Origin of the sequence: Aureimonas phyllosphaerae (assembly GCF_900113065.1) — a bacterium.
In the GTDB taxonomy this organism is placed as follows: Bacteria; Pseudomonadota; Alphaproteobacteria; order Rhizobiales; family Rhizobiaceae; genus Aureimonas; species Aureimonas phyllosphaerae.
Window position 1 is genome coordinate 1 of the sequence record NZ_FOOA01000016.1, and the last position, 111,108, is coordinate 111,108.

Here is a 111,108-nt window from a genome sequence, read left to right on the forward strand (position 1 = left end):
CTTCGGGCACGGCTTCACGGCGTCCGGCCATCCGGTCTCGACGGCCGTCGGGCTCGAGAACCTTGCCATCATGGAGGAGCAGGACTGGGCGGGGAACGCGGCGCGGCTGGAGGCGCAGTTCCAGGGGGGCCTTCGCTCGTTCGCCGATCATCCGCTGGTCGGCGAGGCGCGCGGCGACGGGCTGATCGGGGCGCTGGAGCTTGTGGCCGACAAGGCGACGAAGCGTCCCTTCGAGACGGTGGGCGCGGTCGGGCGCATGGCCGCAGTGATCGGCCACGACGAGGGGCTGATCTTCCGCGCCATCGGCGACCAGCTGGCGCTCTGCCCGCCGATGATCGTCACCGCCGACGACATCGACGAGATCATGGCCCGCATGGGACGAACGCTCGCGCGGCTGACCGACGCCGCGCACAAGGAGGGGCTGATCTGAACCCCTTGCGCCGCCGCCTCAGAGACTGTTTCGGACGTCTCTGGTGGAGGCCGGCGAGGGATTTTCAATCCGGAACGAGGCGCTCAGCGCAGTCGATGCCGGTGGCATCGGCGCGCATCGGCAACGAAGCCTCGGATGAAAAGGCCCACCGGGCCGACCCGGCAGACCTTGGAAACAGGCTCTCACACCATGAGGTGGCGGCGCACCTCCGGGTCGTCGAGATCGGCGCCGACGCCCGAAAACACGATCCGGCCGCGATCGAGGATGTAGACCCGGTCGGCGAGCTCCCGGCAGAAGTCGAGATACTGCTCGACCAGCAGCACGGCGATGCCGGCCTCCTCTTTCAGATAGCGGATGGCGCGGCCGATGTCCTTGATGATCGAGGGCTGGATGCCCTCGGTCGGCTCGTCCAGCACCAGAAGGCGCGGCCGCGTGACGAGGGCGCGGCCGATCGCGAGCTGCTGCTGCTGGCCGCCCGACAGATCGCCGCCGCGCCGCCCGAGCATCGATTTCAGCACCGGAAAGAGCTCGAACACGTGGTCGGGGATCGTGCGATCGCCCCGTTTCACCGGCGCAAAGCCCGTCTGGAGGTTTTCCCTCACCGTCAGGAGCGGAAACACCTCGCGCCCCTGCGGCACGAAGCCGATGCCGGCCCGCGCCCGCGCGTAGGGCGCGCTCGATCCGAGATCCTCGCCGCCGAGCTGGATCGTGCCGCGCCGGATCGGCTGCTGGCCGACCACGGCCCGCATGAGCGAGGTCTTGCCCACCCCGTTGCGCCCGAGGACGCAGGTGATCTCGCCGGCTTTCGCCTCCAGCGACACGCCCCGCAGCGCCTGCGCGGCACCGTAGTAGAGATCGACGTCGGAAACGGTCAGCATGGGTTCTGCGCCCTTTCATGTGGCCGGCGGCCGAGGGCCGGCAAGGGTTGTTTCGTCGCCCGGGGAAGCCGGGCGCACTCTTTGCCGGCGGATCGGCCAAGCGGCGGACGAGACCCGTCAGCCCGACCCGCCTGAAGCCATCAAAAGCGCGCTAGCGCCCCAGATAGACCTCGATGACGCGCGGGTTTGCCGAGACGTCGTCGAGCGGGCCTTCGGCGAGCACGTGGCCTTCGTGGAGGCACGTCACCTTCACGCCCAGCATGCGCACGAAATGCATGTCGTGCTCGACCACGACGACCGATCGCTCCCTTGCGATGTCGCGCAGGAGACGCGCCGTCTCCTCGGTCTCGGCGTCGGTCATGCCGGCGACGGGTTCGTCGATGAGGAGAAGCTCGGGGTCCTGCGCGAGCAGCATGCCGATTTCCAGCCACTGCTTCTGGCCGTGGCTGAGGTCGGCGGCCGACAGCGCGCGCTTCTCGGCAAGGCGCACGGTCGCGAGGATCTCGTCGATGCGCGCATCCTCGGCGGCGCTCCGCTTGTGGAGGAGCGCTGCGAAGATCGAGCGGGACCCGGCAAGCGCGAGGCGGAGATTGCCCTCTACCGTGTGGCCCTCGAACACCGTCGGCTTCTGGAACTTGCGGCCGATCCCCATCGAGGCGATCTCGGCCTCGTCGTGCCGGGTGAGGTCGGTATCGCCGGCGAAATAGACGTCGCCCGTGTCGGGACGTGTCTTGCCGGTGATGATGTCCATCATCGTGGTCTTGCCGGCCCCGTTCGGACCGATGATCGCGCGCATCTCGCCGCGCGCCACGACCAGCGAGAGGTCGTTGATCGCCTTGAACCCGTCGAAGGCCTTATTGACGCCGTTGAGGTAGAGAAGCGTCTCGCCGCGCGGCGGGCGCATCCTGGCGTCGGCCTCGCGCCGGTCCGCCATTGCGGTCGCGAAGGGATGGGGCGAGACGCGGGCGGGCATGGTGTCTTGCAGCATCGTCGTCACTCCGCGGGGTTGGCTGCGGCGTCGGCCGGGCCGGTCGCGACGCCCTTCTCGGCGCGGGCGGCCTGGCGGCGCTCCCGGAGCGCGCGCCAGCCATGATCGAAGGTGCCGACGATGCCGCGCGGCAGGAAGAGGGTCACGAAGACGAAGAGCCCGCCGAGGATGAAGAGCCAGGCGTCGGGCGCGGCCGCGGTGAAGTAGCTCTTGCCGCCGTTGACGAGGACGGCGCCGATGACCGGCCCGAGGATCGTCGCGCGCCCGCCGACCGCCGTCCACACGACGACCTCGATCGAGTTGAGCGGCGCGAACTCGCCGGGGTTCACGATGCCGACCTGCGGCACGTAGAGGGCACCGGCGACACCCGCCATCATGGCCGAGAGCGTGAAGGCGAAGAGCTTCACGTGCTCGGCCCGCCAGCCGAGGAACCGCGTCCGCCCTTCCGCATCGCGCACCGCCACCATCAGCGCCCCGAGCTTGGAGTGCGTGACGGCGGCCACCACGAGAACGCCGGCGGCGAGCGCCAGCGCGGTGGCGGCGAACAGCCCGGCGCGCGTCGCGGCGGCCTGAAGCGGGGCCCCGAGAATCTCCTTGAAGTCGGTGAGGCCGTTGTTGCCACCGAACCCCATGTCGTTGCGGAAGAAGGCGAGAAGCAGCGCGTAGGTCAGCGCCTGCGTGATGATCGAGAGATAGACGCCGGTGACGCGGGAGCGGAAGGCGAAGTAGCCGAACAGGAAGGCGAGGAGCCCCGGCACCAGAACCACCATCAGCGCGGCGAACCAGAACTGGTCGAAGCCGTACCAGAACCAGGGCAGCTCCCGGTAGTTCAGGAACACCATGAAGTCCGGCAGGTCCGGGTTGCCGTAGACGCCGCGCGCGCCGATCTGGCGCATCAGGTACATGCCCATCGCATACGCGCCGAGCGCGAAGAAGGCGCCGTGGCCGAGCGACAGGATGCCGATATAGCCCCAAACGAGATCGAGGCTGAGGGCGAGGAGCGCATAGGCGAGATACTTGCCGAAAAGCGGCACGAGATGGTCGGGCACGTGGAGCGGATGAGTCGGCTCCAGCGCGAGATTCAGCACCGGGACGAGGACGGCGAGACCTAGGAGGGCGAGCGCCAGCCAGACGGCGCGGGGGCCGAGAAACCGTGCGGTGATCATGCGTCCACGAACCTTCCCTTGAGGGCGAAGAGGCCGCGCGGCCGTTTCTGGATGAAGAGGATGATGAGGACGAGCACCACGATCTTGCCGAGAACGGCGCCCGCATAGGGCTCGAGGAGCTTGTTGACGATCCCGAGCGAGAAGGCGCCGACGAGCGTGCCCCAGAGGTTTCCGACCCCGCCGAAGACGACGACCATGAAACTGTCGATGATGTAGCCCTGACCGAGGTCCGGCGAGACGTTGTCGACCTGGGAGAGCGCGACGCCCGCCATGCCGGCGATGCCCGACCCCAGCGCGAAGGTCAGCGCGTCCACCATCGGCGTGCGGATGCCCATCGCGGCCGCCATGCGCCGGTTCTGCGTGACGGCGCGCATCTTGAGTCCCGCCGAAGTCCGGTTGAGGACGAAGAGCAGCGCGGCGAAGACGGCGAGCGCGAAGACGATGATCCAGAGCCGGTTCCAGGTGACGGCCATCTGGCCGATGTCGAAGGAGCCGGACATCCAGGACGGGTTCGACACCTCGCGGTTGGTCGGCCCGAAGATCATGCGGATTGCCTGCTGGAGAATTAGCGACACGCCGAAGGTCGCGAGCAGCGTCTCCAGCGGGCGCCCGTAGAGGAAGCGGATGATGCCGCGCTCCATGACGAGGCCGACGAGGCCGGAGACGAGGAAGGCGAGCGGCAGGGCGACGGCGAGCGACCAGTCGAGCCATTCCGGCGCGTGGTCGCGCATCGCCTGCTGCACCACGAAGGTCGTGTAGGCGCCGAGCATCACCATCTCGCCATGCGCCATGTTGATGACGCCCATGACGCCGAAGGTGATGGCAAGGCCGATCGCGGCGAGAAGCAGGACGGAGCCGAGCGACAGCCCGTACCAGACGGTCTGCGCATGGCCCCAGAGCGCGATCGTGCCCTCCACCGCAGCCGCGCCCTTCTGCGCGGCGGCGGCCACCGTCGGATCGGCGTCGCCGGCCGCCGAGCGCAGCATGTTGAGCGCCGCACGGTCGCCGCGCGCCTCGAGCGTCGCCACGGCCGCGACGCGCTCAGGGGCCGGGCGGTCGGACTTGAGGACCGCGCCGGCGCGTGCTTCGGCCAGCGCCGCGTCGACGCGGGGGTCGTCCTCGCGCGCGATCGCGGCATCCAGCATGTCGATCTGGTCGGGCGAGGCACGCTCGAAGAGGGCGGTCGCGGAGGCGAGGCGCGCGGCCGGATCAGCCGAGCCGAGCGTCAACGCCCCCATCGCCTCGGCGACCAGCGTGCGGATGGAGTTCTTGACGCGGACCTTTTCCAGCGCCGCCTTGGGCCGTTCCCCGAGCGCCTCGCCGGTGAGGGGATCGCGCGCAGCCAGCGACGCGCCGCGCCCCTCGCCGATCACGACGCGGCCCCCGTCCTTCTCATAGTAGAGGTTGCCGTCGGCGAGCGCCTGCAGCGCCGGGGCGACCGCGGGATCGCCGGTGGCGGCCAGCGCGCGGATCGTCGCTTCCGTGTCCTCGAAGCTCTTCTTGCCGCCGAAGGCCTGGACGAGCGAGGCGGGATCGCCGCCTTGCGCGAAAGCCTGGGAGGACGGCAGGAGCACCAGGGCCGCGGCGAAGGCGACGACGAGAAGGGCCGGGCGCAGGGAGACGAGCCGGCGAAGCCAATCGGGCATGGGTCCACTCCAGACCGGGGTCGCGCGTTCGCCGAGGTAGGACCGACGCTCGCGGAAGATCGAAGGACGAGCGCCCCGCCGGACCGGCGGGGCGAGAGGATCGGGAGGGGCCGCCGGGACGGCCCCTCCCCGCGCGGTCAGTTGGAGGCCGCAGCTCCGGCACCGCCGCACTTGCCGGTCTCGGTGTTGAAGTTTCCGCAGGACATCGGGGCGCGCCAGTCGGCGATCAGCGGCTTGGACTCCGGCAGGTAGTCGGACCATTCGTCGCCGAGCACGAGGCCCGCCGTCTCGTTCACCACCTCGAACTGGCCGTCTTCCTGGATCTCGCCGATCAGGACAGGCTTGGTGATGTGGTGGTTGGCGCCCATCGAGGAGAAGCCGCCGGTGAGGTTCGGCACGGAGACGCCGACCATCGCGTCGATCACCTTGTCGGTGTCGGTGGTGCCGGCGGCCTCGACGGCCTTCACCCACATGTTGAAGCCGATGTAGTGGGCCTCCATCGGGTCGTTCGTCACCCGCTTGTCGTCCTTGGTGAATTCACGCCACTTCGTGATGAACTCTTCGTTCTCCGGCGTGTCGACCGACTGGAAGTAGTTCCAGGCCGCGAGATGGCCGACCAGCGGCTTGGTATCGATGCCGGCAAGTTCCTCCTCGCCGACCGAGAAGGCGACGACCGGAATGTCGGAGGCCGACACGCCCTGGTTGGCGAGCTCCTTGTAGAAAGGCACGTTGGCGTCGCCGTTGACGGTCGAGACCACCGCGGTCTTCTTGCCGGCGCCGCCGAACTCCTTGATCTGCGAGACCTCGGTCTGCCAGTCGGAGAAGCCGAAGGGCGTGTAGTTGACCTTGATGTCCTCGGCGGCGACGCCCTTGGACTTCAGATAGGCCTCGAGGATCTTGTTGGTGGTGCGCGGATAGACGTAGTCGGTGCCTTCCAGAACCCAGCGCTCGACGCCCTCGTTCATCAGGTAGTCGACCGCCGGGATCGCCTGCTGGTTGGGCGCGGCGCCCGTGTAGAAGACGTTGCGCTCGGACTCCTCGCCCTCGTACTGGACGGGGTAGAACAGGATCGAGTTCAGCTCCTTGAACACCGGCAGCACCGACTTGCGCGAGACCGAGGTCCAGCAGCCGAAGACGGCCGCGACCTTGTCCTGCGCGATGAGACCGCGCGCGCGCTCGGCGAAGAGGGGCCAGTCGGACGCGGGGTCGACCACCACCGCCTCGAGCTTCTTGCCGAGGAGGCCGCCTTGTCTGTTCTGCTCGTCGATGAGCATGAGCATGGCGTCCTTCAGCGTCGTCTCCGAGATCGCCATCGTGCCCGACAGCGAGTGGAGGATGCCGACCTTGATCGTGTCTTCCTGCGCATGGGCGGCAAGACCCGCCGCGAACGTGGTGGCGGCATAGGCGCCCAAGAGCCAGCCGGCCTTCGTCGAAACTCGCATGGGTTGATCCCCTCATGGATGGTTCGCGGCACCCCCGCCGCACGGAAGGGACCATCGGACGGCGCGCCGCGCGGGGACATACGTCAAATGACGTAGACGCCGGCCTCCGGCCTGCGCATAGGATCGGGGGCCAAGCCAACCGACCGGGACCGGAATGAACGGCCGCCAGCGCATCCTTCCCGTCCGCCGCGAATACAATCGCTGGGTCGCCAACCAGACGCTGGAAGACTACGCGCTGCGCTTCACGGCGAAATCCGCTCGGCGCTGGACGGCCGCGCGCGTCTCGCAGACGGCGATCGGCGCGATCTCCTTCCTGGCGCTGGAAGCCGTCGGCGGGGCGATCACCCTGTCCTTCGGCTTCGCCAACGCGGTGGCCGCGATCCTCGCCGCCACCGTGATCCTCTTCGTCACCGGCATCCCGATCAGCCTTTATGCCGCGCGCCACGGCGTCGACATCGACCTCCTCACCCGCGGCGCGGGCTTCGGCTACATCGGCTCCACCGTCACCTCGCTGATCTATGCGAGCTTCACCTTCATCCTCTTCGCGGTGGAGGCCTCGATCATGACGGCGGCGCTGGAGCTCGCCTTCGGCCTGCCGCTGTGGATCGGCTACATCGTCTCGGCCGTGGTGGTGATCCCGCTCGTCACCCACGGCGTCACCTGGATCAGCCGCTTCCAGCTGTGGACGCAGCCGCTTTGGATCGGGCTGAACCTCCTGCCCGTCGGCTTCATCCTCGCGCAGGACTGGGGCTCGGTGGAAGCCTGGATGGCGTTTCCGGGGCTGGAAGCCACGGGGCCGGACGGGTTCGACCTCCTGAAGTTCGGCGCGGCGGCGGCCGTGATCCTCGCGCTGATGCCGCAGATCGGCGAGCAGGTGGACATCCTGCGCTTCCTGCCGGGCAACGGCCGCGCCAAGACGTGGAACTGGTGGTTCTCGTTGTTCGCCGCCGGGCCCGGATGGATCGTACTCGGCGCGCCGAAGCTCCTGTTCGGCTCGTTCCTCGCGGTTCTCGCGCTGCGCTCCGGCGTTTCCAGCGAACACGCCGCCGAGCCCGCCTACATGTACCGGGCGGCCTTCGGCTTCGTGGTGCCGAACGAGACGGCGGTCCTTCTCCTGACGGCCGCCTTCGTCGTGGTCAGCCAGCTCAAGATCAACGTGATGAACGCCTATGCGGGCTCGCTCGCCTGGTCGAACTTCTTCTCGCGTCTCACCCACTCCCATCCGGGCCGGGTCGTCTGGCTCGTGTTCAACGTGGCGATCGCGCTTCTCCTGATGGAGCTCGGCATCTACCGCGCGCTGGAAGCGACCTTCGGCCTTTTCGCCAATGTCGCGGTGGCCTGGCTCGGGGCGATCGTCGCGGATCTCGCGATCAACAAGCCGCTCGGCCTATCGCCGCCCGGCATCGAGTTCAAGCGCGCCCATCTCTACGACCTCAACCCCGTCGGGCTCGGCTCGATGGGGCTGGCGACGCTCCTGTCGATGCTGGCCTTCGCCGGTCTCTTCGGCGCGGCGTTGCAGGCGCTCTCGGTCTTCGTGGCGCTCGGCACGGCGCTCGTCACCGCCCCCCTGATCGCCTGGGCCACCGGGGGCCGCTTCTATCTCGCCCGCAAGCCGCACGCCGAATGGGCGCGGCGGAAGACCATCGCCTGCCGGGTCTGCGAGCATCCGTTCGAGCCCGAGGACATGGCGCATTGCCCCGCCTATGCCGCGCCGATCTGCTCGCTCTGCTGCTCGCTCGACGCGCGCTGCCACGACCTCTGCAAGCCGCACGCGCGCTTTGCCGCGCAGGCCTCCGCGCTCGCCCGCGCGACGCTGCCGCAGGCCCTCCTCGCGCGCATCAGCTCGCGCACGGGGCGCTATCTCGGCGGCGTCTCGCTTCTGGCCTTCGTCCTGTCGCTGGTGCTTGGGCTGATCGACTATCAGGCGACGCTCGCGAGCCCCGAGGATTCCGAGACGATCGCCGCCGCGCTCTGGGCCGCCTTCTTCATCCTCCTCATCGTGTCGGGCATCGCGACCTGGTTCTTCGTGCTGGCGCAGGAGTCGCGCCGCGTCGCACAAGAGGAGTCGGCCCGCCAGACCAGCCTTCTCCTCAAGGAGATCGCCGCCCACAAGCGCACCGACGCCGCGCTGCAGGCCGCCAAGGAACGGGCGGAGGCGGCGAGCCTTGCGAAAAGCCGCTATGTCGTGGGCATGAGCCACGAGCTGCGCACGCCGCTCAACGCCGTCCTCGGCTATGCCCAGCTTCTGGAAGGGGATGCCGCGATCCCGCGCGAGAAGGCGGGCGGCATCCGCACCATCCGGCGCTCGGCCGAACACCTGTCCGGCCTCATCGACGGCATCCTCGACATCTCCCGCATCGAGACAGGCCGCCTGACGCTCCAGCGCTCCGACGTGCGGCTCGACGATTTCCTCGCCCAGATCGTCGACATGATCCGCCTCCAGGCCGAGGCCAAGGGGCTCGTCTTCCGCTTCGTGAAGCCGGCAAACCTTCCCGAGGTCGTGCGCACCGACGAGAAGCGCCTGCGCCAGATCCTGATCAACCTCCTGTCCAATGCGGTGAAATACACCGAGAGGGGCACCGTCACCTTCGAGGTCGCCTATCGCAGCCAAGTCGCGATCCTCTCGGTCACCGACACCGGCCCCGGCATCGCCGAGACGGAAGCGGAGCGCATCTTCGAGCCGTTCGAGCGGGGCGATGCGGCCCGCGGCAAGCTGCCGGGCCTCGGCCTCGGCCTCACGATCACCCGCCTTCTCGCCAGCCTGATGGGCGGCGACGTGACGATGGAAAGCCGCCCGGGCGAAGGCAGCCGCTTCGCCGTGCGGGTCATGCTGTCGGCCGCCTCGCCGCGCCCGGCCGCCAAGGGCACGGTCGATGCGCCCGAGCCTGACGCGCCGGTGCGCGGCTATGCCGGCCCGCGCCGCACCATCCTCGTCGCCGACGACGACGAGGCGCATCGCGACCTGATGGTCGAGCTCCTGCGCCCGCTCGGCTTCATCGTTCTGACCGCCGCCGACGGGCCGACGGCGCTCCGGCTCGTCGCCGAGATCCGCCCCGACCTCTTCCTTCTCGACATCCAGATGCCCGGCATGGACGGCTGGCAGCTCGCCCGGCGGCTGCGCACCGAGGCGCAGGACGGGGCGATCCTGATGCTGTCGGCGACGCTCGCCGAGATGCCGGCGCCCGGTCTCGAGGCGGAAGACGATCCGGGCGTCGCGGGCGCCCTGACGAAGCCCGTCGACCTCCGGGCGCTCCTGTCGACGATCGGCCGCGCGCTGGCGCTCGACTGGACGCGCGACGAGCCCGCGCTGACCGAACCCTCGTCGCCGGGCAAGGCTGCGGCACGCCCGGACGCCGCCGACCTTGCCGAACTCCGGCGCCTCGGGCGGATCGGCTTTGCCAAGGGGATCGAGCGCAAGCTCGCGGCCCTCGAGGAGAACCCCGCCAACCGCGACTTCGTCGCCCGCCTGCGCGAGCCCGCGCGCGACTTCGACTGGAAGAGCTTCACGGCGATCCTCGAGGAGACCGACGATGCGTGAGGACGGGGGCCGGGGCGGCGAGAGCCATATCGTGCTGGTGGTCGACGATTCGCCCGACACGCTGCGCCTCCTCACCGACGCGATCGAGGCGACGGGGGCGACCGTGCTGGTCGCGCTGGAGGGCGAGCAGGCGCTCGGCATCGCCGCCGAGATCACGCCCGACATCGTCCTGATGGACGCGATGATGCCGGGCATCGACGGGTTCGAGACGACGCGCCGCCTCAAGGCCGACCCGGCGCTGCGGCACGTGCCGGTGATCTTCATGACGGGGCTCGGCGAGACCGAGCACGTCGTGCGCGGGTTGGAGGCCGGCGGCGTCGACTACGTGGTGAAGCCGATCGTGCCGGACGAGCTCCTCGCCCGCATCCGCGTCCATCTCGGCAATGCTCGCTCGACGCAGAGCGCACGCGCCGCGCTCGATACGACGGGCCGCTTCCTGTTCGCCGCCGACGGGGCAGGCCGCATCCTGTGGGCGACGCCGCAGGCGGGACGGCTTCTGGGCGCCGGAGCCGGCGAGGCCGCCCTGCCCTCGGCCGCGCACGAATGGCTGGCGGCGGGCGCCGAGCCGGCGCGCGTGCCGGCCGGCGGCTGGCCGCTGCCCTCCGATCCCGACCGGCGCACGACGCTCAATTTCGTCGGCCGGATGAGCGACGGCGAACACCTCTTCCGCCTCGCCGTCGAGGACGCGTCCGCCGAGGAAGCGACCTTGCGCGACCGCTTCCAGCTCACCGCGCGCGAGGCCGATGTCCTCGTCTGGCTGTCGCGCGGCAAGTCCAACCGCGACATCGCCGAGATCCTGTCGCTCTCCCCGCGCACGGTGAACAAGCATCTCGAGGTCGTCTTCGCCAAGCTCGGCGTCGAGAATCGGGCGTCGGCGACGTTTCTCGTGATGAAGACCCTGTCGGAGCGCTGACGCGTCAGGCGGCGCGCCGGCGGGGCATCGCCTGAACCGCGGCGTGGGTCGCCGGGCCACCGGCGCTCTGCCGCGTCTCGAACCGGTCGACGAGCCCGGCGAGATCGTCGGTCTCGCGCATCAGGTTCTGCGTCGCGGCGGTGGTCTCCTCCACCATCGCGGCGTTCTGCTGGGTCACCTTGTCCATCTGGTCGGCGGCGATCGACACCTCCTTCAGGGAGGCCGCCTGTTCGCGCGCCGCGCGGGCGATGCCCTCCACCGTGCGCGTGACGTCGCCGACCTGCGAGACGATGTCCTCGAGGCTGCGGCCCGAAGCGGTGACGAGATCGACCCCTGCCTCGACCTGGGTCCGGGAGAGCGCGATCAGGGTCTTGATCTCCTTGGCGGCCTCCGCCGAGCGCTGGGCGAGACCGCGCACCTCCTGCGCAACGACCGCGAAGCCCCGGCCCGCCTCGCCGGCGCGCGCGGCCTCGACGCCAGCGTTCAGGGCGAGGAGATTGGTCTGGAAGGCGATCTCGTCGATGACGCCGATGATCGAGCCGATGCGCTGGGACGAGGCCTCGATCTCGCTCATCGCCGAGACGGCGCGGGTCACGATCTCGCCGCCCCGCTCGGCACTGCGCAGCGCCTGCGCGGCAGACCCCTGCGCCTTGCCGGCATCGGCGGCGGCCAAGTTGATGCCGCGCGTCACCTCTCCGAGCGCGGCCACGGTCTGTTCGAGATTGGCCGCCTGCTGCTCGGTGCGCTGCGACAGGTCGCCCGCGGCCGCCGCGATCTCGCCGGAGCCGGTGGCGATGGCCTGCGCGTTGGTGCGCACGTCCATCAGTGTCTCCTCCAGCCGCGCGATCGCGCCGTTGAAGTCGAGGCGGATCGGCTCGAGGCGCGGCGCGAACGCGGTGTCGATGCGATGGGTGAGCTTGCCGTCCGCAATGGCCCCGAGGCCCGCCGCAAGGCTCTCCATCGCCCGAGCGATCTCGGCCGCCTCCTCAGTCCGCGCGCGGTCGCGCTCCTGCCGCTCGCGCTCGGTGAGCGAGCGGTTGGCGTCGATCTCGCCCTCCAGCCGCAGCCGTTCGGCGGCGTTGTCGCGGAACACGGTGACGCAGCGCACCATGTCGCCGATCTCGCTGCGGTCCGGCGCGACGTCGAGGGCCGTGTCGGCCCGCCCGCCCGCAAGCTCGCGCATGATCTGCACGAGACGCCCGACGGGCCGCGTGATCGACCGCGTGACCGAGGCGACCATCAGCGCGACGAGCGCCAGAAGTCCGGCCGTAAGGGCAAGCGACAGGACGAGCGCCTTCTTCTCGACCGAGGCCGTCGTGGTGGCGAAGGCGCCGAGGTCCGCGCTCACGGCATCCTGGATATCCTTCAGGGCGTCGATGCGGGCCGAACTCGCGTCGTACCAATCCTTGCCGGTCACGAACGAAATCGTTCCGCCGAAGGGACCCTGGAGACCTGTCGTGCGCATGCCGTCGACGCGCTTGCCGACGGGGCTCTTGAGCATGGCGTCGAGCGCCTGCCGGGCGTCCGGCGTCGCGCGGTCCCGGAAGCTCGAGAAGCGGGCGTTCTGCGCGGCCGCCTCGCCGACGAAGTCCCGGTAGAGATCGGGCGTGAAGCCGCCCGCCGTAAATGCCGTGACGCCGGCGGTGCGCTCGCGGCCTGCCCCCTCCTTGGCCTGCAACAGCGAGGTGTAGGCGAGGATGCGGTCCGAGATCTCGCTGTTGGTGGTCAGCCGGTTCATCGATCCGACCACGGCGATGAGGCTGTCGACCGCCTGCCCGAAGGTGGCCGCGACGTCGGCGGGCTTGGCCTTCAGCGCCGAGATGCCCTCGCGGATCGGGGCGATCGCGTCGAGACGGGTCTGCGCGTCGCGCGCGAGATCCTTCAGGACCGCGTCGCCCGGCGCCTCGGGCGCGGCAAGGTCCAGCGCCCGGAAGCGCGTGATCGCCGCGTCCACCGCTGTCCGCTGCTGGTCGAGCAGCCCGGCGAACTCGCCCTTGCCCTTGGCCGCCGTGAAGCCGGTGGCGGTCGCGCGCTCCTTCTGCACCTCGTGCATCACTGAGCCGATGGTCGCGGCCGTGCCCGACAGGTCCGCCACCATCCCGGCCTCGGACGCCGCCCGCATCGTCGACAGGTTGGTCTTCACCGCCATGCCGAGAAGCGCCAGCGTCGGGATCGCCGCCACGATGACGATCCGCGTGCCGATCTTGATGTGGCTCATCGTCATCTTCATCGGCAGGGCGCCTCACGGGGGTTGGGACCGGACGCCTTGGCTACGAGAGACCACAACGCGTCCACGACGTCGGAATGCCGAAATCGTGAGTGAAACTCGTTGAAGAATGATGATCGGTTCGGCGGGATCGACTGCCGCCTTTTGAAACATTCTGCTGCAACGCCGTTGCCGCGATGCCGCATCGCTGGCTGTCTGATTCCTCAAGCCGCTGCCGGCCGAAGAGATCCAGGCTTGGTCAACGGCCGGGAACACTTGCGGCGGGAACCGGTCCGCCGCGGCGCGCGTCGGCCGCGGCCAGCGTCGGCATGGTCGTGCTGCGCACCGGAGCTGGCGCGGCGGACGGCGTGACAGCCTCGGGCACCACGGCGGCGTCGACCCAGCCCGTGAAGATGCCCGACTCCACGCGGGCAAAGCCGCCCTCGCGGCGGGTGACGCGCAGCGGCCGGCCGGCATCCAGTACCATCCAGGCGGGCGCACCGGCTGAGGGGCTACGGCGGAGCGGCGTCGGCGAGCGGGTGACGAACCGCCCGTCGCCGGCAGGGGCCGCACGCTCGACCTTCGCGGGCACGGCGACGGGGGTCCGGGCGGCAGGGGCCGGCGCGGGCGCGGCGGCGGCGGACGCCGGACGCGCGTCCGGCACGGCCGCGCGCGGCGGCGGCGGGTTGGCGGCGGGTGGACGGAGCGCCGCCTGACGAGCCTCGGGGGCGCGCGGCTCGGCCGAGCGCGGCCGGTCCACGGCAGCCGGCGTTACGGCGGGACGCCTCGGCGCGGCGTCGCGATGGGCGGTGGCCGGCGCGTTGGCTTCGGTCAGCATCCGCTCCAACGCGGCGACCTGCGGCACATGTCGCTCGACGACCGCGCGGTTGGCGTCGAAGGCGATCCAGCCGACCGCCAGGATGCCGAGCCCCCACCACACCGGACCGACCCGGCGCCCGGCGGGGGCGCGCGGCTTGGCGCCCTTGCGCGAACGCGGCTTGCGCTGGGTCATGACGCGGCTCCCTTGGCTGACGGCGTTTGCGCAAGCCTTACGCGGCGAAGGTGGACGGATGGTGAACATTTCGAGAGCACGCGGCGCCGCATTCGAGCGATCGCCTCGCAACCCATTGTCCTTCCATGACATTTTCACATCGATCATCTCGCCGGTCGTCGTCCTGACCGCCGGTAGCCGGCACTTGAAACCGGGGCCGGCCGCCGCACCTTGCCGCGCAAGGGGACGCCGTGACTTACGGCTTCGACAAAGGATCAGAACGAATGAACAAGCTGACGCCCTTCGCCCTCGCCGCGACGCTGGCGCTGGCCGCCTGCGGCGACGATGCGCCCTCGACGCCGGCCGCCACCGCGCCGGCGACGACAACGACCACCACCACGACAACGACGCCTGCCGGCACGGCGCGCACTGAGGCGCAGGAAGCCGCGGACGCGATCGGGCAGGCGGGCCGCGAGACCGGCCAAGCGATCGGCGCCGCGGCGCAGGAGGCGCGCGATGCGGCCGCTCCGGCGCTCGAGCGCGCCCAGCAGGCGACGGGCCAGGCGATCGACGCCGCCAAGCAGGGCCTCAACAACCTGACGCGCGATGCAGCCTGCCAGACGGCACGCGCGGCCAACGACACGCAGGGCATCGCCGCCAACTGCTGATCCCCTCCGGGCGGCCGGTCAGCCGGCGGGCCGCCCCAGGATCATCTCGCGCACCTTGGCGCCCAGCGCCTCGTATTCGAAAGGCTTGGCGATGAGATCCATGTTCTCGCCGAGGAACTCGCCGCGCACCGAGGCCGATTCCGCGTAGCCGGTCACGAACAGGATCTTCAGCTCGGGCCGCAGGCGGCGCGCGATCTCGGCCAGCTGCCGCCCGTTCATGCCGGGCAGGCCGACATCGGTGACGAGAAGGTCGATGCGCGCGGACGATTCCAGCATCGGCAGCGCCATCGCGGCATCGACCGCCTCCAGCGGCTGGTAGCCGAGGTCGCCGAGAACGTCGACGATCAGCATGCGCACCAGACCCTCGTCCTCCACCACGAGGACGGTCTCCCCCTCGCCCGCCGGTACCTCGCCGGTCGCGACCGCGCTTTCCACCGCCACCGTCCCGGCCTCTGCGGGCAGGAGAAGGCGGATCGAGGTGCCTTCGCCCTCGCGGCTGTCGATCGCGACATGGCCGCCGGACTGCCGGGCGAAGCCGTAGATCTGCGACAGGCCGAGGCCGGTGCCCTGGCCGAGCGGCTTGGTGGTGAAAAAGGGCTCGAAGGCCTTGGCGAGGGTTTCCGGCGACATGCCCGAGCCCGTGTCGGCGACCTCGAGCGCCGCGAAGGGGCCGGGGCGCGCGGCGGCCCGCGTTTCCGCGTCCGTCGCGCGGCGCGCCGTGATCGTCAGGCGCCCGCCGTCCGGCATGGCGTCGCGCGCGTTGATCGCAAGGTTCAGGAGCGAGTTCTCGAGCTGGCTGACGTCGGTGCGCGCAACGAGCGGCTCGGGGCAGAGGCGCGTCTCGATCTCGATGTTTTCGCCGAGCGTCCGACGCAGGAGATCCTCCATGCCCTCGACGACGGTGTTGAGGTCGAGCGCTTTCAGGTCGAGCGACTGGCGGCGACCGAAGGCGAGGAGGCGTGCAGTCAGGGTCGCGGCGCGTTGGGCGGCCTGCATGGCGTTGCTGCGGTAGCGCTCCAGCGCCTCCATGTCGCCGGTGTCGATCCGCCGGCGCATCAGGTCGAGCGAGCCGATGACGCCCGCCAGCATGTTGTTGAAGTCGTGGGCGATGCCGCCGGTCAGCTGGCCGATCGCCTCCATCTTCTGCGACTGGCGCAGCGCCTCCTCCGCCCCCTCGCGCCGGGCCATCTCGTCGCGCAGCGCCTCGGTGCGCTCGGCAACACGCGCCTCCAGCGAGGCGGCGGCCTCGCGCAGCTCGTTCTCCATGCGTTTCTGCGCCGTCACGTCGAGCACGAAGATGTGGAACCCGTCGACCCGGCCTGCCGCGTCGCGGCGCGGCAGGTAGCGGATTTCCGACAGGCGATCGGCGCGGCCCGGCATGGCGAGCTGCGCCTCGAAGAGCGCCGGCTCGCCGGCAAGCGCCCGGCGCACGGCCTCGCGCCGCGTTTCGAACGTGTCCGGTCCGAGGACTTCGGGGATGGTGCGCCCGATCACCGTGTCCGCGCGGGTGCCGAACCAGTCCTCGTAGGCACGGTTGGCGAAGCGGTAGACGAGATCGCGGTCGACAAAGGCGATGAGGACCGGCAGCGAGTCGGTGACGAGCCGCAGCTCGCGCTCGGACGCGGCCAGCGCCTCGCGGCTGGCGGTCAGCTCGCGCAGCCGGTCGCGCATCTCGAACTGCTTCTGGCGCGCGCGCATCGCGGAGGCGATGGAGCTGACGAGCGACTCGATGCCGAGCGGCCGCTCCAGGATCATCACGTTGGTGACGGTCTCGGGCAGGCGATGGCGCAGGCCGACGATCGCGTCGGAGCGCCCCGTGCGCCGCGCCGCCAGCACCATGATCGGGATGTCGGACCAGTCGGGCTGGGTGCGGAGCGCCGCGGCCAAGGTGTCGAAGCCGGGCTCGAGGGCTTCCTGCGTGACGAGGATCAGCCCCACGCTCTCGCCCGCCTCGCCGGTCACCCGCTCGCTCAGCGTCGTCAGATCGGCGCAGACGGTCGCCCGGTACTGCTCCTGCGCCAGGAGCTCGCGCATGCTTTCGGCGTCGCGCCCGAAGGGGGCGCAGATCAGGACCTCGAAGCCTTGCGCCGCCCGCCTATGCACGTGTCCGCTCTTCCATCAGCGGACCGACCTCGCCGGAATATTCCGGCGTTCCGGTCAGGATGCCGCGAAACTGCACGAGCGGCGCGCCGACGCGGATGCCACCGGCGTCGATGCGAAGCTCGCGGATCGCCTCCTCGTGCGGCCCGCTACGGTTCTTGAGGATCGAGATCGCCTTGCGGAACCGCCCCTCCGCCTCGAAGAAGCGGATCAGGATCACCGTGTCGGCGACGTAGGAGATGTTGAGCGTGCCCGTCGACATGGTGCCGACCAGCCCGTGCTGCGGGTTGATCAGGAAGGTGCCGACGCCCTTCTGGTTGAGGTAGGACAGGATCTCGTGGATCTGAAGGATCAGCTGCTGCTCCTGGGGCATGGCGGCGAGATAGCCGTTGAGGCTGTCGATCACGAGAAGGCGGCAGCCGCGCGCCTCGACCTCCCGCCGGACGCCGAAGGCGAACTCGCCGGGCGAGATCTCGGCCGGATCGACCTGCACGATGCGCAGGAGCCCGCTGTCGAGATGCGGCTGGAGATCGAGCCCCATGGCCGTCGCGCGCACCATCATCGTGCCGATGCGCTCGTCGAACTCGTAGATCGTGGCCGGCTCGCCGCGCCGGCAGGCGGCTTCGACATACTGGAGGGCGAGCGTCGTCTTGCCGGTGCCGGCCGGGCCGGTGATCAGCGTGCTCGTGCCTCGAAGCGGTCCGCCGTAGAGCAGCGCGTCGAGCTCGGCGATGCCGCTTGCCATGGGATCGCCGAGGAAGGGCGTGTGATGCTGCGCGGCGATGAGGCGCGGAAACACCGAGAGACCGCCGCGGCGGATCGTGAAGTCGTGAAAGCCCGCGATGAAGTCGACGCCGCGCAGCTTCTGCACCTGGAGGCGGCGGCGCGCGGCGCCGAACTCGAGCGTCAGGCGCTCCAGCGTCAGGACGCCGTGGCACAGGCTGTGGAGGTGCGTGTCCCGCCGCCCGGCATCGCCCGCCGTCAGGTCGTCGATCAGGATGACGGTCGCCCCGCGCGGGGCGAAGAACTGCTTCAGGAGCAGGACCTGCCGGCGGTAGCGCAAGGGGTCCTGCGCGAGGAGCCGCATTTCCGACAGGCTGTCGAAGACGACGCGGTGCGGGCGCACGCGCTCCACCTCGTCCTGGATCAGCTGGATCATGCCGCCGAGCTCGACCTCGAAGGAATGGAGGATCGACTGCTCGCGGCCCTCGCCGAGCACGGCTTCCGCCGACGACAATTCGAAGATGTCGATCGCCGACAGGTCGAACCCGTGCGAGGCCGCGACCGCGAGAAGCTCCTCGCGCGTCTCCGACAGGGTGACGTAGAGGCAGCGCTCGCCCCGCTCCGCCCCGTCGATCAGGAAGCGCATGGCGAGCGTCGTCTTGCCGGAGCCGGGCGCCCCTTCCACGAGGTAGAGCCGCCCCGTCGGCAAGCCGCCGTTCAGGATATGGTCGAGTTCGGCATTGCCGGACGAGGTCCGATCGGACGTCTGACGCATCGGAAAACTCATCGGCTCATGGGTCGCTCGGCGGCCGGACGGGACCGCCCTTCCTTGACTAGCCAAGCCCTCAGGCCCGCGCAACGCATTTGCGCGTGTGCGCGAACGCATGGCGCGGCGCGCCGGCCGGCAACGCCTCTTCCGCCGGCGCGCCGGCCCATGCCAGGATGGGGCGGCGGGCGTGCGACGATCGGCGCGTGGACCAAGGACAGGGACAAGATCATGGCGGACAGGGTGGCGCTGGTGACGGCGGGCGGCAGCGGCATGGGCGCGGCGGCGGCGCGGCGGCTCGCCCAGGACGGATGCCGGGTCGCGGTCCTGTCCTCGTCCGGCAAGGGCGAGGCGCTGGCGCAAGCGCTGGGCGGCTTCGGCGTCACCGGCTCGAACCAGTCGGCGGACGACCTCGGGCGTCTCGTCGACGGCGCGATGGAGCGCTGGGGGCGGATCGACGTCCTCGTCAACAGCGCCGGCCACGGGCCGCGCGCGGCCGTGCTCGACATCACCGACGAGGACTGGCATCACGGTCTCGACACCTACTTCCTCAACGTCGTGCGCCCGTCGCGCCTCGTCGCGCCGATCATGGCGGCGAACGGCGGCGGGGCGATCGTCAACGTGTCGACGGCCTGGGCCTTCGAGCCGAGCCCCCTGTTTCCGACTTCGGCGGTGTTCCGCGCGGGGCTGGCCGCCTTCACCAAGCTCTTCGCCGACGCGCACGCGCCCCGGAACGTGCGCATGAACAACGTCCTGCCCGGCTGGATCGACAGCCTGCCGGGCACGGAGGAGCGCCGGCAGAGTGTGCCGATGGGCCGCTACGGGACGACGGCGGAGATCGCCGCCACCATCGCCTTCCTCGCCTCGGACGGGGCCGGCTACATCACCGGCCAGAACATCCGCGTCGACGGCGGCCTGATGCGCTCGGTCTGATCGCTTCAGGCGCGCTCGGCGACGGCTTTTGCCGCGCCGACCGTGATCAGCCGTTCGAGCGCGCCTTCCAGCGCGCGGCGCAAGCGCGGGTCGGCCGGCAGGTCGTCGCCGAAGACCTCGTGGAGCGACAGGAAGGCGTCGGCGAGACGCGCCGGATCGTCGCCCGCCCGCTCGCTCAGGTCCTTCAGGCGCGCGGCCATCGGGTCGCGCACGTCGATCGTCCCGCCCCGCTCGTCGCGCCCGCCGGCATAGCGGATCCAGCCGGCGAGGCCGAGCGCCAGCCGCTCGAACGGCTCGCCGGCCTTCAGCCGGTCGCGGATCGTGCCGAGCAGGCGCTGCGGCACCTTCTGCGAGCCGTCCATGGCGATCTGCCAGGTGCGATGCCGCAGGGCCGGATTGCGGAAGCGCTGGAGGAGCTCGGCGCGGTAGGCGGCGAGATCGAAGCCGAAGAGCGGCGGCAGCGTCGGCGCGATCTCCCTCTCCATCATCGCGGCAAGAAGGGCTGCGAAGGGCGCGTCGGCCATCGCCTGCGACACGGTCTCGTGGCCGGCGAGATAGCCGAGATAGGCGAGCGTCGAGTGCGAGCCGTTGAGAAGACGCAGCTTCATCAGTTCGAAGGGCTCGACGTCGGCGACGAAGCGTGCACCCCCGAGCGTCCAGTCCGGCCGGCCGTCGGCGAAATGATCCTCGATCACCCATTGCGAGAAGGGCTCGGTCATCACGGGCCAGGCTTCCTCGACCCCGAGCCGCTCGGCCACCAGCGCCCGGTCGGCATCGGTGGTGGCAGGCACGATCCGGTCCACCATGGTCGAGGGGAACGGCACCTCGCGCGCGACGAAGCTGCCAAGGGCGGCCCCCCGCAGCTCGGCAAAGGCCGAGACCACGCGCCGCGCCGTCTCGCCATTGGCCGGAAGGTTGTCGCAGGAGAGGACCGTGAAGGGCGGCAGACCCGCCTCCCGCCGCCGGTGCAGCGCCTCGACCAGGAAGCCGGGCGCCGAGCGGGGCGCGTGCGGGTGGGCAAGGTCGTGCACGATGTCGGGATGGGCCTCGTCGAGCGCGCCCGTCGCCGGGTGGTGGCAGTAGCCCTTCTCCGTCACGGTCAGCGAGACGATGCGCGTGTCGGGCGTCGCCATCAGGGCGAGCACCTCCTCCGGGTCCTCCGGCGCCACGAGCTGGCGCAGGATCGCGCCGACGACCTCGAACCGGTCACCGCCCCCTGAGCGCACCGCGACCGTATAGAGCCCGTCCTGGGGCTGGAGGGCGTCGCGCGTGTCGGGCGAGCGCAGCGATACGCCGGCAATGCCCCAGGCACGGTCGCCACCGTCCAGCACGGCCTGCGTCGCCACGGCCTGATGGGCTCGGTGGAAGGCGCCGAGGCCGAGATGCACGATCCCGATGCGCGTGGCGGCCCGGTCGAAGCGGGGCCGCGCGACATCGGACGGGATCGTGGACAGGGTGTCGTCGGACAGGCGCTGGGTCACGGGGAAAGGCCTCGCTGGTCTTCGCGGATCACGGCAGGCGCGCGAAAGACCCCGGGCATCGCCGTCGCCTCCCCTGCGGCTGCTCCCCCGTGTCTTCGACTGCTTGCCGGAGGCTGTCAATCACCCGCGCACGAACGGGTCAGCCGGCGTCTGCCATCGCCTCGAAGCGCCTTGCGCCCTGAGCCAGAACCCGCTCCATCGCATCGACGCCCGCGGGACGCCCGAGGAGATATCCTTGGAGGCCCTGAACCTTCAGTTCGGAGAGAACGGCCAGTTCCCCCGGCGTCTCGACGCCCTCGGCCACGACCTTGCAGCCGCAGCGCTCGGCGAAATCGACGAGCGCGCGAGCCAGCGCCTGACGCATCAGGTCGGTGTCGAGGCCGTGCACGATCTCGCGGTCGAGCTTGATGATGTCGGGGCGGATCGCCACGACGCGGCTCATTGAGGAATAACCCGCGCCCACGTCGTCGATCGCGATGCGCACGCCGCGCTCGCGCAAGCGGCCGAGGGCTGCGAGAAGATCGGCATAGTCGTCGATCCGCTCGTGTTCGGTGACCTCGAGGACCAGCCGGTCGGCCGGGGTCCCGGCGAGAAGATCGAGGAAACCGGGGGCGAGGATCGCGGCCGGCGAGGCGTTAAGGCCGAGCTGCACCCGGTGGCGCGCCCAGACCGGCGCATAGGCATCGAGCGCATTGGCGATCGCCCGGTGCTCCATCTCGATCTGGAGCCCGACCTCGGCCGCATCCGTGAACCAGGTCTCCACGGAACGGTGGGGATCTGCGGGAAAGCGCGAGAGCGCTTCCGCGCCGACCGGAACGAGCCCGTCCATCAGGAACACCGGCTGGAACACGATCGTCGGCCCGCCGTCGTCGAGAAGCCGGCGGATGCGCGCGCGCTTGGCCGCAAGAAGACTCTCGGCCTGAAGGTCGCGGTCGACCCGTTGCGCGACGAGGCCGGCGAAGGTGCGCATGACGGCGAGGTCGCGCTGGTTCAGGGAGTGGTCCGGGGCATGGCCGAAGCAGCAGAACGTGCCGTAGACCATGCCGTTGGACAGGCGGATGGGCACGCTGAGATGCGAGCCGATCGGCAGGGTCCTCGTGACCGGCAGGCGCGCGGCCTCCGCTACGCGCGCGGTGTCGGGCATGAGTTCGGGCAGACGGCCCTCGACGACCCCGCCGCAATAGGTCTCCTCCAGCAGGTCGCTGTCCCCTTCCCGAAGGAGAACGGGGGCATCGGCGTCGACATGGCGGAACACCCGCCGTCCGCCGACGAACTCGCCGATGAAGGCAATGTCCAGTCCGAGGTTCTGTCGCACCAGGCGCAGCATGGCGCGGATGTCGAGGAACCCGTCGACGGACTGGGGCATGTCATGACGCTGCATGGGCTGCCGACCTGTTTGTCAGTATTCGCCTGTAGATCGAACGATAACGTGCAAAGGTTGCATATGTGCACAAGCGCGCGGCGGCAACAGCCGAGCGCACACGAAAAAGCCGCCGGGGATCTCCCGACGGCTCCGCGTCCATTCTTTCGAAATGGAGATCCGGCCCAACACCTCGCCAGTACATCCGTGGTCGGACGACAGGCCGGACTTCTGGCGGCGCTTCAACCGGAACCGGGACGCGCCGCCTGACCGAGAGATGGGTGGATCCTCGTCCCCTTTCAAGAGGCCGATTGTTATCTTTGGAGAATTCTCAGTCGTAGACCTCGATCACGCTGCGGGTCTGCGGGTCGACGATCACCCGCTGGTTGTTGACGACAGCGTAGGCGTAGCCGTCATTGTCGGGGATGACGTGATACTCGACAGCCTGGGGCAGCGGCTCGCCGACGACGATCTGGCGCTCGTAGGTCACCGACGGAATGGTCTGCTGCGTGACGTAGGTGCGCACCGGCGCGGGAACGGCGACCACGGTCGCAGCCGGCGCCGCTTCCTGCGTGATGATGGTCGTCGTGGTCTGCGCCAGGGCCGGCGCGGCGATCAGGCTGGCAAGGCCCGCAAGGGCGATCAGTCGGCGCATCGCGTTCATCCTTCTATCATCCAGAACCGCCCCTCAACGCCGGTCAGGACCGGAGGTTGCACGATCGTTTCCCGAAGGTCACGGCACCGCGCGGCCGGATCGGTCAGTCGCCGCCCGCATCCGGGATCGCCAGGATATGGCCGCAGGCCTTGCAATGGACGGCATCCGGCTCGTGTCGCTCCAGCGCGCAGGCCGGGCAGCGGAAGAACACCTTGTAGGGCCGGAACACGGTCTGCGCGAGGCGCACGAAAAGCGAGATGCCGACGATCATGATCACGACGGAGGTGAGCTTGCCCGCCGGTCCCGGCAGCGTCACGTCGCCGAAGCCCGTGGTCGTCATCGTCGCGACGGTGAAGTAGAGGGCGTCAATATAGCCTTCGATGCCCGACCCCTCCCGCACGAAGGCCGTGTAGATGAACCCCGTCGCCAGGAACAGGCAGGTCAGGAGGTTGATCACCGCCCGCCCCGCCTCCTCCCACTTCTGCCAGCCCCGCCGACGCAGGGGCCGCCACAGGACGTCCTTGCGCGACAGGGTCCAGAGCCGAAGGATGCGCAGGAAGCCGACGTTGAAGAACATCGCCGGCAGAAGGAGCGTCAGTAGGATCAGGGCGTCCACCCAGATCACCGGCCGCCGCGCCCACGCCTTGAGGCTCGGTGCGGCCAGCGCGCGCGCCGAAAAGTCGAGAAGCAGCAGCGCCGCCAGCGAATAGTCGAGCCAGAGGAAGTAGCGCTTCTCCTCCAGCACCGGCGCCATCACGAAGAAGGCGATGACCACGAGGTCGACGATCGCGATCCATCCCTGGAAGCGAACCGCCGTCGGGTGGTCGGCATGGTAGAGGAAATCGAGCCGCCGCCGGAAGCGCTGGAAGCGCCCGGACGGCGGATCGGGGTCGAGGCGGGGCGGGGCGGCAGCGTCCATCCTGCCAAGATGGAACGGGGCCGCCCGGCGGGCCAGTGGTCGAGGCCCGCCTATCCGCCGGGAGCGTCAGGCCGCCTCGAGGCTTTCCAGGATGACGTTCTCGTTGGTGTAGATGCAGATTTCCGCCGCGATGCGCATGGAGCGCCGCGCGATCTCCTCGGCCGAAAGCTCGGTTTCGGCGAGCGCGCGGGCCGCCGCCAGCGCGTAATTGCCGCCCGAGCCGATCGCGATCACGCCGTTCTCCGGCTCGAGCACGTCGCCGTTGCCGGTCAGCGTCAGCGTCACCCGCGCGTCGGCTACGATCATCATCGCCTCCAAGCGGCGCAGATACCGGTCGGTGCGCCAATCCTTGGCCAGTTCCACGCAGGCGCGCATCAGCTGGTCGGGATACTGCTCGAGCTTGGCCTCCAGCCGCTCCAGAAGCGTGAACGCGTCCGCCGTCGCGCCCGCGAAGCCGGCAATGACCTTGCCCTCCTTGCCGATGCGTCGCACCTTGCGGGCGTTGCCCTTCATCACCGTGTTGCCGAGCGACACCTGCCCGTCGCCCGCCACCACCACCTTGCCGCCCTTGCGCACCGTGACGATCGTCGTCCCGTACATCTTCGCCGGGTCGTGCTGGTCCATCATTCTCGTTTCGTCCTTGTTCGTTCCGCGTCCCATATGGGAGCGCCGGGGCCGTGCCAACAAGGGCGCCGCGCATGGGCTGGCGGGGCTGCCGCCCCGATCCCCGCTCGGGAAGGAATTCCCGAACCCTTCTTTTCTCCTGGGACTTTTCCGAGATGAAAGAGGGCCGCTGGCCCTCTTTCATCTCGGACGCATCTCAACAGATGAGGGGTCCAGGGGAAATCATTTCCCCTGGCGGGGCCGGGGGCAGTGCCCCCGTCTTCCCCACGCATGCCTGTTGGTTGGCTCCGCCCGCTCGCTTCTGTATGAAGCGGCGGAACGATCGAGGATGGACGGGCGATGGGCGAGACGGCGGGACGGCGGGATGCGTCGGTGGACCGGGCGACGAAGGAGACGCAGATCCGGGTCCGCGTCGACCTGGACGGCCAGGGCCGGGCGGACGTCGCGACCGGCGTCGGCTTCTTCGACCACATGCTGGACCATCTGGCGCGCCATTCCTTGATCGACATCCGCGCCGAGGCCAAGGGCGACTATCACATCGACGACCACCACACGGTGGAGGATGTCGGCATCGCGCTCGGCCAGGCGATCCGCAAGGCCATGGGCGAGCGGCGGGGCATCCGGCGCTATGCCTCGCTGGATCTTGCCATGGACGAGTGCCTGACGCGCGCGGCGGTCGACGTCTCGGGCCGGCCGTTCCTGGTGTTCCGGACTGAGTTTCCGACCGAGAAGATCGGCACGTTCGACACGCAGCTGGTGCGCGAGTTCTTCCAGGCCTTCGCGATCAACGCGGGCCTGACGCTGCACATCGAGACGATCTACGGCGACAACTCGCACCACATCGCGGAGACCTGCTTCAAGGCGGTGGCGCGGGTGCTCGGCGAGGCGCTGTCGATCGATCCGCGGCAGGCCGACCTCGTGCCCTCCACCAAGGGCATGCTGGCGTGAGGCGATACCGCATCTTCGAGCCGCCGGGCGCTGAAGGGCGAACGGAGAGCGCGCGGTTCCTGCGCGACGGGTTCCGGCCCTTCGCTGTGGTCCTCCCGAGCCTCTGGTTGCTCGGGCATCGCCTGTATCTGGCGGCCGTCGCGGTGTTCCTCGTCGATATCCTCGTGATGGTGGCGGCGCCGAGCGACGACCTGCCGGCGGCGGCCCTCCTGTCGCTGCTCCTCGGCCTTGGGGTGGCGCTGGAAGGCCCATCGCTGGTGGTCCGCCGGCTCGCCCGGCGCGGCTGGCGGGATGCCGGCGCGGTGTGGGCGCGCGACGCAATCGACGCCGAGTTGCTTTATTACGCAGGCGAAACGACCGAGATGCCGAAGGCTAAACCTCTCATCGACCGGTCGGGCGAGCCGCGTTCGCCGCTGCGTCCGGGCCCCTCCCTGTTCGACCTCAGGAGCGCATGACGATGCCAAGCGTCGCCATCATCGACTACGGCTCCGGCAATTTGCGATCGGCCGCCAAGGCCTTCGAGCGTGCGGCGCGCGAAGCGGGCGACGACAGCCGTATCCTGGTGACGGACGATCCCTCGGCCATCCGCGCGGCCGATCGTCTGGTGCTGCCGGGCGTCGGCGCTTTTGCCGACTGCCGGCGCGGCCTCGATGCGGCACCGGGCCTTCTGGAGGCTTTGCGCGAGGGCGTTGAGCAGCGCGGCCGCCCGTTCCTCGGCATCTGCGTCGGCATGCAGCTCATGGCCGAGCGCGGGCTGGAGAAGACGATCACCGACGGCCTCGACTGGATCGGCGGCGACGTCGAGCCGATCGTGCCGAGCAATCCGTCGCTGAGGATCCCGCAGATGGGCTGGAACACGATTCACGTGAAACACGCCCACCCGCTCCTCCACGGTATCGAGACCGGCGAGACCGGCCTCCACGCCTATTTCGTCCACTCCTACCATCTGGTGGCGCGCCGGCCCGACGAGGTGCTGGCGACCGCCGACTACGGCGGCCCGGTGACGGCGATCGTCGCCAGCGGCAACAAGGCCGGCACCCAGTTCCACCCCGAAAAGAGCCAGACGCTCGGTCTGTCCCTGATCGCCAACTTCCTGCGCTGGAAGCCCTGATGCCCATCCTCTTTCCCGCGATCGACCTCAAGGACGGCGAGTGCGTGCGCCTGAAGCTCGGGCTGATGGATGAGGCGACCGTCTACAACGCCGATCCGGCCGCCCAGGCGCGGGCGTTCCGAACCCAGGGCTTCACGCATCTCCACGTCGTCGATCTCAACGGCGCTTTCGAGGGCCGGGCGGTGAACGCCGCGGCGGTCGAGGCGATCGTGGCAGCGGTGGGCGGGGACATGAAGGTGCAGCTCGGCGGCGGTATCCGCACGCTCGCCGACGTGGAGCGCTGGCTCGGCGCGGGTCTTGCGCGCGTCATCCTTGGCACGGTTGCCGTGCGCGATCCCGCGCTGGTGCGCGAGGCCGCCCGGCGCTTTCCGGGAAAGGTCGCGGTCGGCATCGATGCCAAGGGCGGCAAGGTCGCGGTCGAGGGCTGGGCCGAATCGTCCGAGCTCACCGTCGAGGACATGGCCCGCCGCTTCGAGGACGCCGGCGTCTCGGCGATCATCTACACCGACATCGACCGCGACGGCATCCTCGCCGGCATCAACTGGGACGCGACCATCGCGCTCGCCAAGGCCGTGCGCATTCCCGTGATCGCCTCCGGGGGCCTTGCCTCCATGGCCGACATCGAGCGCCTCGCCGCGCCTGAGGCCGCGCTTCTGGAAGGCGCCATCTCGGGCCGCGCCCTCTATGACGGGCGTATCGATCCGGCGGAGGCGTTGGCGCGCCTGCGCGGTTGATGTTTCACGTGAGTCAGCCGGCGAGCCTTTGCAGGGTGCCCGCGCGGGACTAGATTGACCGCATGAACATCCAAGTGCCGACCATCCGAACCGCGGACGACTTCCTGCGGGCCTTCGAGGGGCTCGACGGCAAGCGTGAGTTCGTTCGCGGAAAGGTGGTCGACATGACGATCAACGTCTCGCGCAACCACGCGAAGCTGACGACGGCGCTCACGGTCTTCCTTGCGCGCGGCCTCGATCCCGACCGCTACGAGGTCGGCGCCGCAGACTTCGGCGTGCGCACGCCCGACGGGGTCCGCTTCCCCGATGTCTATGTCGACCAGACGGGCGGCAACGGGCACGATCTCGTCGCCCACGCGCCGGTCCTCGTCGCCGAAATCCTGTCGCCCTCGTCCATGGCGCGCGACTTCGGCGAGAAGGTCCGCGACTACACCGCCCTCCCCTCGCTTCGGCACTACCTCGTCCTGTCGCAGGACGAGCCCCGCGTCTGGCTCTGGGCGCGGGGCGAGGACGGGACGTTCGGCTCGCCCGAGATGATCGTCGGGCGCGAGGAGAGCGTGGCGCTCGCGGGCTTCGGCCTGGCGCTGCCCCTTGCGGACCTTTATCGCGGCATCGCATAAGCGCGGAACACCGGCTCCTGCCCGCCGGACGCGGAACGGAGACGGCTTCGAAGTGACCCTCAAGGCGCGCATCATTCCCTGCCTCGACGTCAAGGACGGTCGCGTGGTCAAGGGCGTCAACTTCGAAGGCCTCGTCGACGCGGGCGATCCGGTGGAGGCCGCGCGCGCCTACGACGCGGCGGGCGCCGACGAGCTCTGCTTCCTCGATATCACCGCCTCCTCCGATAACCGCGAGACCATCTTCGACGTCGTCGCCCGCACCGCCGAGGCCTGCTTCATGCCGGTGACGGTCGGGGGCGGCGTGCGCGAGGTCGCCGATATCCGTAGGCTGCTGCTTGCGGGCGCCGACAAGGTGTCGATCAACACGGCCGCCGTGAAGCGTCCGGAGTTCGTCGCCGAGGCCGCCGACAAGTTCGGCAACCAGTGCATCGTGGTCGCGATCGACGCCAAGCGCGTCTCGGCCGACGGCGAGGCGGGCCGCTGGGAGATCTTCACCCATGGCGGGCGACAGGCGACGGGCATCGATGCCGTCGAGTTCGCGCGGCGCGTCGTGGCGCTCGGCGCAGGCGAGATCCTTCTCACCTCGATGGACCGCGACGGCACCAAGGCGGGTTTCGATCTCGGCCTGACGCGCGCGGTCGCCGACGCGGTCGCCGTCCCGGTGATCGCGAGCGGCGGCGTCGGCACGCTCGACCATCTCGTGGCCGGCGTGCGCGAGGGCGGCGCGACGGCGGTGCTCGCCGCCTCGATCTTCCATTTCGGCACGCACACGATCGGCGAGGCCAAGCGCCACATGGCGGCTGCCGGTATCCCGATGCGGCTCGACGGCGCCTCGACGCCCGCCCCCCTTCCCGTCGCTTCCTGAAAGGCGCTGCGATGTTCGACCTGACCCGGCTCGAAGCGATCGTCGCCGAGCGCGCCGCCTCCCCCGATCCCGACTCCTACACCGCCAAGCTCGCGCGGCGCGGCGTGGGCAAGGTCGCGCAGAAGGTCGGCGAGGAGGCGGTGGAGACCGTGATCGCGGCGCTGTCGGAGGACGACAAGGCGCTGACCGGCGAGGCGGCGGACCTTCTCTACCATCTCCTCGTGCTCCTTCACCTGCGCGGCGTTCCGCTCGCCGACGTCATGGCCGAGCTCCAGTCGCGCACCGCGCGCACGGGGCTTGCCGAAAAGGCCGCACGGACGCATGAGGGCTGAGGCGGCGGCGATGGACCAGCTGGTGCCCGCGACCCTGTCGCCCTATCACTTCTTCTCCGCGGCCGAATGGGCGACGTTCCGTGGCCGCGAGGCGCTGACGCTGACGGCCGACGAGGTGCGTCGCCTGCGCTCGCTCGGCGACACGATCGACCTCGACGAGGTGGAGCGCATCTACCTCGCCGTATCGCGCCTCCTCTACTCGCACGTCGAATCCAGCCAGGCGCTGTTTCGCCAGCGCAAGCGCTTCCTGCGCGGCTCGACCCAGGTCAAGACGCCCTTCATCATCGGCATCGCCGGCTCGGTCGCGGCCGGCAAGTCGACGACCGCCCGTATCCTGAAGGAGCTTCTGGCGCGCTGGCCGGGCACGCCGAAGGTCGACCTCGTGACCACCGACGGCTTCCTCTACCCGAACGCGGTCCTCGAGCGCGACGGGCTGATGCAGCGCAAGGGCTTCCCCGAGAGCTACGACGTATCAGCGATCCTGCGCTTCCTGTCGGCGATCAAGGCGGGCGCGCGCCACGTGACCGCGCCCGTCTACTCGCACTTCTTCTACGACGTTCTGGAGGGCGACCGGATCGAGGTGGATCAGCCCGACATCCTGATCTTCGAGGGCCTCAACGTCCTCCAGACCCGCGAGATGCCGCGCGACGGCAAGTTCGTGCCTTTCGTCTCCGACTTCTTCGACCACTCGATCTATATCGACGCCGACGAGCGGGACCTCCACCGCTGGTACATCTCGCGCTTCATGCGCCTGCGCGAGACGGCCTTCCGCGAGGAGACCTCGTTCTTCCATCGCTACTCGAAGATCTCGGAAGCCGAGGCGCTGGAGGTCGCCGAGCGGCTCTGGGCCACGATCAACGCGAAGAACCTCTACGAGAACATTCTGCCGACGCGCCCGCGTGCCGACCTCATCCTGCGCAAGGGCGGCGACCACCTCGTGGAAGAGGTGGCGCTGCGCAAGATCTGACGGGCGCTCCGGCGCGCCCCGGCCGGAGTGCAGAACCCGGGCGTCTGGCCCTTGGCATGACGCTGGGACAAACGACGTGAGTTGACATTCAAATCAACTCAGCCCAACTCCCGGCCCGGCTTCGAACAGGGACGTGGGAACGCCGATGACGATCGACCTCAACCGACGCGAATGGATGATGGGGCTTGCGGCCCTCGGCCTGGCCTCCGCAACGCGCGGCGCGCTCGCCGCCGACGGCGACCTCCTCCGGTTCGGGGCGCCCGAACCCTTCTCGTTCGACACGCTGGTGGAGCGGGCGCGGGCGCTGGCTGCAAGCCCCTACGTTCCGGAAGTGCCGCGCTCGGCCGATGTCCTCGAGCGCATCGACTTCGACCAGCACTGGCGCATCCAGTACAAGAAGAGCGAGACGCTGGAGCTGAACGACGGCAAGGCGCCGATCCGCTTCTTCCATCTCGGGCGCTACTTCAAGCTGCCGGTCGGCATCCACGTCGTCGAGAACGGCGAGGCGCGCACACTGCGCTACGACCCCAACCTCTTCACGATCCCGTCGGACTCGCCCGCCAAGGAGCTTCCGGACGACATCGGCTTTGCGGGCTTCCGCGTGCTCGAGCCTGGCTCGGACGCCGACTGGCTGGCCTTCCTCGGCGCCGCCTATTTCCGCACGTCGGGCGAGGACAACCAGTTCGGCATGTCGGCCCGCGCGCTCGCGATCGACGTCGCCATGCCGACGCCGGAGGAGTTTCCGCGCTTCACAGACTTCTTCCTCGAGCCCTCGGCCGACGGCCGGCTCGTCATCACATGCCTTCTCAACTCCCCCCGCGTCGCCGGTGTCCTGCGCATGGACATCAAGAAGGGCGGGCCGATCGTCATGGACATCCAGTCGCGCTACTTCGCGCGCGACGACATCGAGCGCTTCGGCATCGCCGCCCTCACCTCGATGTACTGGTATTCCGAGACCGACAAGCAGCGCCGCATCGACTGGCGGCCGGAAGTCCACGATTCCGACGGCCTCGCGATGTGGACGGGCGCGGGCGAGCGCATCTGGCGCCCGCTCAACAACCCGCCGCGCGTGATGACGTCGAGCTTCTCCGACCAAGGGCCCCGCGGCTTCGGCCTCCTCCAGCGCGACCGCGACTTCGCCAACTACGAGGACGACGGCGTCTTCTACGAGAAGCGCGCCTGCGTCTGGGTCGAGCCGAAGGGCGACTGGGGCGCCGGCATGGTGCAGCTCGTCGAGATCCCGACCGACGACGAGATCCACGACAACATCGCCGCCTACTGGCTGTCCGCCAAGCCCGTGCGCAAAGGCGACGCGATCACCCTCGACTACGTCCTGCACTGGTCGAACCGCGAGCCCTTCCCCGGCGACGTCGGCAAGGTCGTGGCGACGCGCCTCGGGCGCGGCGGCATCGCCGGCCAGCCGCGGCCGGCGGGCGTCACCAAGATCGTGGTGGACTTCGACGGCGGGCTCGTCGCCGCGCTCGACCGCGAGGCCAAGGGCGTCGAGGCGATCGCCACCGCCTCGCGCGGCACGGTCGGCAAGGTCGACTGCTACTCGGTCAAGGTCGGCACCGCCTGGCGCGTTACCTTCGACCTCACGGCCGAGGGCAGCGATCCGGTGGAGCTGCGCCTCTACATGCGCCAGGGCGACACGGTGCTGACGGAGACCTGGGCCTACCAGTTCCTGCCGGCCTCGATGGGCGCCTGACGCCCGCCCGAACGATGCTCAGGGCCGCGTCACCCGCCTGAGGGTGAGGTTGATGCGGCCCTCGCCCTTCAGAAGCGTCGAGGTGCCGGGATCGATCCGGTCGACGCCGTGAAACAGGAGACGGCTCGCTCCCCCCATGACCAGCACGTCGCCCGACCGCAGCCGCAGCGAGCGCGTCGGCCCGCCGCGGGGCGACCCGCCGAAGCGGAAGACACCGTCGTCGCCGAGCGAGACCGAGACGACGGGCGCCTCGAGGTCGTCCTCGTCCTTGTCCTGGTGCATCCCGAGCCGCGCTGCCGGATCGTAGAAGTTGACGAGACAGGCTTCGGGCGGATGGGGATAGCCGCCAAGCTCGTGCCAGAGGGCAAGAAGCAGCGGCGGGATCGCCGGCCAGGGCCGGCCGGTCTCGGGATGCAGCGGCTGGTAGCGATAGCCCGTCCGGTCGGACACCCAGCCCAGCGATCCGCAATTCGTCATCCGCACCGAAAAGGGACGGCCGGTGCCGGGCATCGCCGGGCGATAGAGGGGCGCAGCAGTGGCGACCGCCCGCACGGCGGCCAGGAGCGCGGCCTGCGCCGATCCGTCGAGCCGCCCGGGATGGTGCTCGAGGCCGGGCGGCAGGGCGCCCGGCACCGTCACGACAGGTAGCCGAGCTGGGCAGCGAGCGCCACGGCGTGGGTGCGGTTGGAGGCGTCGAGCTTGCGCGTCGCCGACGTCAGGTACTGCGAGATCGTGTGCTCGGAGAGCTTCAGGATCGTGCCGATCTCGGACGAGGTCTTGCCGAGCATGGCCAGCTTCAGGCAGTCGCGCTCGCGCCCCGTCAGCGGGTTGTTGCGGCGGTTTTCCTCGTAGCGGCAGGCGGCGAGCACCCCGAAGGCGGCAAAGGCTAGAAGCTGCAGCCCGTCGGCGTCGGCCTCCGCGATCGCCGGCCCGCGTCCCGATACGGCCAGGACCCCGGTGAAGCCGGAAATGCCGTGCACCGGGCAGTAGGCCCCCGACAGGCACCCGTGCGCGGCGAGGAATCGGCCCTGCGGCGGCGAGCCGTCGGGATCGTCCGGGTCGAAGCCGTAGACGAACTCGGCGTCCCAGACGAAGGGCAGCGAGCCGCCGACGAGCGCGCGCACCACCGGCGAGAAGCGATGAAGGCCCTGGCGCTCGAAGCCGATGCGGAACTCGTCCTCCCAGTTCGACAGGAGGGGGCGCAGTTCGGCGCCGGCCTCGTCGGTCGAGGGGATGGTCATCATGGCGAAGCGGTCGAAGCCGCTCGCGGCCACGATCTCGCCGACCGCCGTCTTCAACGCCTGTTCGGTCCACGGCCGCTCCAGGCGGCCGACGAGGCTGGCCTCCGGGCGCCTCATGCGGCGCGACGGGACGAGGCGGCGATCGGGCGGACGCGGATCCGGGATCCTGTCATGGCGATCCTTTCCAAGGACGGGGCGCGTTCGGCCGGGTCAGGATGGCGATTCGCGGGGGCTCGAGCGAACCTGCGTAATCTATCCTACCGCGAAGCGCCGATGAAACGACCCTGCCTCCGGTTGTTTTTCGCGAGCCCCGCCTGCAACTGGGATGCGCCCCTCTGGCGGGCGGCGCGGCGCATTCCCATGTCGGGTGGGCGCCAAGCCCCCGGCATCCGGCCGGGGACCGCAATCGATCCGAGACTCTTTCCGTCCATGACCGACTTTTCCCCTCGCGAGATAGTGTCCGAGCTGGACCGCCACATCATCGGCCAGAAGGATGCCAAGCGCGCCGTGGCCGTGGCCTTGCGCAACCGCTGGCGCCGCCAGCAGCTCGACGGGTCGCTCCGCGAGGAGGTGAGCCCGAAGAACATCCTGATGATCGGGCCGACCGGCGTCGGCAAGACCGAAATCTCGCGCCGCCTCGCCAAGCTCGCGGGCGCCCCCTTCATCAAGGTCGAGGCGACGAAGTTCACCGAGGTCGGCTATGTCGGGCGCGACGTCGAGCAGATCATCCGCGACCTCGTGGAAATCGGCATCGGCCTGACGCGCGACAAGAAGCGCGAGGAGGTCCGCGCCAAGGCCCATGCCGGCGCCGAGGACCGGGTACTTGACGCCCTCGTCGGCAAGACCGCCTCGCCGGCGACGCGCGATAGCTTCCGCAAGCGCCTGCGCGCAGGCGAGCTCGACGACAAGGAGATCGACGTCGAGGTGGCGGACACGTCCAACCCGATGGGCGGCATGGACATCCCCGGCATGCCCGGCGGCAATATCGGCGTCCTCAACCTGTCGGAGATGTTCGGCAAGGCGATGGGCGGGCGCACCAAGACGCGCCGCACCACGGTGAAGGACAGTTACGCCCTCCTCATCAACGAGGAGTCCGACAAGCTGCTCGACAACGAGGCGCTGGTGGCCGACGCGATCCGCGCGGTCGAGAACAACGGCATCGTCTTCCTCGACGAGATCGACAAGGTCGCCAACAACGGCGAGGCGCGCGGCGGGGCCGGCGTGTCCCGTGAGGGCGTGCAGCGCGACCTCCTGCCGCTCGTGGAAGGCACCACGGTCGCCACCAAGCACGGACAGGTGAAGACGGACCACATCCTCTTCATCGCGAGCGGCGCCTTCCACGTGTCGAAGCCCTCCGACCTCCTGCCGGAACTCCAGGGCCGCCTGCCGATCCGCGTCGAATTGAAGGCGCTCGACCGCGACGACTTCCGGCGCATCCTGACGGAGACCGAGGCCTCGCTCCTCAAGCAGTATGTCGCGCTCCTGAAGACCGAGAACGTCGACCTCGAGATCACCGACGACGCGGTGGACGCGATCGCCGACGTCGCGGTCGCGCTGAACGGCTCGGTCGAGAACATCGGCGCCCGCCGCCTGCAGACCGTGATGGAGCGCGTCCTCGACGACATCTCCTTCGAGGCGCCCGACCGCGGCGGCCAGAGCTACCGCGTCGACGGCGACTACGTGCGCCGGGTGCTCGACGGCATCGCCGGCAACGTCGACCTGTCGCGCTTCATCCTCTGACCGACAGCCCGGCGGCCTCTGCTCCTCGCGGCAGGCCGCCAGGCGTCCCGACGTCACCGGTCTCGCGTGTGGCGCCTGTCGCCTGTCCTTCAGAGGATATGGTAGACGTCCAACTATTCCGGCGGACGAGGCCGGCAATCGGGATGGACAGGGACGCAACCGGTGACGCTCGACACGGCCACGCTGTTTCTCGCCTCCGTCGCCATCGACCTCGTCATGTCCATCTACTTCTGGACGCTCTGGCTCGGCCAGCGCGACCGGACCATCCACCTGTGGCTCGCCCTGTCGACGACCAGCGCGACGCTCGGCTGCTTTCTCTACATGCTGCGCCAGCTGGTGCCCGACTGGGTCGCCGTCTGGGCCGCACAGGTCTTCTTCATCCAGGTCTTCGCCTTCCTGTGGGCCGGCGTGCGGCTCGTCCACGAGCGGCCGCGCCCTCTCGGACGGGTGTTCGCCGCCTCCGCGGTGTGGACGGCGGCCTGTCTCGTGCCGCCGCTGTTTGCCGCCGAGCAGCCGCGCAACGTCGTGGCGACGCTTCTCTTCGCCGTCTACTGCCTCGCCATGGCCTTCGAGATGCTGCGGGCGCGCCCGATGCCGAACCGCTGGCTGGCGGCGGCCCTCCTGCTTCTCCTTTCGGCGGCCTCGCTCGCGCTCACCCTCTACACCGCGATCCACGCCGAAGTGGTCACGCCCCTCCTCGCAAGGCAGCCCGTCGCGGCGCTCTGGCTGCTCCTCTACATGGTGATCTATCTCGTGCTCGTGCTGGCGGTGACGACGCTCGAACTCGGCAACGAGGCCGACCGGCACCGCACGGCCGCCTCCACGGACGGGCTCACCGGCCTTCTCAACCGCCGCGCCTTTCGCGAGCGGACCGAGCATCCCGAGTGTCTCGACCGGGGTGGCGCCGTCCTCGTGCTCGACATCGATCACTTCAAGCGCATCAACGACGAGTGGGGCCATGCGGGCGGAGACGATGCGCTCGTGCGCTTTTCCGCGGCGCTCAGCGCGGCGGTGGCCGAGTCGAAGGGGTTGGCGCGGGCTCCGATCCTCGCCCGCATGGGGGGCGAGGAGTTCGTTTGCCTCCTGCCCGGCGCCGACCGCCGGGACGCACATCGGGTGGGCGAGGCAATCCGCGCCGGGATCGAGGCGGACCGACGGGCTGGCCACCCCGCCGTGACCGTCAGCATCGGCCTCGCCTCGGCCGCGCCGGGGGAGCGCCGGTCGGTGGAGGATCTCCTGCGCAGCGCCGACCGCGCGCTCTATCGCGCCAAGAGCAACGGCCGCAACCGCCTCGAGGAGGAAGGACCGGCTGTCGGCGACGATGGGCGGGCGCCCGCCGCCGTCACCTATGCCTGAGAGGCGTCAGTCGACCTGGCGCACCGCGCCGCGCGCCGCGCTGGTGGTCATCGAGGCGTAGGCGCGCAGCGCCGTCGTGACCTTGCGCTTGCGCACCTCGGTCGGCTTCCAGGCCCTGGCCCCGCGCTCGGCCATCTCGCCGCGGCGGCGCGCGATCTCGGCGTCGTCGACCGCGAGGTGGATCGAGCGGTTCGGGATGTCGATCTCGATCGTGTCGCCCTCGTGGACGAGCGCGATCAGCCCGCCTTCCGCCGCTTCCGGCGAGACGTGGCCGATCGACAGGCCCGAGGAGCCGCCGGAGAAGCGCCCGTCGGTGACGAGGGCGCAGGCTTTGCCCAGGCCCTTCGACTTTAGGTAGCTCGTCGGATAGAGCATTTCCTGCATGCCGGGGCCGCCACGCGGGCCCTCGTAGCGGATGAGGACGATGTCGCCCGGATGCACCTCGTTCGAGAGGATCGCCTTCACGGACGCATCCTGGCTCTCGAAGACGCGCGCCTTGCCTGTGAACTTGAGGATGCTCTCGTCGACGCCTGCCGTCTTCACGATGCAGCCGTCCTCGGCGAGGTTGCCGAAAAGGACCGCGAGGCCGCCGTCCTGGCTGAAGGCGTGTTCGCGGTCGCGGATGACGCCGCCCGCGCGGTCGGTGTCGAGTTCCTTCCAGCGTGCGTTCTGGCTGAAGGCGACCTGGGTCGGCACGCCGCCGGGCGCCGCGCTGAAGAGCTTGAGCGCCCTCGGGTCCTTGCTGGTCGCGATGTCCCACTTGGCGATCGCCTCGCCCAACGTCACGGTATGGACGGTCGGCACGTCGAGGTTGAGAAGGCCCGCCCGGCCGAGTTCGCCGAGGATCGCCATGATGCCGCCGGCGCGGTGGACGTCCTCCATGTGCACGTCGGCCTTGGCCGGCGCGACCTTGGACAGGCACGGCACCTTGCGCGACATGCGGTCGATGTCGGCCATGGTGAAGTCGACCTCGGCCTCGTGCGCGGCGGCGAGGATGTGGAGGACGGTGTTGGTGGAGCCGCCCATCGCGATATCGAGCGCCATGGCGTTCTCGAAGGCAGCCTTCGTGGCGATGGTGCGCGGCAGGGCCGTCTCGTCTTCGCCCTCGTAATAGCGCTTGGCGAGCGCCACGATGCGCTGCCCGGCCTCGAGGAACAGGTCCTCGCGGTCGGCGTGGGTGGCGAGCGTCGAGCCGTTGCCTGGCAGCGACAGGCCGAGCGCTTCCGTCAGGCAGTTCATCGAATTGGCGGTGAACATGCCCGAGCACGAGCCGCAGGTCGGGCAGGCCGAGCGCTCGATCACCTGGACGTCCTCGTCCGACATGCGGTCGTCGGCAGCGGCCACCATGGCGTCGACGAGATCGAGCGCGTGGATCTTGCCGTCGCTGAGCTTGACCTTGCCGGCCTCCATCGGGCCGCCCGAGACGAAGACGACGGGGATGTTGAGGCGAAGCGCCGCCATCAGCATGCCCGGCGTGATCTTGTCGCAGTTGGAGATGCAGACCATGGCGTCGGCGCAGTGCGCGTTGACCATGTATTCGACCGAGTCCGCGATGATCTCGCGCGAGGGCAGCGAATAGAGCATGCCGTCGTGGCCCATCGCGATGCCGTCGTCGACGGCGATCGTGTTGAACTCCTTGGCGACGCCGCCGGCCGCCTCGATCTCGCGCGCGACGAGCTGGCCTAGGTCCTTCAGGTGGACGTGGCCGGGCACGAACTGCGTGAAGGAGTTGACCACCGCGATGATCGGCTTGCCGAAATCCTCGTCCTTCATGCCGGTCGCGCGCCACAGGCCGCGGGCTCCGGCCATGTTGCGGCCATGCGTGGTGGTGCGGGAACGGTAATGGGGCATGGGATACCTGCCGATCTCTTGAGGCGTACCCGCCATTACACCTGTTTCGGCCGGAGACCAACAGGGACGGGCGAACAAAGGCGATAATCGTTCCAGACAAGCCGAAACGACGCCCGCGTCAAAAGGATGGCGGATGGCGAGCGCCGCCGGTTCAGGCGGCGCGGCGCGCGCCCGGCGTACTCGTCGCGACGTCGAAGGCACGCAGCCAGGCGCCGCCCGGTCCCGCCTCGAGGACGCTTCCCGAGGGCATGGCGACCCAGGCGTCGGGCTCCGAGCCGCAGGGCTCGGAGGCGATCATCACGCCGCCGGCGTCGTAGCGCGAATAGAGCGAGGGCGGCTGGCCGTCGCTCGCCCATCGGAAGGCGAACAGGCGATGGCCGTCGGTGTGGACGGCGGCAAAGCGCGTCGGCTCGGCGTCCGGGGCCTTCAATGCCTCGATCGCGGCGAGCGTGCGTGAGAAGGCGCCGGCCGGGTCGTCCTCGAGACCATGAGCCAAGGCGGCGAGAAACAGCGCTTCGGAATCGCAGGTGCCGGTACGCGCGGCATAGGCGGCGTCGGGGATCATGCCCTCGACCTGCCGGCGCACCCGGGCGTAGTCGCCGATCTGCCCGTTGTGCATGAAGAGGCGCTGCCCCAGCGCGAACGGGTGGCAGTTGGCGGTGGAGACCCCGCCCGAGGTCGCCGCGCGCACATGGGCGAGAAACAGGCCGGAGCGGATCTGCCGGCAGAGCGAGGCGAGGTTGGCGTCCGACCAGGCCGGCAGGACGCCGCGGTAGAGGCCGGGCTCCCGCCGCTCGCCGTACCAGCCGAGGCCGCAGCCGTCGCCGTTGACGACGGTGCGCGCCTCGCGCGCCTTGAGCGACTGGGAGACCAGCGATCCCTCCGGCCGGATCAGGAGGTCTTCCAGGAACAGCGGCGTTCCGAGATAGGCGAGAAGGCGGCACATGGGGCGGTCCTGGCAAGCGTTCGGCCGATGGAGGGTCGAAGGCTTGAGGTTTAAGCCACCATGCGTTCGCGAAGCTGGTCCTGGAACGCCATGGCGAAGCGCGCCGCGGCCGCCGCATGGATCGCGGTGGAATCGAAGCCCGGCACGGGCAGCGCGTCCGGGTCGAGCGAAAGGACGATCTCGGTGCAGCCGAGGATGACGCTGTCGGCACCCGCCGCCACCCCGCGCTCGACGATCGCGGTGAGTTCGCGCCGCGAGCTGTCGAGGACCCGGCCGGCGCACAGCTCCTCGAAGATCACGCGGTGCACGGTCTCGCGGTCGGCGGCCTGCGGCACCATCGGGCGGAAGCCGGTCGCCTTGTTCAGCCGGTCGGCGTAGAAGCCGTGTTCCATCGTGTAGCGGGTGGCCAGCAGGAGCGGGCGGCGTGCGCCCCGCGCCGCGAGCGCCGCGCCCGTTTCGGCGATGATGTCGATCAGCGGGATCGACACGGCGCCGGCGACCTCGGCCGAGACGAGATGCATCGTGTTGGTGCAGATGAGGACGCAGTCCGCGCCGGCCCGCTCGAGGCGCCGGGCGCTGTCGCCGAGCATAGCCGCGGCGAGATCCCACCGGCCGGCCGTCTGCAGCGCGACAACCTCGGAGAAATTCAGCGAGTGGAGGAGGATGTCGGCCGAATCCAGCGGGCCGCCCGCCTGTCGCACCGCCTCGTTGAGGAGGCGGTAGTAGACGGCGGTGGATTCCCAGCTCATGCCCCCGATCAGACCGATCCGCTTCATCCCGTATTCCCCCGCTCGTCCCGATGTCGATGGGGAAAGACTAGCGCCCCTGTCGTGCAATCGGCACGCTTAGTTCATGAACGGGTCGTAAAACGGTGCACACGAGATGCATGAAATCGACGTTTCGCGCATCCTGCTTGCGCACAGCGTTCGAACCGCGCATACCTTGCCCATGCTCGACGATCGCGACCGCCTCCTTCTCGACCTTCTTCAGGACGATGCCGACCGCCCGGTGCAGGAGCTGGCCGAGCGCGCCTCGCTGTCGGCCTCGGCCTGCTCGCGGCGCATCCAGCGCCTGCGCGACGAGGGCTACCTCAAGCGCCGCATCGCGCTGGTGGACCGCAAGCGCATCAACCTGCCGACCACCGTCTTCGTGATCGTGAAGACCTCTCGCCATTCCGGCACCTGGCTCGACGAGTTCCGCGCCGCGCTCGCCGCCATCCCCGAGATCGTCGAGGTGCACCGCCTCACCGGAAACTTCGACTACATCCTGAAGGTGGTGCTGCCGGACGTCGAGACCTACGACACGATCTACAAGCGGCTGGTGGCGCGCGTTGAACTGTTCGACGTGTCCGCCTACATCTCGATGGAGACCGTGAAGGCCGACGTCGCCCTGCCGACGCGCTACGCCTGACGGGCGATGTTTCACGTGAAGCAGCGGGCGCGGCAGTGCGCAGATGACCTGTGGTGCTTTGGTCGCACTCCGGTTGCAGCCGTATCCTGACCGTGAAAATCGCTTTCCGCGAGCCGGTCCGATGGGTTAGCGGATGGCTATGCCGTCCCTTGTCCAGCGGGTCATGGCCCGCAGCGCCCTTCTCCTCGCCCTCGCCTGCCTCGGCGCGCAGCCGTCGCTCGCCGACATCCGCGTGCCGCCCGGCAACCGTCACGCCGAGCAGCCGGACATCCCCGGCGGGTCGCGCTCGCGCACCAAGGCGACGCGGTCCTCCTTCAAGGCGAAATACGAGAAGATCCACGCGCTCCTTGCCGGGAACCGCAGCCTGCAGGACAAGATCCGCAAGGCCGCGCGCGCCTACGGCATCCGCCCGATCCACATCGCGGGCGCGCTGGTCGGCGAGCACACCTACAATGTCGACGCGATGGACCAGCTCCAGAGCTACTACGTGAAGGCGGCCTCCTACCTCAACGCCGGGGTCGACTTCGCCTATCGCGGCGAGAGCGTCGCCGACTTCGTGGCCCGTCCCGAGTTCCAGCCATGCGAGACTGCACGCGGCGACGCGCGGCTCTGGGCCTGCCGCGAGGCGGTGTTCGAGCGGCGCTTCCGCGGGCGGACGGTGGGCGGCACCAGCTTTCCCGACAACCGCTTCGGCGCGGTGTTCTTCCAGCCCTTCTACGCCGGCCAGACCTTCGGCCTCGGCCAGCTCAACCCGCTGACCGCCCTGTCGGTGTCGGACATGGTGCATCGCGTGTCCGGCTATGCCCCGCTCGACATGCGCGACGCCGGCGAGGTCTACGCCTCGATCATGGACCCCGACCGGACGCTCGCCTACATGGCCGCCGTGATCCGCGTCTCGATCGACGCCTACAGCGACATCGCGGGCTTCGATATCTCGGACAATCCGGGCGTCGTCGCGACGCTCTACAATGTCGGCGATCCGTTCGGGCGCGCCGAGAAGCTCGCGGCCGCCAACCGGGCGGGCGCCGGGCGCCTGCCGGAGGAGAACTATTACGGCTGGCTGGTGAACGAGAAGATCGCCGACCTCGAGGCGATCTTCCCCTGACGCGTCAGCGGCGGCGGCGGGCCCGTTCGGCCGCCTCGCCGCGAACGGCCGCTTCCTGCAGGAGCGTGTCGAGCGCCGCGATGTCGGCGGCTTCCAACAGCGGCAGGGCTTCGGCGAGCCGGTTGGCGAAGGCGGTCGCCTCCGGGCTCAGGGTCCCGGTCTCGAGGACCACCTTGGGATGCGACAGCTCGGCGAGGCGCTCGAGATCCTCCGCATCGTCCCAGATCACGTTGAGATAGCCGATGATGCGCTGGAGCATCGACCAGGTCGGGCGCCCGCGCTTGCCGTGCTCGAGCGCCGAAAGGTAGGCGGCCGAGACGCCCAGCGCCTTGGCCATCTCCCCTTGCGTGATGCCGCGCTCGGCGCGCAGCGCCCGGACGCGCAGGCCGAACGGCGTCATCGCCGGCGCACCCGGACATAGAAGGCCCCCTCGCCGCCGTGCCCGCGCTCAGCCTGGTCGTAGCCCGACACGAGGGTGCGGAAGTCCGGGGTCGAGAACCAGTGCGGCAGCGCCCGCTTCAGGCTCCCCGTCGAGCCGTAGGATGCGCCGCGCCCGGTGATCACGAGGACGTGGCGCAGTCCCCTCGCCTTGGCGGAGCGCAGGAAATGGAGAAGCGCCCCGTGCGCCACCGCCTCGGTCCAGCCGTGGAGGTCGATCCGGTCCTCGAGCTCGATACGCCCCTTGCCGATCTTCCGGCGCACCGGCCGGTCGATCGGCGACAGCGGCGGAGGCGTCGGGGCAAGGCGGGGGCGGGCGGCGGCGGGAAAGGCGGCCGCCATCGTGCCGGCACGCGGCGGCTCGGGTTTCGCGGCGGGTGCCGGCACGGCCGGCTCGGGTGGGGCTTCGGGTGTCGCCTTGCCGGGCAGCGGCACGGCCGAGCGCGCGACGCTCGCCCAGAGCCGCCGCTCCTCGCCGGACAGGTCGCGCCGGCGCCTCACGGCAGGCTCGCGCGCGGCACGAGGGCAACGAGGCGCGCCGCATGGCGCACGGTCCCCGCCAGTTGCCCCGCCGCCTCGCCGGAGCCGACGAAGATGTCGCCGCGCGCCGGGCCGACGATCGCCGAGCCCGTGTCCTGCGCGACGAGGAGCCGGTGGAAGGGGCAATCGCCGATCACAAGGTCCGGCGCGTCGACGAAGACCGGCATGCCGTAGGTGTGAAGCGAGGCGTCGACCGCCAGAGAGCCGAGCGGCGTCAGCGGCACGCCCATGCCGCCGATCGGGCCGGCTCTCGGCTCCACCGGCACCTCGCGGAAGAAGATGAACGAGCGGTTGCGCTGGAGGAGCGCGCGCGCCCGGTCGGGATGCGCGGCGAGCCAGCGGCGGATGCCAGCCATGTCGGCCCCCTCCAGCGGCAGTTCGCCCTCTTGAACGAGGACGCGGCCGATCGCAGTGAAGCGGTGCCCGTTCTTGGCGGCATAGCCGACGCGCATCAAAGCTCCGTTCGGCAGCACGAGGCGCGCCGAGCCTTGGACGTGGACGAAGAATGCGTCCGCCTCGCTGTCGAGAAAGGCGAGTTCGAGGTCGCGGCCCCGGAGCCAGCCGTCCTCGATCTCGGCGCGCGTCGGATAGGGAACGAGCGTCCCGTCGTCGGAGCGCATGGCAAAGCGCGTGCCGGCCTCGAGGCCCTCGACGCTTTCGCCATCGGTCAGCGCGACAAGGTCGGCCGGCGGGCGGTAGAGCGGCACGCGAAAACGGGCGGTGCGGGTGCGGGATGCGGCAAGTTCGGGCTCGTAGTAGCCCGTCACGAAGCCGCGCGCCGGCGCGCCGCCATCGAGGATGTCCGCCGGGCGGAAGGCCGCCTCGAAGAAGGCGCGGGCATCCGCGGCAGAGGGATCCCCGCGCATCGCCAGCGCGGCGCGCGCGGCGGGGGCGAAGGCGGCGGGCGGGAGCTCGACGACAGCTGCCGGGCTCGTCGATGCGAGAAGCGCCGGCGCCGAGCGCCGGAACGCGAAAAAGGCCGGCCGATGATCGGCGCGGCCCCAGTCGGGAAGGTCGGAGAAGCCGATCGGTGCGAAGCGGGGCTCCGGTCCGGCTCGGCTCGGGGAGGCGGTCATGCGGATGCCCCTCGCGTGCCGGCGGTCAGTCCTCGGACTCGGTTTCCACCAGACGCCAGTTCGGATCGCGCGAGCGCGTGTCGCGGGCGAAGGTCCACACGTCGATCACCTCGACCACCGTCTCGGGATCGCCGTCGGCCACCGTGCCGTCGGACTTCAGCGTCGCCGAGATCAGCTGCGAGACGATGCGCATCGTGACCAGCGCCTCGCGGTCCTTCAGCTCGGCCCCGGTGATCGTCGCGTCGTTGATGCCGACGAAGGAGGACTGCAGTCGCTCGCCCCGTGCCTCGCGCTGCGAGATCGAGGCATCGAAGCCCTGGTAGACCTCGGGCGACAGGAGGTTCTGGAGCAGCTTGCGGTCGCCGTCGGCAAAGGCGGTGACGATCATCTCGTAGGCGGTCTTGGCGCCCTCGACGAAGGTCGCGACCTCGAAGCTCGGGTCGACGTCCTTGATCCGGCGCAGGCCCTCGTTGGTCGGGCTGCCGGGCACGGTCGCCTTGTCGATCGCCTCATAGGGGTTGGCGGCCGTCTCGTCGGCGTTCACCCGGCGCGACGGGAGCGTCACGACGTTGCCCTGCGCGGGCGCCGGACCCTCGGTCGGGCGGGAATAGGGGTCGAAGGGCGGACGCTCGTTTCCGGTCCGCCGGCCGAGCACGGACCGCAGTTGGTACAGGACGATCGCCGCCACCACGATGAAGAAGATCGTCCCGAAGCCCATGAATGCCCGTATGTCCCGTTGGATCAAGCGATGGTTATGCCTCCGTCATATAGAGCCAGGGCGGCGCGCATTCAAATTCACGCTTCCGCGTCCTATGTTGAGCGCGCACCGGCGGGACCCTTCCGCCCCTCCTGGAGACCTCGAGCCCCCCCATGCCGCTGATCCTCATCCCCCTGGCGCTTCTGGCGCTGCCGCTGATCGAGATCGGCGTGTTCATCTGGGTCGGCGGCGAGATCGGCGTCTGGCCGACGCTGGCGCTCGTCATCCTCTCGATCGTCGTGGGCGCCGCGCTCCTGAAGCGGCAGACCCTGTCGACCCTGCGCGCCGCGCAGGCCGAGGCGCGCGCCGGGCGCTTGCCCGAACGGCAGATCGTGCACGGCGCGATGATCGCGCTCGCCGGCATTCTCCTGATCCTGCCGGGTTTCGTGACCGACGTCTTCGGCCTTCTCCTGTTCCTGCCGCCGGTGCGCGACTTCGTGTGGCATCGCCTGCGCTCGCGCATCGTCGTGGTCGGCCCGACAGGCGCGCGCACCGCGCCCTACCGCCAGCCGGGCCCGGAGGTGATCGACCTCACCGGCGGCGAGTTCCGCCGCCGCGATGGTGTCGACGGCAGCCCCTGGACGCGGCTCGACGGCCCGGGCGACGATCCGGACGAGCGCGGGCCCCGCACGCTGCACTGACGGGCGCCGCCCCGGCGCAAAGCCTGCCCGCGCTTGTTTCTCCCCCCGGCCCCGTGATAGCTGCGGCCCCGAGCCGCGGCTGAAGTGCCGCCATCTTGGAAGGGGCGCGGGAGACGCGCCCGAGGAGCCCCGATGTCCCAGATCGACAACACCAACGGCGCCAATGGCGCGAACGGCGCCAACGGTGCGGGCCAGGCGGCCCAGCCCTCGCTGAACATCCTCGCCCAGTACATCAAGGACCTGTCGTTCGAGAGCCCCGGCGCGCCCGGCTCGCTGCGCGGCCAGTCGCGCGCGCCCGGCATCAACATCGGCGTCAATGTCGGTGCCAACCCGGTGCAGGGCGGCGACCACGAATACGACGTGCGCCTGACGCTGAACGCGCGCGCCGGCGAGGGCACCGACACGCTGTTTCACGTGGAACTCGAATACGGCGGCGTGTTCCGCCTCGAAGGCTTCCCGCAGGAGCACATGCTGCCGGTCCTCTTCATCGAGTGCCCGCGCCTCCTGTTCCCGTTCGCGCGGCAGATCGTCGCCGACGTCACGCGCAATGCCGGCTTCCCGCCGCTGATGATCGACCCGATCGATTTCGCGGCGCTCTTCACGCAGCGCCTCGCCGAGGAGCGCGCGAAGGCGCAGGTGCAGCCGGTCGTCTGACCGCAGCCGGCCGGACCATCGATCAGGGGCGCCCCGGGACAACCGGCGGCGCCCTTTTTCGTCAGGCGGCGCGGTGGCGCTGCCAGCGCGGATAGAGAAGGCCGAGGACGAGGCCGGACATGACGAGGAGCGCGGCCGCGATCTTCCACATCGGCAGCGGCTCGCCGAGGAGAAGCGCCGAGGCGCCCATACCGAACAGCGGCACGAGGAGCGCCATCGGCGTGACCAGCGCGGCCGGGTGGCGCGACAGGAGCCAGCCCCAGGCGGCATAGCCGAACATCGTGTTGCCGACGGTCTGCCAGAGGACGGCGGCCCAGGTCACGGCGTCGGCCTGCACGAGCCCGGCGCGGATCGCGTCCCAGCCCTCCAGCGCGAAGGACAGGGCGAAGAGCGGCGGCGCGGAGAAGACGCTGCCCCAGATGACGTAGGGCAGCATGTTGGTGACGCGGCTGTGGCGCGCGACGATGTTGCCGCCCGCCCAGGACAGGGCCGCCACCAGCACCAGCGCGAGGCCGAGCGGCGTCGTGGTGCCGTCGGTGTGCGTCAAGATCACCCCGAGGCCGGCGAGCCCGAGGCCGAGCGCCACCCACTGGAACGGGCGGATGGTCTCGCCCGACAGGCGCATCGCCAGCGCGATCGTGAAGAACACTTGGCTTTGGATGACGAGCGACGCGAGCCCCGGCGAGATGAAGCCGTTCATGGCGATGAACAGGAGCCCGAACTGGCCGGTGCCGATCAGGATGCCGTAGGCGGCGAGATGGCTCCACGGCACGCGCGGGCGGGGAAACAGGAAGATGCCGGGCAGGGCCGCGAACAGGAAGCGGAGGGCCGCGAAGAGAAGCGGCGGCAGATGCTTCAACCCCTCGTGGATCACCACGAAATTGGTGCCCCAGACGGCGACGACCGCGAGACCGAGAAGGAAATGGCGAAATGGGAGAAGCGGCGCATCCATGCCGCCGCTTCTAGAAGCTCCGCCCGCTCCTGAACAGGCGCGCGATCGTCAGGTATCGTAGCCTTCGACGCGCCGCCAGAGGGGCGCGTCGCCGAGCCCCGAGACGAAGGCACGGTGGGCCTCGGTCTCGGCCGCGGTGAGGCGGGGCTTCAAGGGCGCGGGGCGCGGCGGCAGGGCGCGCGCACCACCCTCGCCGCCCTCGCTCGCCCGCGCCTCGTCCTCGGTGACGAGGCGCAGCGCCGACTGCCGACCGCCGATCAGCTCGATATAGACCTGCGCGAGCAGTTCCGAGTCGACCAGCGCCCCATGCTTGTCGCGCTTCGACGTGTCGATCGAGAAGCGCGAGCAGAGCGCGTCGAGCGTCGCGGGCGCCATCGGAAACTTGCGCCGCGCCATGGTCAGCGTGTCGATCAGGCGATCGGCCGGGATCGGCGGCCGGTCGAGGCGCGCGAGCTCGGCATTGATGAAGCGCATGTCGAACGTGCCGTTGTGCGCGATCAGGCGGGCATCGTCGAAGAAGGCGAGGACGTCGTCCATCACCTCGGCAAAGACCGGCTTGTCCTTCAGGAAGTCGTCCGAGATGCCGTGGATGTCGAAGGCGCCGGGGTCCACCTTCCGCCCCTGCGGGCGGATGAAGCAGTGGAACTCCCGCCCCGTCGGGATGTGGTTCCAAAGTTCGATACCGCCGATCTCGATCACGCGGTCCTCGGCAAAATCGAGCCCGGTGGTTTCGGTGTCGAAGACGATCTCGCGCATGGAATTTCCCTTGGGGCTCTCCCCTCCCCATGTCGGACAGGCGGCGTCCGCGCGCAAGCCTCAAGTCTTGGGCAGCGCGCCGAACCCCTCGACGATCCGCCGCACCGCGCCTCGTGCAGCTTCCAGTCCCTCGCCGGTGTCGATCACGAAGTCGGCGCGGCGTCGCTTGTCAGTGTCCGGCATCTGGCTGGCGAGAATCTTCTCGAACCGTTCCGCCGTCATGCCCGGACGCGCGAGGACGCGCGCGCGCTGGATGTCCGGCGGCGCGGTGACGACGAGGACGGCATCGACCCGCCCCTCGCCGCTGGTCTCGTAGAGAAGGGGAATGTCGAGGACCGCGAGCGGCGCTCCCGCCGCGTGCGCGGCATCGAGGAACGCCCGCTCCTCCTCGCGCACCAGGGGATGGACGATGGCTTCCAGCGCGGCGAGCGCCTCGGCGTCGCCGAGCACCCGCGCGCCGAGCGCCGCACGATCGACGACGCCGTCCCGCACCGTGCCGGGAAAGCGCGCCTCCACCAGCGACGCGGCGCGTCCGGCATAGAGGCGGTGGACAGTGGCGTCGGCGGAATGGACGGGCACGCCGAGCGCTTCGAACATCTCGGCCGTCGTCGACTTGCCCATGCCGATCGAACCGGTGAGGCCGAGGACCTTCACGCGTGCGCCTCGATGTCGGCGATCACCGCCGCACGCAGCGCCTCGTCGACCGTGGGCCGCTGCCCGAACCAGCGCTCGAAGCCCGGCACCGCCTGATGCAGCAGCATGCCGAGCCCATCGGCGGTGCGAAGGCCGCGCGCCGCGGCCGCGCGAAGGATCGGGGTTTCCAGCGGCACATAGACGATGTCGGTGACGAGGGCGCCGTCCGGCAGGGCCTCGATCGCCCGCGCGTCGCCCTCGGCGAGGCCCTTCGGATCGGCGGGCCGCGTGTTGACCACGAGGTCGCAGGACCCGGCGAGCGCGCAAAAGTCGTCCTCCGCACCCGCCTCGGCCCCGAAGGCGTCCGCCAGACGCTCGGCGCGTGCGCGCGTGCGGTTGAGGATGGTAATGCGGGCGATCTCGGCTTCCCGCAGCGCATGCACCACGGCGCGCGCCGCGCCGCCCGCGCCCAGCACCACCGCAGCTCGCGCCTCGCGCCAGCCGCCAAGGCGCTCGTCGAGATTGGCGGAGAAGCCGTAGGCGTCGGTGTTGCCGCCGGTCAGGCGGCCGTCCTCGAACCAGAGCGTGTTGACCGCGCCGATTGCCTCGGCCGCCCCGTCGAGCCGGGCGGCGGCGGCGAACGCCGCCTCCTTGTGGGGAATGGTGACGTTGCCGCCGGCAAAGCCCTCGTCCTGCAATCGGCCGAGAAAAGCCGGAAAATCTTCCGGCGGCACGGCGATTCGCTCATACGAGCCCGGGATCCGCAGGTCGCGAAGCCACGTCCCGTGGATCAGCGGCGAGCGGGAATGGGAGATCGGCCAGCCGGTGACGAAGGCGCGCGGTGCCTCACGCATCGAGCGCGCCCCGCGCCCGGAGTTCGCGGATCAGCGGCAGCATGGGCAAGCCGATGATGGTGAAGAGGTCGCCCTCGATCCGCTCCATCAGCTGCAGGCCGCGTCCTTCCACCTGGTAGGCGCCGACGCTGGTCAGCACCCCATCGCCGGCCGCGGCGAGATAGCGCCCGATCTCGGCCGGTGTCAGGTCCCGGAAGGTGATCGAGGCGCGCGAGACATGACGCCAGACCGCCGCGCCCCCTTCGGCCAGCACCACGGCGCTGTCGAGATGATGCGTGCGGCCCGACAGTTTCAGGAGCGTGCGACGCGCGGCCTCCATGTCTTCCGGCTTGTGCAGGACCTCGTCGCCGATCGACAGGACCTGGTCGGCCCCGATCACCAGCGCCCCGGGGCGCCGCTCGGACACGTCGACCGCCTTCGCCTCGGCCAGCACCAGCGCCACCTCGTCGGGCGTCGCGCCGGAATCCTTCAGCGGCGCCTGGACCAGTCGCTCGTCCAGCGTCGAGGGATCGGCCTCGGCCCGGATGCCGGCTTGCGTCAGAAGCGCCTGCCGGTGGCGGCTGCCCGAGGCCAGTACGAGATCGCGATTCATGCCGGCATCCTTTCCCGCGCGTTGCCGCGCGTCCTTAAATCTTTGTTCAAACAGCGCTTGTCTATTAGAGCCCGCCAAACGCGGGAAGCGGCCCTGCGAAGCGGGACTCGATTCTCCCCCGCCCGTCCAGCGAAAGCTCCAGCGGCCCCCGCAATTGTCGCCCCCTTGTGGGAATCAGTGGACCGGCGGCGTGGCCGGCTGGCAAGCGATTTCGCCCCTTTTGAAAACTCCGCCGTCATCCACAGTTCACGAGCGCTTGGCGCCTGTGGCCCTGCGCTTGTGAATTTCGGGGACGCTTGTTCCCCTCTTCCGGCCGTCTCGCCGGCCAACCACCTGATGCGCCAGCCGCTTCGCCGATCCATCCGCCTCGATACGGCGAAGCCCCGTTCTCGGCCCGTCGTTTCGCCCCTGTGAATTCCCGTGATCCACCGACTCATAGAATCAGAATCTCAGATTCATGGATTTCTTTTCTAAGAGGGGCGGACGGGAAAACCCTTCGGGCTATCTGACGAGCGACCGGCGCTCGGCCCTCAAACCGGTCTCGAAAGAGACTGGACGCGGGGCCTCGCGCCGGGCATCCCTCGCCTCGCCCGTGCCGCTTCCCGAAAGGTGTCCCATGCCAGAGCGCAAGCTCCTGCGCGTTCTCGCCGGCGAGACCGTGTTCCCGCCCCCCATCTGGCTGATGCGCCAGGCCGGACGCTACCTGCCCGAATACCGCGAGACGCGGGCGCAGGCCGGTGGCTTCCTCGATCTCTGCTACAATCCGGACTTTGCGACCGAGGTGACGCTGCAGCCGATCCGCCGTTTCGGCTTCGACGCGGCGATCCTCTTCTCCGACATCCTCGTGATCCCCGACGCCCTGCGGCGCAACGTTCGTTTCGTGCAGGGCGAGGGTCCGCAGATGGATCCGATCGCGCCGCACGAGATCGCCGGCCTCGATCCGACCAACGCCGAGACCCACCTCGCGCCCGTGATCGCGACCGTCGCACGCCTTCGCGCCGAACTGCCCGAGGAGACGACCCTCATCGGTTTCTGCGGCGCGCCCTGGACGGTGGCGACCTACATGATCGCCGGCCACGGCACGCCCGACCAGGGTCCCGCGCGGCGCTTCGCCTACCAGCATCCGGAGGCCATGGACGAGCTTCTGGAACTCCTCGCGGAGATGAGCGCCGAGTATCTGATCCGCCAGCTGCAGGCCGGGGCCGACTGCGTCCAGATTTTCGATTCCTGGGCGGGCGTCCTCGACGAACTGTCCTTCCATCGCTTCTCGATCGGACCCACCCGCCGCATCGTCGAGCGCGTGCGCGCCGCCGTGCCCCGCGCTCGCATCATCGGCTTCCCGAAGGGCGCCGGACCGCTCCTGCCCGCCTATCGCGAGGGCACGGGCGTCGATGCCATCGGTCTCGACTGGTCCGTCCCCTTCTCCTTCGCCGCCGATCTCCAGCGGCAGGGCCCCGTCCAGGGCAACCTCGATCCGCTGCGCCTCATCGCCGGCGGCCGCGCGCTGGACGAGGGCATCGACGCCATCCTCCAGAGCCTCGGCCACGGCCCACTGATCTTCAACCTCGGCCACGGCATCACGCCGGACGCGCCGATCGCCCATGTCGAGCACCTCGTCGAGCGGGTGCGGCGGGGGGGATAGCGGGGCTGCCGCCCCGATCCCCGCTCGGGAAGGAATTCCCGAACCCTTCTTTTCGTTTGGAACCATTTCCGAGATGGGAAAGGGCCAGTGGCCCTTCCCCATCTCGGACGCGCTTTGAACGAAGAGGGGTCCAGGGGAAATCATTTCCCTTGGCGGGGTCGGGGGCAGCGCCCCCGTCTTCACCCCGCCGCTTCCGTTCGGCGCGGTTCTCGACTAGGCAGGCGGGGAGCCCTGCCGGAGGATGCCATGACCGTTTCGCCCAAGCCCGTCGCGAAGGACCGTTCGCTGCTCTACGCGCTGGCCGGCGGGGTGGTGCTGGCGGTCCTCCTGTTCGGGCTGGTGCCGCTCGAGGCGCAGCTTTGGGTGAAGAGCCTGCACATCCTCGCGGTGATCTCGTGGATGGCGGGGATGCTGTATCTGCCGCGCCTCTTCGTCTACCACACGGAGGCGGGGGCGGGATCGCGCGAGGCCGAGACGTTCAAGGTGATGGAGCGGCGCCTGATGCGCGGCATCATCAACCCGGCGATGGTCGTGACCTGGGTGGCGGGCCTGTGGCTGGCGATCGAGGTGTTCCAGTTCCGGGGCGGCTGGCTGCATGCCAAGCTCCTCTTCGTGGTGCTCCTGTCGGGCGTCCACGGCTACCTGTCGGCCTCGCGCAAGCGGCTGGAGCGCGACGAGATCACCAGGTCGAGCCGGCATTGGCGGATCATGAACGAGGTGCCGGCGCTCCTCATGGTTGTGATCGTGATCCTCGTGGTGGTGAAGCCCTTCTGATCGACGCCTTGCCTTTGGCGACGGCCATGCGATCTAATGCGGATCCTTCGTCCCCGGAACCGTCCCCTTGTCCGTAGCCCCAGCCTCCGACCGCCCCGTCTGCCTCGTCGTCATGGGTCCGTCGGGCACCGGCAAGACGACCACGGCCAAGGGGCTGGCGACGAGACTCGGCTGGCGCTTCGCCGAGGCCGACGAGTTTCACCCGAAAGCCAATATCGAGAAGATGTCGGCCGGCATCCCCCTGAACGACGAGGACCGAGCGCCTTGGCTGGTCGCGATCCGCGACTGGGTGTCGAGCGAGGCGGCGGCCGGTCGTTCCACCGTGATCACCTGCTCGGCCCTGAAGCGGCGCTATCGCGACGTGTTGCGCGGGGCGGCGGCGCGAGTGCGCTTCGTGGAGCTGACGGGCGACGAGGCGCTGATCCGCGAGCGCATGGAGAAGCGCAAGGGACACTACATGCCGCCCTCGCTGCTCGCCTCGCAATATGCCGACTTTGAGCCGCTGCAGCCGGACGAGGACGGTGTGCGCGTGTCGGTCGAGGCGGCGCCGGAGGGTGTGGTGGACGATGCGCTGCGCCAGCTGTCCCTCGCACCCGTGGTGTCGATCGGCGGCTGAGCGAAGCCCGCTTGCGCTGGCGCGCCTGCGGCATTATAGACTGAACGCCTATCCCGCCTCCGGCGCGACGCAGCCATGCCTGCGATCCCGCCCTTTCAGCCGAACATGTCCATCCTCGTTCCGGCCTGACCCTTTCCCCGATCGTTGACGCCCCCGTGCCGCGCGACCCTTCGAAGGTCCGGATGGGGTTGGAGCCCTTTTGACATGTCCGAGATCAAACTCCAGGACCTCAAGAACAAGAACGCCGCCGAGCTCGTCGCCTTTGCGGAGGAGAACGAGGTCGAGAACGCCTCCGTCCTGCGCAAGCAGGAACTCCTCTTCGCCATCCTGAAGCGCCTCGCCGCGCAGGACGTCGAGATCATCGGAGAGGGCGTGGTCGAGGTGCTGCAGGACGGCTTCGGCTTCCTGCGCTCGCCGGAGGCCAACTACCTGCCCGGCCCGGACGACATCTACATCTCGCCGTCCCAGCTGCGCCGCTTCTCGCTGAAGACCGGCGACACGGTCGAGGGCACGATCCGAAGCCCAAAGGACGGCGAGCGCTACTTCGCGCTCATGAAGGTCAACACGATCAACTTCGACGACCCGGAGAAGATCAAGCACAAGAGCCACTTCGACAACCTGACGCCGCTCTACCCGAACGAGCGCTTCAAGATGGAGTTCGCGGACTCCACCAAGAAGGACCTCTCGGCCCGCGTCATCGATCTCGTCGCCCCGCTCGGCAAGGGCCAGCGCGCGCTGATCGTCGCCCCGCCGCGCACCGGCAAGACGGTGCTCCTGCAGAACATCGCGCACTCGATCACCGCCAACCACCCGGAATGCTACCTCATCGTGCTGCTCATCGACGAGCGCCCCGAGGAAGTCACCGACATGCAGCGCTCGGTGAAGGGCGAGGTCGTCTCCTCCACCTTCGACGAGCCGGCGACGCGCCACGTGCAGGTCGCCGAAATGGTGATCGAGAAGGCCAAGCGCCTCGTCGAGCACGGGCGCGACGTCGTCATTCTTCTCGACTCGATCACCCGCCTCGGCCGCGCCTACAACACGGTGGTCCCGTCCTCCGGCAAGGTCCTGACCGGCGGTGTCGACGCCAACGCCCTCCAGCGCCCCAAGCGCTTCTTCGGCGCCGCGCGCAACATCGAGGAAGGCGGCTCGCTGACGATCATCGCGACGGCCCTCATCGACACCGGCTCGCGCATGGACGAGGTGATCTTCGAGGAGTTCAAGGGCACCGGCAATTCCGAGCTCGTGCTCGACCGCAAGGTCGCCGACAAGCGCATCTTCCCGGCGATGGACATCCTCAAGTCCGGCACGCGCAAGGAGGACCTCCTCGTGCCGCGCCAGGACCTGCAGAAGATCTTCGTCCTGCGCCGCATCCTCGCGCCCATGGGCACGACCGACGCGATCGAGTTCCTCAACGACAAGCTGAAGCAGACGAAGTCGAACACCGACTTCTTCGACTCGATGAATACGTAAGGCCTTCCAGGCCGAGCGCACATCGAAGGGCCGCCGTGGCGACACGGCGGCCTTTTTCGTGGGATCGCGCGCCGTGATGCGCTAGAGCCGGAGACGACGCCACCAGCCCGAGGCCGCGCCGCCATGTCCGATCGTCCGACCCGACCCGATGCCGTGCGGCGCGTGGAGATCGCGGCGCTCGCCAAAAGTCTGCCCATCCGCGTCGTGGAAACCGAGACCATCGCGCGCACCGCGGAGGAAGCGGCGAGCGCCGTCTCGGTCGCCGTCGGGCAGATCGTGAAAAGCCTCGTGTTCCGCGGCAAGGAGACGGGCGAGCCCTATCTCCTTCTCGTGTCCGGGGCCAACCGGGTGGACGAGAAGGCGGTCGCGCAAGTCGTTGGCGAAGCGCTCGGCCGGGCGGACGCCGACTTCGTGCGGGAGGCGACCGGCTTTGCGATCGGTGGCGTCGCGCCGCTCGGCGCCCCGCGCCCCTTGCGCACCTTCATGGACCGCGACCTCCTGGCCTTCCCCTTCGTCTGGGCGGCGGCAGGCACGCCCTTCCATGTCTTCGAGACCGTGCCGGACGCGCTTCGCATCGCCTGCGACGCCGACGTGATCGCCGTCCGGTGAGCTTTGATGACACGATCGCCGCCCTCTCCTCCGGCGCCCTGCCGGCGGGCATCGCGGTGCTGCGGGTCAGCGGGCGGCAGGCGCGGCTGGCGATGGAGCGGATCGCCGGCGGCGTGCCGGAGCCGCGCCGGGCCTCCTTGCGCACCTTTCGCGACGGCACGGGCGCGCCGATCGATCGCGGGCTCCTCCTGTTCTTCCCGGCACCGGGCTCGGTCTCGGGTGAGGACCTCGCCGAGTTCCACGTCCATGGCGGACGCGCGGTCGCTAGCGCGATGCTCGCCGCGCTCTGCGCCCTGCCCGGCGTCCGTCTTGCCGAGGCCGGCGAGTTCACCCGCCGTGCCTTCGAGAACGGCCGGATCGACCTGACGGAAGCGGAAGGGCTCGCCGATCTCCTCGCCGCCGAGACCGAGGGCCAACGCGCGCAGGCGCTCGCCCAGGCCGAAGGCGGCATGCGCCAGCTCGCCGATAGCTGGATGCGGCGGCTCCTGCGGGCGCGGGCGCTGATCGAAGCGGCGTTCGACTTCTCCGACGAGGGCGACGTCGCGGACGACGTGTCGGCAGGCGTCTCCGCCGAGGTGCGGCGCCTCGCCGCCGAGATGCGCGATAGCCTCTCCGGCGCACGGCGCGGCGAGATCTGGCGCGACGGCTTCCACGTCGTGATCGCGGGGGCGCCGAATGCCGGCAAGTCCAGCCTCCTCAATGCGCTGGCCGAGCGGGACGTCGCGATCGTCTCGGCGATCCCCGGCACGACGCGTGACGTCATCGAGGTGCGGCTGGATCTCGCCGGCATCCCCGTGCGCCTGTCGGACACCGCGGGCCTGCGCGAGACCGGCGACGTCGTCGAGGCGATCGGCGTCGAGCGCGCGCGCCGGGCGCTGGACGAAGCCGATCTGGTGCTCCATCTCGTCGCGCCGGACGGGGAAAACGCAGCATTAGAGAACCGCGCGCCGGTAATTCATGTTCGCACCAAGATCGACCTCGCCCCGCAAGGTTTGCCGGCAAACTTCGATCTCGCGGTGTCCGTGCGCGACGGACGGGGGATCGGCGCGCTTCTTAATCGGATTACCGCGGCCGCGCGTGACAAGGCCGGCAATCCCAGCGAGGTCGTGCCGACGCGCCTGCGCCACCGCGAGATCATCGCCGGCACGCTGGAATGGCTGGAGGCCTACGATCCCGAGCACCAGCCGCCCGAGGTTGCCGCCGAAACGCTGCGCCTTGCCGCCGATCGCCTCGGAAGTCTCACCGGCCGCACCGGGGTCGAGGACCTTCTCGGCGTGATCTTCGGCGAATTCTGCATTGGTAAGTGAGGCTGGACGGGCGAGTGGATAACGCACAGGCCAGGCGGCTTGTGGCTCGGCTGGCGGGTGCGGCCTGATCGGCCTCGATTGACAGTCTCGGTTCGCTGCGGCTTAACCCATCCCATGACAGAGAAACCAATGAATGTTTCCGCCGACGTCGTGGTGATCGGCGGCGGCCATGCGGGCGTCGAGGCGGCCTGCGCCGCCGCGCGCACGGGCGCGGCGACGATCCTTCTGACGCATGCCTTCGAGACCGTGGGCGCGATGAGCTGCAATCCGGCGATCGGCGGGATCGGCAAGGGTCATCTCGTGCGCGAGATCGATGCGCTCGGCGGTGTGATGGGCCGGGCGGCCGACCGCGGCGGCATCCAGTTTCGCCTTCTCAACCGGCGCAAGGGACCGGCCGTCCGTGGCCCGCGCACGCAGGCCGACCGCAAGCTCTACAAGGCGGCCGTCCAGGCCGCGGTGCGGGCGCAGGACGGGCTCTCCGTCGTCGAGGGCGACGCCTTCGATCTCGAGTTCGATACGGCCGGGCGCGTTGCGGCCGTGGTCCTCGACGATGGCCGCCGGATCGCCTGCGGCGCGGCGGTGCTGACCACCGGCACCTTTCTCAACGGGCTCATCCATATCGGCACCGAGAAGATCCCGGCCGGACGCGTCGGTGAGAAGCCGTCGCTCGGCCTCTCCGCCACGCTGCGCCGCCTGGGTCTTCGCCTCGGCCGCCTGAAGACGGGCACGCCCGCGCGGCTCGATGGCACGACGGTCGACTGGGCCTCGCTCGACCGGCAGGGCCCGGACGCCGAGCCCTACCCGTTCTCCTACCTGACCACCGAAATCGCGAACCCGCAGATCGACTGCGGCATCACCCGCACGACGCCGGACACGCACCGCATCATCCGCGACAACCTCCATCGCTCGGCGCTCTATTCCGGCGAGATCGAGGGCGTCGGCCCGCGCTACTGCCCGTCGATCGAGGACAAGATCGTCAAGTTCGGCGACCGTGACGGCCATCAGGTCTTTCTCGAGCCGGAAGGTCTCGACGATGCGACCGTCTATCCCAACGGCCTGTCGACCTCGCTTCCGGCGGATGTGCAGGCGGCGTTCCTGCGCTCGCTGCCGGGGTTGGAAAAGGTCGAGATCCTGAAACCCGGCTATGCCATCGAATACGACCATGTAGACCCGCGCGAGCTGACGCGGGCACTGGAAGTTCGAGCCGTGCCCGGCCTGTTTCTCGCCGGTCAGATCAACGGCACCACCGGATACGAGGAAGCTGCTGCGCAGGGGTTGCTGGCGGGTCTCAACGCGGCGCGGCGCGCCGGCGGGGCGGAGCCCGTCGTCATCGATCGCGCCGACGCCTATCTCGGCGTGATGGTGGACGACCTGACGCGCACCGGCGTCACCGAGCCCTATCGCATGTTCACGAGTCGCGCCGAGTTTCGCCTGAGCCTGCGCGCCGACAATGCCGACCGCCGCCTGACCCCACTCGGCATGGAATGGGGACTGGCCGACAGCGAACGCCGTGCGGCGTTCGAGGCCAGCGAGGCGGCGCTCGGCGCCGCGCGCGCCACGCTGGAAGCTTTGACGCTGACGAGCAGCGAGGCGGCCCGCAAGGGTCTGCCGGTCAACCAGGACGGGCGCACCCGCTCGGCCTGGGTGCTTCTCTCGCATGCCGATATCGGCTTCGACGACCTCACCAGGGTCTGGCCGGAGCTCCAGGCGATCCAAGGGTCGGTTCGTGACCGGATCGAGATCGAGGCCGGCTACGACGTCTATCTCGATCGTCAGCGCCGCGACCAGTTGCAACTGAAGCGCGACGAGGCCAAGGTCTTTCCGGCGGGGTTCGATTTCGCAGGGATCAGGGGCCTGTCGAACGAGCTTCGTCAGAAGCTGGTCGAGCGCCGACCGACGAGCCTTGCCGAGGCCGAGCGCATCGACGGCATGACGCCGACGGCGCTTGCGCTCCTTCTTGTCGCTCTTCGAAAGCAAGACCTTGCCCGCGCCGCGTGACCGCCGGGGCCCGCCGCCCCGCAAACCCGCGGAGCCGAAGCGTCCACCGCCGAAGCCCCGGATGGGCAAGGCCGCGACGGAAGCGAAGCTTGCCGAGGAGCGCGCGCTCGTCCTGTCGCGGCACGCTGTTTCACGTGAAACAGGCGAACGGCTCGACGCCTATGTCGCGCTGCTGCGGACCTGGCAGAAGAGCATCAATCTTGTCTCGCCGGCGACGATCCCGGAAATCTGGACCCGGCACGTTGAGGACGGGCTGGTGCTCGGCGAACGCGCCAGGGGCATCTTGCGCTGGGCCGATCTCGGCTCGGGCGCCGGGCTGCCGGGGCTCATCCTCGCCATCCTCATGGCCGAGCGCGAGGGCGGCGAGGTGCATCTCGTCGAGAGCAACGCCAAGAAGGCGGCGTTCCTGCGTACGGTGGCGCGCGAGCTTGCGCTTCCCGCGACCGTCCACGCCGAGCGGATCGAGGATTGCGGTTCGGTGCTCGCCGGCGTCGAGGCGATCAGCGCCCGCGCGCTCGCCTCGCTCGACGACCTCTTCGCGCTCGTCGCGCCTCATACGCGGCCCGATACCGTCTATTGGTTCCTCAAAGGACGCGCGCACGAGAGCGAGATCGCGCAAGCCGCTGCCCATTGGCGTTTCGACATGGTAAAGCATGCCTCGCCGGTCGAAGACGGCTCGGTGCTCCTGGAGATCTGCTCCCTCGAGCGCCTGGCGGCCCGCTAGGGATCGCGACCCGCAACCGAAGGCATGGACCCGGCTTGGCCAGACCCGGGTGGAGTTGACACGATGGACACGCTTTCCGTCCCGCGCATGCGGGTCATCACGGTTGCGAACCAGAAGGGCGGCGTCGGCAAGACGACGACCGCCATCAACCTGGCGACGGCGCTGGCCGCCATCGGCAAGCGCACGCTCATGATCGACCTCGATCCGCAGGGCAACGCCTCGACGGGCCTCGGCATCGACCGGGAGGACCGCGCGGTGTCGTCCTATGACGTGCTGGTCGAAAGCGCGTCGGTCACCGACGCGGCGATGGAGACGGCCGTCCCGAACCTCTGGGTCATCCCGTCGACGCTCGATCTTCTCGGCGTCGAGATGGAGATTTCGACCGCGGCGAGCCGCGCCTATCGCCTGCGCGACGCGCTGCATTTCCATGTCGAGGAGACCGCGCGCTTCGATTTCGTGCTGGTCGACTGCCCGCCCTCGCTAAACCTTCTGACCGTGAACGCGATGGCCGCGGCCGACGCGATCCTCGTGCCGCTCCAGTGCGAGTTCTTCGCGCTGGAAGGGCTCAGTCAGCTTCTGGAAACGGTGGAGCAGGTGCGCGACACCCTGAACCCCGCACTCTCCCTCCATGGGATCGTGCTCACCATGTTCGACGGGCGCAACAATCTCGCGAGCCAAGTGGTGCGCGACGTTCGCTCCTACATGGGTGACCACGTCTACGAGACGATCATCCCGCGCAACGTGCGCGTCTCGGAAGCGCCGAGCTTCGGCAAGCCGGCGATCCTCTACGACATGAAGTGCCCGGGCAGCCAGGCCTATATCCGCCTGGCCTCCGAGGTCATCCAGCGCGAGCGTGATCTCGCCGCCGCCTGACCCGTTCGGTTCGCCGACCCATCGATTTCGGGCAAGACGCCCCCGTATCTGAACCAGGAGACCCCGCATGACCGAGGACAAGGGACGCCAAAGGCTGGGACGCGGGCTCGCGTCGCTGATCGGCGGTTCGGCCTCCTCGACCCTCCCCTCGCGGGCGGGCAGTGCGTTTCCGGGACCCGCGATGGCGCGCGAAGCCCAGGTCGGCGAGCGGCGCGTCGCGCCCTCGGAACTCCGGCCCAACCCGAAGAACCCGCGCCGCCACTTCGACGAGACCGAACTCGAGGAACTGACGGCATCGGTCCGCCAGCACGGCGTGGTGCAGCCGATCCTGGTGCGCCGGGTCGAGGGTGCCGGCGGTTTCGAGATCGTGGCCGGCGAGCGCCGCTGGCGCGCCGCCAAGGCCGCGGCGCTGAAGGATGTCCCGGTCGTCCTGCGCGAGATTTCCGACCGGCAGTCGCTCGAGATCGCGATCATCGAGAACGTCCAACGCGCCGACCTCGACCCGATCGAGGAGGCGCTCGGCTACGAGATGCTGATCGCCGAACACGGCTACACGCAGGCCGATCTCGCCGATGTCGTCGGCAAGAGCCGCAGCCATGTCGCCAACACGCTGCGCCTCCTGAAGCTCCCTGACAGCGTCAAGGACATGGTGCAGCGGGGCGAACTCTCGGCGGGTGCCGCGCGCACCGCGGTGGCGCAGGACGACCCGGAAGCCTTTGCCTGGCGCATCGTCGACGAGGGATTGAGCGTGCGCGAGGCCGAAAGTCTGGCGCGCGGGCCGGACGCCCCCCAGGCCTCGAAGCCCGCGCCGCGCCGCCGCACGCCGGTGGCCCCCGCCGCGCCCCAGGCCTCGGACGCGCGGGCGCTCGCCGATCTTCTGTCCGAGACGCTCGGCTTGCCGGTGTCGATCGAGATGGCGGGACAGGGCGGCACGCTGCAGCTGACGTTCCGCGACCTCGACCAGCTCGACACGGTCTGTCGCCTGCTTCAGGCGGGCGAACGGAAGGACGGCGACGGCGGCCCGCGCATCCGCATTCTGTAAGCCGGCTTACTCGGCCGGAAGCGGGCAGGCCATGTCGCCCTCCTCGCAGTCGAGATAGTCCTGGAGATCGGCGCTGCGGCGCGCGGTCTTCTCGCTCTTGCACTGGGCCTCGACCATCGGCTGCGCGCTGCCGCCGTCAACGGCGGACGAACGGAAGGCGCATTCGCTGTCGCGGTAGGCGATCCACGCCCGCTGCGCGTCGCGCAGAGCCGTCAGACGCTGGTCCTCCCCCTTCAGCCGCTCGCGGACCTTCGCGTAGAGCGCGTTCAGCGTCTCGTCGGCCGTGTCGAGATCGGCCTGAGCGCACAGCGTCATGTCGGTCTGGGTCTGCGGGTCCGTGCAATCGATCTCCTCGGCCATGGCCGGAAGCGCGAGAGCGAAGAGCGTGGCGGCGGTCAGGGCGAGTCGCATCGTTGTCCTGTATCGAATGAGGCGGACGTGACGATGCCGCGACGGCGCGGCGCGGGCAAGATGCCGCGGTTCGTGATCTGCGACCGCACCGAACGACGCAGTTCCCGCGACAGGACCATCCTGCCGGAGAGCGGGCGCCGGTCGAGCCGGCGCCCCGTCCCGTCCCGTCAGCCGTGGTCGATCACCCGGTCGGCGGGGCCGAAGCGGTCGCGCGCCGTGTTGTACTGGTGCCAGTAGGGATAGAGCACCGGCGGGCGGCTGACTGCGTCGAGGCGCTGGCGCTCGTCGTCGGTGAGCTTCAGCGAGGCGGCGGCGATGTTGTCGCGGAACTGGTCCTCGCGGCGACCACCGATCACCAGCGAGGCGACGGCAGGGCGGCCGAGAAGCCACGCCAGCGCGACCTGCGCGGCCGAGACCCCCCTGCCCTCCCCGATCTCGACGAGGACATCGACGATGCGCCACAGGCGATCCTCGTCGCGGATCGGCGGCTCGGTCCAGCCGGCGGTGAGGCGCGAGCCCTCCGCCGAGGCGCCGCGCCGATGCTTGCCCGACAGGAGGCCGCCGGCAAGCGGGCTCCAGACGAGGACGCCGAGGCCCTGGTCGACCGAGAGCGGCAGGAGCTCGTACTCGGCCTCGCGCGCTTCCAGCGTGTAGTGGATCTGCTGGGTGATGAAGCGCGGGTGATGGTGGAGGTCGGAAATGCCGAGCCCCTTCATCACCTGCCACGCCGAGTAGTTGGAGCAGCCGATGTAGCGGATCTTGCCCTGTGTCACGAGCGTGTCGAGCGCGGCGGTCGTCTCTTCGAGCGGCGTGGTGCCGTCCCATTCGTGGCAGTAGTAGATGTCGATGACGTCGGTCCTCAGGCGCTTCAGCGAGCGCTCGCATTCGCGGATGACGTGATGGCGCGACAGGCCTTCGTCGTTCGGTCCCTCGCCGATGCGCATCCGGACCTTTGAGGCGAGGAGCACGTCGTTCGGGCGCTTAGCCCCGAGGACCTCGCCGATGATCTCCTCCGACAGGCCGTTGGAATACATGTTGGCGGTGTCGATGAGATTGATGCCGGCGTCGAGGCAGAGATGGATCAGCCCCCTCGCCTCGTCGGTGCCGGTCGAGCCGACGCTGCCGAAGACGCCGGCCCCGCCGAACGTCATGGTGCCCATGGTGAGCGCCGAGACCTTCAGTCCCGATCGCCCGAGCGTGCGGTATTCCATTGTCATCCTCCCCCAAGTCCCGAGCCGATCCTCCCGGCCCGTCCGTCCGCCTGTTAGAGCATATTCGACGCGGGAGAGGTTGCCGGATTTGCAGTCCGATGAAATCTTTTGCGCGTAGACGCGCTTAGATCGGCCGATGAACCGCCGAGAGCCTCTCAGCGGCGCGCGCGGGCGCGTCGCCGCGCGGCTTCGACGCCGATCTCGATCAGGCTGCGCCGCATGATGGTGACCGCGAGCGCGCCCTCGCGCCGCGACAGGAGGATGTCGTGCTCGAGACGGCGGAGGACGGCAGCGATCCCCGATCCGTCCCAGGCGCCGAGCGCGGCCTCCATCGCGGGACGGCGGCGAAAGTGCGGGCGACGCCGTTCCACCACGGCCGAGACCGGGGTGCCCTTCGTCTCCACCTCGCCGCGCATCACTTGCAAACCTTGAAAGAAGCGCAGGAGCGCGCCGTGCAGCTGGAAGGTCGAGGTACCCGAGGAGACAAGGCGCCCGATGAGTTCGGGCAGCCGCCGGACCTCGCCGCTGGCCGCCGCATCCACCGCTTCGTCGACGGTCTCCGCCGACACGTCGCCGACGATCGCCTCGATGTCCTCCTCGTGGATCTGTCCCTTGCCGAGGGCATAGAGGCAGAGCTTTCGCACCTCGCCGCGCGAGGCGAGCCGGTCGGCGCCGAGCCGGGCGCGCAGCATCTCGCGCGTCGCGCGGTCCATCGACAGGCCGGCCGCCGCCAGTTCCTCGTCGATCATTCGGTCGAGCGCCTTGTCCTCGTCCTGGTAGCAGGGCAGCGCCATGGCGGCGCGGCCGCGCTCGACCTGCGTGCGCAGGGGCGCGCTCTTCTTGAGGTCTCCCGCCTCGATTAGGATGGTGCAGTCGGCCGGCGGATCGGCGGCAAGGTCGGCCACCGCGTCGGCAAGGTTCCGGCCGTTGCCCGCGCCCTTGATCCGCAGGAGACGGCGACCGCCGAAGAGCGAGACCGTACGCGCTTCGTCGAACAGGCGACCGATGTCGCGTTCGAGGTCGTCGGCCTGCAGGACGACATGCGAGAAAGGGTCGTTCGCGGGCACGCCGGAGTGCTTCACCACCGTCTCGGCCCGCTCCGACACGAGGCCGGGGTCGGGCCCGTAGAGGAGGAGAACGGGAAACGAGGTGTCGGGTCGCGACAGGAAGGCGTCGACCTCGTGCGCCTTCTTCTGCGCCAAGCCCCCGTCCCCGTCAGTTCTTCGCCGTGATCGCCGGCTCGTCGGTGAAGACCTCGCGCTGGAGCACCGGCGCGATGGCGCCGAGGATCCGCTCGGCCACCGCCTCGCCCGCCTGATCGCGCGCGTCGATCACCGCGCGGCTGGCGGCGAAGAGCTGGTTGGTGCGATCGTACGGCACCATGGCGAAGCGCTGGCCGGTGGTGAGCACTCTGACGTCGGCGGTGCGCACGAGCTCGTAGTTCACCGTCATCCGGTAGAGCGCGGCGCTCGGCGTACCCGTGCCGGCCTCGACCGCCGAGACCTGGTCGGTGGCCGAGGTGGTGTAGCGCAGCTCGTAGAGCGGCGCCGAGACCGGCGTCGCGCCGTTCAGCTTGTAGAGCATGGCGTTGCGAAAGACCTGCGCCGTGCGCGTCGAGGCCGGCGCCAGCGCGATGCGGCCGCGAAGGTCGGTCAGGACCGAGGAGCGCGCGCCGGTCGCGGGATCGACCGCGGTCGTGCCGTAGAGCGGACCGGAGGTGCAGCCCGACAGGGCGAGGGCGGCAACGACAAAAGCGAGGCGTTTAGGCGACGACATTGACGATCCTTCCGGGAACCACGACGAGGCGCTTCGGGGCGGCGCCGCCGAGCGCCTCGGCGACGAAGGGCAGGGCGAGGACGGCGGCTTCCACCTCGTCCTTGCCGGCCTTGGCGGAGACGGTGATGTCGCCGCGCTTCTTGCCGTTGATCTGGACGGGCAGGGTGATCTCGTCCTGCACGAGGAGCGAGGGATCGGCCTTCGGCCAGGGCGCGGCGGCGCACAGGCCCTTTTGGCCGAGCGCCCGCCAGCATTCCTCGGCCAGATGCGGCATCATCGGCGCGACGAGGCGCACGAGGATCGAGAGGCTCTCGCGGGCCGCCTCGCGCAGGCTCGCATCCTCGCGCAGGGCCGCTTCCTGCAGGGCGGACGAGAGCGCGTTGACGAGTTCGTAGAGCCGCGCGACGGCCTTGTTGAAGGCGAGGCGCTCGATGTCGTCGCCGACGCCCGCCGCCGTGCGATGGGCGGCGCGGCGCACGGCGGTCGCCGCCGCGCTCGTCTCGCCAAGACCCGTGCCGAGCCCGTTCAGCACCTCGGCGGTCTCGGCGACGAGACGCCAGACGCGCTGCACGAAGCGATGCGCGCCCTCGGCGCCGGCCTCGGTCCAGATGACGTCGCGCTCCGGCGGCGAGTCCGACAGCATGAACCAGCGCGCGGTGTCGGCGCCGAGCGAGCCGATGATGTCGTCGGGGTCGACGACGTTCTTCTTCGACTTCGACATCTTCTCGATGCCGCCGATCTCGATCGGTGCGCCGGTGGACAGGCGCCGCGCGGTGCGCGTGCCGTCGCTCTCCTCGATCGCGACGTCGGCGGGCGGCACCCATTCGCGCCCGTCGCGGTAGGTCTCGTGGACCACCATGCCTTGCGTGAACAGGCCCCGGAACGGCTCGTCGAGGTTGAGATGGCCGGTGGCGCGCATCGCCCGCGTGAAGAAGCGGGAGTAGAGGAGATGCAGGATCGCGTGCTCGATGCCGCCGATGTACTGGTCGACTGGCAGCCAGCGGTCGGCAACGGACGGCACGGTCGGCTCGTCGGCGCGGGGGCTGGTGAAGCGCGCGAAGTACCAGGAGCTGTCGACGAACGTGTCCATCGTGTCGGTCTCGCGCAGCGCCTCGCCGCCGCACTGGGGGCAGGTGGCATGACGCCAGGTGGGATGGCGGTCGAGCGGATTGCCGGGCTTGTCGAAGTCGATGTCGTCGGGCAGGCGGACAGGCAGGTTCTCTCGGCGCTCCGGCACCGTGCCGCAGCTCTCGCAATGGAGCACCGGGATCGGGCAGCCCCAGTAGCGCTGGCGCGAGACGCCCCAGTCGCGCAGACGGAAGTTGACGCGCCGCTCCGCCACCGGCCGGTTGCCGAGCGTCTCCGCGGTGAGCCGTGCCGACACCGCCTCGAAGCCCTCGTCGGGCGTCATGCCGTCGAGGAAGCGGGAATTGAACAGGCGACCCTCGCCGTCATGCGCGGTGTCCTCGACCGAGAAGTCGGCGGCGTCCGTGCCGTCGGGCAGGACGACGGGGGTGACCGGCAGGCCGTACTTGCGGGCAAAGTCGAGATCGCGCTGGTCGTGCGCCGGGCAGCCGAAGATGGCGCCCGTGCCGTAGTCCATCAGCACGAAATTGGCGACATAGACCGGCACGGTCCAGGACGGGTCGAGTGGATGCACGGCGCGGAGCCCCGTGTCCATGCCGCGCTTTTCCGCCGTCTCGATCTCGGCCGCCGAGGTGCCGCCGCGCTTCAGCTCGTCGACGAAGGCGGCCAGCTCCGGGTTCGTCTCGGCGGCGGAACGGGCGAGCGGATGGTCGGCCGCGATCGCGAGGAAGCTCGCGCCGAAGAGCGTGTCCGGACGCGTCGTGAAGATCTCGACCTCAGCGAGCCCGTCCATGGGCTCCGCCAGCGCCCAGCGCAGCGACAGCCCTTCCGACTTGCCGATCCAGTTGCGCTGCATCAGGCGCACCTTTTCCGGCCAGCCGGGCAGGTCGTCCAGCGCCTTGAGGAGGTCGTCGGCATAGTGCGTGATGCGGAAGAACCACTGGGTCAGCTCGCGCTGCTCGACTTCAGCGCCCGAGCGCCAGCCGCGCCCGTCGATCACCTGCTCGTTGGCGAGCACGGTCTGGTCGACGGGGTCCCAGTTGACCTTGGACTTGCGGCGATAGGCGAGGCCCTTGTCCAGCATGTCGAGGAAGAGCATCTGCTGGCGGTGGTAGTACTCGACGTCGCAGGTCGCGAACTCTCTCGACCAGTCGAGCGACAGGCCCATCGACTTCAGCTGGCCGCGCATCGTCGCGATGTTCTGGTAGGTCCAGTCGCGCGGATGCACCTTGTTCTGCATCGCCGCGTTCTCGGCTGGCATGCCGAACGCGTCCCACCCCATCGGATGGAGGACGTTGTAGCCCATGGCGCGCTTGTAGCGGGCCACGACATCGCCCATCGCGTAGTTGCGCACGTGGCCCATGTGGATGCGCCCGGACGGGTAGGGGAACATCTCGAGGACGTAGTAGGCCTCGCCGTCGGCGTCCGTGTCCGTCTCGAACAGCTTGGCCTCGTTCCAGGCCGCCTGCCAGCGGGGTTCGGAGGCGCGGGGATTGTAACGTTCGATGGCCATCGCGGACGGAATTCTCACGGCAAGGATGCGGGCGGGCGGGGGCGCGCGAAGCGCCGGGAGCCACAGTCAATATTGACTTCTGCCCGCCTTCACAAGCTTGGGGCCGCCCTGCATAAACGGGCATCGGACGGCAGAAGCAGACGCGTGAAGCCAGCCCACGCCGCCGCGGAGGATGAGCCACCGCGGCCGAGGCATCGGCTTTGCCGTCCGAAGGAGTGAAGCGATGTGGATGATTCCGCTAAGCGTCACGCTTGAGGTGAAAAGGACCCGGAGAGGCTGGCAAGCTATCCTCCGGGCCCAACTCTTCATCTAAGGCGACGGGTGTCGGAGTTCGCGCTCCGGCACCCACTCCTCAAAATAGCCGGAAACCCCCGTGCCTTCAAGGAATGCCATGAGCGACACCGCCGCCTCCCGCCTCCAGGATATCAAGGCCCGCATCCGCGCGGCCGAGGACGAGGCGGGTCGCGCGCCGGGCTCGGTCGAGCTCGTCACCGTATCCAAGACCTTCGATGCCGATGCGATCCGGCCCGTCCTCCAGACCGGCCAGCGCGTCTTCGGCGAGAACCGGGTGCAGGAGGCGGCCGGCAAATGGCCGGCGCTGCGCGAGGAATTCGCGGGCGTCGAGCTGCACCTCATCGGGCCCCTCCAGTCCAACAAGACCGCCGAGGCAGTGGCGCTCTTCGACGTGATCGAGACGGTGGACCGCGAGAAGATCGCCCGCGAGATCGTCCGCGAGATCGCGCGCCAGGGCCGCACGCCGCGGCTCTACGTCCAGGTCGACATCGGCGAGGAGGAACAGAAGGCGGGCGTGCCGCCGCGCGAGGCCGTCGATTTCGTGCGCCGGTGCCGCGAGGACTTCGGCCTCGCGATCGAGGGACTGATGTGCATTCCCCCGGTGGACGAGCATCCCGGCCCCTATTTCGCGCTTCTCCAGAAGCTCGCCGGCGAGGCCGGGGTCGAGAAGCTGTCCATGGGCATGTCGGGCGACTTCGAGCGCGCGATCCCGTTCGGGGCGACGAGCGTTCGCGTCGGCTCGGCGATCTTCGGCTCGCGCGGCTAGCGGCGGCGGGGCAGGGGAGGCGGCATCGCCGTCACCCTCGAGGCTGTAGGGCAGGACGAACCTGCGGGGGTCCCGTGCGATCCACGCGGGCGGGCGTCGGTTCCCGTGGGTGCCATGCGCCTTATATCCTGCCGTCCAGCCTCCGGGACGATGACCCGGCGAGGCCTGGCGGGCCGGCCCTTCGAGCCGGCGCGCCCTTGCAGCATTGGATCCCCGCCTTGAGCGAGCTTGCACCCCACCCGGCCTCCGTCCCCCCGCGCCTCGCCTACCGCACGGTCACCATGGCGGCGATCGTCCTCGGGATGCTGCTTCTCGTCGTCATCTTCGCCTTTGCGGCCTCGGCTTTCTTCCTGATCTTCGCGGGGCTCCTGATCGCTGCGATCTTCTGCGGCCTCGCGCGGCTCCTGCAGCGGCTCGGGCTGCCGCGCATGGTGGCGCTCGGCCTCGTCTATCTCCTGACCTTCGCCCTCATCATCGCCCCCGTCGCCTGGGGCGGAGTGACGATCGTGCAGCAGTTCAACGATCTCCTGGCCGGCGTGCGCGATCAGGCCGACCAGCTGATGAGCCAGCTGAGCGCGCTCGGCCTGCCGGTCGAGAAGGAGATCACGTCCGGCGACCTCCAGTCGCTCCTGCCCGACCCGTCCGGTGTCGTGTCCTCGGCCGGCCGGGCGCTGTTCGGGGCACTGGGGGGCCTCGGCAACTTCTTCATCGTCCTGTTCCTGGCGATCTTCGTGTCGTGGCAGCCGAGCCTCTACCGAAACGGGCTGGTTTCGCTGTTCCCGAAGGAAAAGCGCGCGCGCATCGGCGAGGTGCTCGACCGCAGCGCCCACTCGCTCCTGATGTGGGTGGCGGGCGACGCCGTCTCGATGGCGCTGATCTTCTCGGTGTCCTGGGCGGGCCTCTGGGCGATCGGGGTCAACAACGCCTTCCTCCTAGCATTGCAGGCCGGGCTCCTCGCCTTCATCCCGACGCTTGGCGCCTTCGTCGCCGGCGTCATCATCGTGCTGGCGGCGCTGGCGCAGGGTGTCGACATGGCGCTCTGGGCGCTTGGCCTCTACGTCGTCCTGCAGGGCATCGAGAGCAACATCGCCCAGCCGATCGCCCAGCGTTACACGACCGCGCTGCCGCCCGCGCTCACCATGTCGGCGCAGGTGATCTTCGGCCTCCTGTTCGGCCTTCTCGGTTTCGTGCTCGCCGTGCCCGTGGTCGCCGTCCTGATGACGCTGGTGCAGGAACTCTACGTCCGCGACGTTCTCGGCGGTCCGGTGGAGGCGGAGGACGGGCGCTGAGGGCGGCTTTTCTGGCGCACGGCAGTTTTCTCGGCGCGCGACCCGTTCTAGGTTCACCTCCGCGCCGTCGGGAGCGGCGCCGGCACGAAGAGGTGCCGAGAGGAGGGAGACCTTTGACATGACCACCATCGCCGTGAAGGACGCCTGGAAGGCGGGCACGCAGATCACCGAGGCCGACTACGAGGCCTGGTACGCGCGCAGCGTCTCCGACCCGGACGGCTTCTGGCGCGAGCACGGGGCACGGCTCGACTGGATCAAGCCCTACACGATGGTCAAGAACACCTCGTTCGAGCCCGGTGCCGTCTCGATCCGGTGGTTCGAGGACGGCACGCTCAACCTCTCCGCCAACTGCCTCGACCGGCACCTCGAGACGCGCGGCGACCAGACGGCGATCATCTGGGAGGGCGACGATCCCAAAGACGCCCGCCACATCACCTATCGCGAGCTCCACGCCGACGTCTGCCGCATGGCCAACGTCCTCAAGGGCATGGGCGTCGAAAAGGGCGACCGCGTCTCGATCTACCTGCCGATGATCCCGGAAGCGGCCGTGACGATGCTCGCCTGCGCCCGGCTCGGCGCGATCCATTCCGTGGTCTTCGGCGGCTTCTCGCCCGATGCGCTCGGCGGACGCATGGAAGACTCCTCCTCCAAGGTGCTGGTCACCGCCGACGAGGGCCTTCGTGCGGGCCGCAAGGTGCCATTGAAGGCCAATGCCGACAAGGCGCTCGGCATCGCCGCCAAGGCCGGCCACACGGTCGAGAAGGTTCTGGTGGTGCGCCGCACCGGGGCAGAGGTCGCGATGGAGGGCGGCCGCGACCTCTGGTGGCACGAGGAGCGCGACAAGGTTTCGGCCGACTGCCCGCCCGCCGAGATGAGCGCCGAGGACCCGCTGTTCATCCTCTACACGTCGGGCTCCACCGGCAAGCCGAAGGGCGTCCTGCACACGACCGGCGGCTATCTCGTCTGGGCCTCGATGACGCACCAGTACGTCTTCGACTACCGGCCGGGCGAGGTATTCTGGTGCACCGCCGACGTCGGCTGGGTGACCGGCCATAGCTACACGGTCTATGGCCCGCTCGCCAACGGCGCGACGACGCTGATGTTCGAGGGCGTGCCGAACTACCCCGATGCCGGCCGCATGTGGCAGGTCGTCGACAAGCACCAGGTGAACATCTTCTACACCGCGCCGACCGCCATCCGCGCGCTGATGGGGGCAGGCGACGAGTTCGTCACCAGGTCCTCGCGCCGGTCGATCCGGCTCCTCGGCTCGGTCGGCGAGCCGATCAATCCGGAAGCCTGGAACTGGTACTACACGGTGGTCGGCGAGGAACGCTGCGCGATCGTCGACACCTGGTGGCAGACCGAGACCGGCGGCATCCTGATCTCGCCGCTGCCGGGCGCTGTGGCGCTGAAGCCCGGCTCCGCGACCAAGCCCTTTTTCGGCGTCCGGCCCGAACTCGTCGATGCCGAGGGCAAGGTGCTGGAGGGCGCGGCCGACGGAAACCTGTGCATCGCCGACAGTTGGCCCGGCCAGATGCGCACGGTCTACGGTGACCACGAGCGCTTCGAGCAGACGTATTTCTCGACCTATCCCGGCAAGTACTTCACCGGCGACGGCGCCCGGCGCGACGCCGACGGCTACTGGTGGATCACGGGCCGCGTCGACGACGTCATCAACGTGTCGGGCCACCGCATGGGCACGGCCGAGGTGGAATCGGCGCTGGTCTCGCACCCCAAGGTCTCGGAAGCTGCCGTCGTCGGCTACCCGCACGACGTGAAGGGGCAGGGCATCTACTGCTATGTTACCCTGATGGAGGGTGTGACGCCGTCGGACGAGCTGAAGAAGGAGCTCGTCGCCCACGTCCGCAACGAGATCGGCCCGATCGCCTCGCCCGACAAGATCCAGTGGGCGCCGGGCCTGCCGAAGACGCGCTCAGGGAAAATCATGCGCCGCATCCTGCGCAAGATCGCCGAGGACGAGTTCGGAGCCCTCGGCGACACCTCGACGCTGGCCGATCCCGGCGTCGTCGACGACCTGATCGAGAACCGCGAGAACCGCAAGGGCTGACGGCCTTGAGGGACCGGGGCGCCGCCCGAATGCGAAGGGCGCCCCGGTTCAAGGGTCCGGCCGGCGGGCGGTTTCCCCGGTCACGCCGATGCTGACGAAGAACTGGCCGAGCAGCACGCGGTCGAAATGGCCGTCCCATTCCCACATCCGGCGGTAGGCGGTCTTGGCCGACCAGGCCTCCTTGTAGGGACGGACCGAGGTGACGGCGTCGTAGACGTCGCAGATCGCGGCGATGCGCACCGCCTGGGACAGCTGGTCGCCCTGCAGCCCATCGGGATAGCCGCGACCGTCGATCCGCTCGTGGTGATGGAGGCAGACGTCCCGCACCATGTCCGACACGTCCTGGCTCTGCAGGATCCGGAACCCTTCCTGCGGGTGTGTCCGCACGATCTCGATCTCCTCCTCGCTGAGCGAGCCGGGCTTGCCGAGAATCTCGCTCGGCAGCGTTACCTTGCCGATGTCGTGGAGGAGGCCGGCGAGCCCCAGCTGCTGCACCATGTCCTCGTCGAGGTGCAGGAAGCGCCCGAAATGCGTCATCAAGGCGCAGACCGCGACGGAATGAAGAAAGCTGTACTCGTCCTTGGACTTCAGGCGCGTGATGCCGAGAAGCGCACGGGGGCGATGGCGCATCGCGACCGCGACCTCCTCCACCACGGCTCTCGCCTGGCCGGGATCGATCGAGGCCCCGTCGCGGATCGCGGCGAAGATCTGGCGCATCGCCGAATGGGTCCGGCGCAGCGTCTCCTTGGCCTTCACCACCTCGGGGTCCGGGGCCGTCGAGGCGGCGGCCGCAACCTTCGGGGGCGCAAGAGGTGCGACCGGGCCCTGCGTCGGGCCGACGCCCTTGTCGAGATCGATCACGACGGCCGAGATGCGGCTGTCGCGAATGCGGGCCACCGCCGCGTCGTCGTCGATGCGATGGCTGCGGAACCAGATCGGCACGTCGATCCAGGCGCCCTCGACATGGTCGACGAACATGCCGATCCTTGCCTGACGCCGGTCGATCCGCAACAGCATCCGAAAGTCCCCCTGCCCGAAGGGTACATTGACCGGGGAAGGTTTAAAGGGTGGTTTGCGATTTTCTTGCGGCTCGACCGATCGTCGCTTGAAAGATTCGGCGACGGGCGCCCCTTGCGCGTTCCCCCGACCGATCCCATACTCTGATCATGTTCAACGAAGCGAAAGGAGGTGATCCGATGTCGAGTGGTTTTCCTATGCCGGCCGGGTCCATGGATACGACGATGGTGAAGGGGCAGCCTTCTTCTCGCATCTGACGATCTGATGCGCCCTGCCTCAGGGTCCGCATCGGACCTGCCGGCGTGGCTTTGATCACGGAAAGGCCGCTCTCCCCGGAGAGCGGCCTTTTTCATGCGCCGTCCGACCCGCCGCCCGCGCATGGCAGGCCTGCATCGGAGACGGTTTCCACCGCCATCACGGGGACTTGACCAAGACACCCCCGAGGCGCATATCCCCATCGAGCCGCGAGGCTCATCCCAGTCATCAGCCGATCCCGAGAGGATCATGTCCAGCAACGATCTCAGTCGATCGACCGAGCCGCTTTCGCGGTCGCGCCGGAGCTGATCCGTCGGCTCACCGGGCGACGTCCGCGACAAGCGGCCGGTCGTCCCAAAGGTGAGCCCATGAACGCGGCAATCCGTTACGTCGCCGGCCGTCTGCGCCGGACCACCGCCACCCGTGATCCCCACGAGGTGTTCGCCGAAGGCATGACCTTCGGGGAGCGCTTGGCCGACCGCGTCGCTGCCGTCGGCGGCTCATGGAGCTTCATCATCGGCTTCGCGGTGTTCCTCGTCGCCTGGGCGGTGCTCAACACCGTGATCCTGGCGGCCAGCGCCTTCGATCCGTTTCCCTTCATCTTCCTGAACCTGATGCTCTCGATGCTGGCGGCGCTCCAGGCGCCGATCATCATGATGAGCCAGAACCGGCAGGCGGCGAAGGACCGTCTCGAGGCACGGCTCGACTACGAGACCAACATCCGCGCCGAGGCGCAGATCCTGGCTCTCTCGGACGAGCTGTCCGCCATGCGCGAGGACATGCGCCTCCTGATGGCGGCCGTCGGGGCGACGGGCGAGGAGCCCGCAGCGAAGGCCCGCTATCAGGCGTAGAGGTCGGCCCGCGTCGGGGGCAGGCCCGACGGACCCTTGTCGCGTTTCGAGACGAGGGTCTGGTTGATCATCACCGTGCCGCGCTCGAAGGCGAGGGCGCAGCCGGCGAGATACAGGAGCCAGAGGCGGGTGACGGGTGCGCCCGCTTCCGTGGCCGCGGCCTCGAAGTTCGCCTCCAGCCGCTCCGCCCAGATCCGGCACGTGCGCCCGTAGTGCTCGCGCCAGTTCTCGACGTCGTGCACCTCGAAGCGGTGCGCCTCGAGCTTCTGCAGCGAGTGGCCGATATAGTCGAGCTCGCCGCCCGGGAAGATGAATCGGGTGATGGCGCGATACTCGCGCGAGCCCTTGTGGAAGGTCTCCAGGTCCCGCTTGGCGGGCCGGGCGATCGTGTGGTGCAGGTAGAGCCCGCGCGGGCGCAGGAGCTTGCGCACGGCGCCGAAATAGGCGTCGTGGTTCCGGAAGCCGACATGCTCGAACATGCCGATCGAGGCGATCTTGTCGAACGTGCCGGTCAGCTCTTGGTAGGGCTTCAGCTCGATCGTGATCCGGTCCTCCAGCCCCGCCTCGCGCACGCGGCGCGTGGCCAGATCGAACTGGGCCTTGGACAGGGTGACGCCGTGCCCCGTCACGCCATGGCGCGAGGCGGCGTGGATCAGGAGCGCCCCCCAGCCGCAGCCGATGTCGAGGAAGCGCTCGCCGGGCTGGAGCCGCAGCTTGCGGCAGATCATCTCCAGCTTGTCTTCCTGCGCCTTGTCGATGTCGTCGTGCCAGCCGTCGAAATAGGCGCAGGAATAGACCATGCGCCGGTCGAGGAAGAGCTCGTAGAAGCGGTTCGAGACGTCGTAGTGGTACTGGATCGCCTGCTTGGTGGAGCCGCTGGCGCCGGCATCCGCGCCGGCTTCCGCGGTCGCGGCCGGGCCGGACTTGCGCAGCCGCCAGAGCGAGGGAAGGAGCGTGACGAGCCGGCGCTTGTCGAGCTTCTTCCAGGCGCCCTTCGCCTTGGCTCTCGCGCCGCGTTGTCCGGCAAGATCCAGGAACGAGCCGCCGACCACGTCGATCGTCCCGTCCATCCAGAAGCCGAGCAGCGTCTCGACGCGCGGGCTGAAGGCGAGGCGCGCGACCGCGTCGGCTCGGCGCACGAGAAGCGCCGGCCCGTCCGGCGCGCCGATCCGCTCGCCGGTCCACAGGACGACGGGAAAGCCGGGATCGAGCGTGCGCACGAGGTCGCCGATCGCGGCGGCGACGCGCGCCTCGTCGGCGGAGGGGGCAGGGGAGGGGGTCATGCGCACCGGCGTCTGCGTTTCACGTGAAACCCTTCTAGACCGCCGGCCGTCGCCCTGCCACCCGCCATCGCCGGTTTCAGGACGAGGGCGCCGCCTTCATCAGGACGATGCCCGACAGGATCAGCGCGGCGGCCAGAAGGCGCATCGGATGGGCGCTATCGCCGAACCAGACGAGACCGACGAGAAACGCGCCGAGCGCGCCGATGCCGGTCCACACGGCATAGGCCGTGCCGAGCGGCAGGGTGCGCATGGCGGCGGCGAGAAGCCCGAAGCTGCCGAGCATCAACACGATGGTGAGGACGGTCGGCACGAGCTTGGTGAAGCCGGCGGACTGCTTCATTGCCGACGCCCAGCCGATTTCGAGAAGGCCGGCGACGACCAGATAGACCCAGGGCATGATGTGTCCCGCGTTGTGCGAACCGGGTCGTCCCGAAAGGAAGGGCGCTCGATGCGCCGGGGCGCGGTCGTCCGCTGCCCCGGTCCTGCAGATGGGACCGGGGCCGCCGGGTTCAAGGCATGCGAGACCCGTCAGCCGCGCCCGGCGCCCGCGCCCTCGCGCCGCGCGCCGACCGTCGCGCACCAGTCGCGGCGGCGTCCGCCGTCATAGGCATCGACGAGGCCTTCGCGCAGCAACCGGGCGCCGAGGTCGCTCTCGCCCGAGGTCGCGACGTCGGCGAGCACGCGTCCGAAATACTTGTCGCCCGAGACCCGCGTCAGCCAGACCGGCCCCTTGCCGACGAGGGCGGCGAGGCGGTCGCGCGCGTCGCGGGCCGCCGCCGTCTCGGCCGCGCAGGCGCCCTTCAGCTCCGGCGCGTCGACGCCGCGCAGGCGCACGGCGACCTGCACCGTCTGCATCGGCCAGATCAGCGCCTCGACCTCGATCGTGTCGCCGTCGCGCACCTTCACCACATGCGCGAGCACCGGGCCGCCGACCTCGCGCGGAAGCTCCTGCGCAAGGCTCGGCGAGATGCCCGACAGGGCGAGAAGCAGGGGGAGGGCGAGTCTCATCGATCCAGTCTGGCACGGCTAGGGTTAAATTCCCATAACCGGCCTGCTTCTCGAATGTTCCCGGCACGGTTCGACGTCCGCGCAGGACCTCTATCCTACGACATTCAAAAGTCGGAGATGATGCCGTTCTTTTCCCAGTCGCCGAAGCGCGTCGGCTCGGCGCCGCCGCGCCCGTTCACTTCCTCCGGCCGCCGCGCCTTCTCCTCGGCGGCGCGGCGCGCCTCGGCCTCTTCCAGCGCGCGGCGGGCGGCGGGGGGCAGGTCTTCGCGGCGCCTCGGCGAAGGCTCGGGCGCCGGGGACGGAGCTGGTGTGTCGGACATGGTCGGGCTCACGGCAACGGGATCGGATGGAGACCGGGTGCCCGCCTCGCCGGCGTTGACCGCAAAGGGGCGGGTCCCCAGTTTCTGTCGCAACAGATCGGCGCCCGCGGCCCGCTTGGCAAGTGCGGCCGTCCGTCCCGAGCATCGGAGGCCCGCGACCCATGAACCACGTGAAGACCGCCATGCTGATCGCCGGGATGACGGCCCTCTTCATGGGGGTCGGGTTCCTCATCGGGGGCGGGCGCGGCATGGCCGTCGCCTTCGCCATCGCGGCGGCGATGAACCTCTTCTCCTACTGGAACGCCGACAAGATGGTGCTGCGCATGCACCACGCGCGGGAGGTGGATGGGGCGAGCGCCCCCGAATACCATCGCATCGTCGCCGAGCTCGCCGCGCGCGCCGGCCTGCCGATGCCGCGCGTCTATGTCATCGAGAACGACCAGCCGAACGCCTTTGCCACCGGCCGCAATCCGCAGAACGCCGCCGTCGCGGCCACGACCGGCCTCCTGCAGCGCCTGACGCCCGAGGAGGTCGCCGGGGTGATGGCGCACGAACTCGCCCACGTCCAGAACCGCGACACCTTGACGATGACAGTCACGGCGACGCTGGCCGGCGCGATCTCGATGCTCGGCAACTTCGCCTTCTTTCTCGGTGGCAGCCGCGACAGCAACAACCCGCTCGGCGGAATCGGCGTGCTGCTTGCGATGATCGTCGCGCCGTTTGCCGCGATGATCGTCCAGATGGCGATCTCGCGCACCCGCGAATATTCGGCCGACCGTCGCGGCGCCGAAATCTGTGGCAACCCGATGTGGCTCGCCTCCGCGCTCGCCAAGATCGCCAATGCCGCCGGCCGCACGGTGAACATCGACGCCGAGCGCAATCCGGCGACGGCCCACATGTTCATCATCAACCCTTTGAACGGCCAGCGCATGGACGGGCTGTTCTCGACCCATCCCGACACGCAGAACCGCATCGACGCGCTGGCCGCGATGGCGGGCGAGATGGGCGCGAGCGCCGTGACGGCGTCGCCCCGCGCCGCGGCGGCACCGGCCGCCACGGCGGCCCGCCCCGGTCCCTGGAGCCGTGCCGGCCGCGCGGCGAAGCCCCGCAAGGGGCCGTGGGGCTGACGGGCGGGTGCTAGCTCTCGCGCTGCGGCTCGAGAAGCGGCGGCGTCGAGTGGGCGCCCATCATCCGGGCGGCACCGAGCGCATCCAGTCCCTCGGGCGTGCGCCGCGCCGGGTCGGCGCCGTGGGCGAGAAGCAGCGCCACCATCTCGGCGCGATCGAACATCGCCGCCATCATCAGCGCCGTGCGCCCGTCGGGCCCCGCCGCATCGACGCGCGCGCCCCCGTCCAGAAGCGCACGCGCCGCCTCGGTCTCGCCCTTGAAGGCGGTGCCGGCGAGCGGCGTCTGGCCGCGGTCGTTCGCCCGGTCGGGATCGGCGCCGTGGGAGAGAAGCAGCCGCACGGCCTCGGCCTGCCCGTGGTAGCTCGCCAGCATCACGAGCGTGTCGCCCCGGTCGTTGGCAAGGTTGGCGGGCAGGCCGCCGGCGAGAAGCGGCTCGAGCGTTCCCGTGTTTCCGTCGCGCGCCGCCTGGAACACGCGTGCGGCAAAGGCGAGCGTCGCATCGTCGGGCGGGGCGTCGGTCATCGCAAGGGCTCCGTCTGGAATCACCCCTCCTGTGCCGCGTGAGGGGCACGCGCGCAACCCGGCGCGCGGCGGGCTTGCCCCGGCGGCCTGGCCAGCCCATAGCATCGGCGATGACAAAGCCGCCCAGCCTCAAGCGCCCGTTCAAGACCGCCAAGCCTGCCCAAGCGGGAAAGCCTCCCCGGCCGGCAAGGCCCCAGCCGCCGGAGCGCCCGGGCCTGCCCAGCCGACGCGTCGCCGCGCGCCTCCTCGCGGCGGTGGTCGACACGCGCACCTCGCTCGACGGGCTGACCGATCGCGGCCACGGGCATCCCGAGTTCCGCGCGCTGGAGCCGCGTGACCAGGCGCTGGTGAAGGCGATCCTCACCGTGGCGCTGCGCCGTCGCGGCACGATCGAGGCGGTGATCGCGGCCTGCATCGAAAAGCCGCTGCCGGGCGGCGCCGCCTCGCTCCGCCACATCCTGCATGTCGGCGCGGCGCAGATCCTCTTCCTCGACGTGCCGGACGCGGCGGCCGTTGATCTCGCCGTCAGCCAGGCCGATGCCGACCCGCGCTCGCAGCGCTTCGCCAAGCTGGTGAACGCCGTGCTGCGCCGCATCGCGCGCGAGCGCGACGCGCTTCTGGCCGCCGTCGACGATCCCCGGCTCGACACGCCGGCCTGGCTGTTCCAGCGCTGGGCCGCCGCCTATGGCGAGGCGGAGGCGGAACGGATCGCGGCGATCCACCGCGTGCCGGCGCCGCTCGATTTCACCGCCCGGCGCGACCCCGCGGTGGTCGCCGCCGAGATCGGCGGCGAGGTGCTGCCGACCGGCACCGTGCGCCTGTCCGGCGGCGAAGGGCTCGTCGGCGACCTGCCGGGCTTTGCGACCGGCGACTGGTGGGTGCAGGACGCGGCAGCCGCGCTGCCGGCGCGCCTCTTCGGCGACCTTGCCGGGGCCCGCGCGGCGGATCTGTGCGCCGCACCGGGCGGCAAGACGGCGCAACTGGCGGCGGCCGGCGCCCGCGTCACCGCGCTCGACATCTCGGCCTCGCGCCTGCGCCGCCTGAAGGAGAACTTCGCCCGCCTCGACCTCGAGGCCGAGACGCAGGTCGGCGACCTCGCCGCCTTCCGGCCGGACGAGCCCTTCGACGCCGTGCTCCTCGACGCGCCGTGCTCGTCCACCGGTACGATCCGTCGCCACCCCGACGTCGCCTGGACGAAGACCGCCGAAGAGGTGGAGAAGCTTGCCGGCGTCCAGGCCCGCATGCTGCGCCAGGCGGTCGGCCTCGTCGCACCGGGCGGGCTCCTCGTCTTCTCGAACTGCTCGCTCGATCCGGTCGAGGGCGAGGACGTCGCCCGCGCCTTCCTCGCCGAGCACAAGGAGTTCGAGCTGGAGCCGGTGCGGCCGGACGAGGTGCCCGGCCTCGAAGCCGCCGTCACCGGCGAGGGCTTCCTGCGCACGACGCCCGCCATGCTCATGCGCGAGACGCCGGACGCCTCCGGGCTCGACGGGTTCTTCGCCGCAAGGTTGCGCCGCCGGTCGTGATCCGTTGACGAACAAGGCCTTGCCCGCAAGGTCCGCATCAGCCTGCCGCCTTCCGGTTGCAGCGCTTTAAGCTTCCGTTAACCCTGTTGGCCGAAATTGGCCCCGGAACATCCCGCGCCCCGACCGGGTCGCGGATCAACGGGGGCGTCTTTGGGCGGGGGAATGCGGATGACGACGGGCTTCGTCGACGAGCCTCGCCTGGCCGGCCTGATGGCACGCGAAATCGGGCGCCGCGCCCTGTCGCGTCTCGGCGCCCTGTTCCGCCATCCCCTGCCGTTCGCCGGCGGCGCACCGCTGCCCGCGGCCATGCTTCACGACCTTCGCCGCGGCGACCCGTCGATCGCTCGCGGCTTCTATGTCGGCCATGTCTGGCTGGCCGGTCAGCTCGTCGAACTCAACGGCCGCTCGCCCTTCGCGCTGAAGGACGAGGCGCGACCCTGGCGTGCCGAGCTGCACGGCTTCGGCTGGCTGCGCCATTTCGCCCGCGCCGGCGACGCCCTGTCCTGCGAGCACGCCCGCTCGCTGGTCGGCGACTGGCTGCGTCTCGGCCGCCGCCAGCGCACCGCGCTCGCCTACGAGCACGAGATCGCGGCCGGCCGGGTGCTCGCCTGGATCGCCCATGCGCCGACCATCCTGTCGGGCGCCGACGCCGCCTTCGCCGAACGCTTCGCACGGGGCCTTGCCGCCGAGACGCGGCACCTGCGCCGCATGGCGGGCTCGGCGCCCGCCGGCATGGCGCGGCTGCGCGTGCGCATTGCGCTGGTCGCTGCCGGGCTCGTCCAGCCGGGCGCCGCCAACGCCGTGCGTCAGGCGGCGAGGGTACTCGGCGAGGAACTCGACGCGCAGGTCCATGCCGATGGCGGCCACGTGTCGCGAAACCCCGCCGCGGTCTCGCAGATCCTCGCCGAACTCGTGCCGCTGCGCGCGCTGTTCGACGAGCGCGGCGTGCCGGCCCCGCGCGCCGTCTTCGGCGCGGTCGACCGCATGCTGCCGGCGCTGCGCTTCTTCCGCCACGGCGACGGCTCGCTCGCCCTCTTCAACGGGGCGGGCGCGCCGGACCACCACCTCTCCGCCGCCCTTCTCGCGCACGACGAGACGCTCGGCGAGCCGATCAGCCAGATGCGCCAGTCCGGCTACCATCGCCTCGCCGCCGGCCGCACCGTGATGCTCGCCGACACCGGCGTGCCGCCCGCCCCCGACGTCTCGCACGACGCCCATGCCGGCACGCTTGCGCTCGAGTTCTCCTCCGGCGGTCGCCGCTTCGTCGTCAACTGCGGTGCGCCGGTGCGCATCGAGGGCGGCTGGCGCCGCCTGTCGCGCACCACAGCCGCCCATTCGACGCTCACCCTCAACGACCAGTCCTCCTCGCGCTTCTCGCGCTCGGAAGCCGTCGACCGCTTCCTCGGCGGCCCGCTCCTGCCGGGCCCGACCCGCGTGCCGGTGAACCGCGAGGAATCGCACGAGGGCCAGGTCCTCACCGCCGCCCACGACGGCTACCGCCAGCCCTTCGGCTTCGTCCACGAGCGCCAGCTCTTCCTGTCGCGGGACGGGCGGCGCATCGAGGGGATCGACCGCCTCTTCCAGGCCGCCGGCCGCCCCCACCGCATGGCCTGCGACGAGCCGATGGGGACGCTCCGCTTCCACCTCCATCCCGACGTCGAGGTCGAAACGGCCGGCGAGGGGCTCCGCCTCGTCCACGGCGAGGAGGTCTGGTGGTTCTTCTCCGACGGCGCGCCGCAGCTGGAAGAATCGATCTTCTTCGCCGATGCCGCAGGTCCCCGCCGCACGCGGCAGATCGTCCTGCCGCTCGACTGCCTCGACCGCACCGACCTCAACTGGCGCTTCGAACGGCAGGCCTGAAGCGACGCGGGGGGCATGTCGCCCTATCTCCTCCGGCAACCACCCGGAGAAACGCTCATGCACCGCCTCTGTCTCGGCCTCGGCTTTGTCCTCCTCCTGTCCGGCTGCGGGGGGATGAACCGCGCGGTCGGGGTGCTGCCCAATACGCTGGACGGCCTCGGCGGCCGCACCCCGCCGGCCGCGGCGCCCGAGACGCCGAGCGCGGGAAGCCCGGTCCGCCCGGCCCAGCCGGGCGACGCGGCGCTCGCCGTCAGGCCCTGACCGCGTGGCCGCTCGCGATGTGTTGAGGCGGCTTCTGAAATCCCCGTCTCGCCAAGCGCTCCCGAGCGGACTAGCTTTCACCGGATCGTATGCACGGGAGTTCGGCTCCTGGCCGCCCGCTCCCGCCGGTCCGACCGGCTCGACACGATCCGACCGGCTCATCCTCGGCCAGAGGAGAACGGATCCATGAGAGCTCTGCCGCTCGACGCCTCGCGGCTGACCGGCCATCGCCTGCCCGTCATCCGCCGCATCACCACCGCCGACCTGACCCTCAGCCTCGCCCGCGGTCTCGACGATTTCCGCCGCCGCCCGACGCATCTCGTGTTCCTGGCAGCGATCTACCCGCTCGCCGGCATCGCGATCGCGCTGGCGGCGACCAACGCCAACGCCTTTCCGATCCTGTTTCCGCTGGTGGCCGGTTTCGCGCTGGTCGGACCCGTCGCCGCGCTCGGCTTCTACGAGATGAGCCGGCGCGAGGAGCGGGGCGAGCATCCGACGTGGCGCGAGGCCTTTGCCGTCCTCCGGAGCCCCGCGCGCGTCGCCATCGCGCGCGTCGCGCTGACGCTCTTCGCCCTCTTCGCGCTCTGGCTTCTCAGCGCAGAGGGCCTCTTCGCGCGTCTGGCGCCGGACATCGAGGCCACGAGCTACCCGGCGTTTCTCGAAGCGCTGATGGCGACGCCCGCCGGCTGGACCCTTCTCCTCGTCGGCCATCTCGTCGGCTTCCTGTTCGCGGCGGTCGCCTTCTGCGTCGGCGCCCTGTCGCTGCCCCTGATCCTCGACCGGGGCTATGGCGCGGGCGAGGCGATGGCGGCCTCGGTCGCCGCCGTGCGGGCCAATCCGCTGACCATGACGGTCTGGGCGGCGATCGTCGCGGGGCTCGTGATTCTCGGCTCCCTGCCGCTCCTCGTCGGTCTCGCGGTGGTGCTGCCGGTGCTCGGCCACGCGACCTGGCATCTCTATCGCCGCGTCATGGCCTGACGTTCCGGCCCACGGGGCGGTTGTGTGGCGCGCGCGCCCGTCCTATGGGGGCGGCACGAACGGCGCGCCTTCGGTCGGAGGCGGCGCCCCATGCCGCCTTCGAAAAGGATGCTCCCCATGGCCGTCGCCGCCAACCGCACCCCCGCCCCCGACCGCCACAAGGTCGCCCGCGCCCTCCTGTCGGTGTTCGACAAGGCCGGCATGGTGGATCTGGCGCGCGGGCTCGTCGAGCTCGGCGTGGAACTCGTCTCGACCGGCGGTTCGCGCGCGGCGCTGGAAGCCGCGAACCTGCCGGTGCGCGACGTCTCGGAGCTGACCGGCTTTCCCGAGATCATGGACGGCCGCGTCAAGACGCTGCATCCGAACGTCCACGGCGGGCTTCTCGGCATCCGCGCCGACCCGGCGCATGCCGGCGCGATGGAGACGCACGGCATCCACGGCATCGACCTTCTCGTCGTCAACCTCTACCCGTTCGCCGAGACCGTGGCGTCGGGCGCCGACCGTGCCTCGATCATCGAGAACATCGACATCGGCGGTCCCGCGATGATCCGCGCCGGCGCCAAGAACCACGCCTACGTTTCGGTCCTCACCGACCCGGCCGACTACACGGCGTTCCTCGAGGAGCTTCGCGAGAACGGCGGGGCGGTCGGCCTCGAGCGTCGCCGAAGCCTCGCCGCCAAGGCCTTCGGCATGACGGCGGCCTATGACGCGGCGGTCTCCACCTGGTTCGCGGGCGAGACCGGCGATGCGGCCCCGGCGCGGCGCGCCTTCGCCGGCACGCTCGCCTCGTCGCTCCGCTACGGCGAGAACCCGCACCAGTCGGCCGCCTTCTATCTCGACGGCTCGCAGCGTCCCGGCGTCGCCACTGCGCGGCAGGTGCAGGGCAAGGAGCTGTCCTACAACAACATCAACGACACCGACGCCGCGTTCGAGCTCGTCGCCGAGTTCGACGCCGCCCGCACGGCGGCCGTCGCGATCATCAAGCACGCCAACCCCTGCGGCGTCGCGGAAGGCGCCTCGATCCTCGACGCCTACGAGCGCGCGCTCGCCTGCGACCCGGTGTCGGCCTTCGGCGGCATCGTGGCGCTGAACCGGCGGCTCGACGCGACGTCGGCCGCCGAGATCGTCAAGGTCTTCACCGAGGTCATCATCGCGCCCGACGCCGACGAGGAGGCGATTGCGCTGGTGGCGGCCAAGAAGAACCTGCGCCTGCTGCTCACCGGCGGCCTGCCCGACCCGCGCGCGGCGGGGCTCCTGGTGAAGTCGGTGGCGGGTGGTCTCCTCGTCCAGTCGCGCGATTCCGGCACGGTGGACGCGCTCGACCTCAAGGTGGTGACGAAGCGCGCGCCGAGCGAGGTCGAGATGGCCGACCTGCGCTTTGCCTTCCGCGTCGCCAAGCACGTGAAGTCCAATGCCATCGTCTACGCCCGGAATCTTGCGACCGTCGGCATCGGCGCCGGCCAGATGAGCCGCGTCGATTCGGCCCGCATCGCCGCCCGCAAGGCCGAGGACGCCGCGAGAGGCGCCGGCGGCCCGGTGCTAACACAGGGCTCGGTGGTCGCCTCCGACGCCTTCTTCCCCTTCGCCGACGGCCTCCTGTCGGCGGTCGCCGCCGGCGCGCGCGCGGTGATTCAGCCGGGCGGCTCGATGCGCGACGCCGAGGTGATCCAGGCGGCCGACGACAACGACATCGCCATGGTCTTCACTGGCATGCGCCACTTCCGGCACTAAGACGCGCCCGGCGTCAGGCGGCTGCGTCCGGCAGGACGTAGCCGACCGTCGCCTGCGCGACGAGCCGGCGGTCGTCGCCCTGCCACAGGCGGACGTCGACCGTCGCGGTGCGGCGGCCGAGCTTCAGGAGGTTGGCGTCCGCAAAGACCGGCTCGGGCCGGCAGGGGCGCAGGAAGGCGATCGACAGGGTGCTGGTGAGCGCCATCGCCTCCGGCCCGTGATGGGCGGCGATCACAGCGTAGGCGGCGACATCGGCGAGCGCCATCAGCGTCGGGCCTGACACGATCGCGCCCGGCCGCAGCATCGCAGGCTGCGGGTCGAGGCGCATCCGCAGGCGTCCCGGCCGAAGCTCGACCAGCGTGCCGAGCGCGGGCCGCGCGTCGGGCGGAAAGGCGGCGTCGAGGAAATCGGAGACCTGCCCGAGCGTCAGGCGGGGCACGAGAGGGGCGGCGGGGGCGAGCGGGTCCATCCCTCCGGCTTAGCAAGCCGCCCGTCCGCCCGCCACCGGCACCTTTTGGCAGGACCGCGGAGCGGGAGCGATCGCCGCCGGTCGGCGTTGTTCGAAGCGAACAGGAGCCCTCCGATGACCCATCGCATGACGACCGTCCTTTGCGCCGCGCTGCTTTGGAGCGCTGCGCCCGCCGGCGCCCAGACCACCAGCCCGGCGACGCCCACGCCGAGCGTTCCCGATACGGAGGCGCAAGCGATCCCGCCCTCGACCGATCCCTGCGCGGCCCAGCCCCATGGCGCCGACGGCCAGACGCTGAGCGGCCAGCTCGCCGACTGCGGCGGGGTCCTGACGCCGCCGCCCACCGGCACGTCTGGCATCGAGGCACCGGTGCCGGACCCCGACCCGGGCACGACGCCGGTGATTCCGCCGAGCGTGGTGCCCGATCAGCCGAACGGAACGGGAAGCGCCAATCCGACCTGAGCGTCGGATCGATTCCCCGCCGGCCGCACCCGGCCGGACGGGCCACGCAATCCCGTTCTCGAATTACCCCTCCGGCGACCCTGTGTTCGCCGGAGGGCTCAAGGTTTCGGCTCGTCAGATTCCGACATCCTGCAGGAGGCCGGCGGCGAGCGTCAGGCGCGAGACCGAGGTCTCGCCGGTGCCGGCCAGCCGCTGCAGCTGCTCGGCCGCCGCGCGCAGCGTGTCGCCCTCCGCCGCCGCCCAGTCCGCGACCGGGTCCTCGCCCTTTCCCTCGTTCAGCGCGAGGATCGTCAGCCGCTTGCGCTCGCGGGCGATCTGGCTGCCGGCGCGCTCCAGCGCCAGCGTCTCGTAGTAGTCCGTCGGACGGAGCGTCACGAGCGCTTCCTCGAGCTGGCCGATGTGGAGCGCCTGCGTCAGCGCGAAGGTCGCGCGCATCGCCTCGCCGAAGGATCGGCCGGTTTCACGTGAAACACGCTCGACATCCGGCACCAGCGCCAGAAGCGGCAGGCGGGCGATGCGGGTCGCCAGTTCCTCCGGCACCCCGGCCGAGACCCAGTCCGACTGCCGGGTGGTGAAATCGGCGCGGGCATGCTCGCTCGCCATCTCGACGAGGGCCGGTCCGAACTCCGCCGACAGGCGCCGGAGCGCGGCGACTGTCTCGCCGAGATCGAACGCGCCGGAGCGCACGAGACCGACGACGCCGACCTGGAGGAAGAACGACACAGCGGCGTAGAGATCGTTCTGCACTGTGCCCGGCAACCGGGCGTCCAGCGCGTCGATCTCGCGCAGGAGGTCGGCGATCGCGAACCCGTCGTGGATGGCGACATAGGCGCTGACGAGATTGGAGCCCGAGCGCCCCGTCGCGTCGCGCAGGACCGTCGCGAAGGACACGCCGAGATGATTGACGAAGGCGTTGGCGAGCCCCGTCGCGACGATCTCCCGGCGCAGGCGATGGGCCGAGATGTCGGCCTCGAACTTCTCGCGCAGCGCCTGCGGGAAATAGGCCATGAGGCGACCGGCGAGGTAGGGATCGTCCGGCAACGGGCCGGAGACCAGCGCGTTGAAGAGATCGATCTTGGCATAGGCGAGGAGGACGGCGAACTCCGGTCGCGACAGGCTCTGGCCCCTCGCGCGAAGGTCGGCGATGGCGCCGGGAGAGGGCAGGGTCTCGACCTGCCGGTCGAGCGCCCCGGTTTCCTCCAGCGCCGTCATCAGCCGCGCCTGCAAGGCGAGGCGCGAGACGCCCGCCCGCTCCTCCAGCGAGATCGCGAGCGTCTGCGCGTAGTTGTTGGCGAGAACCAGCCGCGCCACCTCGTCGGTCATCGAGCCGAGCAGTCGGTCGCGCTCCTCGCGCGAGAGGCGCCCTTCGGCGAGCGGCTGGCGCAGCGCGATCTTGAAGTTGACCTCGACGTCCGACGTGTTGACGCCGGCCGAGTTGTCGATCGCGTCGGTGTTGAGCCGCACGCCGGCGCGCGCCGCCTCGATGCGGCCTCCTTGAGTCAGCCCGAGATTGGCGCCCTCACCGATCACCTTGGCGCGCACCTCGCGGCCGGCGATGCGCACGGCGTCGTTGGCGCGGTCGCCGACGTCGAGGTTGGTCTCGGCGGCGGCGCGGATATAGGTGCCGATGCCGCCGAACCAGAGAAGGTCGACCGGGCTCTTCAGGATCGCCGTGATGATCTCGGCGGGCGTGCCCGAGGGCTTGTCGAGGCCGATCGCGGCGGCGGCCTCGGGCGACAGGCGGATCAGCTTGTCGCGCCGCGAGAAGACGCCGCCCCCGGCGGAGATCGCCGAGCGGTCGAAGTCGGCCCAGGACGAGCGGGGCAGGGCGAAAAGGCGCTGGCGCTCCTCGAACGAGCGCTCCTCGTCCGGATTCGGGTCGATGAAGATGTCACGGTGGTCGAAGGCCGCGACCAGCCGGATCTTGCGCGACAGGAGCATGCCGTTGCCGAAGACGTCGCCCGACATGTCGCCGCAGCCGGCCACCGTGAAGGGCTCGGACTGGATGTCCCACGCGCGGCCGTCGCGGCCCATCTCGCGGAAGTGGCGCTTCACCGCCTCCCAGGCGCCGCGCGCGGTGATGCCCATCGCCTTGTGGTCGTAGCCGGCCGAGCCGCCGGAGGCGAAGGCGTCGTCCAGCCAGAAGCCGCGCGCCCGCGCCACCGCGTTGGCCGTGTCGGAGAAGGTCGCCGTGCCCTTGTCGGCCGCCACCACGAAATAGGGATCGAGGTCGTCGTAGGCGATGACGCCGGTCGGCGTCACCGTCTCGCCCGAGGGCTCGATGTTGTCGGTGACCGACAGGAGCGAGGCGATGAAGACGACATAGGCGGCGCGCCCGCTCTCGAACCAGGCCTCGCGGTTGGCCGCGTCGGCAAGGCGCTTGGGGTAGAAGCCGCCCTTGGAGCCGACCGGCACGATCACGGCGTTCTTGACCTGCTGCGCCTTCACGAGGCCGAGGATCTCGGTGCGGTAGTCCTGCGAGCGGTCGGACCAGCGCAGGCCGCCGCGCGCCACCGGGCCGAAGCGCAGGTGGACACCCTCGACGCGCGCATCGAACACGAAGATCTCGCGGTAGGGTACGGGCGCGGGCATGCCCTCGATGCGGTGCGGATCGATCTTGAAGGCGAGCGCGGGCTTGACCGCGGTCGGCACGGAGTTGGGATCGGCCGACACGTCGGGCACGGCATAGAAGTTGGTGCGAAGGGTCGCCAGCACCGCGCCCATCAGCCGGCGCACCACGCGGTCCTCGTCGAGGCTGGTGATCGTGTCGAGCGCCTGACGAAGGGCGAGGAGAGGGGCCAGCGCGCCGCGCGCGGCGGCCTGAGCCGCCTCCGCGTCGCCCGCCAGATCCTCCGGCAGCGCGTCCGGCCGGTGCTCGCGCGCCGGATCGAAGGCGCCCGCGAACAGCTCGATCAGCGCGCGCGCGACGCCCGGCTGGCGCTCCAGCACCTGCGCCATGAATTCGGCCGTCGTCGCAAAGCCCGTCTGGCGCAGATACCGCGCATAGGCGCGCAGGACGTTCGCCTCGCGCCAGTCGAGCCCGGCCGAGAACACCAGCGCGTTGAAGGCGTCGTCCTCGATCCGCCCGTCGACCACGGCCTGCAGCGTCGCCTCCAGCGCCAAGCCCTTGTCGGCGAGCGCGGCGATGTTGCCCGAGCGCGGGATCAGCTCCATGTCGTGGAGCCAGACATGGCTGCCGTCGGCGCGCGCGATCTCGTGCGTCTGCTCGGCGAGCGGCGAGAAGCCCATGTTCTCCAGGATCGGCACCCGGCGCGACAGCGGCAAAGCCTCTCCGAGGTGGAAGATCTTGAGGCGCAGCGAGGCGTCCTCGTCGCCCTCGCGGCGGTAGAAGTCGATGCCGAGCGGGGCGCCGGGGCGAAGGTCGAGGATGCGCGCGGCGTCCTCCACCGCCTCCTGCGGATCGACCGCGTCGCGGTAGCCGCCGGGAAGGCCCGGGGCGAGCGCCGTCAGCTCGCCGATCCGCCCGGTGCGCGCGGCCGCCCGCTCGAAGGCGAGCGACCAGTCGCGGGCGATGGCGGCGATCTCCGCCTCGAGCTCGGCCTCGTCGGGCTCGGGCGTCGGGCCGCCCGCGCGCCCGATGATGAAGTGGATCGAGGCGAGCGCCCCTTCGGGAAAGTTCGGGTAGTAGGCCGAGATGTGGCCGTCGTAGCGCTCGGCGAGCAGCACGCCGATCTCGTCGCGCAGGCGCGCGTCGTAGCGCTCGCGCGGCACGAAGACGAGCACCGAGACGAAGCGGTCGAACCGGTCGATGCGCGGCAGGACGCGGATGCGCGGCCGCTCGCCGAGTTCCGTGACGATTCCGACGAAGCGCTCCAGGAGATCGACGTCGATCTGGAACATCTCGTCGCGCGAGTAGGTCTCCAGCGCGACGGCCAGCGCCTTGCCGGAATGGGAGTTCGGCGAGAAGCCGAGGCGCTCCGTGACCGTGGCGGCCTTGGCGCGCAGGTAGGGGATCGCGGCGAGCGTCTGGGTGTAGGCCGAGGAGGCGAAGAGGCCGACGACGCGCAGCTCGCCGGTCAGCCGGCCGTCCGCATCGCGCAGCTTGATGCCGACATAGTCCATGTAGGCGCGCCGGTGCACGCGCGAGCGCGAGTTGGCCTTGGCCACGATCAGCGGCTCGGGATCTTCCAGGAAGGCGCGCAGCTCGGGGCTCGGCGCCTCGGCCGCGCCCTCGCGGCGCAGGACCCTGACGGCGGGATCGCGCAGGATGCCGAGGTCGCTGCCCTCGACGCGCCGCAGCGCCTCGCCCTCCGGGTGATAGGCGAACTCGCGAAGGCCGAGGAAGATGAAGTTGCCGTTGGCGAGCCAGTCGAGAAGCGCGGCGCCCTCGCGCTCGCTCGCCGCGCGCTCCGCATTCGCCTCGCGGCCGGCGCGCGCCTCGATGGTGCGGGCCGCCTCAATGACGCGCCGGCGCATGGAATCGAAATCGGCGTTCGCGACGGCGACCTCGCCGAGGATCGCCTCGAGATTGCGTGCCAGCGCCTCCTCGGCCGCCGGGTCCGGCATCGGCTCGATCACGACCTGGATCAGGCTGACGGGCTCGCCGCCGGATGTGCCCGGCCGGCGCTCGGCAAAGCCGAGCGGCACGCCGCCGGCGTCGCGCTCGACGAGAAGGATCGGATGCGAGATCTCGTGGATCGCCGGCGCCCGGTCGGCGATCTCGGCGATCACCGAATCGAACAGGAAGGGCATGTCGTCATGGGCGATGGTGATCGCGGTCACCGGCTCGCCGGCGCGCAGCTCGCCCCGAAGGCGGCGCACGGAGACGACGGTCTCGCCCGACCGGTGGCGCTCGAGGACGCCGGCGGCCTCGTCGGTCAGCTTGGCCAGCGCCTCGGGCGCGAAGGCCAGGAGGTCGTCCGCCGGCGGGCGGGCGAAGAGGAGGGGCGCCAGCCGCCGGCCCGGGCCCGTCTCGGGCAGGAGGGCCAGAGCCCCGGCGATGATCCGGTTCTTGGTCGGGTTCGGCTCGGTTGCCATGCGTGTCCCCTCGGGAAGTCGGTCGGCTCGGCCCCTGTCAGGCCGGAAGCGAATCATCTCATCGGCCCGTGACGGGACCATGAGGGCCGGGTCGGGGCAACCGTGCTTCTCGGATCGGGTCGCCACCACGCGAGACTTATAGGGCGGCCGGCCGTCATGTCTGCGGCCGGTCCATGCCCCGATCCGTGGCGGCGCTCGTATTGCTCTCGTCATGCTTTTGCGCGAGGGTCCGGGCCATGACGAACCCGTCCGACGATCGGGCGCGGCAGCAGGAGGCCGAGGCCATCCTGCGGCGCGTGCGCCAGGAAACCGAGCCCCAGACCGGGGCCGCCGCCGAGAGCATGGCGCGGGGCCTGCGCCGCCATTTCTGGGCGGCGGACGCCGATCCGGCCGAACGGATGGAGGTCGTCGGCACACGGATCGGCCGGCTGGCCGGCCTCGTCGCGGTGATCGGGCTGGCGGTCGGGCTCGCCTATCAGCTCTCCGCCCTCTGAAGGACGCCGATGAGCCTTTCCGCATCCGTACCCGGTGGCGACAAGCCGGCCGTCCTGTCGATCTCAAGCCATGTCGCGCGCGGCACCGTGGGCAACCGCGCCGTGGTGTTCGCGCTGGAATCGCTCGGCTTTCCCGTCTGGTCGGTGCCGACCGTCACCCTGCCCTGGCATCCCGGCCATGGACCGGCGACGCGCATCGTGCCGGACGAGACGGCGTTCGGCGCCTTCGTCGACGACCTCGTGCGCGCGCCCTGGCTCGGCGAGGTCGGGGCGGTGATCTCCGGCTATTTCGGCGCCGCGCATCAGGTCGAGCCGGTGGCGAAGCTGGTGGATGCCGTGCGCCGCGCCAACCCCCAGGCGCTCTATCTCTGCGATCCCGTGCTCGGCGACGGCGGGGACGGGGGCGGGCGGCTCTACCAGCCGGCCGAGACCGTGGCGGCGGTGCGCGACCTTCTCGTCCCGCGCGCCGACATCGCGACGCCCAACCGGTTCGAGCTCGAGTTCCTCACCGGGCTCGAGTTCTCGACCAACGCACACCTCGTCGAGGCGGCGAGCGCGCTCGGGCCGGCGCGTGTCGTCGTCACCTCGGCCTTTCCGCTCCTGCGCGGCGGCATCGGCAACCTTCTCGTCGAGGACGGCGCGGCGCTGCTGGCCGAGCACCGGCGCATCGAGGGCGTGCCGAACGGGCTCGGGGACCTGACGGGCGCCGTGTTCCTGGCGCGTATCCTGTCGGGCGCCGCGGGCGAAAAGGCGCTGCAGGGCACGACGGCCGCCGTGTTCGAGATCCTCGCCCGCACCACCAAGCGCGGCAAGGACGAGCTGACCCTGGAGACCGACGCCGACAGCCTGAAGACGCCGATGGCGATGGTCCAGATGCGCCGGCTGCAGCCGGCGGGGGGCGGGCGGCGGGCGTGAGGACGCTCGCCGGTGTCGATGGCTGCCCGGGCGGCTGGATCGCGGCAGTGCAGCACGAGGACGGGACGACCGCGCTCGCCGTCCATGCGAGTTTCCAAGGCCTTCTCCAAGCTCTTCCGGATGATGCGATCGTCGTCGTCGACATGCCGATCGGCCTGCCCGAGACGATCCGCGGCCTGGGGCGCACGGCCGAGACCGCGGTGCGCCCGATGCTCGGGGCCCGCCGGTCGAGCCTTTTTGCGATCCCCGCGCGCGCGGCGGTCGAGGCCTGGGACGGGCCGCACGGCTCGGAGACGGCGCGCGCCGCCGCTCATGCCCGCGCCTCGGCGCTGGCCCGGGCGCGCTCCGAGCCGGCGCGCGGCGTCTCGCGCCAGGGCTTCATGCTGTTTCCGAAGATCCTTGAGATCGACCGGCTCCTGCGCGCCGAGCCGGCGCTGGCGGTCCGCATCTTCGAGAGCCATCCCGAGGCGGCGTTCGCCGCCCTGAACGGGGGCACGGCGATGGCGCATCCCAAGAAGCGCAGCGGCCGGCCGAACGCGCCGGGGCTCGGCGAGCGCCGCGCGCTCCTCGAACGCGCGGGTCTTCCGCCGGCGCTTCTTCTCGCCGTGCGACCGCGCGGCGTCGGCGAGGACGACCGCATCGACGCCTGCGCGATGCTGATCGTGGCGCGCGCGGTGGCGGCGGGCCGGGCGCGGCCTTTTCCCGACCCGCCGGAGCGCGACGCGCACGGCCTTCCCGTCGCGATCTGGCTGCCGCGGGACCCCCTGTGCAGCGCGGAAGAAACTGGTCTAGAAGCGATCCGAACCAGCGACGGAGCGACGATGACCCTTCTCCCCGATGCCCTCGTGTCCGGCTACCGCAGTTTCGTGCAGGGCCGCTATCTCCAGGAAACGCAGACCTACCGGGCGCTGGCGCGCGACGGCCAGACGCCGGAGACCATGGTCATCGCCTGTTGCGACTCGCGCGCCGCGCCCGAGACGATCTTCGGTGCCGGCGCCGGCGAGCTCTTCGTGGTGCGCAACGTCGCCAACCTCGTGCCGCCCTACAACCCGGACGGCGAGTTCCACGGCACGTCCGCCGCGCTGGAATTCGCGGTGCAGGCGCTGAAGGTGAAGAACATCGTGGTGATGGGCCACGGTCGCTGCGGCGGCATCAAGGCGGCGCTGACCACCGGTGCCGAGCCGCTCTCGCCCGGCGACTTCATCGGCAAGTGGATGAGCATCCTGCAGCCGGTGGCCGAGACGGTGGCGGCCAACGAGCTGATGACGTCTGGCGAGCGGCAGACGGCGCTCGAGCGGATCTCGATCCGCACCTCGATCGCCAACCTTCGCTCCTTCCCCTACATCGCCGCGCGCGAGCGGGCGGGCGAGCTCAACCTCTACGGCGCCTGGTTCGACATCTCGACCGCCGAGCTGTGGGCGATGGATGCCGAGACCGGCGACTTCCAGCGCCCGTTGGTCGATGTCGAGGACGCGGTGATCTGAGCCGCGCTCGGCTGAGAGAAGGCCCCCGGCAGCTTGTCGTCGCCGGGAGCCGAAGCCTTACTCCGCCGGGACCGGACCGGCGTCGAGCGCCTCGATCGACCCGGCACGGTTGAAGGCGGCCTCGTCGAGGATGCCCTGGCGCTTGGCGACGATGGTCGGCACCAGCGCCTGTCCCGCGACGTTGACGGCCGTGCGGCCCATGTCGAGGATCGGGTCGATGGCGAGGAGGAGGCCGACGCCCTCGAGCGGCAGGCCGAGGGTCGAGAGCGTCAGCGTCAGCATGACGGTCGCGCCGGTGAGGCCGGCCGTCGCCGCCGAGCCGACGACCGCGACGAAGACGATCAGGAGATAGTCCTCGATCCCGAGCGGCACGCCGAAGAACTGGGCGACGAAGATCGCCGAGATCGCCGGGTAGATCGAGGCGCAGCCGTCCATCTTGGTGGTCGAGCCGAGCGGCACCGCGAAGCTCGAATACTCGCGCGGCACGCCGAGGCTCTTTTCCGTCACCCGCTCGGTGATCGGCATCGTGCCGATCGAGGAGCGCGACACGAAGGCGAACTGGATCGCCGGCCAGGCGCCTTGGAAGTAGCGCAACGGGCTGAGGCCGTGCGCGATGAGAAGCGTCGGATAGACCACGAAGAGCACCAGCGCGAGGCCGACATAGATCGCGGCGGAAAACGTGCCGAGCTGGGCGAGCGTCTCCCAGCCGTACACCGCCACCGCGTTGCCGAGGAGGCCGACGGTCGCGATCGGCGTCAGGCGGATGATCCACCAGAGCACCTTGTGGACGATCTTCAGGAACGAGCGGTTGAAGGCGAGGAAGGGCTCGGCGGCCTCGCCGACCTTCAGCGCCGCGACGCCGACCGCGATCGAGATCACGAGGATCTGGAGGACGTTGAAGTTGAGGCTGGTCGAGGCGCCGCCCTCGCGAAGGCTGGTGGACGCTTGCAGGCCGAGGATGTTGGACGGGATCAGCCCGGTGAGGAAATCGAGCCAGGACCCCGAGCGCGCCGGCGCGGCGGCCGCCTCGCGCGCCACCGAGGTGCCGAGGCCCGGCTGGAAGATCAGGCCGAGCGCGATGCCGATGAGGACCGCGATGAAGGCGGTGATCGCGAACCAGAGAAGCGTCTGCCAGACGAGGCGCGCGGCGTTGTCGAGCGCGCGAAGGTTGGCGATCGAGGCGACGATCGCGGTGAAGACGAGGACCGGCACCACGGTCCGCAGAAGCGAGACGAAGGACGAGCCGACGGTCGAGAGGGTCTGCGTCAGCCAGTTCGGCCCGTCCGCGCCAGGCCCCATGGAGCGGGCGACGAGGCCGAGCACGATGCCGAGCACGAGCGCGACAAGGATTTGGAAGCCGAAATTCGTCCAGAGCGGCTTTTTTGGCCGGGACGGGGCGGCGGCAGCGGGGGCGGCCATCGGGAAACTCCGAGAGGAAGCGCATGCCGTGGGACGGGCGTGCGGGAAGGACCCCTATCTAGGGCATGACGGCGCGCGGGCCGAAGCATGTCCGTGTTGCGGCGCGATCGATAAGGGAAACATCGTTTCCCGCCCGACCGTTCCGGTGGGCCGCGCGCAGCGTTGCGCGTCGGCCACAGCGTTGGGGACGGCGGCCGGAATTGCGGGCGCTTCGCTTGCGAAACATGGTAAACACCCTTTCTACAGCCGGTGATGCGGACGGCGCGATCTCGCGCGACAACCAACGACGGGGAACGGGGATGACCCAGATGATCAGGATGGGCTTCGGCCTTGCGGCCGTGCTGGCGCTTGCCGGCTGCCAGTCGGCGGGCCCGAGCTTCGGCGGCGGCAGCAATGTGCGCAGCCCGGCTCCCCTGCGTGCGGCCCCGACCGGCCAGGTCTATTCCAACCAGCTGCCGCCGCCGCCCCCGCCGCCGGCCGCGCCCGTGACCCCGGCGCCCGTCACCCCGACGGCCGACGCGTCGGCCGCCGCGCAGACGCCCGCCCCGACCCAGACCGCCTCGGCCGCGCCGGTGACGCGCGAAGGGCTGGTCGGCGCCTGGCGCGTGTCGTCGGGCGGCGGCAACTGCCAGATCTTCATGGCGCTGACGCAGTGGACGGGCGGCTACCGCGCCGCCTCGCGCGGCTGCCCCGGCCAGGTCGCCGACGTGTCGGCCTGGGACGTCTCGGGCAGCCAGGTGGTGCTGAAGGATTCGGGCGGCTCCACCGTCGCGACCCTCAACAACACCGGCGGCACCCGCTACGAGGGCACCACCAGCGGCGGCCAGTCGGTCAGCCTCTACCGCTAAGCGCATCAGGCAAGCGTGCCGCGCGGATGGTTTCGCGCGGCACCGCCGGAGCCCCTTCGGCGACGCCCGCGTCGCCCGTCGTTCCGTCGGTGACGAGGGACGCCCGGGGCCCATCGTCCCGGAAGGTCCAAGATCATGCCGCACCAAGGCTACGGCTCCGTCGGGGGCGAGCGCGGTCCCGTGCGCGCCGAACTCGCGCGGCGCGTGGCGGCCGGATCCTTGCGCGAGGACGCGGTCCAGGCCGGTGTCGCCGACCGCCTCGACCGGTTGGGGCGCGAATTGAAGGCCGCAGCGCTGCCGGTGAAGTCGAGCGCGCTCGGCTGGCTGTTCGGCCGGCGCGAGCGCCCCGCCGCCCCGCGCGGCGTCTACATCTACGGCTCGGTCGGGCGCGGCAAGTCCATGCTGATGGACCTGTTCTTCCAGACGGCGCCGGTGGAGGGCAAGCGACGCCTCCACTTCCACGAGTTCATGGCCGAGATGCACGGGCGCATCAACGCGCACCGCGCGGCGGTGAAGGCGGGCGAGGCGCGGGGCGACGACCCGATCCCGCCGGTGGCCGAGGCCGTGGCGGCCGAGACGCGTCTCCTGTGCTTCGACGAGTTCACCGTGACCGACATCGCCGACGCGATGATCCTGTCGCGCCTCTTCGACGCGCTCTTCGCCCGCGGGCTGACGCTGATCGCGACCTCCAACGTCGCGCCGGACGATCTCTACCGCGACGGGCTGAACCGGCCGCTGTTCCTGCCCTTCGTCGAGACATTGAAGGCGCACACCGACATTCTCTTCCTCGACGCGCCGACCGACTACCGGATGGAGACGATCGGGGCGGGCGACCTCTACCTCACGCCGCTCGGCCCCGAGACGGACCGGCGGATGGACGGGCTGTGGCGCTCGATCCTCGGACCCGCGCCGGAGGCTCCCGAAAGCCTGCCGTTCCGCGGACGCTCGATCGCCGTGCCGCGGGCGGGCGGGGGCGCCGCGCGCTTCGCCTTCGCCGACCTCTGCTCCAGGCCCCTCGGTGCCGCCGACTTCCTGGCGATTGCCGCGCGCTACCATACGGTGATGGTCGACGGCGTGCCGGTGATGGCGGCAGCCGAGCGCAACGAGGCCAAGCGCTTCATCCTCCTGATCGACACGCTCTATGACGCCCATCGCCGGGTGGTCGTCTCGGCCGCAGCGCCCGCCGAGGCGCTCTACCGCGCCCCGAGCGGCACGGAGGCGTTCGAGTTCGACCGCACGGTGTCGCGCCTGATCGAGATGCGCTCCGTCGCCTATCTCGCGGAGGCCGAACGGCGGCGGAGCGGTGCGGAACGCTCAGGAGACGCCGATCACGCATGAAAATTTTCCGACAAGGCCGCAAGCGGCCACGTCGTTGGAATCATGCCGGGAAACGAATGACGCTTACGTAAGCCCCATATAGCCTAACCGGTTGAATTCCCTTGCGCTGCGCTGCGGCCATTGCACCCGTCGCCCGCACGGAGTATCCCCCTGCCCGACGCAGGACCAGAAGGCGCGTCCGTCCCGGCTGCCGTGACGGTCGCATCGACCGGCCTGCCCGGCCCCCGGGAATGCGGGCCGCATTCAGGAACCCGAAGGGCGTCCGATGACGAGACCTCCCCAATTTTCCACCGCTCCGCGGCGCGTCGCCGGGCCGGGCGCGTGGGCGGGCGGTCCGGGCGCCCCGACCTCGTCTCCTTCGTCCCTCGCAGCCATCCGCAACGGGAAGCTTTCATGAACATCCACGAATACCAGGCCAAGCAGGTCCTCAAGGGCTTCGGCGCCCCGGTCGCCTCGGGCGTCGCGATCACCAGCGCGTCCGAAGCCGAGGCCGCCGCCCGGCAGCTTCCCGGTCCGCTCTATGTCGTGAAGTCGCAGATCCATGCGGGCGGCCGCGGCAAGGGCAAGTTCAAGGAGCTCGGCGCGGACGCCAAGGGCGGCGTGCGCCTCGCCAAGTCCGTGGAAGAGGCCGTCGCGCACGCGACGGAGATGCTCGGCAACACGCTCGTCACCGCCCAGACGGGCGAGGCCGGCAAGCAGGTGAACCGCCTTTACATCGAGGACGGCGCCGACATCGCCCGCGAACTCTACTGCTCGCTCCTCGTCGACCGCTCGGTCGGGCGCGTCGCCTTCGTCGTCTCCACCGAGGGCGGGATGGACATCGAGGCGGTCGCCCACGACACGCCGGAGAAGATCATCACCGTCGCGATCGACCCGGAGACGGGCGTCACCGACGCGGACGTCGCCGAGATCTCGGACGCCTACGGCCTCGAGGGTGCGGCCCGCGAGGACGCCAAGTCCCTGTTCCCGGCGCTCTACAAGGCCTTCACCGAGAAGGACATGGCGCTCCTCGAGGTGAACCCGCTCATCGTCATGACCGACGGCCACCTGCGCGTCCTCGACGCCAAGGTCTCGTTCGACGGCAACGCGCTGTTCCGCCACGATGACATGAAGGCGCTTCGCGACGAGACCGAAGAGGACGCCAAGGAGATCGAGGCCTCGGCCTGGGACCTCGCCTATGTCGCGCTCGACGGCAACATCGGCTGCATGGTGAACGGCGCCGGTCTCGCCATGGCGACGATGGACATCATCAAGCTCTACGGCAAGGAGCCGGCGAACTTCTGCGACGTCGGCGGTGGCGCGTCGAAGGAGAAGGTCGCGGCGGCCTTCAAGATCATCACGGCGGACCCGGCGGTGCAGGGCATCCTCGTCAACATCTTCGGCGGCATCATGAAGTGCGACGTGATCGCCGAGGGCGTCGTCGCGGCGGTGAAGGAAGTCGGCCTGAAGGTGCCGCTCGTCGTGCGCCTCGAAGGCACGAATGTCGAGCTCGGCAAGAAGATCCTCAACGAGTCGGGCCTTGCCATCACGGCGGCGGACGACCTCGACGACGCCGCGCAGAAGATCGTCGCGGCGGTCTGATCCGCACGCTTTCCGTCTGCCGAACGACGCTTTTTCTGGAGTCTCGAAAGACCCATGTCCATTCTCGTTGACAAGAACACCAAGATCATCGTGCAGGGCCTGACCGGCAAGACCGGCACGTTCCACACGGAACAGGCGCTCGCCTATCACGGCACGCAGATGGTCGCCGGCATCCACCCCAAGAAGGGCGGTGAGACCTGGACCGGATCGAAGGGCGAGAGCCTGCCGATCTACGCCACGGTCGCCGAGGCCAAGGATGCGACCGGCGCCAACGCCTCCGTGATCTACGTGCCGCCGGCCGGGGCCGCCGACGCCATCATCGAGGCGATCGAGGCCGAGATCCCCTTCATCACCTGCATCACCGAGGGCATTCCCGTCCTCGACATGGTGCGCGTGAAGCGCCGCCTGGACGGCTCGAAGTCGCGCCTTCTCGGCCCCAACTGCCCCGGCATCATGACGCCGGACGAGTGCAAGATCGGCATCATGCCGGGGTCGATCTTCAAGAAGGGCAATGTCGGCATCGTCTCGCGCTCCGGCACGCTGACCTACGAGGCGGTGTTCCAGACCACGAACGAGGGCCTCGGCCAGACGACGGCCGTCGGCATCGGCGGCGATCCGGTCAAGGGCACCGAGTTCATCGACGTCCTCGAGATGTTCCTCGCCGACGACGAGACGAAATCGATCATCATGATCGGCGAGATCGGCGGCGCGGCTGAAGAGGACGCCGCCCAGTTCCTGATCGACGAGGCCAAGCGCGGCCGCAAGAAGCCCATGGCCGGCTTCATCGCGGGTCGCACGGCCCCCAAGGGCCGCACCATGGGCCACGCCGGCGCGGTGGTCTCGGGCGGCAAGGGCGACGCGGAATCCAAGATCGCGGCGATGGAAGCGGCGGGCATTCGCGTCTCGCCGTCCCCGGCGCGCCTCGGCAAGACGCTGGTCGAGGTCCTCAAGGGCTGAAGACCGGCGAGCCGGATCGGGGCGGTCATTCGATTTTTAACCGTCGCGCCCCTATCTGGCCGGAATGATACGTGAAGCCAGCCGCGCGGCGTTTCGGCCCGCGCGGCCGCTCCTCGGGTCTCGACCCGGCGGGCGACCTTTCAGCCGAACGCGTTCGAGTGAGCGGCGGAGGCCCTTGGCCTTCCGCCTCCGATCATCTTTCAGGGAGACGGCGTTCGCTGAAGAAGCGGGGGCCGCTTTGTCATCATCATGGCACGCAATCCGGCGAACGAGACCTTCGCGGCGACCTCCTTCCTCTATGGCGGCAATGCCGACTACATCGAGACGCTGGCCGCCGCCTACGAGCGCGACCCGTCCTCGGTGGCCGCCGAATGGCGCGAGTTCTTCGGCCAGGTCGCCGACGACAAGGCGACCGTCGTCAAGAACGCGGAAGGCCCGTCCTGGACGAAGCCCAACTGGCCGGTGACGCCGAACGGCGAGCTCGTCGCCGCCCTCGACGGCAACTGGGGCGAGGCGGAGATCCGCGTCGAGAAGAAGCTGCGCGACAAGGCGAGCGCCGCGGCGCCCAAGGGCGAGGCGCCCTCCGAGGCCGCGATCCTGCAGGCGACGCGCGATTCGGTGCGCGCCCTGATGCTGATCCGCGCCTACCGGGTGCGCGGCCATCTCCACGCCAAGCTCGACCCGCTCGGCCTCGCCGCGCCCGAGGACGACTACCACGAGCTCTCCCCCGAGAACTACGGCTTCACCGAGGCCGATCTCGACCGCCGCATCTTCATCGACAACGTGCTCGGCATGGAGTTCGCGACCGTCCGCCAGATGGTCGACATCCTGAAGCGCACCTATTGCGGCACGGTCGGCGTCGAGTTCATGCACATCTCCAATCCGCTGGAGAAGCAGTGGATCCAGGAGCGCATGGAGGGCGCGGGCAAGGGCGTCGAGTTCACCGATCAGGGCAAGCGCGCCATCCTCAACAAGCTGATCGAGGCGGAAGGCTTCGAGAAGTTCCTGGACGTCAAGTACAAGGGCACCAAGCGCTTCGGCCTCGACGGCGGCGAGGCGCTGATCCCGGCGCTCGAGCAGATCATCAAGCGCGGCGGCCAGATGGGCCTGAAGGAGATCGTGCTGGGCATGGCCCATCGCGGCCGCCTCAACGTGCTCGCCCAGGTCATGGGCAAGCCGCGCCGCGCGATCTTCCACGAGTTCAAGGGCGGCTCCTACAAGCCCGAGGACGTCGAGGGCTCGGGCGACGTCAAGTATCATCTGGGCGCCTCGGCGGACCGCGAGTTCGACAACAACTCGGTCCACCTTTCGCTGACCGCCAACCCTTCGCATCTCGAGATCGTCAACCCGGTCGTGATGGGCAAGGCGCGCGCCAAGCAGGACCAGCTCGGCGGCGGTCGCACCCGCACCGAGGTCGTGCCGCAGGAGGTGCGCAACCAGGTGCTGCCGCTCCTCATCCACGGCGACGCGGCCTTCGCCGGCCAGGGCGTCGTCGCCGAGTGCTTCGGCCTGTCGGGCCTCAAGGGCCACCGCGTCGGCGGCACCCTACACTTCATCATCAACAACCAGATCGGCTTCACCACCAATCCGCGCTTCTCGCGCTCCTCGCCCTATCCGTCCGATGTGGCGAAGATGGTCGAGGCCCCGATCTTCCACGTCAACGGCGACGACCCGGAAGCCGTGACCTATGCGGCTAAGATCGCGATCGAGTACCGGCAGACCTTCCACAAGCCGGTGGTGGTCGACATGTTCTGCTATCGCCGCTTCGGCCACAACGAGGGCGACGAGCCCGGCTTCACGCAGCCGATCATGTACCGCAAGATCCGCGAGCATAAGACGACGCTCGAGATCTACGCCCGGAAGCTCGTCGAGGCCGGCGTCCTGTCGGACGGCGACGTCGAGGCGCGCAAGGCCGAGTTCCGCACCCAGCTCGAGGGCGAGTACGAGGCGGGCCAGAGCTACAACCCGAACAAGGCCGACTGGCTGGACGGCGCGTGGTCGGGCCTTCGCCGCGCCGACGACGAGGACGAGCAGCGCCGCGGCACGACCGGCGTGCCGGTCAAGACGCTGAAGGAACTCGGCCAGAAGCTCACCGAGGTGCCGGAGGGCTTCGAGGTCCACAAGACCATCGGCCGCTTCCTCGACAACCGCGCCAAGGCGATCGAGACCGGCGAGAACCTCGACTGGGCGACCGGCGAGGCGCTGGCCTTTGCGTCGCTGCTCGCCGAGGGCACGCCGATCCGCCTGTCGGGTCAGGATTCGGAGCGCGGCACGTTCTCGCAGCGCCACTCGGTCCTCTACGACCAGCGCGACGAGAGCCGCTACATTCCGCTGTCCCACCTCGCGAAGGGCCAGGCGAACTACGAGGTCATCAACTCGATGCTCTCGGAAGAGGCCGTGCTCGGCTTCGAATACGGCTACTCGCTCGCCGAGCCGAACGCGCTGACGCTCTGGGAAGCCCAGTTCGGCGACTTCGTGAACGGCGCGCAGGTCGTGATCGACCAGTTCATCTCGAGCGGAGAAGCCAAGTGGCTGCGCATGTCGGGCCTCGTCATGCTGCTGCCGCACGGCTACGAGGGGCAGGGGCCGGAGCACTCCTCGGCGCGCCTCGAGCGCTTCCTGCAGGCCTGCGCGCAGGACAACATGCAGGTCGCCAACTGCACGACGCCCGCGAACTATTTCCACATCCTGCGCCGGCAGATGAAGCGCGACTTCCGTAAGCCGCTGATCCTGATGACGCCCAAATCGCTCCTGCGCCACAAGCGCGCGACGTCCGACCTGTCGGAGCTGGCGGGCGACACGACGTTCCACCGCCTCCTGTGGGACGACGCCGAGATGAAGCCGAACTCGGTCACGGTGAAGCTGAAGAAGGACAAGGACATCCGCCGCGTGGTGCTCTGCACCGGCAAGGTCTATTACGACCTTCTGGAGGAGCGCGAGAAGCGGGGCATCGACGATATCTACCTCCTGCGCGTCGAGCAGCTCTATCCGTTCCCGGCGAAAGCCCTGATCAACGAGCTGTCGCGCTTCAAACAGGCCGAGATCGTCTGGTGCCAGGAGGAGCCCAAGAACATGGGCGCCTGGAGCTTCATCGAGCCCTATCTCGAATGGGTGCTCGACCGCATCGGCGAGACCAAGCGCCGCGCTCGCTATGCCGGCCGTCAGGCGGCCGCCTCGCCGGCCGTCGGCACGATGTCGAAGCACATGGCCCAACTCGAAGCCTTCCTGGAGGAAGCGCTGGGAACCACGGCGGCCTGAGGGCCGCCGTCTCCCACCCGCCCTCGCCACACCCTTTCCGATGAGATCTTCTACGATGAGCACCGAAGTCAAAGTCCCGACCCTTGGCGAATCCGTCACCGAGGCCACGATCGGCCAGTGGTTCAAGAAGGCGGGCGACACCGTCGCGCAGGACGAGACGATCGCCGAGCTCGAGACCGACAAGGTCACGGTCGAGGTACCGGCGCCGGCCGCCGGCGTCCTGTCGGAGATCCTCGTCAAGGAAGGCGAGACGGTCGAGGTCGGTGCGCTGATCGCGGTGATCGGCGAGGCGGGTTCCGCCGGCGCGTCGGCGCCGAAGTCAGAGGCGCCCAAGGCCGACGCGCCGAAGGCGCCCGAGCCCGCGGCGACGCAGGGCTACGGCAACGCCTCCACGGCGCCGGCCGCGCCCGCCGGCGGCGGCGCGCACGGCGACACGCAGCCCGCCCCCTCGGCCGCCAAGCTGATGGCCGAGAAGAACCTGTCGGCGTCCGACGTCGAGGGGTCCGGCAAGCGCGGACAGGTGTTGAAGGGCGACGTCCTCGACGCGATCGCCAAGGGCACCTCCGCGCCGGCGCAAGCCAAGGCGCCGGCCGCACCGCGCCCGGCCTCCTCGGCCGACGACGCATCGCGCGAGGAGCGCGTGCGGATGACCAAGCTCCGCCAGACCATCGCGCGCCGCCTCAAGGACGCGCAGGACACGGCGGCGATGCTGACCACCTTCAACGAGGTGGACATGTCGGCGGTGATGTCGCTGCGCTCCAAGTACAAGGACATCTTCGAGAAGAAGCACGGCGTGAAGCTCGGCTTCATGGGCTTCTTCACCAAGGCCGTGACGCACGCCCTGAAGGAGATCCCGGCGGTGAACGCCGAGATCGACGGCACCGACATCATCTACAAGAACTACGCCCACGTCGGCATGGCGGTCGGCACCGACAAGGGCCTCGTCGTCCCGGTCATCCGCGACGCCGACCAGATGTCGATCGCCGAAGTCGAGAAGGAACTCGGGCGCCTCGCCAAGGCGGCGCGCGACAACCAGCTGACCATGGCCGACATGCAGGGCGGCACCTTCACGATCACCAACGGCGGCGTCTACGGCTCGCTGATGTCGACGCCGATCCTCAACGCGCCGCAGTCGGGCATCCTCGGCATGCACAAGATCCAGGAGCGCCCGATGGTGGTCGGCGGCCAGATCGTGATCCGGCCGATGATGTATCTGGCGCTGTCCTACGATCACCGGATCGTCGACGGCAAGGAAGCCGTGACCTTCCTCGTGCGGGTCAAGGACTCGCTGGAGGATCCGGAGCGTCTCGTCCTCGACCTCTAAGACCTCGACCAGCCGGCGCCGCCCCCGAAGCGGGGCGGCGCCGGGTTCAGGGCGGACGGGAGACTGCCCGCAACAGGGCGTGCTGCCGATGTTTCACGTGGAACAGGGCCGGAAGCGTTCTAGCGGTGAACCGGTCAGCCCTTTCCCCGAACGCCAACTCGAGCCAGGAGCGCCCCGATGTCTGACCGCGTGATGATCGTCACCGGTGGCTCGCGCGGGATCGGCGCGGCGACCGCGCGTCTCGCAGGTGCCGCCGGCTATGCGGTGCTGGTGAACTACGCCGCCAACGCCGAGGCGGCCGGGGCCGTGGCCGCCGAGATCCGCGCCGCCGGCGGGCAGGCCGAGACGGTGCGCGGCGACGTCGGGTCGGAAGCCGATATCCTCGGCATCTTCGAAGCGGCCGACCGGATGGGCCGGCTCGCAGTGTTGGTCAACAATGCCGGGGTCGTCGACCAGCCATCAGCGGTCGCCGACATGGACCTCGCGCGGCTCGAGCGCATGTTCCGCATCAACACGATCGGCTCGTTCCTCTGCGCCCGCGAGGCGGTGCGGCGTATGTCGACCGCGCGGGGCGGTGAGGGGGGCGTGATCGTCAATCTCTCGTCGGCCGCCGCCAAGCTCGGCTCGCCCGGCCAGTTCGTCGACTATGCCAGCGCCAAGGGTGCGATCGACACGTTCACGGTCGGCCTCGCCAAGGAGGTCGCGGCGGAGGGCGTACGTGTCTGTGCGGTGCGCCCCGGCATCATCGAGACCGACATCCACGCCTCCGGCGGCCAGCCGGACCGCGTCGCGACGATGACGCCGGACCTTCCGATGCGCCGGCCGGGCAGCGCCGAGGAGGTGGCACGCGCGATCCTGTGGCTGGCGTCCGACGAGGCGAGCTATTCCACCGGCGCGATCCTCGACGTGTCCGGCGCGCGGGCGATCCTGCCGTGACGGGGCGCGGGGTGCTCGCCCTGGTGCTGGCGACCGGCGGCGTGGCGGCGGCGGCCGAGCCGCCGGCCTATCGCGACGACCGCTCGACGCCCGACGCGGTGCTCGAATCCCTCTACAACGCCATCGAGAGGCAGGAATACCTGCGCGCCTGGTCGTATTTCCGCGAGGAGGCCGCCCGACCGTTCGACGCGTTCGCCGCGGGTTATGCCGACACGCGGCACGTCCGGCTGAAGCTCGGGACCGCGACCGGCGAGGGCGCGGCGGGTTCGACCTATTACCGCCTTCCCGCGGTCGTGGAGGCCGAGACCGCGTCGGGAACGCGCGTCTTTGCGGGCTGCTACGAGCTGCGCCTCGTCCAGCCGGCGTCGCAAGGCGAGCCGCCCTTCCGACCGATGGGGATCTCGGGCGCACGCCTCGCCGCCGTCGACGAGAGCTTCGATGCCGCGACGGGGCGCTGCGACACGGGGGCGACGCCATGACCGCCCCGGTTTCCTTCGCGCGCGCGCGTCCCAAGTCCTCGGGCGAGAGAGGCGCAAGGCGTCTCCAGGCAAAGGTCCGGTCCCGATGACGTCGCTTCCCCTCGAACTCACCCTTCTCGGCTGGTCCGTCGTGCTTCTCGTCGTGCAGATCATGCTGCAGGGGCACTTCGTCACGCGCGAGCGCGGCCGCGACTGGAACGCCGGCCCGCGCGACGGCGAGGCCAAGCCGCTCGGCACCATGGCCGGGCGCGCGACGCGCAACCTCGCCAACTTTCAGGAAACCTACCCCGCCTTCGTGGCGCTCGCCCTTGGCCTTGCCCTATCGGGGCGCACGGGCGGCATCGGCGAATGGGGCGCTGGGCTTTGGTTCGTCGCCCGCATCGCCTACGTGCCGCTCTACCTCAAGGGCGTGCCCTACGTCCGTAGCCTGGTATGGGTCCTCTCGATGCTCGGCCTCCTCCTGATGCTGATCCGCTTCCTATAGACATCCAACGACCGGAACCAACCCATGTCCGACACCACCTCCTTCGATCTCGTCGTCATCGGCTCCGGCCCCGGCGGCTATGTCGGTGCCATCAAGGCCGCGCAGCTCGGCCTGAAGGTCGCCGTGGTGGAGAAGCGCCAGACCTATGGCGGCACCTGCCTCAACGTCGGCTGCATCCCCTCGAAGGCGCTCCTCCACGCCTCCGAGATGTTTGCGGAAGCCAACCACTCCTTCGCCGACCTCGGCATCAAGGTGGCGCCTGAGCTCGATCTGCCGACGATGCTCGGCCACAAGGACAAGACGGTGAAGGCCAATGTCGACGGCGTCGCCTTCCTGTTCCGCAAGAACAAGATCGAGGGCGTCACAGGGACGGGCCGCATCGTCAAGGCGGGCGAGGTCGAGGTGACCGGGCCGGACGGCGCCAAGCGGACGCTCCAGACCAAGGCGATCTGCATCGCCACGGGCTCGGAGGTCGCGGGCATTCCGGGCGTCAGCGTCGCCTTCGACGGCGAGACGATCGTCTCCTCCGACCACGCGATCGCGCTCGCCAAGGTGCCCGCCTCGATGGTGGTCGTCGGCGGCGGCGTGATCGGGCTCGAACTCGGCTCGGTCTGGTCGCGCCTCGGGGCGCGCGTGACCGTGGTCGAGTATCTCGACAAGATCCTCGGGCCGATGGACGGCGAGGTGTCCGCCCAGTTCCAGAAGCTCCTCGTCAAGCAGGGCTTCACCTTCAAGCTCGGCGCCAAGGTGACGGCGGTGGAGAAGACGGGATCGGGCGCCTCGGTGACGTTCGAGCCCGCCAAGGGCGGCGCCGCCGAGACGCTGGAGGCCGAGGTGGTGCTGGTCGCGACCGGCCGCCGCCCCTTCACCGAAGGGCTCGGCCTCGACGAGGCGGGCGTCGCGCGCGACAAGGCCGGCCGCATCGAGATCGACGCGCACTACCAAACCAACGTGCCCGGCATCTACGCGATCGGCGACGTGGTGAAGGGTCCGATGCTGGCGCACAAGGCCGAGGACGAGGGCATCGCGCTCGCCGAGATCCTCGCCGGCCAGAAGGGTCACGTGAACTACGGCGTCATCCCGTCGGTGGTCTACACCTCGCCCGAGATCGCGTCCGTCGGCAAGACCGAGGAGGAGCTGAAGGCGGAGGGGCTGGACTACAAGGTCGGCAAGTTCCCGGTGATGGCGAACGGGCGCGCGCGCGCCATGCTCCACACCGACGGCTTCGTGAAGGTGCTGACGGATGCGCGCACCGATAAGGTGCTGGGCGGCCACATCGTCGGCTTCGGCGCCGGCGACATGATCGCCGAGATTTCCGTGCTGATGGAATTTGGCGGCTCTGCCGAGGACCTCGCGCGCACCTGCCACGCCCATCCGACCCTGTCGGAAGCCGTGCGCGAGGCGGCGTTTGCGGCCTTCGCCAAGCCGATCCACGTCTGATCGCGGAAGCGTTCGGCGTCACAGCCAAGCAAGGGGCGGCGCATCCGGTGCGCCGTCCCTTTTCAGGTCAAGGCCTCAGGCGTTTCCGCCGGCCCAGAAGCCGCGGTCGAGGGGCATGCGCGCCACCTCGCGCCGTTCGCCGTCGAGGACGCGGGCATGGTCGCCCCACTCGTCGGCAAAGCCCGAGCGCGTCAGCACCTCGCGCACCGCGCCCACGGCCTGTTCGTCGGTCACCGCGTTCAGGGCGTCGTGGAACGGTCCCGGCACCCAGGCCGACCCGTCCACCCGTCCCGTTTCGATCCGGTATCGCGACATCCGTTCATCCTCCCGAGATGGTTGACGACAGGAGTGTGAACCCATCCGGGACGGCTGTCACCTTTCCAAATCGTCAGGAACGGCGCCCTTCGACGCAGCGGCGGTAGGCGCGCGCGCCGTCGCGCTCGGCCTGCGTGCGCGCGAACGCGTTGGCGCCGAAGCCGTCCTCGTTGTCCGCGAGGTTCTCATAGGTGTTGCGGGCCGTCTGGTCCGCGTAGTTGTCGCAGCCGCGCCGCACCGGCGGGCGGTAGGACGCGGGCGCGAGGCCGAGCGTCGGCGCCGCCGTCGGCCGTCCGTCGAAGGCCGGACCGTCGACGGCGGTGCAGCCGGATAGGGCAAGGACGGCAAGAAACGGCAGGACAGGGCGCATAGCGGTCTCCGGCAGGGAGGCGCGAGGCGGACAGGGGCCGGTCGGGGTGGCGCTCGCGCGAGCTTGGGATGCCAAGGAAACGTCGGCGCCGGCGAGCCCGTTCCCGCAACAATCGTTCGCCGCGGATCAGTCGGCGCGCGTCACGGTCCAGCCGGTGCGGCGCAGCGCCTCGACGAGACCGGTCTCGCCCGGCAGGTGGAGCGCGCCCACCGCCACGAAGCGTCCGCCCTCGCCGAGAAAGGGTTGCAGCCGCTCGGCCATCAGCCCGTTGCGGCGATGCACGACGCGGTCCTCGAAGGCCTGCGTGACGGCGACCGACGTCGCCTCGTCGGTGCCCGAGGGGAGGGCGCGTTCGGTGGCCGGACCGATCAGGGCGATCTGCCCGCGGAGGTAGAGGTCGATCATGGTCTCGAAGAGATCGGGCAGGCGGTCGGCGAGTTCGACGCTGGCGACGAGATTGTCGGCCTGAAGGTCGAGGGGCATCGAGGCCATCGCCTCGAGCTGCTCGGCGGCGGTCTCCAGCCCGACGAGCGGCTTGCCCGACGTCTTCGCCCGTTCGGCGATCGCGACATCGAGCACCTTCGCGCCCGCCTCGGAACGCTGTGCCTCGCATTCGGGCATCAGGAGGCCCGCGGCGACGAACCAGGGCTGCAGCCGCGCGATCGCCGCCGCCGGCGTGCCGCGCGCTTCCAGGACGGGCACGACGCGCGCCATGCCCTCCGGCCCCACCACGTCGGCCAGCGTCCTGCCCGCCGGCAGGGTGGTGAGGTCGGCGCGCGTCAGAAGTGTCGCGCCCATGCGTGCGGGATCCAGCACATCCGTCGTCTCGATCACGACGCCCGCGGCCCCGTCGAGGGCGCGGTCGGCGGCGTCCGGCAGATCGAGGACCCGCGGGTCGGACAGGTGCATCGTGCCGAACAGGTAGGAGGGCGCGAGGCCATCGCGCTCGATCCGGAACAGGCGTCCCTCGCCGTTCGGGGTTTGCGCCGCCTCGGTCTCCAGCGCCGCCATCTCGCCCTTGGCCTCGAGGTCCGGCAGGAGGCTACGACCCACGTGGCAGGCTGGGATGCCGGAGGCCGGCGGCTCGGCGGCGTCCGCCTCCGACACGGCGGCCGCCATCAGGAGCGCGATGCACAGAAGGAGCGGAAACAGGTGCGGCAGGGCGGAAAGGATCGCCGGGAGAAGGCCGCGGGGCGGGCGTTTCGTCATCGAGCTTCGGTGTCCCGTGCGGGGTCGGGCGGATCGGCGGGCGCGCGGGTCTCGGCGGCCGTGACGCCGAACCGCGTCATCCTCTGACTAACGCAAGATTCCGACGAAATGCTGAAGGGCATCCATCCGTCGCGCCGCCGCCATCATCCGGCGCGGGCGCGTCGGGCGCGGGGATGCGCGGTCTCGAAGGCCTGCAGGAGGCGCCCGCCGTCGACGGCCGTGTAGATCTGCGTTGAGGACAGGGAGGCGTGGCCGAGAAGGTCCTGGATGGTGCGCAGGTCGCCGCCCTTGGCCAGCAGATGCGTCGCGAAGGAATGACGTAGCGCATGCGGCGTCGCCGAGGCGGGAAGCCCGAGAAGCCCGCGCAGCCGCGCCATCTCGGCCTGGACGATCTGTGGCCGGAGCGGCCCGCCGCGCGCGCCGCGGAACAGCGGCGTGCCGGCCGCAAGATCGAAGGGGCAGAGCCGGCGATAGGCGGCCACCGCCTCGAGGACGGCGGGCAGGAGCGGCACGAGGCGTTCTTTCCGCCCCTTGCCAAGGATCGTCATCGAGCGCGCGGTCTCGTCGGCGAGCGCATCGCCCTCCAGACCCAGCGCCTCGGAAATGCGCAGGCCGCAGCCGTAGAGGAGCGTGAGCACCGCCACGTTGCGGGCGGCGATCCAGGGGCTCGACGCCATCGCACCCGCCTCCTCGGTCACCGCCAGCGCGTCGACGACGGCCAGCGGCCGCGGCAGCGACTTCGGTTGCTTAGGCGCGCGCATCGCGGCGGGTCCCGCCGAGGAGGCAAGGCCCTCGCGCTCCAGGTGACGCACGAAGGAACGGATGCCCGACAGGATGCGGTTCAGGCTGCGCGGCCCGAGCCCCTCGCGGCGCCGCTCGGCGAGAAAGGCGCGAAGGTCGGTCGCCGATAGGGCGGCGAGGTCGCCGGGCTCGGCTGGCCGACCGTGGTAGCGCGCGAGAAAGCCGAAGAACTGGCGCACGTCCCGCTCGTAGGCTTCGATCGTCAGGCGGCCGGCGTGGCGCTCGACGCCGAGCCGGTCGAGCCAGGCGGCCTTCAGCTGGAGGAGCGGGGCGGTGGCGGAAACCAGAAGGGGTTCGGACATGGGACGGCATCTCGCGCGGCGGACCGGAGGGAACCACCAGAACGCAGCCTGGTAAAGGTATCGTTGCGGCTGGACGAAGCCCGGCCTTCCCCCATTTCGCTGACGAGCGGTCCGGCCGATGCGCCGGAACCCGAAACGCCAAGGGATTCACCCACCCCGCATCGCGCGGCCGAGCACAAGGGAAGACTGATCCATGAAACGCCATGCCACCGCCATCTGGAACGGCGCGCTCGCCGACGGTCGCGGGTCGCTGACCACGCAGTCCGGCGCCCTCGACAATCACGGCTATTCCTTCAAGGCCCGCTTCGAGGACGAGAGCGGCAAGTCGGGGACCAACCCGGAAGAGCTTCTGGCCGCGGCCCATGCCGGCTGCTTCGCCATGCAGCTCTCGCATTTCCTCGCCGAGAACGGCACGCCGGCCGACGAACTGAAGGCGCGCGCCGTGGTCGCCGTCGAGCAGGCCGACGGCGGCTTCGAGGTGAAGTCCTCGGCGATCACGCTGGAAGCCCGCGTTCCGGGCATCGAGGACGCCAAGTTCAAGGAACTCGCCGAGAAGGCGAAGGCCGGCTGCCCGATCTCCAAGGCGCTCGGCGCCATCGAGGTCACCCTCGACGCCAAGCTGGTCTGACACGTCGGGAGGGTCCGCCTGATGGGCGGGCTCTCCCCTCAATCCCGCCGGCGCTTGCGCCCGTAGAGCTCCAGCCGGTGGAAGACGATCTCGTAGCCGAGCGACCGAGCGACCTCGTCCTGCAGCGCCTCGATCCGCTCCGACGAGAACTCGATCACGTCCCCCGTGTCGAGATCGATGAGATGGTCGTGGTGCTCGCCGTCCGCCTGCTCGAAGCGCGAAGGACCATTGCCGAAGGCATGGCGGTGGATCGCGCCCTTCTCCTCGAGAAGCCGCATCGTGCGATAGACGGTGGAGAGGGAGATCGACGGGTCGACCGCCGACGCCCTGCGGAAGATCTCGAGCGCGTCCGGGTGATCGGGATGCTCGCGCAGGATGGCGATGATGGTGCGACGCGGCCGCGTGATGCGCACGCCCGCCTCGCGCAGGAGCGTTTCATAGTCGGGCAGCGGCTGCACGGGAGCAGGGGGGCGAGGCGTCGTCATGGCGCGGTGTCATAGCCGATCGAAGCTGACGGGAAAACCGCCGGCACGATCGTGATCCGTCCCGAAGGGCTAAAGGCTCCTTCGCGACGTTGGCAGAGGCAGCCCGAACAGGGATCGCACCTCCATCGGGGGATGGAACGGTGATAGATTCTCGAGGCTTCCAAGTTGGAGACACCGGCAACGACGCCCCCGGTGACGACTGTCTGACGGTCTGGCGACGATGCAAGCTGTTGTTCGGGCTTCGGATTTGCACTTTTTCCCGAATGGTCGAATTTTTTGTATTGACCGCCGCGGCGTGTGCGCCCTATAAGCCGCTCATCGACGACGGCGGTGGCGCCGGGGCGGACGGGTTGGACGGCTGAGGCGGTCTGGTTGGTTTGCCGGGAAGTTGGGTTAGCGGTTGTGTTCTTCCGGGATATCTGGGAGGGGATGGCTGGCTGGCTCGGTTTTGCGCCTCTTGTGAGTGTCGGACGAGTTTTTTCGAGTTTGCTTCTGGCATGCTTGAAGGGTGGCTGGCCAGGTTGGTCACCCGAGCGGCGGACTTTTGTGGTTTGCCGGGTTCTTTGAGAATTGAAGAGAGAACGGAAGAAAGAGAGACGTGGACGGCGGTGTTGGTCGAGGACGGCTTGGGGCGATATCCTTTTCGCCTTGG

The 111,108-nt window shown here is 70.0% G+C and carries 102 protein-coding genes and 1 pseudogene; 56 read left to right on the forward strand and 47 right to left on the reverse strand.

The features are described 5' to 3' along the window. The coding region (locus tag BM175_RS16690; RefSeq protein ID WP_139224673.1) for an aminotransferase class III-fold pyridoxal phosphate-dependent enzyme at positions 1-430 on the forward strand (430 nt) is incomplete at its 5' end. Positions 431-612: 182 nt separating this feature from the next. Here the strand turns inward: BM175_RS16690 and urtE are convergent. The 5 genes from urtE to urtA form a co-directional block, all read right to left on the reverse strand. Beyond that, entirely contained in the window at positions 613-1,308 is a 696-nt protein-coding gene (gene urtE, locus BM175_RS16695) for an urea ABC transporter ATP-binding subunit UrtE (RefSeq protein WP_090965025.1), read from the reverse strand. A gap of 151 nt (positions 1,309-1,459) precedes the next feature. Beyond that, positions 1,460-2,212, reverse strand: coding sequence for an urea ABC transporter ATP-binding protein UrtD (gene urtD, locus BM175_RS16700; protein WP_090965197.1), 753 nt, complete (start codon positions 2,210-2,212; stop codon positions 1,460-1,462). A gap of 89 nt (positions 2,213-2,301) precedes the next feature. Beyond that, positions 2,302-3,462, reverse strand: a complete 1,161-nt coding sequence (gene urtC / locus BM175_RS16705) for an urea ABC transporter permease subunit UrtC (protein WP_090965027.1) — start codon at positions 3,460-3,462, stop codon at positions 2,302-2,304. Continuing rightward, a complete protein-coding gene (gene urtB / locus BM175_RS16710; protein ID WP_090965029.1) occupies positions 3,459-5,108 on the reverse strand; it encodes an urea ABC transporter permease subunit UrtB in 1,650 nt (549 codons plus the stop codon). Before urtB ends, urtC begins: the two co-directional genes overlap by 4 nt. Before the next feature lie 137 nt (positions 5,109-5,245). Next, positions 5,246-6,550 (reverse strand): urea ABC transporter substrate-binding protein, encoded by a 1,305-nt coding sequence (urtA, locus tag BM175_RS16715; RefSeq protein WP_090965031.1) that lies wholly within the window; start codon positions 6,548-6,550, stop codon positions 5,246-5,248. A gap of 154 nt (positions 6,551-6,704) precedes the next feature. Here urtA and BM175_RS16720 point away from each other — a divergent pair, with 154 nt between their 5' ends. Both BM175_RS16720 and BM175_RS16725 read left to right on the forward strand, forming a co-directional pair. Continuing rightward, complete coding sequence (locus BM175_RS16720; RefSeq protein ID WP_090965033.1) at positions 6,705-10,088, forward strand: ATP-binding protein; 3,384 nt, start codon at positions 6,705-6,707, stop codon at positions 10,086-10,088. Continuing rightward, positions 10,081-11,001, forward strand: a complete 921-nt coding sequence (locus tag BM175_RS16725) for a response regulator (protein ID WP_090965035.1) — start codon at positions 10,081-10,083, stop codon at positions 10,999-11,001. Before BM175_RS16720 ends, BM175_RS16725 begins: the two co-directional genes overlap by 8 nt. A gap of 4 nt (positions 11,002-11,005) precedes the next feature. On the opposite strand, the gene BM175_RS16730 is transcribed toward BM175_RS16725, so the two are convergent. After that, on the reverse strand, positions 11,006-13,219 hold the full coding sequence (locus BM175_RS16730) for a methyl-accepting chemotaxis protein (protein ID WP_139224674.1): 2,214 nt from the start codon (positions 13,217-13,219) through the stop codon (positions 11,006-11,008). A 247-nt stretch (positions 13,220-13,466) separates the two neighbouring features. Continuing rightward, a complete protein-coding gene (locus tag BM175_RS16735) occupies positions 13,467-14,219 on the reverse strand; it encodes an SH3 domain-containing protein (RefSeq protein ID WP_090965039.1) in 753 nt (250 codons plus the stop codon). 263 nt (positions 14,220-14,482) lie between these two features. On the opposite strand from BM175_RS16735, the gene BM175_RS16740 reads away from it, so the two are divergent. Then, positions 14,483-14,866 carry a hypothetical protein gene (locus tag BM175_RS16740; RefSeq protein WP_090965041.1) on the forward strand — a complete coding sequence of 128 codons (384 nt, stop codon included), beginning with the start codon at positions 14,483-14,485 and terminating at the stop codon, positions 14,864-14,866. Positions 14,867-14,884: 18 nt separating this feature from the next. Here BM175_RS16740 and BM175_RS16745 read toward each other — a convergent pair whose 3' ends face one another. Together BM175_RS16745 and BM175_RS16750 are read right to left on the reverse strand one after the other, a co-directional pair. Next, positions 14,885-16,969, reverse strand: a complete 2,085-nt coding sequence (locus tag BM175_RS16745; RefSeq protein WP_244546050.1) for a hybrid sensor histidine kinase/response regulator — start codon at positions 16,967-16,969, stop codon at positions 14,885-14,887. Beyond that, positions 16,962-18,464 carry an ATPase domain-containing protein gene (locus tag BM175_RS16750; protein WP_244546051.1) on the reverse strand — a complete coding sequence of 501 codons (1,503 nt, stop codon included), beginning with the start codon at positions 18,462-18,464 and terminating at the stop codon, positions 16,962-16,964. The genes BM175_RS16745 and BM175_RS16750 overlap by 8 nt, the downstream gene beginning before the upstream one ends. 222 nt (positions 18,465-18,686) lie before the next feature. Here BM175_RS16750 and BM175_RS16755 point away from each other — a divergent pair, with 222 nt between their 5' ends. Continuing rightward, positions 18,687-19,388 carry an SDR family oxidoreductase gene (locus tag BM175_RS16755; protein WP_210284038.1) on the forward strand — a complete coding sequence of 234 codons (702 nt, stop codon included), beginning with the start codon at positions 18,687-18,689 and terminating at the stop codon, positions 19,386-19,388. Between the two features lie 5 nt (positions 19,389-19,393). Here the strand turns inward: BM175_RS16755 and BM175_RS16760 are convergent, their stop codons facing one another. The 5 genes from BM175_RS16760 to hslV form a co-directional block, all read right to left on the reverse strand. After that, entirely contained in the window at positions 19,394-20,869 is a 1,476-nt protein-coding gene (locus tag BM175_RS16760; RefSeq protein ID WP_090965045.1) for a mannitol dehydrogenase family protein, read from the reverse strand. A gap of 139 nt (positions 20,870-21,008) precedes the next feature. Next, positions 21,009-22,250 (reverse strand): sensor domain-containing phosphodiesterase, encoded by a 1,242-nt coding sequence (locus tag BM175_RS16765; protein ID WP_090965047.1) that lies wholly within the window; start codon positions 22,248-22,250, stop codon positions 21,009-21,011. Positions 22,251-22,560: 310 nt separating this feature from the next. After that, positions 22,561-22,884: a DUF1236 domain-containing protein gene (locus tag BM175_RS16770; protein ID WP_090965203.1), complete on the reverse strand. Its 324-nt coding sequence runs from the start codon at positions 22,882-22,884 to the stop codon at positions 22,561-22,563. A gap of 103 nt (positions 22,885-22,987) precedes the next feature. After that, on the reverse strand, positions 22,988-23,803 hold the full coding sequence (locus BM175_RS16775) for a potassium channel family protein (RefSeq protein WP_090965050.1): 816 nt from the start codon (positions 23,801-23,803) through the stop codon (positions 22,988-22,990). Between the two features lie 66 nt (positions 23,804-23,869). Next, positions 23,870-24,427 (reverse strand): ATP-dependent protease subunit HslV, encoded by a 558-nt coding sequence (hslV, locus tag BM175_RS16780; RefSeq protein WP_090965205.1) that lies wholly within the window; start codon positions 24,425-24,427, stop codon positions 23,870-23,872. 339 nt (positions 24,428-24,766) lie between these two features. Between hslV and hisB the strand changes: the two genes are divergently transcribed. The 9 genes from hisB to BM175_RS16825 all read left to right on the forward strand — a co-directional run bounded on the left by hisB (position 24,767) and on the right by BM175_RS16825 (position 31,712). Next, the gene (hisB, locus tag BM175_RS16785) at positions 24,767-25,375 is read left to right on the forward strand and encodes an imidazoleglycerol-phosphate dehydratase HisB (RefSeq protein ID WP_090965052.1); all 609 of its coding nucleotides are present in this window, start codon (positions 24,767-24,769) and stop codon (positions 25,373-25,375) included. Further along, positions 25,372-25,830 (forward strand): DUF2628 domain-containing protein, encoded by a 459-nt coding sequence (locus tag BM175_RS16790; protein WP_175526887.1) that lies wholly within the window; start codon positions 25,372-25,374, stop codon positions 25,828-25,830. Before hisB ends, BM175_RS16790 begins: the two co-directional genes overlap by 4 nt. Next, positions 25,827-26,486 carry an imidazole glycerol phosphate synthase subunit HisH gene (gene hisH, locus BM175_RS16795; protein WP_090965056.1) on the forward strand — a complete coding sequence of 220 codons (660 nt, stop codon included), beginning with the start codon at positions 25,827-25,829 and terminating at the stop codon, positions 26,484-26,486. Before BM175_RS16790 ends, hisH begins: the two co-directional genes overlap by 4 nt. Next, positions 26,486-27,220: a 1-(5-phosphoribosyl)-5-[(5-phosphoribosylamino)methylideneamino]imidazole-4-carboxamide isomerase gene (gene hisA, locus BM175_RS16800; RefSeq protein ID WP_090965057.1), complete on the forward strand. Its 735-nt coding sequence runs from the start codon at positions 26,486-26,488 to the stop codon at positions 27,218-27,220. The genes hisH and hisA overlap by 1 nt, the downstream gene beginning before the upstream one ends. A 62-nt stretch (positions 27,221-27,282) precedes the next feature. Further along, positions 27,283-27,840: a Uma2 family endonuclease gene (locus tag BM175_RS16805; RefSeq protein WP_090965059.1), complete on the forward strand. Its 558-nt coding sequence runs from the start codon at positions 27,283-27,285 to the stop codon at positions 27,838-27,840. A 52-nt stretch (positions 27,841-27,892) separates the two neighbouring features. Further along, the gene (gene hisF, locus BM175_RS16810) at positions 27,893-28,705 is read left to right on the forward strand and encodes an imidazole glycerol phosphate synthase subunit HisF (RefSeq protein WP_090965061.1); all 813 of its coding nucleotides are present in this window, start codon (positions 27,893-27,895) and stop codon (positions 28,703-28,705) included. 11 nt (positions 28,706-28,716) lie between these two features. Continuing rightward, positions 28,717-29,037, forward strand: a complete 321-nt coding sequence (locus BM175_RS16815; RefSeq protein WP_055886038.1) for a phosphoribosyl-ATP diphosphatase — start codon at positions 28,717-28,719, stop codon at positions 29,035-29,037. After that, on the forward strand, positions 29,027-30,004 hold the full coding sequence (gene coaA / locus BM175_RS16820; RefSeq protein ID WP_090965063.1) for a type I pantothenate kinase: 978 nt from the start codon (positions 29,027-29,029) through the stop codon (positions 30,002-30,004). Before BM175_RS16815 ends, coaA begins: the two co-directional genes overlap by 11 nt. A 145-nt stretch (positions 30,005-30,149) precedes the next feature. Next, a complete protein-coding gene (locus tag BM175_RS16825; protein WP_090965065.1) occupies positions 30,150-31,712 on the forward strand; it encodes an OpgD/OpgG family glucan biosynthesis protein in 1,563 nt (520 codons plus the stop codon). 18 nt (positions 31,713-31,730) lie between these two features. Here BM175_RS16825 and BM175_RS16830 read toward each other — a convergent pair whose 3' ends face one another. Both BM175_RS16830 and BM175_RS16835 read right to left on the reverse strand, forming a co-directional pair. After that, positions 31,731-32,351, reverse strand: coding sequence for an alpha-ketoglutarate-dependent dioxygenase AlkB (locus BM175_RS16830; RefSeq protein ID WP_090965067.1), 621 nt, complete (start codon positions 32,349-32,351; stop codon positions 31,731-31,733). Further along, positions 32,348-33,070 carry a LuxR family transcriptional regulator gene (locus BM175_RS16835; protein ID WP_090965069.1) on the reverse strand — a complete coding sequence of 241 codons (723 nt, stop codon included), beginning with the start codon at positions 33,068-33,070 and terminating at the stop codon, positions 32,348-32,350. The genes BM175_RS16830 and BM175_RS16835 overlap by 4 nt, the downstream gene beginning before the upstream one ends. A 312-nt stretch (positions 33,071-33,382) precedes the next feature. On the opposite strand from BM175_RS16835, the gene hslU reads away from it, so the two are divergent. Further along, positions 33,383-34,693 carry an ATP-dependent protease ATPase subunit HslU gene (gene hslU / locus BM175_RS16840; RefSeq protein ID WP_055886025.1) on the forward strand — a complete coding sequence of 437 codons (1,311 nt, stop codon included), beginning with the start codon at positions 33,383-33,385 and terminating at the stop codon, positions 34,691-34,693. Positions 34,694-34,855: 162 nt separating this feature from the next. Continuing rightward, the gene (locus BM175_RS16845) at positions 34,856-36,049 is read left to right on the forward strand and encodes a GGDEF domain-containing protein (RefSeq protein ID WP_090965071.1); all 1,194 of its coding nucleotides are present in this window, start codon (positions 34,856-34,858) and stop codon (positions 36,047-36,049) included. A 6-nt stretch (positions 36,050-36,055) separates the two neighbouring features. Here BM175_RS16845 and ilvD read toward each other — a convergent pair whose 3' ends face one another. The 3 genes from ilvD to BM175_RS16860 form a co-directional block, all read right to left on the reverse strand. Next, the gene (gene ilvD / locus BM175_RS16850; RefSeq protein WP_090965206.1) at positions 36,056-37,900 is read right to left on the reverse strand and encodes a dihydroxy-acid dehydratase; all 1,845 of its coding nucleotides are present in this window, start codon (positions 37,898-37,900) and stop codon (positions 36,056-36,058) included. A gap of 151 nt (positions 37,901-38,051) precedes the next feature. Next, positions 38,052-38,846, reverse strand: coding sequence for a class II glutamine amidotransferase (locus BM175_RS16855; protein ID WP_090965073.1), 795 nt, complete (start codon positions 38,844-38,846; stop codon positions 38,052-38,054). 50 nt (positions 38,847-38,896) lie between these two features. Continuing rightward, positions 38,897-39,622 carry an aspartate/glutamate racemase family protein gene (locus tag BM175_RS16860; protein ID WP_090965075.1) on the reverse strand — a complete coding sequence of 242 codons (726 nt, stop codon included), beginning with the start codon at positions 39,620-39,622 and terminating at the stop codon, positions 38,897-38,899. A 172-nt stretch (positions 39,623-39,794) separates the two neighbouring features. On the opposite strand from BM175_RS16860, the gene BM175_RS16865 reads away from it, so the two are divergent. Both BM175_RS16865 and BM175_RS16870 read left to right on the forward strand, forming a co-directional pair. Then, positions 39,795-40,256, forward strand: a complete 462-nt coding sequence (locus tag BM175_RS16865) for an Lrp/AsnC family transcriptional regulator (RefSeq protein WP_055886111.1) — start codon at positions 39,795-39,797, stop codon at positions 40,254-40,256. A 139-nt stretch (positions 40,257-40,395) separates the two neighbouring features. After that, positions 40,396-41,361 (forward strand): DUF1402 family protein, encoded by a 966-nt coding sequence (locus tag BM175_RS16870; protein ID WP_244546052.1) that lies wholly within the window; start codon positions 40,396-40,398, stop codon positions 41,359-41,361. Positions 41,362-41,365: 4 nt separating this feature from the next. Here BM175_RS16870 and BM175_RS16875 read toward each other — a convergent pair whose 3' ends face one another. From BM175_RS16875 to BM175_RS16890, 4 genes are read right to left on the reverse strand one after another with little or no spacing between them, the layout of a single operon-like run. After that, on the reverse strand, positions 41,366-41,761 hold the full coding sequence (locus BM175_RS16875; protein ID WP_090965079.1) for a helix-turn-helix domain-containing protein: 396 nt from the start codon (positions 41,759-41,761) through the stop codon (positions 41,366-41,368). Beyond that, positions 41,758-42,300: a Smr/MutS family protein gene (locus BM175_RS16880; RefSeq protein ID WP_090965081.1), complete on the reverse strand. Its 543-nt coding sequence runs from the start codon at positions 42,298-42,300 to the stop codon at positions 41,758-41,760. Before BM175_RS16880 ends, BM175_RS16875 begins: the two co-directional genes overlap by 4 nt. Next, positions 42,297-43,415, reverse strand: coding sequence for a murein transglycosylase A (mltA, locus tag BM175_RS16885; protein ID WP_090965084.1), 1,119 nt, complete (start codon positions 43,413-43,415; stop codon positions 42,297-42,299). The genes BM175_RS16880 and mltA overlap by 4 nt, the downstream gene beginning before the upstream one ends. Before the next feature lie 25 nt (positions 43,416-43,440). Next, on the reverse strand, positions 43,441-44,133 hold the full coding sequence (locus BM175_RS16890; RefSeq protein WP_090965086.1) for a Tim44/TimA family putative adaptor protein: 693 nt from the start codon (positions 44,131-44,133) through the stop codon (positions 43,441-43,443). 152 nt (positions 44,134-44,285) lie between these two features. Between BM175_RS16890 and BM175_RS16895 the strand changes: the two genes are divergently transcribed. Continuing rightward, a complete protein-coding gene (locus tag BM175_RS16895) occupies positions 44,286-44,813 on the forward strand; it encodes an FxsA family protein (RefSeq protein WP_090965087.1) in 528 nt (175 codons plus the stop codon). Positions 44,814-44,945: 132 nt separating this feature from the next. Beyond that, positions 44,946-45,467: a protein-export chaperone SecB gene (gene secB, locus BM175_RS16900; RefSeq protein WP_090965089.1), complete on the forward strand. Its 522-nt coding sequence runs from the start codon at positions 44,946-44,948 to the stop codon at positions 45,465-45,467. 61 nt (positions 45,468-45,528) lie between these two features. On the opposite strand, the gene BM175_RS16905 is transcribed toward secB, so the two are convergent. Genes BM175_RS16905 through BM175_RS16925 form a run of 5 tightly spaced genes read right to left on the reverse strand, consistent with a single transcriptional unit; the run spans position 45,529 to position 49,254 of the window. Further along, on the reverse strand, positions 45,529-46,419 hold the full coding sequence (locus BM175_RS16905; RefSeq protein ID WP_090965091.1) for an EamA family transporter: 891 nt from the start codon (positions 46,417-46,419) through the stop codon (positions 45,529-45,531). A 48-nt stretch (positions 46,420-46,467) separates the two neighbouring features. Further along, entirely contained in the window at positions 46,468-47,175 is a 708-nt protein-coding gene (gene dnaQ / locus BM175_RS16910; RefSeq protein ID WP_090965093.1) for a DNA polymerase III subunit epsilon, read from the reverse strand. Between the two features lie 60 nt (positions 47,176-47,235). Beyond that, positions 47,236-47,829: a dephospho-CoA kinase gene (gene coaE, locus BM175_RS16915; protein WP_090965095.1), complete on the reverse strand. Its 594-nt coding sequence runs from the start codon at positions 47,827-47,829 to the stop codon at positions 47,236-47,238. Next, a complete protein-coding gene (locus BM175_RS16920; protein WP_090965097.1) occupies positions 47,826-48,662 on the reverse strand; it encodes a shikimate dehydrogenase in 837 nt (278 codons plus the stop codon). The genes coaE and BM175_RS16920 overlap by 4 nt, the downstream gene beginning before the upstream one ends. Further along, complete coding sequence (locus BM175_RS16925) at positions 48,655-49,254, reverse strand: Maf-like protein (RefSeq protein ID WP_090965099.1); 600 nt, start codon at positions 49,252-49,254, stop codon at positions 48,655-48,657. The genes BM175_RS16920 and BM175_RS16925 overlap by 8 nt, the downstream gene beginning before the upstream one ends. A gap of 616 nt (positions 49,255-49,870) precedes the next feature. Between BM175_RS16925 and hemE the strand changes: the two genes are divergently transcribed. The 10 genes from hemE (at position 49,871) to BM175_RS16975 (ending at position 60,309) form a co-directional block, all read left to right on the forward strand. Next, positions 49,871-50,896 (forward strand): uroporphyrinogen decarboxylase, encoded by a 1,026-nt coding sequence (hemE, locus tag BM175_RS16930; RefSeq protein ID WP_090965101.1) that lies wholly within the window; start codon positions 49,871-49,873, stop codon positions 50,894-50,896. A gap of 246 nt (positions 50,897-51,142) precedes the next feature. Next, complete coding sequence (gene hemJ, locus BM175_RS16935) at positions 51,143-51,670, forward strand: protoporphyrinogen oxidase HemJ (RefSeq protein WP_090965103.1); 528 nt, start codon at positions 51,143-51,145, stop codon at positions 51,668-51,670. Positions 51,671-51,737: 67 nt separating this feature from the next. After that, entirely contained in the window at positions 51,738-52,286 is a 549-nt protein-coding gene (locus BM175_RS16940; protein WP_342029290.1) for a gluconokinase, read from the forward strand. Between the two features lie 204 nt (positions 52,287-52,490). Next, entirely contained in the window at positions 52,491-53,756 is a 1,266-nt protein-coding gene (gene rho / locus BM175_RS16945; RefSeq protein ID WP_055885966.1) for a transcription termination factor Rho, read from the forward strand. Positions 53,757-53,879: 123 nt separating this feature from the next. Beyond that, a complete protein-coding gene (locus tag BM175_RS16950; protein WP_090965106.1) occupies positions 53,880-54,365 on the forward strand; it encodes a YbaK/EbsC family protein in 486 nt (161 codons plus the stop codon). Beyond that, complete coding sequence (gene mnmE, locus BM175_RS16955; RefSeq protein WP_090965108.1) at positions 54,362-55,672, forward strand: tRNA uridine-5-carboxymethylaminomethyl(34) synthesis GTPase MnmE; 1,311 nt, start codon at positions 54,362-54,364, stop codon at positions 55,670-55,672. Before BM175_RS16950 ends, mnmE begins: the two co-directional genes overlap by 4 nt. A 129-nt stretch (positions 55,673-55,801) precedes the next feature. Beyond that, complete coding sequence (mnmG, locus tag BM175_RS16960; RefSeq protein WP_090965110.1) at positions 55,802-57,670, forward strand: tRNA uridine-5-carboxymethylaminomethyl(34) synthesis enzyme MnmG; 1,869 nt, start codon at positions 55,802-55,804, stop codon at positions 57,668-57,670. Positions 57,671-57,731: 61 nt separating this feature from the next. Beyond that, entirely contained in the window at positions 57,732-58,394 is a 663-nt protein-coding gene (gene rsmG / locus BM175_RS16965; RefSeq protein ID WP_090965111.1) for a 16S rRNA (guanine(527)-N(7))-methyltransferase RsmG, read from the forward strand. An 87-nt stretch (positions 58,395-58,481) separates the two neighbouring features. Beyond that, complete coding sequence (locus BM175_RS16970) at positions 58,482-59,267, forward strand: ParA family protein (protein ID WP_425285287.1); 786 nt, start codon at positions 58,482-58,484, stop codon at positions 59,265-59,267. Positions 59,268-59,334: 67 nt separating this feature from the next. After that, entirely contained in the window at positions 59,335-60,309 is a 975-nt protein-coding gene (locus BM175_RS16975; protein WP_090965115.1) for a ParB/RepB/Spo0J family partition protein, read from the forward strand. Between the two features lie 6 nt (positions 60,310-60,315). Here the strand turns inward: BM175_RS16975 and BM175_RS16980 are convergent, their stop codons facing one another. The 5 genes from BM175_RS16980 to leuS form a co-directional block, all read right to left on the reverse strand. Beyond that, a complete protein-coding gene (locus tag BM175_RS16980) occupies positions 60,316-60,720 on the reverse strand; it encodes a lysozyme inhibitor LprI family protein (RefSeq protein WP_090965117.1) in 405 nt (134 codons plus the stop codon). A 167-nt stretch (positions 60,721-60,887) separates the two neighbouring features. Then, a complete protein-coding gene (locus BM175_RS16985) occupies positions 60,888-61,931 on the reverse strand; it encodes an aldo/keto reductase (RefSeq protein WP_090965119.1) in 1,044 nt (347 codons plus the stop codon). 155 nt (positions 61,932-62,086) lie between these two features. After that, positions 62,087-63,133 carry a DNA polymerase III subunit delta gene (gene holA, locus BM175_RS16990; protein WP_090965120.1) on the reverse strand — a complete coding sequence of 349 codons (1,047 nt, stop codon included), beginning with the start codon at positions 63,131-63,133 and terminating at the stop codon, positions 62,087-62,089. 13 nt (positions 63,134-63,146) lie between these two features. Next, positions 63,147-63,707 (reverse strand): hypothetical protein, encoded by a 561-nt coding sequence (locus BM175_RS16995; RefSeq protein ID WP_090965122.1) that lies wholly within the window; start codon positions 63,705-63,707, stop codon positions 63,147-63,149. After that, the gene (leuS, locus tag BM175_RS17000; RefSeq protein WP_090965124.1) at positions 63,694-66,306 is read right to left on the reverse strand and encodes a leucine--tRNA ligase; all 2,613 of its coding nucleotides are present in this window, start codon (positions 66,304-66,306) and stop codon (positions 63,694-63,696) included. The genes BM175_RS16995 and leuS overlap by 14 nt, the downstream gene beginning before the upstream one ends. 391 nt (positions 66,307-66,697) lie before the next feature. On the opposite strand from leuS, the gene BM175_RS17005 reads away from it, so the two are divergent. From BM175_RS17005 to acs, 3 genes are all read left to right on the forward strand, one after another. Beyond that, positions 66,698-67,366: a YggS family pyridoxal phosphate-dependent enzyme gene (locus BM175_RS17005; RefSeq protein ID WP_090965126.1), complete on the forward strand. Its 669-nt coding sequence runs from the start codon at positions 66,698-66,700 to the stop codon at positions 67,364-67,366. Between the two features lie 218 nt (positions 67,367-67,584). Further along, the gene (locus BM175_RS17010; RefSeq protein ID WP_090965128.1) at positions 67,585-68,655 is read left to right on the forward strand and encodes an AI-2E family transporter; all 1,071 of its coding nucleotides are present in this window, start codon (positions 67,585-67,587) and stop codon (positions 68,653-68,655) included. Positions 68,656-68,773: 118 nt separating this feature from the next. Continuing rightward, positions 68,774-70,723, forward strand: coding sequence for an acetate--CoA ligase (gene acs / locus BM175_RS17015; protein ID WP_090965130.1), 1,950 nt, complete (start codon positions 68,774-68,776; stop codon positions 70,721-70,723). Between the two features lie 48 nt (positions 70,724-70,771). Here acs and BM175_RS17020 read toward each other — a convergent pair whose 3' ends face one another. Continuing rightward, positions 70,772-71,740: an HD-GYP domain-containing protein gene (locus BM175_RS17020; protein WP_090965132.1), complete on the reverse strand. Its 969-nt coding sequence runs from the start codon at positions 71,738-71,740 to the stop codon at positions 70,772-70,774. Positions 71,741-72,363: 623 nt separating this feature from the next. Between BM175_RS17020 and BM175_RS17025 the strand changes: the two genes are divergently transcribed. After that, positions 72,364-72,846 carry a DUF1003 domain-containing protein gene (locus BM175_RS17025; protein WP_090965134.1) on the forward strand — a complete coding sequence of 161 codons (483 nt, stop codon included), beginning with the start codon at positions 72,364-72,366 and terminating at the stop codon, positions 72,844-72,846. Here the strand turns inward: BM175_RS17025 and BM175_RS17030 are convergent. From BM175_RS17030 to BM175_RS17045, 4 genes are all read right to left on the reverse strand, one after another. Continuing rightward, on the reverse strand, positions 72,837-74,129 hold the full coding sequence (locus tag BM175_RS17030) for an SAM-dependent methyltransferase (protein ID WP_090965136.1): 1,293 nt from the start codon (positions 74,127-74,129) through the stop codon (positions 72,837-72,839). The genes BM175_RS17025 and BM175_RS17030 overlap by 10 nt on opposite strands. A 76-nt stretch (positions 74,130-74,205) precedes the next feature. Beyond that, positions 74,206-74,526, reverse strand: a complete 321-nt coding sequence (locus BM175_RS17035; protein WP_055885910.1) for a DMT family transporter — start codon at positions 74,524-74,526, stop codon at positions 74,206-74,208. 131 nt (positions 74,527-74,657) lie between these two features. Continuing rightward, positions 74,658-75,137 (reverse strand): thermonuclease family protein, encoded by a 480-nt coding sequence (locus BM175_RS17040; protein WP_090965138.1) that lies wholly within the window; start codon positions 75,135-75,137, stop codon positions 74,658-74,660. 104 nt (positions 75,138-75,241) lie between these two features. After that, positions 75,242-75,457, reverse strand: coding sequence for a DUF1674 domain-containing protein (locus BM175_RS17045; RefSeq protein WP_090965140.1), 216 nt, complete (start codon positions 75,455-75,457; stop codon positions 75,242-75,244). Positions 75,458-75,618: 161 nt separating this feature from the next. Here BM175_RS17045 and htpX point away from each other — a divergent pair, with 161 nt between their 5' ends. Then, on the forward strand, positions 75,619-76,584 hold the full coding sequence (gene htpX, locus BM175_RS17050; protein WP_090965142.1) for a zinc metalloprotease HtpX: 966 nt from the start codon (positions 75,619-75,621) through the stop codon (positions 76,582-76,584). 10 nt (positions 76,585-76,594) lie between these two features. On the opposite strand, the gene BM175_RS17055 is transcribed toward htpX, so the two are convergent. Beyond that, positions 76,595-77,107, reverse strand: coding sequence for an ankyrin repeat domain-containing protein (locus tag BM175_RS17055; RefSeq protein WP_090965143.1), 513 nt, complete (start codon positions 77,105-77,107; stop codon positions 76,595-76,597). A gap of 110 nt (positions 77,108-77,217) precedes the next feature. Here BM175_RS17055 and BM175_RS17060 point away from each other — a divergent pair, with 110 nt between their 5' ends. From BM175_RS17060 to purH, 5 genes are all read left to right on the forward strand, one after another. Then, positions 77,218-78,630 carry an RsmB/NOP family class I SAM-dependent RNA methyltransferase gene (locus BM175_RS17060; protein WP_090965145.1) on the forward strand — a complete coding sequence of 471 codons (1,413 nt, stop codon included), beginning with the start codon at positions 77,218-77,220 and terminating at the stop codon, positions 78,628-78,630. Positions 78,631-78,798: 168 nt separating this feature from the next. Beyond that, the gene (locus tag BM175_RS17065) at positions 78,799-80,490 is read left to right on the forward strand and encodes a heparinase II/III family protein (RefSeq protein ID WP_175526888.1); all 1,692 of its coding nucleotides are present in this window, start codon (positions 78,799-78,801) and stop codon (positions 80,488-80,490) included. A 57-nt stretch (positions 80,491-80,547) separates the two neighbouring features. After that, entirely contained in the window at positions 80,548-80,751 is a 204-nt protein-coding gene (locus tag BM175_RS17070; RefSeq protein ID WP_090965149.1) for a hypothetical protein, read from the forward strand. 186 nt (positions 80,752-80,937) lie between these two features. Next, positions 80,938-81,729, forward strand: a complete 792-nt coding sequence (locus BM175_RS17075; protein WP_090965151.1) for a DUF2189 domain-containing protein — start codon at positions 80,938-80,940, stop codon at positions 81,727-81,729. A gap of 117 nt (positions 81,730-81,846) precedes the next feature. Next, complete coding sequence (purH, locus tag BM175_RS17080; RefSeq protein WP_090965153.1) at positions 81,847-83,460, forward strand: bifunctional phosphoribosylaminoimidazolecarboxamide formyltransferase/IMP cyclohydrolase; 1,614 nt, start codon at positions 81,847-81,849, stop codon at positions 83,458-83,460. A 13-nt stretch (positions 83,461-83,473) separates the two neighbouring features. Here the strand turns inward: purH and BM175_RS17085 are convergent, their stop codons facing one another. Next, entirely contained in the window at positions 83,474-83,929 is a 456-nt protein-coding gene (locus BM175_RS17085; protein ID WP_090965155.1) for a PaaI family thioesterase, read from the reverse strand. Positions 83,930-84,043: 114 nt separating this feature from the next. Here BM175_RS17085 and BM175_RS17090 point away from each other — a divergent pair, with 114 nt between their 5' ends. Beyond that, complete coding sequence (locus BM175_RS17090) at positions 84,044-84,391, forward strand: hypothetical protein (RefSeq protein ID WP_244546053.1); 348 nt, start codon at positions 84,044-84,046, stop codon at positions 84,389-84,391. Positions 84,392-84,505: 114 nt separating this feature from the next. Here the strand turns inward: BM175_RS17090 and BM175_RS17095 are convergent, their stop codons facing one another. Then, on the reverse strand, positions 84,506-89,389 hold the full coding sequence (locus BM175_RS17095; RefSeq protein WP_090965157.1) for an NAD-glutamate dehydrogenase: 4,884 nt from the start codon (positions 89,387-89,389) through the stop codon (positions 84,506-84,508). Positions 89,390-89,625: 236 nt separating this feature from the next. Between BM175_RS17095 and BM175_RS17100 the strand changes: the two genes are divergently transcribed. From BM175_RS17100 to BM175_RS17115, 4 genes and pseudogenes are all read left to right on the forward strand, one after another. Then, positions 89,626-89,883, forward strand: a complete 258-nt coding sequence (locus tag BM175_RS17100; protein ID WP_090965158.1) for a hypothetical protein — start codon at positions 89,626-89,628, stop codon at positions 89,881-89,883. Positions 89,884-89,892: 9 nt separating this feature from the next. Further along, a complete protein-coding gene (pdxY, locus tag BM175_RS17105) occupies positions 89,893-90,798 on the forward strand; it encodes a pyridoxal kinase PdxY (RefSeq protein ID WP_090965160.1) in 906 nt (301 codons plus the stop codon). Further along, a pseudogene (locus tag BM175_RS17110) lies at positions 90,795-91,505 on the forward strand (DUF429 domain-containing protein); the annotation flags it as partial. The gene pdxY and the pseudogene BM175_RS17110, both read left to right, overlap by 4 nt. Positions 91,506-91,619: 114 nt before the next feature. Beyond that, the gene (locus BM175_RS17115) at positions 91,620-92,282 is read left to right on the forward strand and encodes a carbonic anhydrase (protein ID WP_090965208.1); all 663 of its coding nucleotides are present in this window, start codon (positions 91,620-91,622) and stop codon (positions 92,280-92,282) included. 57 nt (positions 92,283-92,339) lie between these two features. Here BM175_RS17115 and BM175_RS17120 read toward each other — a convergent pair whose 3' ends face one another. Next, positions 92,340-93,701, reverse strand: a complete 1,362-nt coding sequence (locus tag BM175_RS17120) for a dicarboxylate/amino acid:cation symporter (protein WP_090965162.1) — start codon at positions 93,699-93,701, stop codon at positions 92,340-92,342. Positions 93,702-94,000: 299 nt separating this feature from the next. On the opposite strand from BM175_RS17120, the gene BM175_RS17125 reads away from it, so the two are divergent. From BM175_RS17125 to lpdA, 10 genes are all read left to right on the forward strand, one after another. Next, entirely contained in the window at positions 94,001-94,549 is a 549-nt protein-coding gene (locus BM175_RS17125) for a protease inhibitor Inh/omp19 family protein (protein WP_244546054.1), read from the forward strand. Positions 94,550-94,684: 135 nt separating this feature from the next. Next, positions 94,685-95,887, forward strand: a complete 1,203-nt coding sequence (gene zapE, locus BM175_RS17130; RefSeq protein ID WP_090965164.1) for a cell division protein ZapE — start codon at positions 94,685-94,687, stop codon at positions 95,885-95,887. A gap of 393 nt (positions 95,888-96,280) precedes the next feature. Further along, positions 96,281-97,468: an ADP-forming succinate--CoA ligase subunit beta gene (sucC, locus tag BM175_RS17135; protein WP_090965166.1), complete on the forward strand. Its 1,188-nt coding sequence runs from the start codon at positions 96,281-96,283 to the stop codon at positions 97,466-97,468. Positions 97,469-97,522: 54 nt separating this feature from the next. Next, the gene (gene sucD / locus BM175_RS17140) at positions 97,523-98,425 is read left to right on the forward strand and encodes a succinate--CoA ligase subunit alpha (RefSeq protein ID WP_090965168.1); all 903 of its coding nucleotides are present in this window, start codon (positions 97,523-97,525) and stop codon (positions 98,423-98,425) included. A gap of 249 nt (positions 98,426-98,674) precedes the next feature. Next, positions 98,675-101,683 (forward strand): 2-oxoglutarate dehydrogenase E1 component, encoded by a 3,009-nt coding sequence (locus BM175_RS17145; RefSeq protein ID WP_090965170.1) that lies wholly within the window; start codon positions 98,675-98,677, stop codon positions 101,681-101,683. A 55-nt stretch (positions 101,684-101,738) separates the two neighbouring features. After that, entirely contained in the window at positions 101,739-103,007 is a 1,269-nt protein-coding gene (gene odhB / locus BM175_RS17150; protein WP_090965172.1) for a 2-oxoglutarate dehydrogenase complex dihydrolipoyllysine-residue succinyltransferase, read from the forward strand. 177 nt (positions 103,008-103,184) lie between these two features. Beyond that, positions 103,185-103,943 carry an SDR family oxidoreductase gene (locus BM175_RS17155; protein WP_090965174.1) on the forward strand — a complete coding sequence of 253 codons (759 nt, stop codon included), beginning with the start codon at positions 103,185-103,187 and terminating at the stop codon, positions 103,941-103,943. Next, positions 103,940-104,422 carry a hypothetical protein gene (locus BM175_RS17160; RefSeq protein WP_090965176.1) on the forward strand — a complete coding sequence of 161 codons (483 nt, stop codon included), beginning with the start codon at positions 103,940-103,942 and terminating at the stop codon, positions 104,420-104,422. The genes BM175_RS17155 and BM175_RS17160 overlap by 4 nt, the downstream gene beginning before the upstream one ends. Before the next feature lie 85 nt (positions 104,423-104,507). Continuing rightward, positions 104,508-104,906 (forward strand): MAPEG family protein, encoded by a 399-nt coding sequence (locus BM175_RS17165; RefSeq protein ID WP_090965178.1) that lies wholly within the window; start codon positions 104,508-104,510, stop codon positions 104,904-104,906. A gap of 24 nt (positions 104,907-104,930) precedes the next feature. Further along, positions 104,931-106,346 (forward strand): dihydrolipoyl dehydrogenase, encoded by a 1,416-nt coding sequence (gene lpdA / locus BM175_RS17170; protein WP_090965182.1) that lies wholly within the window; start codon positions 104,931-104,933, stop codon positions 106,344-106,346. A gap of 75 nt (positions 106,347-106,421) precedes the next feature. Here lpdA and BM175_RS17175 read toward each other — a convergent pair whose 3' ends face one another. From BM175_RS17175 to BM175_RS17190, 4 genes are all read right to left on the reverse strand, one after another. After that, the gene (locus BM175_RS17175) at positions 106,422-106,661 is read right to left on the reverse strand and encodes a hypothetical protein (protein WP_090965184.1); all 240 of its coding nucleotides are present in this window, start codon (positions 106,659-106,661) and stop codon (positions 106,422-106,424) included. A 73-nt stretch (positions 106,662-106,734) separates the two neighbouring features. Further along, positions 106,735-107,031, reverse strand: coding sequence for a hypothetical protein (locus BM175_RS17180; protein WP_090965186.1), 297 nt, complete (start codon positions 107,029-107,031; stop codon positions 106,735-106,737). A 126-nt stretch (positions 107,032-107,157) separates the two neighbouring features. Then, complete coding sequence (locus tag BM175_RS17185; protein ID WP_090965188.1) at positions 107,158-108,240, reverse strand: TraB/GumN family protein; 1,083 nt, start codon at positions 108,238-108,240, stop codon at positions 107,158-107,160. Between the two features lie 143 nt (positions 108,241-108,383). Next, entirely contained in the window at positions 108,384-109,343 is a 960-nt protein-coding gene (locus tag BM175_RS17190; protein ID WP_090965190.1) for a tyrosine recombinase XerC, read from the reverse strand. 193 nt (positions 109,344-109,536) lie between these two features. Here BM175_RS17190 and BM175_RS17195 point away from each other — a divergent pair, with 193 nt between their 5' ends. Continuing rightward, a complete protein-coding gene (locus BM175_RS17195; RefSeq protein ID WP_090965192.1) occupies positions 109,537-109,971 on the forward strand; it encodes an OsmC family protein in 435 nt (144 codons plus the stop codon). Between the two features lie 38 nt (positions 109,972-110,009). Here BM175_RS17195 and BM175_RS17200 read toward each other — a convergent pair whose 3' ends face one another. Further along, entirely contained in the window at positions 110,010-110,456 is a 447-nt protein-coding gene (locus BM175_RS17200; RefSeq protein WP_090965195.1) for a Fur family transcriptional regulator, read from the reverse strand. Between the last annotated feature and the right edge of the window lie 652 nt (positions 110,457-111,108).

Excerpts from the sequence above, each read along its gene's own strand:
- urtE (WP_090965025.1), bottom strand. The coding sequence starts at position 1,308 with ATGCTGACCGTTTCCGACGTCGATCTCTACTACGGTGCCGCGCAGGCG.
- urtD (WP_090965197.1), bottom strand. The coding sequence starts at position 2,212 with ATGCGCCCGCCGCGCGGCGAGACGCTTCTCTACCTCAACGGCGTCAAT.
- urtC (WP_090965027.1), bottom strand. The coding sequence starts at position 3,462 with ATGATCACCGCACGGTTTCTCGGCCCCCGCGCCGTCTGGCTGGCGCTC.
- urtB (WP_090965029.1), bottom strand. The coding sequence starts at position 5,108 with ATGCCCGATTGGCTTCGCCGGCTCGTCTCCCTGCGCCCGGCCCTTCTC.
- urtA (WP_090965031.1), bottom strand. The coding sequence starts at position 6,550 with ATGCGAGTTTCGACGAAGGCCGGCTGGCTCTTGGGCGCCTATGCCGCC.
- BM175_RS16720 (WP_090965033.1), top strand. The coding sequence starts at position 6,705 with ATGAACGGCCGCCAGCGCATCCTTCCCGTCCGCCGCGAATACAATCGC.
- BM175_RS16725 (WP_090965035.1), top strand. The coding sequence starts at position 10,081 with ATGCGTGAGGACGGGGGCCGGGGCGGCGAGAGCCATATCGTGCTGGTG.
- BM175_RS16730 (WP_139224674.1), bottom strand. The coding sequence starts at position 13,219 with ATGAGCCACATCAAGATCGGCACGCGGATCGTCATCGTGGCGGCGATC.
- BM175_RS16735 (WP_090965039.1), bottom strand. The coding sequence starts at position 14,219 with ATGACCCAGCGCAAGCCGCGTTCGCGCAAGGGCGCCAAGCCGCGCGCC.
- BM175_RS16740 (WP_090965041.1), top strand. The coding sequence starts at position 14,483 with ATGAACAAGCTGACGCCCTTCGCCCTCGCCGCGACGCTGGCGCTGGCC.
- BM175_RS16750 (WP_244546051.1), bottom strand. The coding sequence starts at position 18,464 with ATGCGTCAGACGTCCGATCGGACCTCGTCCGGCAATGCCGAACTCGAC.
- BM175_RS16755 (WP_210284038.1), top strand. The coding sequence starts at position 18,687 with ATGGCGGACAGGGTGGCGCTGGTGACGGCGGGCGGCAGCGGCATGGGC.
- BM175_RS16765 (WP_090965047.1), bottom strand. The coding sequence starts at position 22,250 with ATGCAGCGTCATGACATGCCCCAGTCCGTCGACGGGTTCCTCGACATC.
- BM175_RS16770 (WP_090965203.1), bottom strand. The coding sequence starts at position 22,884 with ATGCGCCGACTGATCGCCCTTGCGGGCCTTGCCAGCCTGATCGCCGCG.
- BM175_RS16775 (WP_090965050.1), bottom strand. The coding sequence starts at position 23,803 with ATGGACGCTGCCGCCCCGCCCCGCCTCGACCCCGATCCGCCGTCCGGG.
- hslV (WP_090965205.1), bottom strand. The coding sequence starts at position 24,427 with ATGGACCAGCACGACCCGGCGAAGATGTACGGGACGACGATCGTCACG.
- hisB (WP_090965052.1), top strand. The coding sequence starts at position 24,767 with ATGGGCGAGACGGCGGGACGGCGGGATGCGTCGGTGGACCGGGCGACG.
- hisH (WP_090965056.1), top strand. The coding sequence starts at position 25,827 with ATGACGATGCCAAGCGTCGCCATCATCGACTACGGCTCCGGCAATTTG.
- hisA (WP_090965057.1), top strand. The coding sequence starts at position 26,486 with ATGCCCATCCTCTTTCCCGCGATCGACCTCAAGGACGGCGAGTGCGTG.
- BM175_RS16805 (WP_090965059.1), top strand. The coding sequence starts at position 27,283 with ATGAACATCCAAGTGCCGACCATCCGAACCGCGGACGACTTCCTGCGG.
- BM175_RS16815 (WP_055886038.1), top strand. The coding sequence starts at position 28,717 with ATGTTCGACCTGACCCGGCTCGAAGCGATCGTCGCCGAGCGCGCCGCC.
- coaA (WP_090965063.1), top strand. The coding sequence starts at position 29,027 with ATGAGGGCTGAGGCGGCGGCGATGGACCAGCTGGTGCCCGCGACCCTG.
- BM175_RS16825 (WP_090965065.1), top strand. The coding sequence starts at position 30,150 with ATGACGATCGACCTCAACCGACGCGAATGGATGATGGGGCTTGCGGCC.
- BM175_RS16835 (WP_090965069.1), bottom strand. The coding sequence starts at position 33,070 with ATGAGGCGCCCGGAGGCCAGCCTCGTCGGCCGCCTGGAGCGGCCGTGG.
- hslU (WP_055886025.1), top strand. The coding sequence starts at position 33,383 with ATGACCGACTTTTCCCCTCGCGAGATAGTGTCCGAGCTGGACCGCCAC.
- ilvD (WP_090965206.1), bottom strand. The coding sequence starts at position 37,900 with ATGCCCCATTACCGTTCCCGCACCACCACGCATGGCCGCAACATGGCC.
- BM175_RS16855 (WP_090965073.1), bottom strand. The coding sequence starts at position 38,846 with ATGTGCCGCCTTCTCGCCTATCTCGGAACGCCGCTGTTCCTGGAAGAC.
- BM175_RS16860 (WP_090965075.1), bottom strand. The coding sequence starts at position 39,622 with ATGAAGCGGATCGGTCTGATCGGGGGCATGAGCTGGGAATCCACCGCC.
- BM175_RS16865 (WP_055886111.1), top strand. The coding sequence starts at position 39,795 with ATGCTCGACGATCGCGACCGCCTCCTTCTCGACCTTCTTCAGGACGAT.
- BM175_RS16870 (WP_244546052.1), top strand. The coding sequence starts at position 40,396 with ATGCCGTCCCTTGTCCAGCGGGTCATGGCCCGCAGCGCCCTTCTCCTC.
- BM175_RS16875 (WP_090965079.1), bottom strand. The coding sequence starts at position 41,761 with ATGACGCCGTTCGGCCTGCGCGTCCGGGCGCTGCGCGCCGAGCGCGGC.
- mltA (WP_090965084.1), bottom strand. The coding sequence starts at position 43,415 with ATGACCGCCTCCCCGAGCCGAGCCGGACCGGAGCCCCGCTTCGCACCG.
- BM175_RS16890 (WP_090965086.1), bottom strand. The coding sequence starts at position 44,133 with ATGGGCTTCGGGACGATCTTCTTCATCGTGGTGGCGGCGATCGTCCTG.
- BM175_RS16895 (WP_090965087.1), top strand. The coding sequence starts at position 44,286 with ATGCCGCTGATCCTCATCCCCCTGGCGCTTCTGGCGCTGCCGCTGATC.
- secB (WP_090965089.1), top strand. The coding sequence starts at position 44,946 with ATGTCCCAGATCGACAACACCAACGGCGCCAATGGCGCGAACGGCGCC.
- BM175_RS16905 (WP_090965091.1), bottom strand. The coding sequence starts at position 46,419 with ATGGATGCGCCGCTTCTCCCATTTCGCCATTTCCTTCTCGGTCTCGCG.
- dnaQ (WP_090965093.1), bottom strand. The coding sequence starts at position 47,175 with ATGCGCGAGATCGTCTTCGACACCGAAACCACCGGGCTCGATTTTGCC.
- BM175_RS16920 (WP_090965097.1), bottom strand. The coding sequence starts at position 48,662 with ATGCGTGAGGCACCGCGCGCCTTCGTCACCGGCTGGCCGATCTCCCAT.
- BM175_RS16925 (WP_090965099.1), bottom strand. The coding sequence starts at position 49,254 with ATGAATCGCGATCTCGTACTGGCCTCGGGCAGCCGCCACCGGCAGGCG.
- hemE (WP_090965101.1), top strand. The coding sequence starts at position 49,871 with ATGCCAGAGCGCAAGCTCCTGCGCGTTCTCGCCGGCGAGACCGTGTTC.
- hemJ (WP_090965103.1), top strand. The coding sequence starts at position 51,143 with ATGACCGTTTCGCCCAAGCCCGTCGCGAAGGACCGTTCGCTGCTCTAC.
- rho (WP_055885966.1), top strand. The coding sequence starts at position 52,491 with ATGTCCGAGATCAAACTCCAGGACCTCAAGAACAAGAACGCCGCCGAG.
- BM175_RS16950 (WP_090965106.1), top strand. The coding sequence starts at position 53,880 with ATGTCCGATCGTCCGACCCGACCCGATGCCGTGCGGCGCGTGGAGATC.
- mnmG (WP_090965110.1), top strand. The coding sequence starts at position 55,802 with ATGAATGTTTCCGCCGACGTCGTGGTGATCGGCGGCGGCCATGCGGGC.
- rsmG (WP_090965111.1), top strand. The coding sequence starts at position 57,732 with ATGGGCAAGGCCGCGACGGAAGCGAAGCTTGCCGAGGAGCGCGCGCTC.
- BM175_RS16970 (WP_425285287.1), top strand. The coding sequence starts at position 58,482 with ATGCGGGTCATCACGGTTGCGAACCAGAAGGGCGGCGTCGGCAAGACG.
- BM175_RS16975 (WP_090965115.1), top strand. The coding sequence starts at position 59,335 with ATGACCGAGGACAAGGGACGCCAAAGGCTGGGACGCGGGCTCGCGTCG.
- BM175_RS16980 (WP_090965117.1), bottom strand. The coding sequence starts at position 60,720 with ATGCGACTCGCCCTGACCGCCGCCACGCTCTTCGCTCTCGCGCTTCCG.
- BM175_RS16985 (WP_090965119.1), bottom strand. The coding sequence starts at position 61,931 with ATGGAATACCGCACGCTCGGGCGATCGGGACTGAAGGTCTCGGCGCTC.
- BM175_RS16995 (WP_090965122.1), bottom strand. The coding sequence starts at position 63,707 with ATGTCGTCGCCTAAACGCCTCGCTTTTGTCGTTGCCGCCCTCGCCCTG.
- leuS (WP_090965124.1), bottom strand. The coding sequence starts at position 66,306 with ATGGCCATCGAACGTTACAATCCCCGCGCCTCCGAACCCCGCTGGCAG.
- BM175_RS17005 (WP_090965126.1), top strand. The coding sequence starts at position 66,698 with ATGAGCGACACCGCCGCCTCCCGCCTCCAGGATATCAAGGCCCGCATC.
- acs (WP_090965130.1), top strand. The coding sequence starts at position 68,774 with ATGACCACCATCGCCGTGAAGGACGCCTGGAAGGCGGGCACGCAGATC.
- BM175_RS17020 (WP_090965132.1), bottom strand. The coding sequence starts at position 71,740 with ATGCTGTTGCGGATCGACCGGCGTCAGGCAAGGATCGGCATGTTCGTC.
- BM175_RS17025 (WP_090965134.1), top strand. The coding sequence starts at position 72,364 with ATGAACGCGGCAATCCGTTACGTCGCCGGCCGTCTGCGCCGGACCACC.
- BM175_RS17030 (WP_090965136.1), bottom strand. The coding sequence starts at position 74,129 with ATGACCCCCTCCCCTGCCCCCTCCGCCGACGAGGCGCGCGTCGCCGCC.
- BM175_RS17035 (WP_055885910.1), bottom strand. The coding sequence starts at position 74,526 with ATGCCCTGGGTCTATCTGGTCGTCGCCGGCCTTCTCGAAATCGGCTGG.
- BM175_RS17040 (WP_090965138.1), bottom strand. The coding sequence starts at position 75,137 with ATGAGACTCGCCCTCCCCCTGCTTCTCGCCCTGTCGGGCATCTCGCCG.
- BM175_RS17045 (WP_090965140.1), bottom strand. The coding sequence starts at position 75,457 with ATGTCCGACACACCAGCTCCGTCCCCGGCGCCCGAGCCTTCGCCGAGG.
- htpX (WP_090965142.1), top strand. The coding sequence starts at position 75,619 with ATGAACCACGTGAAGACCGCCATGCTGATCGCCGGGATGACGGCCCTC.
- BM175_RS17055 (WP_090965143.1), bottom strand. The coding sequence starts at position 77,107 with ATGACCGACGCCCCGCCCGACGATGCGACGCTCGCCTTTGCCGCACGC.
- BM175_RS17060 (WP_090965145.1), top strand. The coding sequence starts at position 77,218 with ATGACAAAGCCGCCCAGCCTCAAGCGCCCGTTCAAGACCGCCAAGCCT.
- BM175_RS17065 (WP_175526888.1), top strand. The coding sequence starts at position 78,799 with ATGACGACGGGCTTCGTCGACGAGCCTCGCCTGGCCGGCCTGATGGCA.
- BM175_RS17070 (WP_090965149.1), top strand. The coding sequence starts at position 80,548 with ATGCACCGCCTCTGTCTCGGCCTCGGCTTTGTCCTCCTCCTGTCCGGC.
- BM175_RS17075 (WP_090965151.1), top strand. The coding sequence starts at position 80,938 with ATGAGAGCTCTGCCGCTCGACGCCTCGCGGCTGACCGGCCATCGCCTG.
- purH (WP_090965153.1), top strand. The coding sequence starts at position 81,847 with ATGGCCGTCGCCGCCAACCGCACCCCCGCCCCCGACCGCCACAAGGTC.
- BM175_RS17085 (WP_090965155.1), bottom strand. The coding sequence starts at position 83,929 with ATGGACCCGCTCGCCCCCGCCGCCCCTCTCGTGCCCCGCCTGACGCTC.
- BM175_RS17090 (WP_244546053.1), top strand. The coding sequence starts at position 84,044 with ATGACCCATCGCATGACGACCGTCCTTTGCGCCGCGCTGCTTTGGAGC.
- BM175_RS17095 (WP_090965157.1), bottom strand. The coding sequence starts at position 89,389 with ATGGCAACCGAGCCGAACCCGACCAAGAACCGGATCATCGCCGGGGCT.
- BM175_RS17100 (WP_090965158.1), top strand. The coding sequence starts at position 89,626 with ATGACGAACCCGTCCGACGATCGGGCGCGGCAGCAGGAGGCCGAGGCC.
- pdxY (WP_090965160.1), top strand. The coding sequence starts at position 89,893 with ATGAGCCTTTCCGCATCCGTACCCGGTGGCGACAAGCCGGCCGTCCTG.
- BM175_RS17115 (WP_090965208.1), top strand. The coding sequence starts at position 91,620 with ATGACCCTTCTCCCCGATGCCCTCGTGTCCGGCTACCGCAGTTTCGTG.
- BM175_RS17120 (WP_090965162.1), bottom strand. The coding sequence starts at position 93,701 with ATGGCCGCCCCCGCTGCCGCCGCCCCGTCCCGGCCAAAAAAGCCGCTC.
- BM175_RS17125 (WP_244546054.1), top strand. The coding sequence starts at position 94,001 with ATGACCCAGATGATCAGGATGGGCTTCGGCCTTGCGGCCGTGCTGGCG.
- zapE (WP_090965164.1), top strand. The coding sequence starts at position 94,685 with ATGCCGCACCAAGGCTACGGCTCCGTCGGGGGCGAGCGCGGTCCCGTG.
- sucC (WP_090965166.1), top strand. The coding sequence starts at position 96,281 with ATGAACATCCACGAATACCAGGCCAAGCAGGTCCTCAAGGGCTTCGGC.
- sucD (WP_090965168.1), top strand. The coding sequence starts at position 97,523 with ATGTCCATTCTCGTTGACAAGAACACCAAGATCATCGTGCAGGGCCTG.
- BM175_RS17145 (WP_090965170.1), top strand. The coding sequence starts at position 98,675 with ATGGCACGCAATCCGGCGAACGAGACCTTCGCGGCGACCTCCTTCCTC.
- odhB (WP_090965172.1), top strand. The coding sequence starts at position 101,739 with ATGAGCACCGAAGTCAAAGTCCCGACCCTTGGCGAATCCGTCACCGAG.
- BM175_RS17155 (WP_090965174.1), top strand. The coding sequence starts at position 103,185 with ATGTCTGACCGCGTGATGATCGTCACCGGTGGCTCGCGCGGGATCGGC.
- BM175_RS17165 (WP_090965178.1), top strand. The coding sequence starts at position 104,508 with ATGACGTCGCTTCCCCTCGAACTCACCCTTCTCGGCTGGTCCGTCGTG.
- lpdA (WP_090965182.1), top strand. The coding sequence starts at position 104,931 with ATGTCCGACACCACCTCCTTCGATCTCGTCGTCATCGGCTCCGGCCCC.
- BM175_RS17175 (WP_090965184.1), bottom strand. The coding sequence starts at position 106,661 with ATGTCGCGATACCGGATCGAAACGGGACGGGTGGACGGGTCGGCCTGG.
- BM175_RS17180 (WP_090965186.1), bottom strand. The coding sequence starts at position 107,031 with ATGCGCCCTGTCCTGCCGTTTCTTGCCGTCCTTGCCCTATCCGGCTGC.
- BM175_RS17185 (WP_090965188.1), bottom strand. The coding sequence starts at position 108,240 with ATGACGAAACGCCCGCCCCGCGGCCTTCTCCCGGCGATCCTTTCCGCC.
- BM175_RS17190 (WP_090965190.1), bottom strand. The coding sequence starts at position 109,343 with ATGTCCGAACCCCTTCTGGTTTCCGCCACCGCCCCGCTCCTCCAGCTG.
- BM175_RS17195 (WP_090965192.1), top strand. The coding sequence starts at position 109,537 with ATGAAACGCCATGCCACCGCCATCTGGAACGGCGCGCTCGCCGACGGT.
- BM175_RS17200 (WP_090965195.1), bottom strand. The coding sequence starts at position 110,456 with ATGACGACGCCTCGCCCCCCTGCTCCCGTGCAGCCGCTGCCCGACTAT.